The organism is Paenibacillus pseudetheri, from assembly GCF_924513355.1.
Lineage (GTDB): Bacteria > Bacillota > Bacilli > Paenibacillales > Paenibacillaceae > Paenibacillus_AQ > Paenibacillus_AQ pseudetheri.
In genome coordinates this window covers 84,929-200,271 of record NZ_CAKMAB010000006.1, presented here as the reverse complement: position 1 = coordinate 200,271, position 115,343 = coordinate 84,929, and the positions used below count along the sequence as shown (strand labels likewise).

Below are 115,343 nucleotides of genomic sequence, written 5' to 3'. Positions count from 1 at the left end.
AATGTTAATCCCTAAAATATAAGATAACGCCACACCTGGTAATACAGCATGAGACAAAGCATCTCCCATTAATGACATCTTTCGGAGTACAATAAAACTTCCTAAAACCCCTGAAACAATGCCAAGAATGATAGCAGACAATCCAGCGTTTAGCGCATAGATCGGAATATTTAATAATGATGAGAAATAATCAATCATTTTCGGCGCCTCCCATTCCTTTGATCACCAGATTACCTAAGGACGCCCCGTAAGCATTGAGGATATTGTCGGCTGTAAAGGTGTCTTTCACATCACCAAAAGCAATAAGCTTTTTATTGAGAATGATTACTTTGTCAAAATATTCTCCCACCTCATGTAAATCATGATGAACGATAAGTATGGTTTTTCCTTCTTCGCGAAGCTGTTTAAGCAGTTTTACAATAATTTTCTCACTGACTAGATCTATGCCGACAAAAGGTTCGTCTAAAAAAAATACATCCGCTTTTTGGGCAAGCGCTCTGGCAATAAAAACCCTTTGTAGTTGTCCTCCAGACAAATTACTAATTTGTTTATTCGCAAGATCACTTATATCTACCATGGCCATACATTCCTCGACGCGTTGCCGCTCTTTTTTTCCGGGGCGCTGGAAGATTCTTAAGTTTGGATAGGTTCCAGTTAGCACTGTATCTTTCACTGTGATTGGAAAAGTAAGATCAATGTCATTTTTTTGCGGTACATATGCGATCTTTCGTTTATACTCAGAAATGTCTTTTCCCTCTACCATCACTGTTCCACTTCTTTTCTTGATTACTTCTAACAATGACTTAATGAATGTCGATTTTCCTGCACCATTTGGCCCGATAATTCCGATGGTGTACCCAAAGGGAATATCTATATTTACATTTTCTAGCGCTGAATTACCGAAATAATCCACGTTTAGGTTTCTAATTTCAATCATTAAAAAGCTCCTCGTCTTGAAATTTATTGATTTGTTTCCTCTTGGAAACATTTATTTTAATTATCTAATTTGTTTCCCTAGATAAACATTTATTCTTAGGTACAATATATTTAACAATGGGCAAAATGTCAATGAAAAAGCTTGAATCTTATTTGATCAACCATATTTCCAACTGGAGCAACCGTATATAATCCGAGCAAAGCATGGAGTGGCTATACCGTATTTCAAGCGGGTGAAGAAGGCGTAGTGCTGATTGATATGAACGGTAAAGAAGTGCATCTGTGGAAGCGGCTGCTCGGGTTTCCGGCTAAAATCTTCCCTGGTGGTTATGTGCTAGGCAGCACAGGAAGAAGAGACCCCAAATTTGGCATTCAGGATAATGTAGATCTGGTGCAGGTCGATTGGGACGGTAACATCGTGTGGAAATATAACAGCTACGAACACATAGAAGATCCGGGTTATGAACCGCTCTGGTATGCCCGTCAGCATCATGACTATCAGCGTGAGGGTAATCCAGTGGGGTATTTTGCCCCAGGGCTGGAGCCAAAGGTAGATGGTGGCAATACCTTAATCCTCGCTCACAAAAATATCTACAACCACGAAATCTCCGACAAGCAGTTGCTGGATGACACGATCATTGAGGTGAATTGGGAAGGGAATATTGTTTGGGAGTGGGCCCCGAATGAACATTTTGCAGAGCTAGGCTTTGATGAAGCGGCAAAAAATGTCCTATTCCGTGATCCTAACTCACGCTCCTTCGGGAATCTGGGTGGCGGTGTTGGAGATTGGCTGCATATCAATTCGGCCTCCTATGTAGGACCTAATAAGTTTTACGATGCAGGCGATGAACGTTTCCATCCAGATAACGTGATCTGGGATGCACGGGAAGCGAATATTATCGCAATTACAGATAAGCGTACCGGGGCCATCGTGTGGAGAATCGGTCCAGACTACTCACTGCCAGAGTTGAAGCATATCGACTGGATTATTGGCCAGCATCATGCGCACATCATTCCGAAGGGCTTGCCGGGAGAAGGAAACCTGCTCGTATTTGATAACGGAGGTTGGGGTGGTTACGGTCTTCCCAATTCCTCTTCACCCTTTGGGCAAAAGAATGCACTCCGTGACTACTCTAGAATTCTAGAAATTAATCCAGTGACACTCGAAATTGGATGGCAGTATACCGCGGCATAAGCAGGCTTCTCCGTTCCGGCAACGACTCCATATATTTTTACAGGCATCCGGTTAGCAGTGGGAACCTCGTATATGGCGATTATCGGTGCGGAAATGATTGCTTCGAACGAAGGTGTAGGTTATCTGATCTGGAATTCTCGGTTATTTTCCCGTACAGATTGGATCTTTGTCGGTTTATTCTGCCTTGGCTTTATGGGCTTCTTTACGGATCGGCTATTTGGCTGGTTTGGCAAGAAAGTGCTCTATAGATACGGCGTGGTTAGTGTGGCGGCACGTAGAAGGTAGTATAGCTTTAAACATAAACACCAGAACCGCCTGAGTGAATCAGGTGGTTTTTGGTATGTCTTATTTTTTGTTTACAAAAATTCCTATCCTCCTTAATGCCGCGAAAATAGTACACGCCTATACTGCAATTGGGTGCCTAACAGTTGGAGCATAGAGAAGCCCGCAAATAAGAAATAGGAGTGAAGGGGAAATCATGAAAAAAGGGATCAAAAATCAATTGTCGATGGGTCTAATGTTATCCTTGCTCGTCCTGTTGCTTGCTGCTTGTGGAAATTCGGCTAAGGCTGACGAATCAACGAATGGAAAGGCTGGCACCAAAGAATTAAGTCTGACCGAGATCGAGAGTAAAGCAAAAGAAGAGGGCAGTGTTATCAGTGTGGGAATGCCGGATTCCTGGGCGAATTGGAAAGATACATGGAGTGATATGAGTAGTAAGTATGGACTTACGCATTCAGATACGGATATGTCGAGCGCGGAGGAAATTGCCAAGTTTGATGCGGAAAAAGACAAGCCAACAGCTGACATTGGAGATGTAGGGATCGCGTTTGGATCAGTTGCCGTGGATAAAGGAGTAACACAACCGTATAAAACGACCTACTGGGATGAGATCCCTGATTGGGCTAAGGATAAGGACGGGAATTGGATTGTCGGCTATCAAGGAACGATTTCTTTTCTGACGAACACCAAGCTCGTGGCTAATCCACCGAAGAGCTGGGAAGATCTGAAGAATGGCAATTACAAAATCATCGTTGGCGATGTATCTAAAGCTGCTCAAGCTCAGATGGCTGTATTGGCCGCAGCGATTGCTTTCGGTGGCGATGAGTCGAACATTGAGCCGGGGATTGCTTTTTTCGAAGATTTGGCTAAAAAAGGACGTCTCTCCAATGCAGAAGCTTCCCTTGCCAACATTGAAAAAGGGGAAGTAGAAGTTACCCTGCTCTGGGATTTCAACGCTTTGAACTATAGAGATCAGATCAACAAAGATGGCTTCGCGGTATCCATTCCGAAGGAAGGCAGTGTGGTAAGCGGTTATGCAACGATCATTAACAAATATGCGCCGCATCCTAACGCTGCCAAGCTGACACGTCAATACATCCTTAGTGATGATGGACAGATTAATCTTGCCAAAGGGTACGCGCGTCCGATCCGTGACAGTGTAAAGCTACCAGATGATGTTGCGGCTAAGCTGCTGCCCAAAGAGGAATATGTTAACGCTAAGCCTGTTGGTGATTACAAGGTGTGGGAAGAGACAGCTAAGACTATTCCGCAATTATGGCAGGAACGTGTACTTTTGCATTTGAACTAGAATTGTTCTCCCCCCAAAAAAGAAGCAGGGCGCCTTCGTCACGATGCCGTAAGGTGCCCTTGTTCTATTCCCGCGACAAGGAGTGAGGAAATTGAAACAGAAAAGCCGCGGTGTGATCCTGGCACTCATTCCGTTTGCACTGATGGTGTTGGCATTTCAGCTGGTACCGGTATTGTCCATGGTGACAGGAAGTTTCCAAAAGTCCAATGGGACTGGGTTTACGCTAGGCAATTATCTGCATGCACTGCAAAGTGCCTATTATATGCAGGCAATCAAGAACAGCTTGCTGATCTCTTTAACCTCAAGTCTGATAGGAATCATTGTCGGACTTTTTTGTGCATATTGTATTACTCGGTTCACTCCGAGGGTAAGGGACAGACTCTTAATGCTTTCAAATATGACCTCTAACTTTGCAGGGGTTCCGCTAGCTTTTGCATATATTATTTTGCTCGGAAATAACGGGGTATTTACGCTCTTATTTAAACAATGGGGCTGGAGTGTTTTTACCGATTTTGATTTATATAGCTGGTCTGGTCTGATTCTGGTGTATGTCTATTTTCAGGTTCCGTTAGCCTTACTGCTCTTGTATCCGTCCTTTTACGGCATTCGTGAGCAGTGGAGAGAAGCGGCGTCCTTGTTAGGGGCAGGACCATGGCAGTTCTGGAAGACGATTGGGCTACCAATTCTAACTCCGGCGATCTTCGGCACGCTCGGGATACTGTTTGCCAATGCGATGGGTGCTTATGCCACGGCGTACGCCTTGGTTGGCGGGAATTATAATCTGCTGGCGGTACGTATCGGTTCACTGGTTGCTGGAGATGTGGTTACTCAGCCAGAAATGGGGAGTACGCTTGCTGTTCTGCTGGGTCTGACTACGATTTTGGCCGTCTATTTGAATCATCTGATGGTTCGGCGAACGGAGAGGTTTGGAGCTAAAGCGCTCAGTAAACCGGATGTGAAAACCAAATCTTCCCGGCGCTTGTGGACAGCAGCTAGTGAGGAGGTGGGGCAATGAATATACGTAAAGCAGGCTTCGCTCCGCGCACTTTCATGCTAATGCTCATGGTGTATTTATTACTTCCACTGTTAGCAACTGGTATTTATGCCTTCGCGCAGGACTGGCAAAATACCTTATTGCCTCAAGCTTGGACACTGAATTGGTTTGGAGAAATGTTTAAGGATATTCGTTTTTTGGAGGCGCTTTGGACCTCGCTGTATTTATGCCTGATTAGCGTGGTGCTGAGTCTGGCCGTGATGCTGCCAGCTGTTTTTGTCATCACCATTTATTTTCCGCGCTGGGAGAGCTTTATGAAAGTGATTGTTGTTCTGCCTTATGCGGTGCCTGGTGTAGTGGCTGCGGTGGGACTTATTCGTACCTATTCCTCTGGCCTCTTTGATATCGCTGGAACAGCTTATTTATTGGTGGGGGCGTATTTTGTGGTCATTCTTCCCTATATGTATCAGGGCATTCGCAATAGTCTGTTGACCGTTAACGCTGTAGAACTGCTGCATGCCGCAGAATTGCTTGGAGCCCGCCGCAGAACGGCTTTTATGAATGTGATTTTGCCAAATATCTGGCCTGGCGTTATCGTCTCTACCTTATTATCATTCTCCGTTCTGTTCGGCGAATTTGTCCTTACAAACATGCTAGTTGGCGGGCATATTCAGACGATTCAGGTGTATCTATATCAAAGAATGGGCGAAAGCGGACATTTAGCCAGTGCGATTGCCATCTCGTATTTTCTGTTTATTCTAGTCCTTTCGATGGTACTAATGAAGCTTGGCAAAAAGATGGGAGGAGGCGTTAAGGGATGAACGATTATCTGAAGCTGCAGGGAATACGCAAAATGTTTGGTGAGACCTGTGTGCTAGACAATATAGATTTGGAGATTCGTGAAGGGGAGCTTGTGACGCTGCTAGGACCTTCCGGTTGCGGGAAAAGTACGTTACTTCGCTGCATAGCTGGCCTTTCGGAGCTGGATGGCGGCAGAATCCTTCTAGAGAATAAAGATCTGGCAAATCTGCCGCCCCGTAAACGCGAGGTGGGGATGGTGTTCCAGTCTTATGCTCTATTCCCTAATCTGACGGTGAGCCAAAATATTGAGTATGGAATGAAGATGCGTGGTTTGTCCAAAGCCGCCCGACGTAGCCGCTGCGAGGAACTGCTGGCTTTAGTCGATCTAGAGGAGAAGCGGGATGTCTATCCGCAGTCACTCTCCGGTGGACAGCAGCAGCGGGTAGCGCTGGCCCGTTCTCTAGCCGTGCAGCCCAAAGTATTACTGCTGGATGAGCCCCTGAGTGCACTTGATGCCAAGATTCGTAAGAATCTACGTGCCGAAATTCGTGATATTCAGAAGCGCTTTAACATGACGACCTTATTCGTTACGCATGATCAGGAAGAAGCGCTGATTCTATCCGACCGCATCTGCATTATGAATGGTGGACGCATCGTCCAAGATGGAACACCGGAAGGACTGTACACCGCGCCGCGCACAGAGTTCGTTGCTCGGTTCATGGGCAGTTATAACGTATTGACTCGGTCAGAGGTGATGGCGCTGTTCCGTGGCATAGATAGTGGTATGGACAGCTTTGCCATTCGCCCTGAAGCCGTAACGTTACTGCATGACGGGGCGGGTCAAGAGGAGGCTGCTGCAGGAGCACAACTGGTGAATGGAATGATTAAATCGGTGTCTGTGCTAGGCAATATTATTCGATGTACGGTTGAGGTTGAAGGAATCCGCTTAACGGTTGATCTTTTAAATGATGGACGCTGGCTACGGGTTGGAGAAGGGGACAAAGTCACATTGGCGTTGAACCCTTCCGAGCTTTTACATTTAGAGCGAGAAGGAGCGTGAGTAGAATGACGGAAATGAGCAATAAACTCATTGTGGTTGTCTTGGACGGACTTAGATATGATGCTGCTCGCAAATACATGGGCTATCTGGAGCATCTTGTGGAACAAGAATCCTTATCTTGTTATCGAGTACAGTCGGAATTACCTAGTCTATCACGCCCGCTTTATGAAGTGCTCTTAACGGGTACACCCGTGTCCAAAAATGGAATTACAGCCAACCATATTGTGAGACCAAGCCATGAAGAGAGTGTATTTCATTTGGCAGTAGACGCTAATTTGCGTACCGCTGCTGTCGCCTACCATTGGGTCAGTGAGCTTTATAATTCAGCCCCCTTTGATCCGCTGGCTGATCGCCATCAGCATAATGTGATGAAGCCAATTCAGCATGGGAGCTTTTATTTCGAGGATCACTATCCCGACAGCCATGTATTTGCCGATGCCGTGTATTTACGAAGTGCCTATGATCCGCATTTTCTATACATTCACTCCATGAATATAGATGATGCCGGGCATCGTTATGGCGGGGAGAGCAAGGAATATGAGCTTTCAGTGCGTAACGCTGATGGACTGCTAGCGACTGTTTTGCCCATTTGGATGGAGCAGGGGTATAAGATTCTGATTACGGCAGATCATGGAATGAACGCAAATGGGTACCATGGAGGGATAACCTCTTCCGAGCGGGATGTGCCGTTATATACGTTTGGTGTAGATGTATTACCACTAGAAAAAGAGGATCAAGCAATTCCCCAATTGCGGATAGCTCCGCTAATGTGCCACTGCTTAGGCCTTACTCCCTCGGCTGCAATGAGCAAGGAAGGCTTGCCTCCTTTTGTGCAAAAGCAACCACTTCATGAGGTGAATGAACCTGTGATTTTAGAAATAAAATAGTAAAGCAAGATAAAAATCATATACGGGGACGCTGGATTTTTGTATACTAAATAGTATATTTTACCTAATTAGGAGGTTGTCTTTTGAGCGCTTCTAGAGCTTTGAAATGGATTACAGGCTCATTTGAAATTATTTTGGCAATTCCAATTCTGGGTGCTGCTATTGTAATTGGCACTGGCTACTCCGCACTGGGGTTGATGTTTATTCTTCACCTGGTTACTTTGATTTTATCTTCAAAGAACCAAGAATCTATTTATGGTTCAGTACTCGGAATCATAACTTCTTTATTCGCTTGGATTCCATTTGTGGGATGGGTATTGCACTTGATTACAGGGATTCTGTTGATGGTAAGTGGTGGACAGAAGACTCGTTATCCTTCGAATCGTACCTATCCACAATAAATAGAGACAGCCTAATACAGCCCGACTCGGACGTTTGTCCGGTCGGGCTGTATTCATGTTATAATGAGGGCACATTTTAGCATGAAGTACATGAAAGGAGGCACATCCATATGGAAGTAACAGCACAAGATGTAGCGGAATGGATGGTTAAGGAAATTCGGTTTACGGGTACCTTGTATCAGACCGCGGCGATTGAATATGTGAAAGAGAATTTTGGGGAACAATTTGTATTTGTGAATGAGAATGGCAATGCCTCACTGTCCAAGGAAGTAAAGAAAGCTTTCCGGAAGCTGCACGGCGGCAAAATCGCGTGGGATCGCGATGGATTTTTGTGGGCGTGGACTTAAGTTGGAGGTGAATGTATGCCGGTTATCCGTAGTAAATTAAGTGTGGTCATGGAGAATCATGATCCCAAACTCTCTATACGAAAGCTTGCTAAGGATATTAATTATCACTTTGATTCGGTTCGCCGTATGTATAAGGATGAGATGGTACAGTATCCCAGAGACTTGCTCTTAAAGCTTTGTTTATATTTTAATGTTCAGCCTGGGGAACTCATCGGAATCGAAGAGTTGAATGACAGTGATTGTACAATAGAAGAAGTGATAGGTGAAGATGAGTTAAGTAAGCGTTAAATAAATTGAGAAAGTGCAGTTGGGAAGAGTTGAGGAATGGGAAGTCGAATTCACTCAAGTCTTCTTTTTTGTATGGAAAAGAGGGGTTTTGGCTAAAATTGACTAGATTCTATGGTCATGTTATAATTGGGTTGACAAGAATTTATGGTCAAAGAGAGCAGGAAATAAAAAATGAGTAAATTTATTCAATTAAACAAGCGTACTGGCGAAACAAAGTCCCAAAAGAAATTAGCGAGAGAACAGGGACGTATCCCGGCTGTGTTGTATGGAGTGGGTAAAGATACTTTGAACGTAGAAGTGAATGAAAAAGAGCTGTTGGATACTTTGAAAAAAAATCCACGGGCTATTCTGCAAGCAAAAACTACGGACGGTGAAACAATGCCGATCATTGTTCAGCATATTCAAAAGAATTCTCTGTCAGGTAAAATCTTGCATATCGATTTCCAGCATGTGAACATGTCTGTAAATATGGATAGTAAAGTTACGATTCATTTTGCGGGTGAAGCAATCGGTGTGAAATCCGGTGGCGTACTGCAAGTGGAATTGTATGAAGTAGAAGTACGTTGTATGCCGGGTGTTTTGCCTACTTCTATGGAAGTAGATATTAGTAAACTTGATATTGGCGATCAGCTGCTAGTTTCTGACCTGATTTTCCAAGATGGAATCGAAGTGCTGACCGATCCGAATGCAGTAATGATTCAGATTAAGACTGTACATGAAGAAGTTGAAGAAGCAGTAGTAACTACAGCCTAAATATATATTTATATTAAAAAAGCAAGCTTCCAGGGAAGAGGAAACTTGCTTTTTTTGCGTGTAAATCATACTGGAACTTCTCTAGTATCCTTCGTCATAGGAGTGCTACATAGAGGGCATGGTTTTGAGGTTAAATGATCCTCAGCTCCGCCAGCTTTCATGCGTGTCCAACCAGGACAACTATTGCCCGTGCAGTTCCATACCGGAACGACATGGGTTTTTGTTTTTGTTGTAGTTGCACGGCTGGTCGGCAAGGATCTTGTGGTCACCGTTCTACTCACCGTTGTCGCTGCTGTGGAAGAAACCGCTGAACGAAAGGCGGATAACATGAAGCGGGAGACCTCCGCTTTTTTACCCCGATGCTGTGCAGGTGAGCTGATAAATAGCTCCTCTCGGGCTCTCGTAACGGCCACATACGCCAGTCTCCGTTCCTCCTCCAGTGCTGCTAAGCTTGAAGCTCCACTGCTTCCGGCCGCAAGCTTGCGGTCTTTTAGCCGATCACCCTCCAGTGCAGAGCTATGCGGAAGGATTCCCTCAGACGCTCCAATTAAAAAGACTACAGGAAACTCTAGTCCCTTTGATTTATGAATGGTCATTAATGCGATCCGGTTGCCTTGCTCTTTAGTGCCAGGTTGACGATTATGCTCGTTACGCTCCGTAACATTATCTATGAAATCAAGAAAGGCAGGGATGCTGTCAAAACGCGCCGCCGAGGATTCTAGTTCATCCAGCATTTCTTTTAACGTCTCGCGATGTAAGGTTGCTTGATGCCGTTCATTCGCTTCGATGAAATAATCGTAGAATTGGGTACGAATCTGCCGGATTGCTTGAATTGGGGTCAGTTCGCGTGTATTCCGGATTAGATCGAGCCGATCTCTTAGCTTGGTTCCTTTGAAATCTTCCATGCCGGGCATGGACAACAGGTGGATTAACGGTCCTTGCTTGGGCTGTCTAGCTTCCATCTGGCGGATGTGATTCATGCCTTTTTCACGGTTCATATATAGCGTCGGGAGGATATTCTCCATCGCTGCAAAATTTCGCCGATTCACGGAGAGTCGCAAATGATCCACTACCGGAGAGATCAGCCAGTGCTCGTACAATAATTGCCCTTCTCCGTAATCAATATAGGGAATATCGCGTAAAAGGAGCAGTTCAAGAACGGCCCGATTGCTGCTCGACGCCCGGTACAACATAGCGAAATCGCTATATTCTCTTTTGCCGCTAGAGACCTCGTTTAAAATATGCTCGATCATCTGTTCGGCTTCTTCGTCTGCGGTTTGCGGACGCATATATCGTGGCTGACTTCCACTACCTTTTGCGGCTTGCAGGGTTTTGGAACGCCGACGTGTATTGTGCTTGATAATGCCGTTGCCAAGTCCAACGATAGCTGGGCCTGAGCGGTAATTAATATCGAGCGTAATAACCCTTGCTCCCGGATAGAGCTTCTCGAACTCTAGAATGAACTCACTGCGCGCTCCATTGAAGGAATAAATCGTTTGGTCATCATCACCAACCACCATTAGATTATGCTGTGGGTGAGCGATCATTTTGACAAGTTCGTACTGCAAGGCGTTTGTATCCTGGAACTCGTCCACCATCACGTACAGATATCTCATCTGCAACTCTTGCAAAAGCTCCGGACGCTCCTTTAGCATCCGATAAGCGATTAAGAGGACATCATCGAAATCGATTTTGAAATTGTCTAGTTTCCATTGTTCGTATATTTCCAGAATGGATTTCATTTCTTTTTCGGCGGTGGTTCCTTCTGGCAGATCTTCCACGGTGCCCATGTTCATTTTGCAGGAAGAGAGCAACGAGAGTAGGGTTTCTGGTGGATAAGCATCCTTCGGCAGTCCGAGCTCACGCATGATCTGCTTCAATAGGATGTGCTGGCGCCGTGTCTCACTGAAAATCTCCTGCTGCAATCCCTGTCTGCGCAAGAAAAACAAGAAAAAGGAATGGAACGTACGGGCCTGCAGCCTTGCAACGTCCGCTGTGCTGACTCCCGGAAGCAGGGCGATCCGTTCGCGCATTTCTGCCGCGGCTTTACTCGAAAAAGTCAGCAATAGCAGCTGACTCGGCGGGACGCCGCGCACGGACAACAAATAACCGGTTCTGCAGATCAGAACCGAGGTTTTGCCGGAGCCTGCGCCGGCCAGTGTCAGCAGCGGCCCTTTATGATGCCGTACCGCGGCAATCTGCGGGCGGTTGAGCAGGATGCCACCTTCCTCCAGCCTGCGAAAATAAGTGGAGTCCCCTTCCTCCCGCTTTACCAGCTCCTTACTAGTCTGCGCTGAAGCTACTGCCGCTTGCGGGATGCGTTCGCCGGTTGCTCCCAGCGGGATATTATGAAATAAGAGCTTATTCAATAGATTCACCTTCATATATTTCTGTATAGAGTGAGCTTAACAAAACTAGTTGGAGAATGGTTGAGTTCATCTTAAAATGTGTCGATTAAAATACGCCGGAAATTTAGTCAATCTACAATATACCATCCCAGCCTTTTTACTGCACAGAAAAAAATGTTGGATATAGTATGGGGGAGTGTGGAGCTTGGTTGTGTGAGTGAAGCTCAGGTGGCGGGATGTACGGGATAATCCTGTAGAAAGGATGGAAATGGGCGCTCAAAACAAAGCGAATTGGGCTCAGTGAGCGAAAAGAGGGGTATAAATGCCCCAGAAAGGAGTGAATGGTGCATCGCAGATTTGTCCGACACACGTCCCCATGAGGCTCCATTCACCTGAACAATTCTGTGATGCTTATTCTCTTCTTGTCCTCTCTTAAGTTTACAGTGAAGCCCATTCCCTTTCCTTATTATCCTCATATCCTAAAGCAAAATCATGATATGGAGATGACCGTATGCCCTCGCCTAAAAAGGTCCGCATAAGACATGCCGTTACCATTGATGTACTGATTCCGGCTATCGAGAAAGATTTGGCTACACTCCCCTATGTTATTGATGCTGTTCGAACACATGTTAAGCATCCGATAGGTCGAATACTGATTGTTGCTCCCAAAAAGACACGTATACTGGATTTCTGCCGAAAAAAGGGCTGTACCTTTGTCGATGAGAATACAGTCCTCCCGATTACAAAAAAAGATATCCATTACCGTTCGCGGAAATGGGAAAGATCCGGTTGGTTGTTCCAGCAATTGTTGAAGCTGAATGGTGACAAGCTGTGTACGGCTGACTATTTTTTAGTCATCGATGCAGATACGGTCTTAATCGCTCCTCATCGGTTCCATGAGAAGGGAAAGACGATTTTTTACAGCCGCAATTGGAGTCAGCCTCAGTACTTTGTAACCTATAAGAAGCTGATGGGTAGGAAGGCGGCGTCCGCTTCTTCTTTTGTGACGCATTATATGCTGTTTGAACGCAGCCAATTGACTCAGATGAAAAGAGAGATTGAAGCAAAGCATCAGAAGCCTTGGTATTCGGCGATTATACACAGTATGAACCGCACTAAACAATTTGCTTTCTCTGAATTCGAAACTTATGGGAATTACCTGTATTCGAAGGATCGTGGAGGCATGAAGATCCAAAAGGCGCGTAATAAAGGCCTCCATATGAATGCAGGTCAGCTGTCCAAGCAGAAGCTGAATGAGCTGGCGGAAAAGTATAGATCGTTGTCTTTTCATAAACGGAAGGGGTATGTGAGAACACCGAATAGTAAGTCCAGCGCAGGGGGGCGATAGCGTTGCAGATCGTACTCCTTTCAGGGGGATCGGGTAAGAGGCTGTGGCCGCTGTCGAATGAGATCAGGTCAAAGGCATTTTTAAGACTTCTCCCAACAGAAGATGGCGGCATGGAGTCGATGATCGAGCGAGTATGCAGAGGGCTAGATGAGGCAGGATTGTTAGATTCAAGCTGCATTGTAACCCATTGCAGTCAGGTGGAAATCACCCGCAAATCTGTTGGCAATCAGATAACCTTACTGGCGGAACCACAGAAGCGGGGAACTTTTACTGCAGTTGCACTGGCGGCGAGCTATTTGCATTCCGTGAAGAAAATAGACTTAGAAGAGATTGTTGTGGTCATTCCGGTGGATTCTTATGTGGAGGCTTCTTTTTTCAGTCAGCTTCGGCAGTTTCCCAGTGTGCTGTCCAAATCACAAGCAGATATTGCCCTGATCGGTGTTACGCCTGAATTCCCATCCACACAGTTCGGGTATATATTGCCGAGTGGAGGTTCAGAGGGGACGTCTTTTCTAAATGTGAAGCAATTTGCAGAGAAACCAGACGAACTGGCGGCGGCCGAGTTCATTTCCCGTGGAGGACTATGGAACTGTGGGGTGTTCTCCTGCTCATTAGGATACTTGCTCTCAAGTATGGTGGCACGGAAGCTTTCAGTAGATTACATGGAGCTAGTGGAGCGTTATGACGATTTGCCAGAACGAAGTTTCGACTATGAAGTGCTTGAGCATACGCAGCGAGCGGTAGTTATTCCTTACACCGGAGTTTGGGCGGATATTGGTAGTTGGGATGCGCTTACCCCTCATTTGCAGGAAAAGGTAATTGGCAGGGGGAGCATTTCTGAGGATTCAAAAGAAACCTATTTAGTGAACGAACTCTCTTGTCCCGTACATGTCATCGGTGCCCCAGGTTTGATTGTGGCGGCGGGTGCGGATGGTATTTTGGTTGCTGGGATCGAGCAGGCGAAACGGATTAAGCATAAGCTGGAGGGTCATGCCGCGAAGCCGATGATTGAAGAAAAGCGGTGGGGGAGCTCCCGCATTCTGGATTTCTCACGAACAGCAGCAGGAGTTGAGGTTACGACTTCCAAAATCACGATGTTGGCAGGGAAGCACACCAGCTATCATTTTCACAGGCATACCAAAGAAATATGGTCTTTTCTTTCGGGGAATGGAGAGTACCGTATGAACGGTGTTCTTCATGAAGTTGCAGCCGGAGACACAGTCACAGTACCTGCCGGTGCGAGACATGGTTTGCGGGCGATTACACCGCTCGAATTGATCATTATTGAACTGGTGACGTCTCCTGATGTGGGGGATTATGTGCGTGTTTCTGCCGAATGGGTGGGGGAGGAAAGCGCTCCAGATCATTTGTAATTCAATGATTTGAAGAAATTCAACCGGGTTTAATCCATCGTACATGTCCCGGTTGAATTTAATAAAGTGTAGCTAATTAACATCACTGCATTTAAAAGAGTTATAGATCTGAGCCACCTTCGTATCTTTTGGATGGAAATCGAAATGTGACCTCCGTTCCCAGTCCTAGAATACTGGTAATGGACAATCCGTATTCAGGTCCGTACATTAGCATAGCCCGGTCATTTACATTTTTGAGCCCATAGCCTATAGACTGGGATTTAAGCAGAAGATTTAGTCGTTCTTGTGGGATGCCAACGCCATTATCCTTTACTTTGAAGATGATACACTCCTCCACCATTTCTCCGGATAGAATAATTTTGCTTCCTTCTTCTTCTCCTCTATTCTCAATACCATGAATAATAGCATTCTCAATTAGAGGCTGAAGCATCAGGTTAGGCATGTAATAAGAGAGAATAGCCTCGTCGATCTGATATTCTACCTCAAAGTTGTTGCTATGCATGTTAAGCTGAATCTGTATATAAGATTGTACATTCAATAGTTCATCCGAAACCGAAATTATATTATTCCCTTTATTCAGCGTAGTCCGATAGAACGTGGATAGAAGCTGCGCCATTTCACTTATATCTGTTGCATGGATTCGAATGGCTCTCCAATTGATGAGCGAAAGAGCATTATATAGAAAATGAGGATTAATCTGAGCCTGTAGGGCTTTCATTTCATATTCTTTTCGTGAAATTTCCTCAATGTAGACCTTATCGATTAACACTTTAGTTTTGTCAACCATATTGCCAAAGCCTCTGATTAAATCCCCAATTTCATCTTTGGATGTGCTGGTGACGGTAACTTCCAGGGACCCCTCTTCTACGGTGCGCATATTATTGCGCAAACGTTTAATTTGCGAATTGAACTTTCGAGAGAATAGATTGGCAGTTATAGCAACGGCAGCAATACAGGCAACAATAACAAGCCCAACTGTCGAAAGGATTTTCCAAGCAGAATTCGTAATCATCTTCGTAGGTTTGCATAACATCACTATCCATCCTGATATAGGAACTTCAGATTGCAATACAGTGTACTTTGTATTTTTCCATTGCAGCGTATCCAAGTTGTCTGTGCTATTGGAGGGAATATATCCTTCTATACCAGGCGAGGCATAGATTAACTTTCCATGAGCATCTTTGACGAGAATCTCTGAACCTTGAGAGAGTAAAGAATCAAAAGGTGTGAATAACGAATCGTAATTCACACGTGCATACAGCACATTTTCTTTTGGATGCTTCTGTTTCGTATTAATAATGCGTCGAACAGCAAAAATCTCCTTGTTATCCGTAAACCACAGGACATCGACTGACTTCATCAAAGCCGGGTACCAATGTTTCTGTTTAATATCATTTAGGGCTCTGACGGTATTGCCATGTGCCAAAAGATTGGTTCCTGTATACAGCGTTATTTGTTCTACACCTGTATTTAGATACCGTGCCGTATTGAAATTTTGGTCAATCACATGGGTTAACTGATCATACATTTCATACATACTTGTATAGGTATGATTAGCTGAATTAATAATTTCCTGATTAAAGCTCAAGAAATTCATGAGTTTATTGTAGACATCCAGATGACTATTTAAAGCTAAAGCCCCTTGATTTAAGGCTGCTTTCAAATCAGATTTGGATTGCTTGATGAGAGATAATTTGGCTTCTTGATAGCAGAAGCTTCCCAATACAATCACAGGAATCATACTGATTAACATAAATGAAAGCATGATCTTGGTTTGAAACTTCATGTCGCGAATATTTTGCTTAAGTGTCCGCCAAAGTTGCATAATGCTCCTCCCGATATACAGAGGACTTCTGATTATACTGTCTATATTTTTCTGGTGTGTACCCATAGAAATCCCTGAAATTTTGGCAGAAGTATGAGATATTGCGATAGCCCACTGCGGTGCAAATATTTGATATTTTTTGATGCGTATTTGTTAACAACTCTTTTGCGTTTTGCATGCGGACATTCTTAATATATTTATTTAACCCACAGCCTGTCTGCTTCTTGAATATGGAGCTAAGATAATGTGGAGACAAATACACTTTAGCAGCAAGCATTTCCAAACTTAGATCATCGGCATAATATTGTTCAATATATTGTTTGACGGCATCGACATCACGGTTCTGAGTAGGCTCATGGTTGGTAGAGTTCTGATCAATCCGAGCGATACCTTCAAATATGATATCTTTGATATCCCGCAAATCTTCAGATCCATAGATGGTCTCGACGGCAGTCTGCAGCTCCATTTCTGATATAGGTGCAGCTTGTGTCATGATTTCTTGATAGATGGTGGAGAACATATACTTTACATACAAATGTGAGTACTGTACTTGATGTACGTATTTTTGATATAAAATTTCAGTATTTGCCCGTAAGCTGAAAATATCTTGATCCTTCAGATTATTTCGAATCTGATCTAGTAGATGGCTATCTGTAAGGTCCGGATACAAGGCCTCAGAGAAATGTAAGTCATTTTGTGTATTAAATACAAAAGTATCTGGGAGAAAAAAACGATATTCCATCAATTCTTCTAATGAAGTCAAAAGTGAACCTAAATCTAGTATTGAGGTTACTTCCTCTTTCATAGCGAGATAACAATTCACTTTATATTTATCAAGGATACAATTATGCAGGTGCATCGCTGAATGATTATCAAACTGGGAAGAAGGGAACTCTTGCTCGGGAAACAGTAGTAGACTTTGACATCCGTTTAGATTTAAGTAATCAGCAGATGTGTCTACTAAACCAAGTACAAACTCTTCGAACTCCGAATCCACAGATTCAAAAAATGGCTTATCGAATTCTAACAAAAGCATTTTATTGTAATGGCTGGGTAATTCAATAGACAGCTCTTGAAGAGGAGGAGTGCTTCCGATGCCGTTTACTAGAGAGAAGAGTAGATGTTTTCTCACATAGCTTAGCTTTCTTTGTGACGCTTCTTCTTTTTGCTGCTGGTTCTTTAATTCCTGAATAACTTTTTCTAAAGTAGTTTGGAATGCTTCAATGTTAACCGGTTTCAAAAGATACTCGGATACGCCCAGGGAGAGGGCTGTTTTGGCATACTCAAATTCAGCGAATCCACTGAATAAGATCACCTTTAATTTGGGGTGCAACTTTAATGCTTCCTTTGTTAGCTGTAATCCATCCATTATAGGCATCCGCACATCGGTAAATAGAATATCGACAGAGTGTGCGCTTACATATTCAAGTGCTTTACGACCGTTTTCTGCAACATGCAATTGGAGGGGGAAGCCAAGCTCCTTAATGAGGAAAGCAATCCCCTCTCGCTCCTCCTTATGATCATCTACCACCAATATGGAAAACATTATTTACCACCTTTCGACATGTAGTGACATTGATATTGTAGTATAACATCTTCGACCGTAGCAATTATTCCTCCATATTATCGTTAATGAGGAGTATTTATTTGTGTAAAACATAATTTTTTTGCGTTTACGATGGATAGCAAGAATCTATAAACTTAAGGAAGTAACAATATAAATTTTTTTGAAGCTGGCCGGCGCTTTGAAATCGTTTTCTAATACGAGTTTTTTATAGAAAAAGGGAGGCTCTTATAATGAAACATAAATTGAGAAAATCAAGCTCCATAATATTAGCATCACTATTAGCTGTTGCTATGGTAGGTTGTTCGAGTTCTAATAATTCTGAAACATCTACCCCAAAGACAGATGCGAGTGATCCTGCATGGAAAGAAGCACAGACGACTCCATTTGGCGCCTATCCTGAAACAGTTACTTATTCTGTTGGACAAGTGGCAACGAGCTATTCAGCACTTGCAGGAACGCCTTATGAGAAAGATAATGCCACAAACAATGTGTGGACAAGATATTTCAAGGATAAGCTGAACATTCAAAATACGACCTCGTTTGAATCCAATGATGGTACAGACTACAGTCAGAAAGTTTCGATGGCGATTGTAAGCGGTGAAATCCCTGATCTAATGGTGGTTCCTGACTACGCGACATTGCAACAGCTTTATGAGAACGATCTGATTGCAGATCTGACAGAGGTTTATGAAAATACTGCCAGCGATCGAATTAAGGAAATTTACGATTCCTACGGTGGTCGTGTTCTGGATAGCGCAAAGTTCGATGGCAAGCTGATGGCCATACCAACTACTGAAATCTCACATGGTCCTGGTATCCTCTGGCTTCGCAAAGACTGGATGGACAAATTGGGACTTGCTGAGCCGAAATCAATGGCTGATGTCGAGAACATTATTAAGCAATTTGTAGAAAAAGATCCAGGTGGTAATGGAGCGGGTAAAACGCTAGGTCTTGTTGTCGATAATGAAAACGTCGCCGGTGTCTCTGGTGGACAATTCTCATTTAATAATATCTTTTCACTATATGGTGCGTATCCAAAACAGTGGATTGATGATGGAAGTGGAAAGGCTGTATACGGATCTGTTCAACCAGAGATGAAGCCAGCACTGGCCAAGCTGTCTGAGATGTACAAGAATAACTTGATTGATCGTCAGTTTGCAGTACGTACTGGTGATGATCGCAAGGCGCTACTTACAAGCGGAAAAAGTGGGTCGTTCATGGATAACTGGTGGGGAAGCTGGACTGTGGCTGACACGCTTAAGCTGAATCCAGAAGCGGAATGGGTATCTTATGTTGCCCCACAATCAGAGGATGGCTCGGTTACAATGTTCACTGGAAATCCTTCCAGCAGTTATTTGGTTGTCCGCAAAGGCTTTGAACATCCTGAACTTGCAGCCAAGCTTGTGAGTGTTCAATATGACTATCAGCGTTACCAAGAAAAAGATGCAAAAGCTTTGAAAGAATTTGAAGATTATAAGAGCATGAATGTTGGCGGATCTCCGCTCGCCATTAATATCGATTATTATGACGCTTTCTATCGTAACGTTGACATCATGAAAGAAGCATTAGAAACAGGCGATACAAGTAAATTAACTAGCAATGAGGATTTAACGGCTTATAACTCCTATAAGAAGTTTCTTGATAGTAAGAAGAATGGAGAAACACCAGACTCCAATGCATGGGCTGGATATACTTCGAGTATTACGACAGCTAGTTTGGTGAAAGCCTCTAATATTAAAGAAGTGAATCCATTATTCTTTGGAAGTACATCATCCATGACGTTGAAATGGCCGACACTTACTAAAATGGAACTTGAAATGTACTTGAAGATCATTACAGGTGAACAAGCACCTGACGCATTTGATAAGTTTGTAGAGAGCTGGAATAAAACTGGCGGCGAAGTCATTACTAAGGAAGTTAACGAAGCGATAGCAACCAAATGATGTTGAAAGAGATGATCCGTAAATGAAAAATAAAAAAGATCAGACAGCATTCCATCTCATGATGGCGCCAGGCATGATTTTCCTAATTATCTTTTCGTTTATTCCAATGTTCGGTATTATAATGGCTTTTCAAAATTATGTTCCGGCTAAGGGAATGAGTGGTTCATCCTGGGTAGGTCTTGATAATTTCAAATTTATGCTCCAAATTCCTGACAGCAAACAGATTTTCAGTAATACGATCGTTATCGCGTTATGGAAAATTATTGTGGGTACTTTTACATCCATCGTGTTTGCCCTGTTATTAAATGAAATTCGGGTAAAGTTTGCTAAGCGATTCATACAGACGGTTGTTTATCTGCCGAACTTCTTGTCATGGGCGATTTTGGCTACTGTAGTCATGAACATCTTCTCTTATGAAGGTCCCGTTAATGCCATGTTAAGTTGGTTTGGGATTGACCCAGTCTTGTTTATGGCCAGCAATACCTGGTTTAGACCGATGCTTGTATTAACGGATGTATGGAAGGGTTTTGGGTACGGTTCAATCATCTACCTAGCTTCCCTGACATCCATTGATCCCGGACTTTATGAGGCGGGCTCCATTGATGGAGCCAACCGATTTAAGAAACTGTGGCACATCACGTTGCCAGGCTTAATGCCAACTATTTTGCTGGTTACAACCTTGAACTTGCCGAATGTATTGAATGCTGGTTTTGATCAGATCTTCAATCTGTATAATCCTTTGGTGTATGAATCTTCGGATATTATTGATACCTACGTTTATCGGGTGGGTCTGGTAGAAAGACAATACAGCTTAGGTACAGCAGTTGGCCTATTACGGTCGGTCGTTGGTATCGTACTGATTCTATCTGCGAATAAATTGGCCCAAAAACTTACGGATTATCGTATTTTCTAAAGAAAGGGGGGTTCTCCCATTCACGCATCTAACATCAAGGGTCGTATTGCAGATGTTATTATCTGGGTATTTGTTCTAGCGTTCGCCTTGTCCTGTCTCATACCGTTAGTCAATTTAGTAGCCATCTCTTTCAGTGATAATGCGGCGGCTTCCGCAAATCTAGTAAGTATATTCCCGGTTAATCCGACGTTTAGCTCCTATGAAAAATTATTGTCTGACAGCCAGTTTTGGCGTTCATTCATGATCTCTGTAGAACGAGTAGTGTTAGGTCTGCTTGTGAATATGGTACTGATGATTCTTACAGCCTATCCATTGTCTAAAAGTTCACGAGTATTCACGGGTCAGAAGATTTATATGAATCTCGTTATCTTCGCGATGTTATTCTCAGGCGGATTGATTCCAACCTTTATGGTAGTCAAAGAGCTTAATCTTTTAGACTCCATCTGGTCATTGATCTTGCCGGGTGCAGTACCGATAGGGAATGTGATCTTGCTGATGAATGCTTTCCGCGCTGTACCGAAATCTCTAGAGGAAGCAGCGAATATAGATGGAGCTTCACAGTGGAGAATATTAGGGACAATTTATCTTCCGATAGTATTACCTACGCTTGCCACCGTTACGCTCTTTACTATTGTGGGCCATTGGAATGATTACTTTGGTGCCCTGGTGTATATTAATAAAACGGCGAATTATCCATTGCAAACCTATATCCAACAGCTTAGCGTTGAGGTTCAGAACATTACAGATCCTGAAAAATTATTGGAATTAGCAAAAGTTTCGAATAAGACTTTGAACGCTGCTAAAATCGTAGTTTCTACGCTACCATTGTTGTTGATTTATCCGTTTATGCAAAAGTATTTCGTATCAGGGATTGTCGTTGGTTCAGTTAAAGAGTAAATATTAGTAGACAGCCGCTATGAGGTTTCATAGCGGTCTACTATTTTAAAGGAGGAGGCTTACAATGAATAGTGATCAAGTTCATACATCAATTCTGGATGAAATGAAGACATTTGTCTCTCAAGAAGCCAATCGGAGTATTTCATTTACGAATAAAGAGGCAGCATTTTATTTTACGCAATCCCATCATACGGATCATGTGGAACATGCATTTTTTGAGGGACTTAATATTGCTAAGAATAGAATTTTCGGTGGATACACCTTATTCGTAGGTGAACAGCAGCTAGACAATCGACAATCGAAAGTGTGGGCCTATCCTTATAAAATGGTGCGTAAGCACGCCGATCTGACAGAAGAGCTGTGGTTGGTGGATTATCATAATCTATTAGAAATTAGTCTCGCTGATGCGAAGGAAGCCATAGGCATCGTTTTAAGGGGAGATAATGTTAGCTATATAAACCAACAGGATCATATCGCGTTCTTTAGTGCTATCGAGGGAGATTGGGTGATTGCAGTTAGTGCTATCAACCTTTCACCTTTGCACATGGATAATGAAGTTCTAATTGCCGATGCAAACGCTGGGGGTTATTATATCGCTGCAGGTATGACATCCGAAGAAGCAGCAAGCTTAATCCGTAAAGCTAGACAAGGTATAAGCACTTTGAAAGATGAACGCGTTAAGCGGATGGAAGATTTCTTACACCATAATGCTCATCTAACCAGCAGTGATGATACGTTTACTTTAGCTATGAATTGGTTGAACATCACAATGGATCAGTTAGTTACTAGACAGCAGGGTGATGGTATCTATGCAGGGCTGCCATGGTTTAACGAATATTGGGGACGGGATCAATTCATAGCTCTTCCAGGAGCCGTACTCGTTACAGGGCAATTCGAAACGGCTAGAAATATCTTACTATCATTCGCAGAGTTTCAGAATACGGACGAAGATTCTAAATACTTTGGTAGAATTCCAAATATTTTGTCTCCTGGAAAGGTTGATTATCATACAACGGATGGTACGCCGCGATTCATTATCCAGTTGCAGGATTACGTTAAGTATTCAGGAGATACAGCGATCATTAAAGAGCTTTATCACAATGTACAATATAGTATTGAAGGTTCCATAAAATATTGGGTAGATGATAAAGGGTATTTGAGGCACGCAGATAATGAAACTTGGATGGATGCCCGGGATGGCAATTTGGAGTCGTATTCTCCTCGGGATACCCGTGCCAATGATATTCAAGCACTCTGGTATAACCAATTGCTTGCTGGTGTTTACTTTGCTGAATATATGAATGACAAGGTGAATGCTGATAAATGGAAGCGCATTGCTGAAACCTTAAAGCACCATTTTGAGGTCGATTTCATTGATCAAGCGCATCCTTATTTAGCAGACAGACTGGACGCAGAAGACAAGCCGGAATTCTCCCTGCGCCCAAACCAGTTATTTGCTTTTGAAATGTTTGACGATAACGATTTTAAGGCTAGAGCGATTCGTACCGCGTGGGAAGAGTTGGTCTATCCATGGGGCGTTGCTTCGCTAGATAGACATCATCCTTTGTTCCGTCCGTTTCATTTAACTTCTCATTATCCGAAAGACGAGGCTTATCATAACGGTGCGGTTTGGATTTGGCTTAATGGTATTGCGATGCAGCGTATGATTGAAGCGGGGCAGGAGGAAACCGCCTATCAGCTATTCAAGAATATGAACTGGCAGGCCTTGAATTTAGGTGTTATCGGTGGACTTAGTGAGAATATGGATGCTTATCCTGCGGAAGGTGAGAGCTGGGCGAAGTTGACGGGTGCATACCTGCAGGCTTGGTCCAATGCTGAGCAGCTGCGTGTGTGGTACCAATATTTCTTAGGTATCCGTCCAGATCTGATTAACAATACACTGACCATTGCTCCAAGAATTCCACAAGAGCTTGAATCCTTGGCCTATGATGTGAATATAGGGAATGGACGTATTGAAGCCACTTATAACTGTGGACCTGAAATCACATACTCCTATACATTCAAGAATGTAGGACTGGAAGTTATGATCGATGTGTCTCCTTTTGAAACGGTATCGCTTGAAGTTAAGCCCAATATGGAGCTGGTTGTAAGACAAGATGATCATATACTGGCAGTTACCTTATATGATGAGAATCGTCAAATGCTCAAGGAGATTCAGTCAGGTCTATCCGAATCACGTGTTATGCATAATAAGCGGAATAACGAGTTATTAAAAGACGTTGAGTTTGCCAAGCCATTGAGCTTGGACAATCATCCTTGTATAAAGCGGTAGTAAAAAAACCTCTGACCCATCCTCAGGATGCTGTCAGAGGTTATTTAGCTGTTTATGATTTAAGCCAGGGATGCTGGCTCAGAATTTAGCCATAAGATGCTCAAGTCCTGCCGCCACTCCATCTTCCGCATTACTGACGGTAACAAATTCAGCCATTTCCTTTAGAACCGGTGCTGCGTTAGCCATGGCAATCCGGTAGCCGGCCCTCTCGAACATCGGTTGATCATTATAGCTGTCACCCATTACGGCTACATCTGTTAGCGGGATGCCATAGTGGGCGGCGAGCATAGCTACACCGGAGCCTTTGTTGGCGTCCTCATGGTTAATTTCGATATTATTGACATGGGAGGCTGTAATAATGAGGCCAGGGATCGCGGCGAAGCGGGTGGAGGCTTCTTTGAGCAGTTCCCGGTCTAGAGAAAAGGCTAATGTTTTATAAATGACGTTTTCTTCTTTACTCCAGATCTCTTCCATACTTTCGACGTAAGTTACAGCCGCTTGTTGAAACTGCTGATCGATCATTGCTTTTAGCAGCCAGCTGACTTCCTCAGGTACTTCTTCTTCACTTAGTGTAGATAGTTTCTCTAATCTTACCCGTTTATTGAGTTCCACATATACGTTGTCCTCTGTGTATACCTCGTAATACAAATCCGGAATTTCGTTCATCCAGCGTAATGCAGGAATGATGTCTTCCTTCTTCAGCGGTTTACTTGCTGCCAGCGTGTGGTCAGACAATGTAACCACTGCGCCATTTAGACTGACTATCGGGCATTCCAGATCTGCCAGACGCAGCTGTCGTTCCGCATCCATAAAAGAGCGTCCCGTAGCAATAATTACGATATGACCTAAATTCTGAGCCTTTATAATCGCCTCGCGGTTCTTTGGGCTAATTTGTCCTTCTTCGTTCAGCAATGTTCCATCCATATCTAAAGCAATCAGCATAGTGTATGATCTCCTTATCCAGTCATAGTTGTCCCCTTCGCGGGCCAGTGAGAACGTTACTTGTATCTTATCATTAATATTCTGAAAACCAAAAACACCTTTTCATTTCTATTCTAATCGTATATTTTTAGAAAATAGTTCAGTCGTGGTACAATAGTTGTTAAACTAATCGACTAGCCGAGTCTATCGTCAGTTCATGTTCGTGGGACGTGATCCGTCGGTATTTTTCCTGCGTAAGGACATCGGCAGCTGTGTATGTAAGGGGGACTAATCGTGAGATCCAAAAACTTGGCCACCATGTCACTAGCTTTTATGGCATGTGGGTTTCTGATTACACTATTTCTACCTGAAAATCTCGCCGTGATTCTACTAAGAGGTGGTTTTGAGGCTGGGCTGGTTGGGGGGATTGCCGACTGGTTCGCGGTAACCGCGTTATTCCGCCATCCGCTGGGGCTGCGTATTCCACATACCTCACTGCTGCTCAAGAATCGGGATAAGATTATCCAGTCGCTAATTACTGCTATGGAGACTGAGCTGCTGAACAAAGAGAGTATTGAGAACAAGCTGCGCAAGTTTGGCATTATGTCTATGGGTTCTAAGCTGCTGACAAAGTTCTTTAGCAAGAAGAAGGTGAGAGCCCAGATCCTGGAGCAGCTTAGCGAATTCGTGTCACGTCTTCCGGTAGAGAAAGCTGTACCTTTTCTTCAAAAGGCAGCCTCTGATTATATTCGTGAAGCGGAGCTTGGGGTTGCAGCTGATAAGATTGTCACTAAATTAATGAACGATGGAAAAGATGTAGCGGCTCTGGATTATGCGCTGGAAGGGGTATCTAACTGGAGCGGTCGTCCTGAAACGAAAGCTATGCTAGGTAAGATCGCCAGTGAGAAACTAGCCGAAGTAAAGCTCGGTGGACTGAAGGGAATGGCTTTTCAGGCTTTCGTTGGGTTCATGGATGCGGATATGCTTGGTGAAATGCTGCAAGGCATGTTACAGTCCGGTATTCGCGATTTTCGTGAAGAGGATAGCCCTTATCGTGAAGAGATTATCCGGGAAATTCGAGTGGCGCTGTTCCAGATTGTTAATGATGAGGCTAGAATGGCTTCTGTAAAAGAATGGGCACTCCATGAGCTTGAGGGAGAAGCAGCAACCGTTTTTCTGCATACTCAATTGGAGAACGTACGCAGCAAGGCACTCTCCTTATTGGAAGAGGACCGGGCAGCGGGCGGACGCAAGCTGTTTGCACTATACGCCCTGCTTGTACGCCGTATTAGCAAGGAACAAGAGTGGATCGGCAGTTGGGAGGAGCGGATTCGCGCTTCATTAATTACATTTGTAGAGGCCAACCACTTCCGAATCGGTCTTTTGGTGAAAGAGAATCTGGATAGTATGGACGATGCTAGTCTAGTGAATATGCTGGAGGATAAAGTAGGTAAAGATCTTCAGTGGATTCGGGTGAACGGTGCCTTATGCGGTTTTGTTGTAGGGCTTGTACTTACAGTTGTTCAATTTATTTAATTCAAAGTAGTCCGTCTCCAGTGTTTGGAGGCGGACTACTTTTTTATGTGGATCTATTGTTGTACTAAGGCGGATTGGTAAAGCCGCTCCAAATCAGTTGCTGTACGTTGCCAATTGAAGACCTCAAGCGCATCCGCTCTTCCTTGTTTCCCAATGGCTGCTGCTAACTCTGGATTCCGGCCTAGTCGCAACAAATTTCTAGCAAAGGGCAAGGCCTCGCGATATCGTTCCACCAGATATCCGTTATGGCCGGAGTCGATAATCTCACGGATACCACCATTGTTAGAAGCGATGACGGGCAGTCCCGAGGCCATGGCCTCTACATTGACAAGTCCAAAGGATTCATGATTCTGAGAAGGACATACAAAGCAGTCGGCTGCTTGATAAAGGGTATGAATATCTTCATGAGCTACATTCCCAAGGAAGGTGACGGATACGCCTAGTTGCCGTGCAAGCAGCTTCAGCTGTCGCAAATACGAGGGGCTTCCTTTGCCTGCAATTACAAGATGAGCAGGAAGGTGTTTATTTAAATGGTGCATAGCACGTATTAATACGGGCACCCCTTTACGGGGAATGACTCGACCGACGAACAAGACGGTAAAAGCCTTCGGGAGTCGGTAATGTCCGCGAAGATAGTATTTTTCCTCTGTCGATACAGGAGTGAACCGATCAAGATCTGCTCCGAGCAGGACAATACGGATTGCTTTGTTCAATTGTGGGAAGCGCCGGGTTAGCCTTCGCTCTAAAGAGTGGCTGTTCGCAATGATCAGGTCTGCTTTAGTCAAGGCGTGAGCAACTTTATCTGTGCCCGGTGTGAATGTAAGAGAATGCAGAAATAGAAAGACCGGAAGATGAGGGAGCCGTTTCTTTACAGCAGACATAAGATGGGGGCGATTATCGATCTGAACGATATCAAATGACTCATTCCGAATGTAGTCTAACACCGAAGTACGATAATGAACGGGAGTACTTGCGGGTAAACGAATGATTCTGACCTGCTCCAATATTGAGGCATCGGGCAGTCCCGGTGCTCTTCGGCTCACAATGGTAACCCTATGTTTCTCAGCCAGCCTTCTGGCAATGGCCCAAATGCAGATTTCTACTGAACCGTCTCCCGGAACCGGGAGCCGTTCCGGCGCAATAATACAAATATGCATGGTTCATGCCTCCTCTGATCCGCTAATGGTTATCCTCTTCCCACCATATGCAGCTTAAGGATCTGGAGATACATCTGAGAGCGGAGAGGGCGTTCAACCCATGCCATTCAAATAGTCGAAGCATAAAATACTAAGGCTAGGCAAGGCTGTGATTATTATTTGAGTGACAGGGGAGAGGGCAATTGGGAACGAAGTTAAAGTCGGCATTGACCAGTAAATGGATTAAAACCAAGGTGCTCATGCAAAGTTCCGAGATTTCACCGCTCATTCCAGAAACGGTGAAGTTTAGTAAAGCAAACTTAAAGACGATGCTCTTGAAATATGGGATGATTTACGTTAAACCGGAACATGGCACCTATGGTAATGGTGTAATGAAGGTTGAACAGAGTAAGGATTCTCATGGAACAGAATACAAATACCAAAGTGGAACAAAGATTAAGACTTTTGGAGCCTATGACACCTTTTATTCATCCCTTAAGAAAGCGACACGCGGACGTAGTTACTTGATTCAGAGAGGGATCGTTTTGCTAAAGCATGGAAAGCATCGCTTTGATATCCGTGTGATGGTCCAGCTCAGTCCGCGTGGCAAATGGGAAACGACCGGATTGATCGGCCGAGTAGCTGAGAAAGGCAAGATTGTTACCAATTATCATAACGGTGGTACGCTAATGTCTATGGAGAAGCTGCTGTCACCTTATTTGAACGATGCTCAGCAAGCCCAGATGCTTAAGATATTGAGAAAGCTAGGTGAGGATACCGGACGTTTCTATCATAAGAAATATCCTGGCTTTAAACAGATCGGTGTAGACGTAGGTTTAGATAACCACATGACACCTTGGATTATTGAAGTGAATACTAGTCCGGATCCGTATATTTTCAAACATCTTCCTAATAAAAGCATGTACCGCAAAGTGATGGCTTACCGCAGAGCAAGTAAGAAGAAGTCCGCTAGCTGATTTGTTTCTTCGTATTTGCTATAACAAGGGACACCTTTTGTTCGAGCTCAATTATTTTTTGTTTGTGGGTTGCGATCTGACGATAACCAGAGACCAGTGAAGATAGGGACTGGGTGGTTAGTGTAAGATTTTGTTTGCGAATGGCTGCTTTAAAGTCAGTCCAATCTGCTGAGGTACGTTTGTTTAACGAGGTGATTACGCTCTTGTTAGATTTGATCGTGATTTGAGGACTTTCAATGCCAGATAAGGTTTTACGAGCTTCGGCTATCTTTTGGGTACGTGTCTTTTTCGCGGCGCTCAGCTGATTTTGTTTGTCGCTTATCTCTTGCCGTGCCAACTGAACCAAGATTTTCATAGCATCACCTTGGGTGCGCAGTACGGTATTTAAGGTCTTATTCTTAAGAGACTTAGCGATACTAATTCGTTTGTTAAGTGCACTATACTGGTCGAATAAAGGCTGATAGCGCTGCTTGCAGCTCTTAACGGAGGCTTCCAATCGGGTCACTGCTTCAAGATCAATCCCTTTAATTTGTTGACGGACCACAACTAGCGATTGCTCATTATTGTAGTGAAGGATTCGGATATGCTCCTCGCGCTGATCATACTGCAGCTTTAAGGTGGATAAATCATTATACAAAGAAGTCAGCTTAACCCTGGCAGGACCTTCTGCCGTCGCGGACGTCAGATCAAAAGCCGCTTTAATAGAAGGGGTTAATTCTGTTATAGATGCAGCAAAAGCTTCTGATGATGTGCTTAGCAGTAACAGGACCGTCAACAGTAGTAAGGGTATGGACTTAAATACTTTCATTTGTTCTCCTCCTATTGTCGTAACCTAATGGCAACAAAAAAAGCACCCGTAGCAAAGGCAAAAGCCTTTATTACGGGTGCTTCCAGCGTAATAGGTCACGAACGATATTATTAAAATATAAGAAAGTATAAGTTTCACGGTATACATTATTCTTATATTTCTCGCTTAAACGCTTATCGTCCTAACGAGGACGCCGAAGGCGTTTATGCTTGTGTTAATAATAGTTTGTCTCTGAGCATCCAGTCAATATTTAAAATTAAACTATTCCCTATTCAAAATGATACGCAGGACATTTCATTACTCACTTCTCTTATCGTATACTGAACTAAGAAGGGTATTGAGTGGTGCAACGTTCGCAACAGAGGAGGTCTGGATTAGATGGATAACTCGGTAGAATATAGCATGATGTTAGAACATGCATTTATGAGGTCCCCAGAGGGAATGGCCGTACTATCTTTAAACGATGGCAATGGCAACTGGCTAAAGGTTAATCCGGCTTTTTACAATTTACTTGGCTTTACGGAAGCCGAGTTTCTTGCTGGGGCTATTTTTTCAGAAATGAAAGATAGACAGTCGTCTTCGAAAGAGCTCACCTATAGATTGGTGATGGACGAGCTTCAGAATTCCCCAACAGGAAGCTGGAAGAAGGAAGAGTGCTTTTTTAACAAAGGGGCTCACCCGGTATGGCTTTCTCTGACGTTCTCAGGATTTGGAGCAGCAGGACAAGCCCCTTTGTATATTATTCTGTACGCCGAAGATATTACGGACCGAAAGATTGCAGATCAACAAATGGCAGATCACCGAGAGCTAGAGGAACAGATTTTTCAAAGTGAACGTAATTATAGATTGATATCCGAGAACTCGCTGGATTTAATCTCGCGTCATGCTGTTGAAGAGTGTAAACAGTTCGAATCCAAACTTCAGGAGAATGAACAGCGCTATAAATCCTTATTTGAATATAATCCGTCTGCTGTGTACTCAATGAATTTGCACGGGGATTATTTAACAGCCAATGCGAATCTGGAGAAGCTGACCGGATATTCGCTGGAAGAACTGATAGGAATGTACTTTGGTCCCATTGTGCATGAGAAGGATATGGAGAAGACGCTGTATCATTTTAACTTAGCCGCTAAGGGATATCCTCAAAGCTATGATCTGACACTTATTCATAAAGACGGGCATTTTGTAGAGATTAATACCACTAATATTCCGATCATTGTAGACGATCAAGTGGTTGGTGTATATGGTATTTCTCGTGACATTACGGAACGTATAAGATATACAGAACAAATTGAGAAGCTGAGCAATGAGTACACCCTTATATTAAATGCGGTTTCGGAGGGTATTTTTGGACTCGATATGGAGGAGAAGGTGACCTTCATCAACCCTGCAGGTCTGTATATGCTCGGTTATGAACATGATGAGATCATGGGCCATTCCTATCTGGATCATATTCAGCACACAGCGCTTGATGGGATACATTACCGGCCAGAGGAGTCGCCACTTATCAAGGCCATTAGGTCAGGGGGATCTTACCAGAGCAAGGATGCAGTCTTATGGCGTAAAGATGGTACAAGCTTTCTTGCGGAGTACCAAGTAACCCCTCTTTTTGATAAAGGCGAACCTAAAGGTGTTGTAGTCGTGTTCAGGGATATTACAGATGAGAAGGAGATCATTCGGGCGAAGGAATCTGCGGAGAAAGCGGACCAGGCTAAATCAGAGTTTCTAGCCATTATGAGTCATGAAATACGCACGCCTATGAACGGCATAGTGGGGATGACGGATCTGCTTGCAGAGACGGAACTAGATGAAGAGCAACGTGAGTACACAAATATTATTAAGGAGAGCAGTAGCTCTCTTCTATATATTCTGAATGAAATTCTCGATTACAGTAAAATTGAGGCCGGTAAAATGATGATCGTACATGAGCCTGTGCATCTTCGGGAGGTACTGGACAGTGTAACGGATCTATTTATGGCTAAGGCCTTGGAAAAAAATCTTGAGCTGTCTTACAGCATGGCGCCAGGAGTTCCTACGTTCATTATGGGAGATGCAGGGCGTCTGCGTCAGGTGTTGGTTAATCTGGTCAGCAATGCGATTAAATTCACTGACCGAGGTAATGTCTGCATTTACGTGGAGCGGAAATTGTCCGTGGTTTCAAAGAAATCGACTTTGAAATTTAATGTAAGAGACACTGGGATAGGTATTCCTTTAGAGAAGCAGCATCAGTTGTTTCAATCGTTCTACCAGCTGCACTCCTCGTTTAATCGTAAGTATGCCGGGACGGGGTTAGGACTGGCCATTTGCAAGAAGCTTGTTAAGTTGATGGGTGGAGCCATTGCGGTGGAAAGTAGCGAAGGAGAGGGCTCCAATTTCTATTTCACGCTACAGATTAATCCTGAAAGTAGATATGAGGGTGATGAGGAAGAAGTTGCTCAGACAGAACAAAGACCCGCACAGGAAACCGAAACAGGGGCAGATTCAGAGGTGCCTATGGATGTTGGCGGGAATGTGATTTTACTCCCGGAGGGCCCGGTCCTTTCAGACCCTAAGGCGAACTCTTCAAAAGGAGAAACATCCTGATGAAGCATAGAGGCTCCAGTCTCAGTAACAAACTACCGGCGGATCCATACACACAGTGGGAGGCTGGGGTTTCAGCCCCGTCTTCTGCATGTGGACCTGCGACAATGGCAGCTTTAACCGAGTATTGGAATACCCAGCTAGGAATGGACTTTATTCGTGGCAGAGGTCATTTTCACTCTAAAGCAGATCATATTAATTATATATACAGTCATCACGGTGGGACACCTTTGGGCATGAGTACACGTCGTTTTGTAAAGGGGATCACAGCTTATATCCACTCTTCAATCTCGCCAAATGGGGGACATAAGCTATCTATCGCTACTTTTAGCGATTTCGATATGTATAAAGTGGAGATTGATGCAGGTCGGCCAGTAGCTGTTAAATTTGATAAATGGTTTAATTTTCGGTGGAGAGGGAATTTTGCTTACGACTACCATTGGGTATTAGGAATAGGATATGAAGTACCTGATAACGGGGATCGTCCAATCCTCATTGTTCAGGATAACGGTGTGAGGTATAAGGATGGAAGGATTGCTCTTTGTAAAGAACGCCGCATCCCATATTATGCAAATAAAGACATCATTACAATGGTGGGAATGAATATCTTAGAAACGCCTAGTTAATTACGATTTGACTAGGAGATTACCCTGAAAAAAATGATCTAACTATTTCGAGTCAAACGTTTGCACAAATTCGAGGATCATACTATAATCCAGTTAATAACTGGAAAAGGGGATAGGTGCTTTGTCCGTACAAAAGGAAATGAAGGAACCCATTTATTATGGTGATCCTGAGACTACTAGAGGGATTTCCGTATTCGCTCAGGAGTTTGATCAGTTGTTCAGCTATGACGGGGATGATCTGGGACTTACATATTCATCGGCCTGTTCATCGTTTTGCTTGTGGGCCCCTACGGCTCAAGAGGCAGAGCTAGTAATCTATGACTCATGGCAAGGAGCTGCAGAGTGCAAATATGCTATGATTCGCGATATCCGGGGAACATGGAGAGTTACTGTTGACGGTGATCTGGATGGCAAATTCTATACTTATCGAGTTCGTCTAGGTGAACAGTGGAATGAAGCAGCTGATCCTTATGCACGGGCTGTTGGCGTGAACGGTGACAGAGGTGCTATTCTAGATTTGCGCAAGACAGACCCTGAGCGGTGGACGGAAGATAAGCCGTCTTTTGAGGATCCTGTGGACGCCATTATTTATGAGCTTCATTTGCGTGACTTATCCATTCATCCGGCAAGCGGCATGGCTCATAAGGGACAATATCTCGCTTTGGCGGAAGAAGGCACTCGTGGACCTGATGGCATTCTCACGGGACTCGATCATATCGCAGATCTCGGTGTAACCCACGTACAGCTATTGCCTATCTATGATTATTCTACAGAGAGTGTAGATGAGACGAAGCTGGATGAACCCCATTTTAACTGGGGTTATGATCCGAAGAATTATAATGCTCCTGAAGGCTCCTATGCTACGGATCCCTATGTGCCGGGACTACGTATTCAAGAGCTAAAAACAATGATTCAAGCGCTTCATGATCGTGGACTCCGCGTCATTATGGATGTTGTTTACAACCATGTGTACGACGGATATCGCGTGAATTTCACCAAACTGGTACCTGGCTATTATTTACGTTATAAACAAGACGGAAGCCTGTCGAATGGTTCAGGCTGTGGGAATGACGTGGCTACAGAACGCTTGATGATGTCCCGCTTCATTGTGGAGTCCGTGGTCTATTGGGCCCAAGAATACCATATCGACGGCTTCCGCTTTGATTTGATGGGCTTGATGGATGTCGATACGATGCGGGAAACTCGGCGGCGTCTGGATGAAATAGATCCGTCCATCATGACAATTGGTGAAGGCTGGATGATGGGGACTGAGCTGCCGATGGAACGGCTCGCTCATCAGAAGAACGCCTCCCTTATGCCGGGAATCGGACATTTTAATGATGATTTCAGGGATGCTATTAAGGGAAATATCTTTTTGTACGATCAGCCGGGCTTCATCAGTGGAATGATGGGTCTGGAGCCTGCGATCAAAGCGGGGATTGCGGGAGGAATTGACTTCAGCCCAGGAATTAAGCAATTTGCCGTGGAGCCTCAGCAAAACGTTAATTATGTGGAGTGTCATGATAATCATACCTTATGGGATAAAATCGTATTGTCCACCGAGGGTGAGACAGTTACTCAGCGCCGTTCCATGCACAGACTAGCTTCTGCGATAGTGTTCATGAGCCAGGGGATTCCTTTTATCCATGCAGGGCAGGAGTTTGTGCGTACGAAGGACGGGGTGGAGAACAGCTATAAATCTTCGGTCGAGATCAATCGTATGGACTGGGAATTGTGCGCCGCGCATCAGGAAGATGTGGCGTATATGAAACAGTTAATCGCACTGCGTAAAGCTCACCCGGCCTTCCGTATGCGAACGGCAGATGACATTCGGAACCATTTGGTTTTTGAAAAAGCACCGGCAAGTGCAGTAGCTTACACGCTGCGTGGCCATGCTGGAGGAGATGCAGCGAAGCATATTTATGTTCTTTTTAATGCGAATGCTGAACAGACCACTGTGGTTCTGCCGCAGCTTGGAGCATGGAAGACCATCTTCGGGGCTGATCTTACGCAGGAACTGACTGGAAATAAGCTAACTTTAAAAGGGATTGGGACAGTAGTCCTGACGGCGAAATAATTAGTTTTTTACAAGATCATTATTAAAAAGCATGCGGAGTAACGTACTTTAATCAGGTACAGTACACTGTGTGCTTTTTTTGTTTTTTTATTTCCTTAATTTGATTGTTTCATTTTACATAAAAAGGTGATATTACTCATTTTCGATGTGAATATTGGATGTTAATATGAAGGCATTTACTTTGGCGCTTTAGAGTGGCATAAGCATAACGACAGACAATCATAGAGCGTGTTTTTCCTGAGTGCATCGAAACAAAGCTCCATTTTGTGGGGATATTTAGAGAGGATGAAAGAGATGGGGAAAGCAACCGGATTTTTGGAATTTGAACGGCAGACGCCTTCGGAGTGTGAGGCGCTGGAGCGGATTAAGAATTGGGATGAATTCTCGATTCCTATGGATGAAGAGAATCTGCGCGAGCAAGGCGCACGTTGTATGGACTGTGGTACGCCATTTTGTCATGTAGGACGTCTGTTGTCTGGTATGGCTTCCGGCTGCCCTCTGCACAACTTGATTCCGGAATGGAATGATATGGTTTATCGTGGGAACTGGGAGGTTGCACTGAAACGTCTGCATAAAACCAATAACTTCCCTGAATTTACTGGACGTGTGTGTCCGGCACCTTGTGAAGGTTCTTGTACAGTAGGGATGAACGGCAAGCCCGTAACGATAAAGTCGATTGAAAAGTCGATTGTAGATAGAGGTTTTGAAGAAGGTTGGATTGTTCCAGAACCACCGCTTACTCGCACAGGTAAAAAGGTAGCTGTAGTGGGCTCGGGTCCAGCAGGTCTTGCCTGTGCAGCTCAGCTTAATAAGGCAGGGCATTCTGTGACCGTGTATGAACGGGCAGATCGGATTGGCGGTTTGTTGACGTATGGTATTCCGAACATGAAGCTGGATAAGAAGACGGTTCAGCGTCGAGTAGACCTGCTAGCGGCTGAAGGCATTACATTCGTAACTCGTACAGAGATTGGGCGAGATATCTCGGCGTCACAGCTCAAGGCGGAGCACGATGCTGTTGTCTTGTGTGGCGGGTCTACACAGGCACGGGAGCTTCCTATAGAGGGTCGTGAGCTGCGGGGCATTCATCAGGCTATGGAGTTTCTGACACTGAATACTAAGAGCTTACTGGATTCAGAGCTTGTTGATGGTGAATACTTGTCTGGGGCAGATAAGGATGTAGTTGTAATCGGGGGCGGGGATACTGGCACAGACTGTGTAGCTACGTCGATCCGCCACGGCTGCCGTAGTGTGATCCAGCTTGAGATTATGCCACAGGCTCCGCTGACCCGTCAGCCAAGCAATCCGTGGCCAGAATGGCCAAAGGTTCTTAAGGTAGACTATGGCCAAAAAGAAGCCGCTTCACTGTATAAGGAAGATCCACGTCGTTATCTTGTTTCGACGAAACGTTTTGTCGGTGACGATGGCGGGCATGTGCAGGAGCTGCATACCGTGCGCATTGAGTGGACTTGTAATGAACAAGGAAGGATAGTTCCGGTTGAAGTACCAGGCAGTGAAGAAGTTCTAAAGGCGCAGCTGGTACTGCTCGCATTAGGATTCACAGGGCCCGAAGCGACTGTACTAGGCGAGCTTGGGGTGGAACGCGATGAGCGTGGAAATGCCAAGGCGGAGTTTGGAGCACAAGCGACTAATGTAGAAGGTGTATTCACCGCAGGTGATATGCGCAGAGGACAAAGCCTTGTAGTCTGGGCTATTGATGAGGGTCGTCAGACTGCCCGCGAAGTGGACCGATTCTTGATGGGGTCATCGAATTTACCGTAAGGATAGAGGCATATAGAGCAGGACGTTCCTTTTGGGGGAGCGTCCGCTTTTGCGTTGTTAGCATATTCAAGGTTAAAATTGTGATCTAAGAGTAAGATTTACTTAAGTTAAGTCGAAAAGGAGAATACATGATGAAGCTAATGTTTATTTCCGATATTCACGGATCTTTATTCTGGTTAGAACGGGCTTTGGAAAAGGTAGAGGAAGAACAGGCAGACAGTCTTGTTATCGTAGGAGACTTTTTATATCACGGTCCCAGAAATCCACTGCCGAAGGGTTATGACCCACAGGGAGTTGCTAATAAACTGAATGAATATAATAAAAAGAAGCCCATAACGGCAGTGCGCGGTAACTGCGATGCTGAAGTGGACCAGATGCTGCTGCAATTTCCGATGATGGGCGATTACGTCATGCTCCTGCATGAAGGCAGACGAATCTATGTTACACACGGTCATGGCTTTAGTATTGAGAATTTACCGGCACTATCCGAGAAGGATATCTTTATTCAGGGGCATACCCATATTCCGGTTGCGGATGTAAAAGAGGGAATATACGTGCTGAATCCCGGTTCGATATCGCTGCCTAAAGAGAATAATCCGAATTCCTATGGTGTCCTTGAAGGTGGAGAGTTCATCGTTAAGGATTTTGAAGGCAATGTGGTAAAAAGAATTACATTATAAGCTCTGTCAGATCACGTGTGGCCCGAATTTCTTCCAACATTATTAGTGGTCTAGGGAATTGAGCACTAGAACATATTATTGTATGATGAGGGAGGAGTTTTAAGGGTAGGGCTGGCTCCAAATATAATAGTAGAGGTAGTTAACACATGAATCCTAAAGAATTGAACTATACAATGCCACCGGAATGGGGCAAGCATGAACGTACTTTTATCTCCTGGCCGGTGCAGGAATCCATGTGTTTCCCGGATAACCATGAGTCTGTATGCCAAGGTTATGCGGAGATCATCACAGCCATTGCTGAGTTTGAACCGATCACGGTCATCGTTAACCCGGAGGACGTGGAAAGAGTAGAACGTCTGGTTAGTGGACCGAATGTAACGCTGCTGCCTATAGCGCATAGCGATGCTTGGCTGCGTGATAACGGACCTACCTTTGTTGTTAATAAAGATGGGGTTCTAGCAGGCGTGAACTGGAGGTTCAATGCTTGGGGTGGCAAATATTCACCTTGGGATCTGGATGACGAAGTGGCGCCACAGATTCTCGAACACTCACAAGTTACACGCTTTGATGCACCGCTGGTGATGGAAGGCGGCTCGATTCATACGGATGGAGAAGGCACCCTGATTACTACAGAAGAATGTCTGCTCAATACGAACCGCAACCCGGAATTGCAGCGCGAGAATATTGAAGAGTACGTGTGCAATTACACAGGTACAGAAACTATTATCTGGCTTAAGCGTGGTCTAAGTGGTGACGAAACCGATGGTCATGTGGATAATATCGCTTGCTTTGCTGCTCCAGGTAAAGTCATTATTCAGGTCTGTGAGGATCCGCAGGACGAGAATTTTGAGATTACACAGGAGAATCTTCGTATTTTGGAGAATGCCATAGATGCCAAAGGGCGTAAGCTGGAGATCATCAAGATTCAGCAACCACCACGTGTGGATCATGACGGCAGCCGTCTGACACTCAGTTATTTGAACTTCTATTTCGTAAATGGTGGAATTATATTGCCTGTGTTTGGCGGTACAGCGGTGGAAACAGATAAACTTGCCGAGGAAGTGTTGGCTGGTTTGTTCCCGGAACGTAAGATTCGTACAGTTAACGGTATGGCGGTCATCACCGAGGGCGGTAATGTTCACTGCACTACACAGCAAATGCCTGCTCAGCAATAATTGAAGGAAACTAAACGTCCAAAGGGACATTTATATATAAGGAGGACAGATTCTTGAGAAATGTAAAAGTAGCTGCGACGCAAATGAGCTGTTCCAGCAATATTGATGAGAATATCAGCAAAGCCGAAACATTGGTCAGAGAAGCGGCGGCACAGGGAGCACAAATTATTTTGCTGCAGGAGCTGTTCGAGACTCCGTATTTCTGCCAGAAAGAGAAAGCTGATTATTACGCATATGCAACAGAGCTTGAACATAACAAAGCGATTAATCATTTCACAGCAATAGCCAAGGAACTGCAAGTGGTGCTGCCAATCAGTTTTTATGAGAAAAAGAACTACGCACGTTACAACTCACTAGCTGTAATCGATGCCGATGGAACGATACTGGGCAAGTACCGCAAGAGCCATATTCCAGATGGCCCAGGATATGAAGAGAAATTCTACTTCAATCCGGGAGATACTGGCTTTAAAGTATGGAACACTCGCTATGCCAAGATTGGCGTAGGGATCTGCTGGGATCAGTGGTACCCAGAAGCGGCTAGAGTGATGAGCCTGATGGGAGCAGAAATTCTGTTCTATCCAACCGCTATCGGATCAGAACCGCAGGATGGATCGATCGACTCTAAGGATCATTGGCAGACTTGTATGCTTGGGCATGCAGCGGCTAACCTTATTCCAGTCGTTGCCTCCAACCGTATCGGTGAAGAAATTGATGAAGATTCTAGCATTAATTTCTACGGCTCTTCGTTCATTGCGGGACCGCAAGGCAATAAAATTGTAGAAGCAGGCCGAGACGAGCAAACTGTAATAGTGAGCGAATTTGATCTGGATGCTTTGGAAGTCGGACGGATCGAGTGGGGCGTCTTCCGTGACCGCCGGCCGGATCTTTACAAAATGATTGGTTCTTATGATGGGGACATCATTCTTTAATAGAATTCACAGTTAAATGTGCTAAAGGCATTGCTAGAGAGGATAGAATCTCTGGCAGTGCCTTTTTTGGTGTTTCATCGAGAAATACGAGGTTCTTCAAACAGAACTGCGCATAAATATCAGGATACACGGATTGGGGATTGGATTCGGCAAAATGGCGCCAAAATGGTATTTTCGCGTGAGGTTGGGGATCGTGTGCTGTTCATGGAACAGGGCGAAATCGTGGAAGAAGGCAGTCCGTAGCATTGTTTGGAAATCCTGTGCAAGATCGGACACAATCTTTTCTATCAAAAGTATTGTAAAAGTCTGGAAAAGTAGAATATTGCTATTTTATCAGGTATATTAGAAGAGTAAACCGTGATTCAGGGATCTACTATGAAAATTCTGTCGGATACGTGGAGAGGAGGCTCTGGGATATCTTTTGTTATCATAATCTTGCGGTGATAGAAGGAGAAAACGATGAGCACATTTAAAAGCTGGTTGAACACAACCAAAAACGGACTAACAGATCAAGTGAAGAAATTCAAAAATAAAGATTTCATGAATGCGGTAGTTGCGGGCTGCGCCTTAGTTGCTGCTGCCGACGGTAAGATAGAAGAAGCTGAAAAGAATAAAATGGCTGGCTATATGAATATGAGCAATGAGCTAAAGGTGTTTGACATGAGAGACGTCATTACCCAGTTCAATTTTTATGTAAGTAACTTTGAATTCTCGCCAGAAATCGGTAAACAGGAAGCACTGAAAGCCATCGGTAAGTTTACTGGCAAACCGGATGTGGGACGCGTAATTGTGGGTGTATGCTCAGCTATTGGATCAGCTGATGGTGATTTTGATGACAATGAAAAAGCGGTTGTGCGGCATATTTGCGGTGTCTTGGGATTAAACCCTGGTGAATTCAGTTTATAAACGATGTAATACCATATACATGAGTTCGGATGAAACGTATTTAGTTCTTTAGCGTATCACTCATATAACATCCAAAAGCTAGACTAATAGATGGTGATTCTTTTTAGAGAATGGAGGTACGTAAAGTTGGCTGGAATTAATCTGGTAAAAGGTCAGAAGATTGATCTCACAAAAGGTAATGCAGGCTTATCTAACGTAATTGTAGGTTTAGGTTGGGATCCGGCTGAGCCGGCTCGAGGATTCTTCGGTGTGAAGAAACAGGCCAACGTGGACTGTGACGCTTCAGCACTGATGCTGAACGAGAATGGTAAGCTAGTTAAGAAGGGTAACCTGGTGTGCTTCCATAACAAGCAAAGTCCTTGTAACTCTGTCATTCACTCCGGAGACAATCTCACGGGTGATGGTGACGGAGACGATGAGCAAATCATGGTTAACCTGAATGCCATTCCTTCCGATGTACACAAGGTTCTGGTAGTTGTGAATATTTATGATGCCACGAATCGTAAACAGGATTTTGGATTGATTAAATCAGCTTATATCCGTGTGATGAACGCTGTAGGCAACAATGAGCTAATCCGTTTCAACCTATCTGATAATTACAATGGCTATACGGCGCTTATTTGTGGGGAACTTTACCGTCAAGGTGGAGAGTGGAAGTTCGCCGCAATTGGTGAGGGTAGTCACGCGGCACATATCAATCAACTGGCAGAACGCTACGTATAATCCAAATAAAAGAAAAGAGGAATGTTATCATGGCAATTAATCTATCTAAAGGTCAAAAGATCGATTTAACAAAAACAAATCCAGGCCTGTCCAAAATCACAGTGGGTCTTGGTTGGGACACTAATAAATATGACGGCGGTAAAGATTTCGACTTGGACGTTTCCGTATTCTTGACTAATGCGAACAGCAAAGTTGAAAAAGAAACCAACTTCATTTACTTCAATAATAAACAGAACGAGAACGCTTCTGTTGTTCATACAGGTGATAACCGTACGGGTGACGGCGATGGTGATGACGAGCAGATTCAAGTGGATCTTCTGAGTATCCCAGCGGATGTAGAAAAGGTTGCTTTTACTATTACAATTTATGAAGCTGAAGCAAGAAGCCAAAACTTCGGACAAGTTTCCCGTTCTTATGTGCGTATCGTTAATGATTTGAACAATGAAGAACTAATCCGCTTCGATTTGGGTGAAGACTTCTCTATTGAAACTGGCGTTGTTGTCGGTGAATTGTATCGTCATGGTGCAGAGTGGAAGTTCAATGCAATCGGTAGCGGCTACAAAGACGGCTTGAGCGGTTTGACTCGCGATTACGGCTTGCAATAAAATCTTGCAGTATAAATCTTGTATTACACAGTGAACTGAATCTACTCATGAAAGAAGGTTATGTCAGTGACGATCAGTCTTTCCAAAGGACAGCGGATTGATCTTACCAAGACTAATCCAGGTCTGACAAAGGTAGTAGTTGGATTGGGCTGGGACACTAACAAGTATAGTGGAGGTCAAGATTTTGACCTCGATGCTTCAGCGTTTCTGCTTCATGAAGACGGCAAAGCTAAAGGTGCAGATGATTTTGTATTCTATAACAACCCAAATGGTGGTGCGGGTTCTGTAGTATACACGGGAGATAACCGTACAGGAGAAGGTGACGGAGATGACGAGCAAGTTATCGTTGATTTCAGCAAAGTCCCTACCCATATTCAGCGTATAGGTATAACCGTAACGATTTATGATTACGAAACTCGTGCACAGAACTTTGGACAAGTCTCCAATGCTTTCGTACGTGTTGTTGATGCTTCCACAGATCGTGAAGTACTCCGTTTCGACCTGGGTGAAGATTTCTCAACAGAGACGGCAGTTGTATTCTGCGAATTCTACCGCAATGGTGCGGATTGGAAATTCCAGGCAATCGGTAGTGGTTTTGGCGGCGGTCTTAGCGCATTGTGTAAAAATTATGGGCTGGACGCGCAATAGCATTTTCCGGGCGGGGTCATCACCGATCCTGCCCTTTTTTTAAAAATATAAGAAGGTATAAGCTTAATACAGTACTATATGTCTTATATTTATTGCTCAAACGCTAACCGTCTTTACAGGACGCCGAAGGCGTTTATATTTGATTGATTAAGGATCCCCTCACATATATTTCTCGTTTAAACGCTTGCCGTACTTATAAGGACACCGAAGGCGTTATGATTGCTCCATTTATAAAGGTGGTGTAAGAATGGGTATTACAGTTGTCAAAGGACAAAAGGTTGATTTAACTAAAGGGAATCCTGGGCTTGGTTCTCTTATCGTAGAGATTGGCTGGCAATCGCCATCTTCACTTGAGATTGATACTTCTGCTTTTCTGCTTGGAGCGCAAGGTAAAGTAAGCAAAGATGAGGATTTGATATTTTATAATAATCCGTCTACACCTTATATCAGATATAAGGAAATGCCTGCATCAAACAGCCTCAAGCAATTTGACGTGGAACTAAACAAAGTTCCTTCTGATGTGATGAAACTCGCGTTTACACTTACCATTTATGATGGGGAGAAGCGGGGTCAAAGCTTTAGGCAGGTAAATCAGGCCTATTTTCGGATTCTGAATCAAGTAACAGGTGCGGAGCTTCTCCGATGTGATCTTGAAAATCATTTCTCCGTGGAAACGGCTATTGTGGTAGGAGAATTATATAGATATAACGGTGAATGGAAATTCAGCGCCATTGCTGCTGGCTTTGCTGGTGGTCTACAGGAACTGTGTAGGAACTTTGGGATAGAAGCGAACGATGAACCGGCACCGACACCAGTGCCTAAGCCTGCTGCTCCGCCGCAGCCAGAGCTTAAACGTCAATCAGCGCCGGTAACGGAGCCTAAGATTCAGATTCCACCTCCTCCTGCAGCTGCGCCTTCACCTGTAACACCCCCTCCGGTCAATCTCAACCTGAAGAAGATCGAACTGAAGAAAAAAGGTGATTCGATCAACCTGAAGAAATCAGCTGGTGGTTTGGGCGAATTGCTAATTAACCTCAATTGGAATCAGAAGCAGGGTGGAGGGCTTTTTAATCGTAAAAATGGTGTGGATTTAGATCTTGCTTGTCTATATGAGTTGAAGAATGGCAGTAAGGGAGTAGTTCAAGCGCTGGGCAATGCTTTTGGCTCGTTGAACCAACCTCCTTATGTCATGCTTGATGGAGATGACCGGACAGGCTCTGTAACAACCGGTGAGAATCTGCGGATTAATGGCAGCAAAATTGCTGATATTGAACGGATTCTAATTTTTTCTTTTATTTATAAAGGTGTTACCAATTGGTCAGAAGCTGACGGTGTTGTCACGATTACCCAGAGTGGTGGCCCCGATATTATTGTCAATTTGGACGAGCATAACAACCGCAAAGGCATGTGTGCCATCGCGTTATTTCGAAATGTGAATAACGAGACATTCAGTGTTGAACGGCTGGTCCAATATTACAGTGGTCATCGGGAGATTGATGAGGCTTATGGGTGGGGACTGCGCTGGGTTGCTGGCAGTAAATAGACGATTTTTTCGGAGGCGCAAGTGTAATGGATTGGTTCGCTGAATTTTTTAGGAATATTAGTGAGAACTACGGTCATTTTTTCTCATGGAGCGATGTGGTAGGTACGCTCTCAGATCCGGTTAGCTGGGGGATTATTGGCAGCTTAGTTCTGCTAGAGGGGCTGCTCTCAGCAGATAATGCGCTTGTTCTCGCCGTCATGGTTAAGCATTTACCTAAAGAACAACAGAAGAAGGCGCTCTTTTACGGAATTATAGGAGCTTATGTATTCAGATTTTTAGCTATCGGTCTAGGGACATTTCTTATTAAATTTATGTTGGTTAAGGTTCTTGGTGCAGCCTATCTCTTTTATATCGCTTATAGCGGGTTATTTAAGGGCGGTGGCGATGAGAAGATCGAGAATAAGGGGTCTTCTTTTTGGAAGACGGTTCTCCTTGTTGAATTAATGGATATTGCTTTCAGTATTGATAGTGTTATTGCTGCATTTGGTGTTAGTAACCAGGTTTGGGTGCTCTTTATGGGCGGAATCATAGGCGTTCTGATGATGCGGGGAGTAGCGCAATTATTCTTGAAGCTTATTGATAAAATTCCGGAACTCGAGCGTGCCGCTTTTGCTCTTATTGCCATTATTGCTGGTAAAATGCTCGCGGGCGCTTTTGGGTACGAAATGCCACATGTATTATTCTTTTCAATCATTATTCTTGTATTCGGTGGTACGATCCTTTACAGCGTACTGCGTAAGAAAAAAGAAGCCCATAGAAATGCTTGATTTCAAAGCTGGTTGAACACTGCTGCTTTCAGGTAATCGTATATGTTTATAGCGTAGGCCTTCACTTATATATGAGAGAACCGGATGGGTATAGCTGGTTCTGCCACTCTCTATAGGAGAGGCCTACGCTTGTTTTGCTTGGCTTCGCAAAACTATAAGGGGGAACCATCTTGAGATACTTCGATTACCTGACAAAAGAACAAGAAATAGCCTTATTTTATAATCCGCCGATTTCATTTAACCATAATACTACGAGTAAAGATTTGCTGGCTCATGCTGTTGGAGCTGCCCTTTATATGCCAGCAACTCGTGCTAGTGTTCCCGAAGACATTTTGAAACTTAAAAGTGCAGGACTTGTAACCGTTATTATTGATCTGGAGGATGCGATCGGAGATAACGAGGTTGACTATGCAGAGGAGTCTCTCATTCAGCATCTTATTTTTCTCGCCGCATATGAGGAGAATGAGCCAAGCGGGAGTGATAGTCTTCCGCTTCTCTTCATCCGAGTTCGTAACCCGGAGCAGCTACGGCAGCTGATTTTTCGATTAGGATCTTTGGTTACGATGTTAACAGGGTTTGTTTTCCCTAAGTTTTCGGTCGACAACGGAATCCAATATTTTGAGGCGATAGCCGATTACAATAGAACGCGCAATTACTCAGACCCAGTGCTTTATGGCATGCCAATCCTGGAAAGTGCGCCTATTATTTACCGGGAGAGCCGGGTAGATAGTCTTTTATCTATTCGTAATTTGCTAGGCAACTACCGCGAATATGTGTTGAACGTTAGAATTGGAGCAACAGACTTCTCAAGTTTATTCGGACTGCGCCGTAGTCCAGATATTAGTATTTATGATCTTACCCCTATTCGAGACTGCATATCGGATATTATTAATATTTTTGGTAGAGTGGAAGAAGGGTATGTAATCTCCGGACCCGTATGGGAATATTTTGCGAATAAAGGGCATCGGGTACTCAGACCACAGCTACGGCAGACTCCATTTGAGGACACCTATGGTAAAAACGGCCGCGACATGCGAAATAGTTACATTTCTAGCAGTATGGATGGGCTTATTCGTGAAGTGATTTTAGATAAAGAAAATGGGATCTTGGGCAAGACGATTATACATCCCTCACACCTCAGACCTGTTCAGGCCATGTACACGGTAATGCACGAGGAATATGTTGACGCCTGCAGTATCGTAGAGAGTAACGATGGTAGCCTTGGAGTCTTCAAGAGTCAATATTCTAATAAGATGAATGAGATTAAGCCGCATTTGAACTGGGCAAAACGGATTTTACTACGATCACAAATATACGGGGTGTTACATGAACAACAGCATTTTGTCGGATTATTACCCGAAAACGAATTTACACACGTATAACATAGTCGAGAACCTGCAGGTCACGGTTACCGAAACATCTAATCCCTTTCATTTGCCTGTGGATACTTTATTCTCCATGGCGGCCCGGATTAATAAGAAACGCTCCTTTTTGTTCGTCAGCAAGGTACTTGGCAAACATATCCCTGTTAATCCGTACACCTCTCTGTTAAGTGGTGCTGCATTAGCGCTGCTGTTATATCAGGAGATGAACGGTAATTCTGCGGATAATGATAGGATGGAAGATTTATTAGATAAAGCTGTACATGGACTGATGCACCCTGAGTCTGCCAAAGAAGCCTATCAGCATTTATTAGCCGCACGATTAGTTCTTCCTAGGCCTGTTGTCTTTATTGGTTTTGCTGAGACTGCAACTGCACTGGGTCACAGTGTGTACAACATGTTTGCTGATGCAGCATCATATATTCATACTACCCGTGAACATATCATCGATTTGGAGTCCATTGTTAGCTTTGAAGAAGAGCATTCACATGCGGTTGATCATCTGTGTTACGCCTTGAACGCTGAACTGTTATCAGGGACTGAGCCAATTATACTGGTGGATGATGAGATTACAACGGGGAATACAGCAATTAATACGATCCGTGATATTCAGTCCAAATTCCCTCGGGAGGAATACGTAGTCGTCTCTATTTTGGATTGGAGGAGCGGTAACAATCTTCATACCTATAGCGAATTAGAACAGGAACTGGGGATTCGGATTAGGTCCTTGTGTTTGCTTCAAGGAAGTATTGAAGTAAAAGGCACGCCTTTGTTAAATGCTAGGAATGACAAAGATTTGTTACCGTCTTCAGTGGAATCCGAAGTGGTGACCACTTATGTGGTGGACGGTTTAGAACGTCTGCAGGCAACATCCGTAGATTCATATGGTGACATCAACTCGTCTCCTTATGTGAAATACAGCGGACGTTTCGGACTGGAGTCGCTGAATAATGATGGCCTTGATGTAGGTGTAACCCGGATAGCCGCTCAGCTAAGAGAACTACGAGGGGGAGATTCTAAGACTCTAGTGATGGGTGTAGGGGAATTTATGTACCTTCCTATGCGGATAGCGGCTGAGATGGGGGAAGGTATTTCATATCAGTCCTCTACTCGTAGTCCAATCCACCCTGAACGTCGACCAGATTACGGAGTGCATAGTGCTGCCGCATATCCTTCAGCTAGCGATCCGGAAATTACAAACTTTATTTATAATGTGGATCCTGATCAGTATGATGAAATATTCGTGCTGATCGAGCGTGATGTACCGCATGAACGAATGAAACCCATGCTTGATATACTGAAGACACTGGCCCGCCATAAAGTGCATCTAATTGTACTGACTCCTGAAGGAAGAAGTGGAGGCCCCCAGTATGAAGGGAACAAGTAATCATAAAGTCATGGACAAAAAAATAGCAGGACCGGTTCCGCTAGGTAGCTATCCACCGTCAGATGTTACGTTTCTGCTGAAGGATCTTAGTGATGTTTCGCTAGAACTGGCGACGGAAGAAAGGGAGGAAGCTATTCAATCGGGTGTCCATTATTCTGAGATGCTGCCTATTGAATATCAGCCTACCGAGCAGTATATTGACTTGTTTCATGAGACGCTACAGCAATCGGCTAAAAAGGTAGCTTTGGCTGTTGCGATTGTCTCTGAGATGATTGTCGCAAGAAGAGGGCTAGGTTGTGTGCTTGTCTCTTTGGCTAGAGCAGGAACTCCCGTTGGGATATTGATTAAGCGTTATATAGCAGAGAGATATGAAGTGGATTTACCGCATTATAGTATTTCTATTATTCGAGGAAAAGGTATAGATGAGAATGCGATACTCTACATTCTGCAGAAGCATGGACTTGCTGCTGATTTGCAGTTTGTGGATGGGTGGACAGGAAAAGGGGCTATCCGTGGGGTGCTGATTGATTCATGCAACAGCCTCTACCAGAAGTATGGTATTCGCTTAAATGATGATCTTGCCGTTTTGGCTGACCCTGGAAACTGCGCAGGCACATTTGGGACTAGAGAAGATTATCTCATTCCTAGCGCCTGCTTAAACTCTACCGTTTCAGGGCTGATGAGCCGAACGGTGTTACACGCTGATCTTATTGGTCCTGAGGAATTTCATGGTTCAAAGTTTTATAAGGAGTGGCTGGATGCGGACGAATCCAATGTATTTATTGATACGATTTGCCCGTATTTTCCTTCCGTAGTAGCAGAAGCAAAGAATATTGCTGAACAGATGCTGGAGCATCCGCCAGAAATTACTTGGCAGGGGCTTCGTGATATTCAGAGTATTCAGGAGACTTTCGGTATAGATAACATTAATCTGATAAAGCCGGGAGTCGGCGAAACAACCCGCGTATTACTGCGCAGAGTACCTTGGAAAATTCTTGTCGATACTATGGATAATCCGAATCTAAAGCATATTCTTCTCTTAGCGAAGGACCGGGGCGTTCCTGTTGAGATCTTTCCTGGAATGACGTACTCCTGTTGCGGAATAATTAAACCGCTGAAAGGGGAGACAGAATGATATATGCTAGTGATCTGGACCGTACTTTGATCTATTCATTAGGTGCAATTGGTGTTCCTGAGAATACTCCGGGTCTAATTCCGGCGGAAATCATAGAGGAAAAGACAAGATCCTATATTTCGCAGCAAGCATTGAATCAGCTGATAGATTTGAATACACGGATTATTTTCATTCCGGTTACTACGCGTACGATACAACAATACAAGCGTATCAATCTGTTTCAAGAAACGGTCATACCTGACTATGCGGTTACAAGCAATGGGGGAAATATCCTAATCGGTGGTGTTGTCGATAAGGAATGGAGAGAATCAATCAGTAGATTGGTAGCTCGTTACTCTGCTGGGGCCGAAGAGGTTAGATCATATATCAAGGCTGTTGTACGAGAGGATTGGATCATTAGTGAGAATTATTGTGATGATCTATTCTATTCCTTCATGGTTTATCGGGATCAGTTACCTTTAGATGAAATCACTAATCTGTCAGATCGGCTCTATAATCTCGGCTGGAGAGTTTCTTTACAAGGCCGGAAGTTGTACGCTGTGCCGGCTGCCGTGAACAAAAGCGACGCTATACTTCATTTGCGGCGCACCGTCCGCTCTGAACCTATGGTGGCATCTGGGGATTCATTGCTAGATAAGAGTCTGCTTGAGAGTGCCGACTATGCTATTGCCCCTTGCCATGGTGAAATATTTGCAGAGCAACAGAGTGGTCTTGTAAAATCAAGATATCCATTTACGAAAGAATCAGGTGTATTTGCTGGAGATGAGATTTTGCAGTATGTAAATATGATCTATAATAATCTAACTGCATTGGGAGTGGGGCCACTATGAAAAAGGTAAATATTTATTTCAACCGTTGGTTTTCCGTGGCTTACCATTATATGAATCTCCTCCGCAATAACGAGGATGGTATACCGGTTCAAATCTTTGCAACACATCCTGATATCCGCCATATGTCGCTACAAGGTGCTGACTTTGCTGAAACCGAGCCGGCGCTGAAGGGAATAGAATATGTTCAGTTTTGCGTTGATTTCTGTCGGCGTAATGAGATCGATGTTTTTATTCCACGGTTGCATATGCTTGATATTGCTCTCCATGTGGCAATGTTTGATGCGATTGGTACAAAGGTTCTGGTATGTAGAGATCTTGATCTGCTGGAGTCCATTATGGACAAAGGTAAATTTTACGAGAATGTTAGTGAGCAGGGCATCATGAGTATCCCGGATTATCATGTAATTAGTACAGCGGAGCAGTTTAAAGACGCATACGAGGACCTTGTTGCTAAGGGACATCGTGTTTGCTTTAAGCCTACTGAAACAGAAGGCGGGTTAGGCTTCCGTATTATCGACAATACCCGCGATCCTCTTCAAGAGCTTTTTGGGTATGTAACTCCATTGATTACGTTTGATGATGCCTATCGTATTCTTGCAAGCAAAGAGACCTTCCCTGATTTGATGGTGATGGAATTACTGGAGGGTTACGAGTATAGTATAGATTGTCTGGCAGATGAGAACGGTAAGCTGTTAGTAGCTGTGCCACGTCGAAAAGTGGGCGGTCGTCTGCGATTGATGGAGCATATTCCTGAACTGGAGGAGATTGCAGCTAGAGTTGCAGAAGTTTACAAGATCCCCTTCAATTTCAATATTCAAATGAAATACAATGGAGATATTCCAAAGTTGTTGGAAATTAACCCACGAATGTCCGGTGGACTGCATATGTCATGTCTGTCAGGGATTAACTTTCCTTATTTAGCCGTCAAAAGCGCACTCGGTGGTGAGGTTCAGCCTATGAATTTTGAAGGAGATGTACTGGCCAGCCATCTGGAGCAACCGATGATTATGAAAATAAACGGCCAATCTGTCATTCCGGATGCCGTGAATTGAGCGTTCATAAAGTCGCTCACAAGAGGTGAGAACAATTCAGTTTAAATCGAAAGTATTGCTTTACGCCGGTATCGGCTACGTTGTCGCTGTATTAACGAGCTCTTTTCTGCCCGAATTCATCTCTCTGCTGCTGCCTTTAGCGGGTGCGGGGATAGGTGCTCTGGTTACGAGAAGTCCAAGAACCAATCTCCCGGCGGAGGTGTTGCCAGCGGGCCCTGTGACGGCACCTATTGCTGAGCCGTCCGCTGTGAGTGCTCCACAATTAAGTAACACGACAAATGATACTACATCAAGTAATCACGGCTTCGACGGTAGAACTGAAGGCGCTGTGAAGATTGGACCGGAGTTCGCTCCGGTTGTAGAGTATCTTAGCATTCTGGAAGATATGATTATCTCAGAAGGGCAGAAGGATACGCTGGACAATGAAATCGTCGAGAAATCACTGGCACTCTTCGCAAGGCTTCAACGTGTAATTCCACTGCTGCAGGAGCTGAATAATGGCGAGATTAATCATACCGTCCGCAGATTGATTCTGAAGGATTTAAATGGTGTAATTAACCCGTTCTTACGCCTAGGCGGTGAAGCAAAGACGAAGAATCGGAGAATGCTGCTGAACGGTCTAAGAGATGTCGATTCCAAAATATCAGATATCGCGTCCACGATCGAACATAAAGACCTGATGGAACTTCAGACGAAGGCGGAACTGATTCATCAGCGGTATAGCAGTTCCGAACTATAGGAGGGAATCCCATGTCCACGCAGTTGATCCAATTAAAAAAAGAAGATGAACAAAAGGTAGTCGAGGAAGCGGCGCAATTAATTGAGAAGGTATCCCAAACGGATACTGTTACACTGGATTCCCTGATGGATGATATCGGTAAGCTCGGGGTTAAGACGCAGGAAAAAGCAGGACAAACCTTGAAGCTACTGGATCGCCCAGTGAATGACTTGATGTCAGGCAAACGCGTTGAAGTGCCTAACATGATTATGAAGCTGCGGAATGAGTGTGAGAATCTACAGCAGAGTAAGAATGTGAGCTTCTTTGGCAAGATGCTGCGCAAGAGTCCGATGAAGAACTATGTGTACAAATATCAGTCGGTCCGCACGAACATTGATGCCATTGTTACAGGGCTTCGCGATGGTAGAGATACCCTCGAAGAGAGCATTGTGAATATGCGTCAGCTGAAACGTACTTCCATGGAAGAGATCTATAACCTACAGACCAAAATTGCTTTCGGTACTAAGTTGAAAGAGTTGTTCGAGGTAGAGATCGCGAAGCCTGAGAATGAGTACCGTAAAGCTTATCTGGAGCGCGGCTTGCGTAAAGTGATGGTTCGAATTCAGTCGATGACAGAAATGATTCTGCTGTACAATCAAGCGATTGCTGCTACAGACATCATTAATGACAATAATGACAAGCTGATTGATTCCGTGAATAACGCTATTGATAAGACCTCTAATCTAATTACAGTGTCGGCAATGATTGCGATGTCGTTAGCGGATCAGGAGAATGTTATCAACGCTGTAGAAGCGACGAATAAGACGATTGAAGATCAATTCAAAGAAAATGCACGTCTGCTGCGTACCACTACGGAGAAAACAACCGAGTTGCTATCTAAGCCTTCTATGTCTATGGAAGCTGTGAATCAAGCGATAGGCGATCTGCTTAGTGCATTAGACACTTCAGAACAGTCCAACCGTCGTATTATTGAGAGCTGCCAGGATTATACGTCTAAAATGACAGCAATCAATACTCAGCTAGGCAATCGTTTAGGGCTAAATGAGGCGGACAAGCCTGCACTGAAGCAAGGAGAGGCTGAGAGTCAACTGAGCAGTTTCTTGAACTAAATTATTTCTGATAATAATAGAAATACAGAGAATAGATCGCGGAGCCTGTTGAATTCATTCAACAGGCTTTTTTTAAACGCCAATACTCAATCATAAAGCCCTATCTTCACACATAAGTTGTCACAAGAATACATGTGGAGGAAGTGAGGATAGGCATATGATCTTAGGGTGCTTGATACTCGTGCTTATCATCGTAGCCAGCAGTGAAAGAGCAGAAGCGATTGCAAAAATGAATGAGGATACTTAGGATTTTTACCATGATTTGGTTCAAGTAATTTCTAGCTGGTTATTGGGTATAATAACGCAAGATTGCACGATTAGCCCATTACTAGCTGGAAAACCCAAATTCCTAAGGAGGTCACATGGAGAACGAGGCGCTGCTACAGGTTGAACAATTAGCACTTAAGAAACAGAAGATCTATCGGCAAAGTATATTGCGCTATATTGCCAGAGCCATGCTGGCCAGCATGTTTATAGGGTTCGGTGTAATTGTAGCGTTCAAGACAGGCAACTACTTCTATATGGTGCATTCACCATTTGCGTATCCAATGGCTGCGATTACTTTTGGAGCAGCAATCATCCTAATCTCATACGGTGGGGGGGACTTATTTACCGGAGATACTTTCTATTACACGTACACGGCTTTGAGACGAAAAATGAAATGGTCCGAGGTTGTACGCATGTGGGTCATGAGTTATATCGGTAACATTCTTGGTGCTGCTGCATTTGCGCTGTTGATTTTTTTAACAGGATTGTTTTACAGCTCTGATGTAAATGGTTTTTTACTATATGTGGTTGAGCATAAGATGGAGGCTCCGGCAGGCCAGCTTTTTTTCCGTGCTATCCTCTGTAACTGGCTCGTCTGTATGGCTTTTTTCATACCGATGAATATCAAAGGCGATGGGGCTAAGATGTTCGCAATGGTCTTATTCGTATTCTGTTTTTTCATCTCCGGTTATGAGCATAGTATTGCCAATATGTGTACCTTTGCGATTGCACTGGTTCTTGACCATCCAGGGACGGTTTCGTGGGGCGGTGTGGTACATAACCTTGTGCCCGTTACAATCGGTAATCTAATTGGCGGTGGGGTTCTGATGGGGGTTATGTATTATTATGTGAACAAACCTTTTCTGGATGATCCGAAACATTAAGAAGAAATAATGTGAATCCGCAACTTCGCTCTTTAAAAGAGCGGAGTTTTTTGTGCTGCTAGAAATTTATTCGCATTGGGATATTTTGATTTTTTAGGGTTCAAAAGGATTAGAGGGAAAGAAGTAGAATACATATTAGTATTACAAAATTGAAGATTCATACAGAATGGGGTAAGGCTTTGGAAAAGACAACAGGGGTACTGACGGATGAGACTATCATTAAGGCTTCCAATCAGCATTGCATGGATCAAGGAATAGACCCTGAGCAGCCTCCTATTTTTCCAAAATGTTATGCTGCAGATGAACTGGGGTCACAACTCCATGTATATAGTGAAGTGATTGAGGTTATTGATTTTTTTGTGACTAAGTTTCTTTCTTCAGTGAAAGGTAATCCGATCCTTGTTACGATATCGGATGATGCAGGTTATCTATTGGCGTTCAAAGGGGATCCGACAATTATTGATCTCGTTGGGCAGGTTGGCATCAAAGAAGGTGTGCAACTAAATAAAGAAGTGGGTACAAATTCAATTGCGTTGTGTCTCGAATACCAGCGGCCTTTTCAGTTGAAGGGACAAGACCATTATCATCAAATTCTTCATCGTTTAGTGTGCTGCACGGCTCCTTTTTATAAAGAGGATGGGCTTGAAATATTGGGGACGATATCATTTATGGCGGATATAGATGTAGCGCATCCCCACTTATTGCCTTTGCTCTGTACCATGGCTGACTCCATCGAACGCGAGATTTTGCTGCGTAGAGGGAATGCTGAGCTTCAGCTTTTAAATCGAATCCTATTGGATACCAATTACTTAGGTGTTATTATAACGGATGAACTCGGAATGATCGTCAATATAAATGAGAACTGCTTAACTATGCTTCATTTGGATGGTGAACATCAAGAATCTGTTATCGGTGCCAGTGTCTTCGGAATTCGGAATGTGGGCTCTTATTTTCAGCATGCCATTCTTCAGCAAGAGGCTTGTGCTGGGCTGGAAGTGATTCAGGAGAGTAATGGTTTATTTGAGCATTATATGCTGGATGTACTTCCGGTTTACGATTCGAATGCATGCTTGGCTCGAGTGATTGGGAGTCTTCGTAATATCACAGAGATGAAAAAAACGGAAGAAGTGCTGCGCAATACAGAGAAGCTAGTGGTCGCTGGACAACTGGCCATGAGTATCGCACATGAGATTCGAAATCCGCTGACTACAGTCAAGGGAATGCTTCAACTGGCCAATAAAGATTCGCAGCTGCTACATTACGATCTTATTATGTCAGAAGTAGAAAGAATGAACCTCATTGTGAGCGAGTTCCTCATACTAGGCAAACCGCAGGCCGCGCATTACAGGGTAGAACAATGTAGCGGGATTCTGCAGGAAGTGCTCAGCATCTTTGCGATTCAAGTGGAGATGAATAATATATTATTGAACACGCAAATCCATTTTGATGCGAATATCGTGTGTGATCGCAATCAGATTAAGCAGGTTTTCCTAAACATCCTAAGAAACTCGATGGAAGCCTTGCCCTTTGGCGGAAGCATTACAGTTGCCCTAGATGTGGAGAATGGCTTCCAGACGATTACCTTCACAGATAACGGAGAGGGTATGAACCAGGAAGTACTGGATAAATTAGGTGAGCCTTTTCACACGACCAGAGGTGACGGTAATGGACTGGGAATCATGATTGTTAAAAAAATAGTGTCTGCACATAGAGGACGCGTGACCATAGCAAGTGAAGAGGGCGTAGGTACAGCCGTTACGATTTATCTGCCAATAAAATAAAGGGCTTGTCTCGGCTATTTTTTCGTCATGCAAGCAGTAATTCATAATAAAAGACTCTTCCGCTCAAGCAGGCTGGAAGAGTCTTTTGTTTGAAAATAGTCTACCACTTGGATCCGCCTGATGAATTTCGGCCGGACTTCCCTCCGCCGCCCCAAGAAGAGCCACCGGAGGATCTGCCACCGCTGCCGCCTCCACCCCAGGAAGAGCCACCGGAGGAGCGTCCTCCACCGAATCCGCCTGATGAAGGTGGGCCAGAGGACATTCGTTTGCGAGCCTGCGCTCGACGTTGCTGTTCTCTCATCATAGCTAATTGAGCTAGTCGTTCTTCTTCTTCCTTCTGACGAACGAGTCGGTTTGCTTCATTCACAAAGGAAGTGATTTGTGAATCATAAGAACGGCCAAGGGATTCCAGTTCCTCAAGATTATAAGGCCGGGATGCCAGGCGATGATCCAGTGCACTGTATTCCGGCAGTAAGGATAGCTCGAAGCGAATTCTAGAAGATAACCCTCTGCTATGCAGCATTCGCTGGGTCGTTTCCACCCGGCTTTGCCCTTCGGAAAAGAGGCGAGTGACCTTATCTAGTCTTTCATGAAGTGCATTTAGACTTTCTGAGATACCATCGAACTGCCTTGCAGCTTCATCTTGGAGGGACAGCAACTGTTCTAGCGCATTGTGGGCCTTATCATATTCGCCGCGCTCATCACTGGTCCAATTCTCAATCTGCGCCACTTCACTAGCACCTTCCCGAAGGCGTGTGCTCCACTCTGTAAGGATATTCTCCACAGTTAACACATGTTGTTCTTCAAAATACATACGTGCTTCGGTAATCCGGCTTTGCAGTCCGTCACGCCGCTGTTTTAATTGGCTCCATTCGGTGCGGAATGTCTCTAAATCTCTGCGGTTGTTCTGCCGAAGGAGTGCTTGTTGTTCTGTCATAGCAACAGCCTCATCTAGGAGAAGGTCAAGAGTGGCCCCAATCTTGCGCACCTCATCCATATCTCCAACACGCAGCGGCGCTTCAAGCGTTAGCGATTCTGCACGGGCTTGTTCCAGACGGTCAAATGGTTTTACCTTCATGTTGTGGAGTGAATTCTGCTCGATGATGTTTGTGATTTTCGCACGTGCTGCAGCTAATACTGTAGGGAACTGGTTTAGTTTATCATCGTAGAGATCGACATCCTTCAGGTCTTGTTCAATCTTTTCTTGGCGATCTTGTGCATCCTCGGTAATTTCTTGTGCAGCAATAGGGTCAAAAAGCTCCAATTGATCTGCCTTAGAGGTCTCCTCGGCAAGCTCCTTAAGCTCTTCTACAATTTCTTGGAGTGCATAGCCAGTTTCTTTAACTGCACCTTGTAGCTGTTCTTCAAGCTCTGGCGTATCCTCTTTCAGTTCTGTAATACGCTGTTTAACATTGCGATCTGCTTCCCTGATGACAGCGATGTTCTTTTCTTCCTCCTCAAGCGCTGCGCGGAAGGAGGCCTCTGTCTGCTGTAATTGTTCCACGGCCGCCTTAAGGGCAGTCAAACGATAGAAGGGTGGCTGTACACCGTTCCCATCACTTTGAAAAGAAGAGATTTCAACGAGCTTTGCAGACAGTCGTTTTGAAATGCCTTCTACCAGCACCTCGGTTTTCCCCTGAACGATCCCCTGAAATGGCTTTAATGACTCCAGTGCCCGATTCGCTTGGACTAGCAAATTAGATAACTGCTCCTGTTGCTCGCTTAGTTGTTTGCGTCGGCGCAGGCCTGTGATCACTATGAATAGTACAAGTAGTATTAGTACGATTCCGATGAGAATGGCGGCAATCGTAAACATGGAGCTACTGGAGCGGCTTCCGGTACTGACTGAGGTAACTGGATTGCCGGATGTTCCTTTCCCTGTACTACTGTCCGTACTGCCAACTGCGCTGCCACTACCTGCACTTCCTCCAGCATTTCCGGTACTCTCCCCGATGGAATGGACCGCTTTAATTAAAGCCTTTGTCCCTCCAGCGAAGTCTCCTTCTTTGGCATAAGGGATGAAATAAGTATCAAGCAGCGCTGTAATGGCAGCACTTCCTGATTTCCCTCCCTGATTTTGAGACCAGGCATTTAACGAGGTTTGAAAGCCAGGATTGTTAAAATTAAGTTCAATGGACTGATCGCCAGCGGAGATCAGCAAGAGAATATCGCGTGTGGACAGTCCCCATGAGGCGTAAGTATCCTCGGCGTATTTATCGGCCGGAGTGCCGTTTAAGGAATCTACGGTGAGTACATGCATAGTAACGAGATCTCCAGTGGCAGCAGCAGAAATGGACGTCGCTTCTGCGGAACTAAACATTCCAGCTTTATCGGTTACTAATCCCTGTTGAGCAGGGATTTCGGCGGCATATGCACCGGGTATCCATAACACGCTGATCAATAAGAATAAAGCTATATACTTTTTCAAGCTGACACGCTCCAATCTGAAGGACTTTGTATTCAATATATTATGCTGATAATTATACTATATCATTAAACCTCACGTGACCCGGAGTTCTCCTATTCTTACATTGCCCCGAATCATACCAGCAAAAAAAGCCGCATTCCTGAAAAGGAATGCGGCGAATATGCAGAAGGTTATCTTGTCGGCAGACAGAGAATGTATTGCAATCTGGATTTAATTTCTTTTTGCCATTTTAAATCTCCGACTTTAACGGCAAGATTGAGCAGATCCAGATAATCGTCAACCTGTAGTGTTGTTCGGGTAGAGGTAACGTTCATGGGTGATCAGTCTCCTTTTAACTTAAATATAGTAAAGTGAAATCAATAACTTATTTAATAATGATAATCATTATCAACTTGTATCATTATTGCTATTATCCACATTTTCCATCTAAAAAGCAATATAAAAATGTAGCCTCCCTAATTTTATATAATTTGCAAAGGGAAGGGGTATCGATGGGATTTGCGTATATTGTGTGACGAGGACGGAAATAGCAGGGGTATTGACATATTTTGTCGAATATAATTAAGGATATTACTGTAAATTCAGTAAAAAGGGGGAATGAACGATGAAGCAGTGCAAACTGTTGCTTCTGATTAGCATTCTGTATATGCTCTTACCTCCTACTGCCATTCACGCCGAAAGAAAGGAGATCGAATACCAAGTAGAGCTGGAATATCCACCTTATAAATATGTTAAAGATGGGTACATAACAGGTTTTGATATGGAATTGAGTAGTATGATCTTTGAGAAGCAGGATTACGACGTCCATTACAGTACAGGGAAGTGGCCTGATGTGTATAGTCGGCTCATTCAGGGAGATATCGAAACTGCGGGTCTAATGGCAATAACCGAAAGACGAAAACAAGAGTTGTTATTTTCAGAACCTGTTTTCAAAAGCTATATTTCCATCTACGCAAGGCGAGGGCTTAAGGGTGAGATCGATTTAAACACGTTGCAAAAGTATAAGATAGGTCTAGGAAACGGGCAGTATTCTGAAACAGTACTGAACGGGAAGCTGGGAATTAATGATTACGTAGAATATGCAACGATTCCTGAAGCCTTGAAGGCTTTAGATAAAGGGGAGATCGACCTTCTATTTGAGAATCAGGAGGTGGTCGATTATCTGCTCGTTGAACAAGAGAAGACGGATAGTATTATAAAGGAAATCGGCGATCTTTACCCCAGGGATGTAGCTTTTGCAATCAATAAGTTCACCCCGGAGTTAGTTTCTTATATCAACGAAAGATTGGAAGAATTGCAGGATTCGGGTGCTTTTGAAGAATTGTATCAGAACTATTTCTTTGCTCATTCTGATTATTATAAAGGCATGATCCACAAGAGATTGGTATACGGAGCAATCGTTCTATTCTGTCTTCTTATTCTTAGTTTAATTCTGCTGAAATTGTATAATAACCGTTTACGGCGTGCTGCTTATTCGGAGCATCAATTTTTTGAGGATGTTATAGAGCATAGTGGTATGGTGGTTTGGGCGGTGCAGGCAGATAAAAAGGTAGTGCGGTTTAACAAGTTCGCTGAGCGGATGACGGGTTTAAGTGAAAAAGAGGTACTGGGAGTTAATATTGAGGATATTGATGGACTGAAAGGTAGTACGGCTGCTATCCGGGATCTTCTGATGCGAGCGTTACGACTCGAGTATGTTAGCAATGTAGAACTTAAGCTCCCAGACCATTCACCTGAAGCGCGATATTTCTCATTTCGGACAGCATTATTAAAAGGACTCGATAAGCAGGCAACCGATATCTTTGTACTTGTAGGTGTGGATATCGATGATCGTAAACAGAATGAGCTGAGGCTACAGCTAAGTTATAGGGAATTGGAAGCTACTTACGAAGAGTTGTCAGCGACTGAAGTTGATCTGCAGGAACAATTTAATAAGCTCCAAATCAGTGAACGGCGTTTCCGGCTCACCACAGAAGGCTCTGGTGCATATATGTGGGAGTTTGATTTGGAGGCGAGACGTTTTAATTTATCCGATCGATGGTATGAACTCATGGGCTACAGGAAGGATGAAATCAACTCATTTGAAGATGGAGCGTTTAGTATTGTTCATCCTGATGACATTGCTTCAACCCGTAAGCTTAAACATGATCACCTGGAGGGTGTTACACCTATTTTCGAAACGGAGTTCCGCATGATTACCAAAGATAATCAAATCGTGTGGTTTCAAGTTAGGGGTAAGGCTACCGTTAATCCAAAGGATGAAGTTCTGTTGTTCATGGGCTCCTTGATTGATATCAGCGAGCGGAAGCAAGCGGAGCTTAAACTGAGCAACAGCTACCAAGAACTTGGGGCGACCTATGAGCAGCTCGCGACTACTCAACAGGAGTTTCTAGTACAATATAATATGCTTCTAGACAACCAGAAACATATGCATCGTCTGGCTTATGTGGATGCGCTTAGTAACTTACCTAACCGTTTATGTCTGCTGGAGACCATGGAGAAGTATCTAAAGCATCCGGGAGGGAAATTTGCACTACTGTTTCTAGATTCAGATAATTTCAAATACATCAACGATACCTTGGGTCATAAATCCGGGGATGTACTCATTCGGAAGGCTAGTGAGAGATTGCAGTCGCTGATGCATGAAGGGGATATGCTCTCACGGCTAGGTGGAGATGAATTTGTTATTTTTATTAAGGATACTGAGGACCGTGAGGCTGTATTGAATCTGGCAGAGCGTATAATGAGAGCGTTCAGGCAGTCCTTTTTGATCGACGAGAGCAATCTGTACGTCTCGTTAAGCATAGGGATTTCCTTTTATCCAGAGGATGGAGAGACGGCCGAACAAATTTTGAGTAATGCGGACGTGGCGATGTACCGTGCTAAAGAGGACGGCAAGGGAACTTATGTAGTCTATGACAAATCGATGCATACAGCGTTTAATGAACGGATGAATATAGAGAAGCATTTGCGCAGTGCTATGAACAACAATGAATTTGAACTGTACTATCAGCCGCAGATGGATATCGAGTCCGGATTCATCTCAGGTTTTGAGGCATTAATTCGTTGGAACAGCCCCTCGCTTGGTTCTGTATCTCCACTTTCTTTTATAAAAATTGCTGAGGATTCCAGACTGATCATCGATATTGGTGAATGGGTGCTTCGCGAATCTTGCATCTTTATGAAAGGTATTCAAGATCTTACAGGTGTTCCTTATAAAATATCGGTCAACATTTCGATTATTCAGCTATTTCAGAACGACTTTATCGAGATGGTACAGGATAGTCTGGCAGTAAGTGGCCTAAATCCAAGCTGTCTTGAGCTGGAAATCACGGAGTCTATTTTTATGAAATCATTTGAGAGTATTCTGGGTAAGCTGCAGTTTCTTAAATCTAAGGGCATTAGTATCGCCTTGGATGATTTCGGAACGGGTTACTCATCACTTAGCTATTTGCAGCAATTGCCGATTTCAACGCTCAAGATGGATAAAACTTTTATTGATTCACTCTCAGAAAAAGCTAACAGCCAGTCTTTTGTGCAGTCCATTATACAGTTGGGGCATAATATGGGACTAAAAGTTGTAGCAGAGGGTGTAGAAGAGGTTATTCAGATGGATTTGCTCAAGCAATTAGGCTGCGACAAGGTTCAAGGCTACCTAATTAGCAGACCTGTGCCAAAGCAGGCAGTCGTAGAGCTTTTGGAAACACAGAGGCGCTATGGGATATAGCAGTCAGATTCAAACAGATGAACACAAACAAGCCCGTGAAAAGATCCGTGGGCTTATTTGTTATGTCTTTAGCTGATTACGATTTTGTTCTTCCCGGTGTTCTTAGCCTCGTAAAGTGCATCGTCTGCTTTCTGAAATGTAGAGTTTTTGGAATCTGTATCTATAAAATCGTGCATACCGATACTGACGGTTACGCTTTTACCGTTCATTTCCGCAAAAGGGGTATCGGAAATGGACGTTAGAATATGCTTCATAATCTCATGAGAATGATCAAGGTTTTTAGAAGTCAGAATGACGACAAATTCTTCTCCCCCAAAGCGAGCCGCGAAATCATCAGGTCCGACATGCTCGAGGAGGATCGCTGCAACCTTTTGCAATACGATATCTCCAACGGAGTGCCCATAGGAATCATTTACTTTTTTGAAGTTGTCGATGTCCATAACAGCTAGCTGCATCGGAAATGGATTACTCTGCTGATGATCGATCAGCCATCCTAAGTATTCATAAAACGTCTTATGATTATAAAGATCCGTCAGCGGATCGATCTTGGATAGCCGATCCATGATTATATTCTGAATGCGTAATTCCTGTTCTGACTTTACGGAGTTCTCCAGCGATCGCATCAAATCACGCCCACGACCGATGACTGCAAAACCTGCTAAAGCAGTAGCAGCAAAAATAAGAACAATAATGATAGTTTGGGTGATGGGTACGTACCCGTGATTAGATGCGTTGATGAATAAAATGATCGTGTACAGTAGACAAACAGCAGAAGAGGCTATCATATAACTAGACTTCATATAGATCATGGATACAAGCAGCGGGAGCAGCATAATTAATGACGTGACATACAGCTCTTCATTGAGATTGATGATAATCAGAAGCGCAAATAAATGACTCGCAACTGTAATCGCTAGCTCGGACCATAGGGGTTTCCATCTATAGATAAATTCCAGAATAATGATCAAAATCAATATGATGGAGTCAGGAATCAGCGACTGGGCAATAAACTCTCCCATGGTTAGGGTATCCGAATGTTGGCCCCATAAGCACTGAGAAACAAACATATGAATACTTAAATCCACAATCAGAATGATCCAGAATGCATTAAGCAGCACGCGATTCCAATGGGTCTGACGAGGAGTTTGAAATGTAGTATGCATAATGTGTTCCTCTTTTCCAGTGGCAATATGCTTATATATTCGACAATAATTACGAATTCCCTCTCGACCAATTATCTCCAGATACATTCGTATATTTCGGTAACATTTGGGTGAACGAGGTCGGCACTGTGAAGCTTCGACTCGATGATATCGCGTCGAGAGTCGATGAGGTAGGCAGCGCCGTGACGGAAACCATCGATGCTGCCGCGAAGCAGGGCAAGCTGATTGTTGAAGTGACGACGGAGCTGAGTGGGCATTGGCTATCGTGAATGAGACGATTGCCAATGTGGATCTTACGCTGGAACGGGTGACACGCCAGCGGAGCCAGATCGGGCAGCTGAACGAAGTCAGCGCTAGTCTGTTAGCGGAGTCGCAATCCTTGCAGCAATCGGTTACCAGCATTGCGGGTCGGGAAGAAATCGAGATGAGCCAATACGCAGCCCGGCTTCAAGAAATGCAGAGTCTCTTGGAGAATATTTCAGTGAAGGAAGAGCTGTTCTCCCCGGATACTGAAGTTCATCAAGGCGTTTTGACCTCATACATTAAAAAAATTCCGGATGTACAAGCCATTTGGTCCAATCGGACGGATGGAACCTTTATCTATTCGGAACCAGCGGCTGGCCTCTTGAATGCTAAGCGACGTGATTGGTGGAATGGGGCCATAAATGAAGGTGAATATGTCTCGAGGCCTTATGTATCAGCGATTACGTTCTTGTGTTACATTATCCAGAGCGATTAAGAATCGTCAGGGAGATGTCGTTGGTGTAGTTGGTATTGATTTGGCGGTATAATAAAACCAGAAAAGCAAGCCCTGCTATATTAGGGGCTTGCTTTTTGTTATTTTAAGTAGTGCTGATCTGCAACTTTTTCCACGTCGCCTGCCAGTTCTTTTTAATAATGCGTTGTTCATAAATAGGGAGTAAGCTCGGGTTTTCAGTGAAATGTGGGGTAGGTCGTAATAATACATGAATAACATCGGATATTCCGTGTGGAGCGACTAGGATGATTTTACCTGATGGATCTAGGGAGAGTCCAAGCGCTGTGGCGGTTTCCGGAAACTTGGATATCGCATCAACAGCTGATGTATAAGGTGGAAGTTGATTGACGGTATGCATTCTTGCTTCATTTTTAACAGACCAGGGAACATTGGGGTTTAAATCTCTTAGTTTCGCCTCCCAATCCTTCTCCACCTCCTCTTGAAGATTGCTGTCGTCATAATAAATAACATCAACATCTGGCAAAGGTGTCCGTTCTTCGAAGCCATGAAGGGTGTCCCAAATTTTTGCACGCACAAAGCCAGCGCAAACCCACCAGTCAGGTAACTGCAGCGATCTAGCATTTTCTAATATATCCATCATCCAGGGATCATTTTGTACAAGCTGAATAATATCTACCTCATGTTCTATCTTCTGCAACCCGCTCACCTCCGCATATTTGTGTTTCCAATCTGTTCATATCATACAACAAGAGTTTCAATAGAGGTATTAAAGGACAGGCTGAATGGACAGAGGCATGAACTATCTTTATAATAAATCGACATCTAGTCCTTTGGAGGCGGAGACCGTGCAATATACGTTTACGATATTACTGCAATTATTCGAAAGAGCTGCACTACTGCTGATGTGTCTGTTCGTGCTGACTCGTCTGCCGCGGTTTAAAGAGATTTTTCAAAAAGGAACCTATGCCCCGCAGGAGCTTGCGATAGCGACGATGATCTTCAGTTTATTCGCCATCTTTGGTACCTATAGCGGGATTAATGTGGAAGGTTCGCTTGTGAATGTGCGAATTATCGCCATCGTGTCCGGTGGGATTTTGTTCGGGCCATGGGTTGGACTCATAACTGGCATCATCTCAGGGGTTCATCGTTTTCTAATTGATATCGGAGGGGTAACCTCTCTTCCTTGTCTGATTACGAGTATTACCGCAGGGATTGTGTCAGGGGTAATATACCGCCGCACTTCTGGTGAACGTCGCTGGAAGGCCGGTATTTTGGCCGGGATGGCCTGTGAAGCCCTGACGATGCTGCTCATTCTGGTGATGGCGCAGCCGTCGTCGCTGGGTGTGGATATCGTGTCCAAAATTGCTTTTCCGATGATTATGAGCCAGATTAGCGTCGGTCTGATTGTCATGCTAGTGCAGAGTGTGGAAGGTGAAAAGGAACGGATTGCGGCGAAGCAGTCCAAGCTGGCACTGGATATTGCCAATAAGACCTTGCCATATTTTCGCAATATTAATCCCGAGTCGCTTCGTACCATCTGCCAAATTATCAAAGAAGATATCGGTGCAGACGCTGTAGCTATTTCGGATACCAGACTCATTCTCGCTTACGTTGGTGTTGGGGAAGAGGACTATACTACGACCAATGAAATTATAAGTGAAGAAACTAAAGTGACGTTGTCCAGTGGTGAAATTACGATCCGTAATGACGATAGTGATTATGTGAATCCAGAGATTAAATCGCTGATTATTATTCCATTGAAGGAAAAAGGCGAAGTGACGGGAGCGCTCAAAATCTATTACACCAGAGCCCACAAGATCACTTATTCTCTACAAGCTATGGCTGTAGGTTTGTCGCAAATGATCTCTACACTAATGGAAGTATCGCGGGTTGAGGGCATTAAAGAAATGGCGAACAAAGCGGAGCTAAAGGCGCTGCAGACAAGCATAAACCCACACTTTCTGTTCAATGCGCTGAACGCGATTGCATCCTCGATTCGGATTAACCCCGATAAGGCGCGCGAGCTGATCGTGAATCTGTCCGGTTATATGAGGTACAATCTGGAGCTGACGGATGAATTCATTGATATTAAGCGCGAGCTGCAACAGGTTCAACAATACGTAGAGATTGAAAAAGCGCGCTTCGGAAGCCGGCTTAATGTCCTCTATGATATTGATGAGGTTCAGGTTCGGATTCCGAGTCTGATCATTCAGCCGCTTGTAGAGAATGCGATCATACATGGCATACTGAAGGTGCGAGGGACGGGAACCGTAACGATTTCTGTAAAAGATCAAGGCGATAATGTGCGAGTTGGCATTCGGGATACCGGAGCTGGCATCAGCGAAGAAACCATAGAGAAGGTCTATGCTGGTAATATGCCGGAGAATAAGATCGGACTGTTTAATGTACATCAACGGGTCAAGCTCATCTATGGAACTGGTCTTACGATTCAGAGGCTCGATAAAGGGACGAACATTTATTTTGATGTCAAAAAGGAGGGCCTATGAGAGCAATTATCGTGGAGGATGAAGAGCTGGCAAGACAGGAACTGGCTTATTTAATAGAGACTCACAGTGGGATCGACATTGCCGCACAATTTGAAGATGGGCTGGATGCACTCAAATTTTTACAGGTTGAGACGGTAGATGTGATTTTTCTGGACATTAACATTCCCTCGATCGACGGAGTACTGCTGGCTCAGAATATTAGCAGATTCTCGGTAAAACCTTATATAGTGTTTATTACTGCGTATAAGGAGCATGCCGCCGAGGCCTTTGAGATTGAAGCGTTTGACTATATTCTTAAACCCTACAGTGAGGTTCGCATTAAGGCTATGCTGCACAAGCTAGAGGGGGCATTCGCTGCTCGCGGAAGACATGGGGAAGAGGAACGTAATCCAGTTAGTGATAAGGTGAATCTGTGGAAAAATGAAAAGATTATCGTAGTGAATGCTGATGATATTTATTACGCCTCCGCACAAGAGAAAAGTACGAGCGTAATAACTAAAGGTGAGGAGTATAGTATGGCGCTCAGCATCAGCGATTTTTATAATCGACTGCCGGAGGATCGTTTTTTTCGCTGCCATCGTTCCTATATCGTTAACCTGTCCAAAATCAAGGAAATCATCCCTTGGTTCAACAATACATACTTGCTGCGCCTGCATGATTTGGAGTTTGAGGTGCCGGTAAGTCGTAGCAAGGTAAAGGAATTCAGGCAGATCATGCGCCTATAAATGCAGTTCATTCTTCATTTTCGTCATCTCATGCCAGATTTCTCTCAACATCCGCTGGTTTAGCTACAATAAAGAGGCAATAGAAGCTCTTGTAGCAGATCACGAGAGGGAAAGAAGGAATAGACCATGACTTCGACGATGGACAACAAAAACGCTAAACGGTGGCTTATCGTATTAGGAACAGTAATTATGCAGATGGGTCTAGGTACCATTTATACATGGAGCTTGTTCAATGCACATCTGGTAACAAAATTCGGATGGGAGCTTAATTCTGTTTCGATTACGTTTTCGATCACGAGCTTTGCACTCGCTTTTGCGACTTTGTTCGCAGGGAAATTGCAGGATCGTTTTGGTCTTCGCCGGTTAACTGCCGCCGCAGGGATTGTGCTTGGTTTAGGATTGATTCTTAGCTCTCAGGCGAATTCGCTTCTAATGTTCTATGTATTGGCTGGTGTAATCGTTGGTTTTGCAGACGGAACAGCTTATATCACTTCATTATCTAACTTAATTAAATGGTTTCCGAATAATAAAGGTTTAATCTCCGGTGTGTCCGTGGGTGCTTACGGAACGGGGAGCTTGATTTTTAAATATATCAATGGTAGTTTGATCGACTCGGTGGGTGTGTCTAATACGTTTATGTATTGGGGCATGATTGTTATGGTGATGATTGTAATCGGTTCCTTACTCGTCAGAGAAGCTCCAGTACAAGCGGCATCACTGGGTGCAACAGCAACTTCGACTATCGTTAAACCAAAAGACTACACGGTAAAAGAAATGCTACGTACGAAAGAAGCTTATCTGTTGTTCATTATTTTCTTTACCGCTTGTATGTGTGGTCTGTATTTGATAGGTATTGTAAAAGACATCGGTGTGCAGCTGGCTGGACTTGATGTACAGACGGCAGCTAATGCGGTAGCGATGATCGCAATTTTTAATACAGCAGGGCGTTTGATCTTAGGTGCCTTGTCTGACAAAATGAGCCGTTTGAAGCTGGTAGGCGCTTCGCTTGCAGTAACGGCAGCCGCTATGTTGACTCTTAGTTATGCGACGCTGAATTTCGGATTGTTCTTCACTTGTGTAGCGGCTATTGCATTCTGCTTCGGGGGTAACATTACAGTGTTCCCGGCGATTGTCAGTGACTTCTTTGGTCTTAAGAATCACAGTAAGAACTATGGAATCGTATATCAAGGTTTCGGTATTGGAGCTCTTTCCGGTTCGTTCATCGCCGTCTTCCTGGGCGGGTTTAAACCTACTTTCGTGATCTTTGGTCTCTTGTGTCTGCTGGCCTGCATCATCGCGATTTCGCTAAAACCGCCGGTGGAGAAAGCGAAAGAGAAGAAAGCGCTTCGGCTCAAAGCTACAGAACGGACGGCTTAAAGGTGAAAAGGCAACTAAATTAAATAAAGACGTACAAACTGACAACGGTTGTACGTCTTTTTTCTATTGGCGGCAGTAGTCCGTGGAGCGTGTGAAACAAAAAAATTAAGGTGATCTGAATTCAGGATGAATTACTCATTGGAGAATATTACAGAAACACGGACCGTATTGCAGCTATTATTGATTTTTGGCTTATTTTTCTAGGGTTACGGACTGTATAGCTCTTATTAGTCTCTGCATGTGTATAATTGGAGTGAATTTGGGAGAATCGTTCGGTTTACATAGGCACTTTTTTCACTGCCCAAGTGTTATAGAAGATATAAAGGTTAAGGAGGTGCTTACATCGCCACAGGATTCGCTAGACCCAAAGGAGCTGGAAGGGTTAATCATTAGTATTCAAAAGGGGAATATCGAACGGTATGCTTTTATCGTTAGAGCTTTCCAAACGCCAATCTACCGCTATTGCTATCGTTTATTAGAAAATAAGCAGGATGCGGAGGACGCAGTTCAGGATATTTTGGTAAAAGGCTATCAATCTGTCCATCAATACAAGTCACAAATGCATTTCTCGGCATGGCTTTATCGAATCGCGTATCATCATTGCTTAAACCTGCTGCGCAGACGGTGTTTGCAAAAGCGAGTCATGAGTATCTTCAAGCCTGAATTTATGTCTGCAAGTCCTGAACAAGAGCTGGATGATCGGTTGTTTAATCCCTCATTGTCAGCCGCTTTAGCGCAGTTGTCGCTGGAAGAGAGGAATATGCTTATTCTGCGGGTGTTCGAGGAAAAAACTTATGCGGAGATAAGCGAATTTCTTGGGGTCAGTCCCAATGCACTGACGAAGAGAATGAACCGGATCAAGCGGAAGGTGCAGGAAGCTATGAAATTGGAGGAGGAGATCAGATGGAACGAACCACAATCAGCGATGAATACCAGGATATAATTTATGCCTCAGCCGGTAATGAACTTCTGGGTGAGATCGATGTAGAAGAGAAGGTTATGGGACATATCCGTGGCATATCAGATCGAAAGCAATCGTTCTCGCTCTCGCTGAAGACGATGAATAAAACAACGGCAATTGCCAGTATGTTAGCCTTGTTCCTGATGATCTCAGTGACAGCTTATGCTGCATCGGAATATATACAGATCCGCAATAGTGAAGGCGTAGTAAAGGTTCATCATGTTGCGCCGAATGAATCTGCAGGAGTAGCCTCCTATGATAAGTATGCACAGAAAGTAGATGCTTTCGCTAAACCGGGAGAACTGATCGCTTATCTTGTGAACAATAATGCAAGCGCAGCAGGTTTGGCAACCGAATTGCAATTTAAGTATAAAGAGCAGCGGATAGGCGCATATTCTGATTTCTTGAAGGAAATCAAGCGGACAGGGGCGCCGACACTCCCTGCATTGGCATCAGGGTATGCTTTTAAATATGGGGTTATAAACCCTAATCATCCGACTACGGATGCGGATAAGAAAAGTTCTCTATATCAGGAGACGCTACAAGTTCTTACTGCCGGGGCAAACAAAGATAAGGGAAGTAGTAATTTATTTATGAAGGCTATACCTTGGTCGGAACCAGGCTGGATCAGTGCAATTTATTCCAAGAATAATGCTTTTATAGGTATCTCTGCCACGATCATGCATGGCGGGAAAGTGTTCGTGGAGCAAGAACCTGAGAATCAAGCTGATAAGATTATGGTGGCTGGCACAGAAGTGATCTACAACAAAGTAGTGAAGGAAGAGGTCAGCTACGATTATCTGAATTGGTATAAAGAGAAGCAGGATGCGTATTATACACTCAGCAGCTACGGAGATAAGATTTTGAGTAAGGAGCAATTTTTACTGTTGGCTGGGGAGCTGTTGAAGTAGATTCTTGTCGTTTTTGTAGATGCATGTGCTAAGTTAGTTGTACTATGTACAATTAAAGTTAACTAATATCTTTATATAAGCCCTGTAGTTGTATTTAATACAGCTATTACTAGTTAGATTAGTGGAAATAAACGTTTTTACGGATTTTAGTTGTAGAGAATGCAATTAAGGAAGAGGATATGGGAGATCAGAAATAAATAAGTGTATAAAATACAGTTAGATCATATGTAAGGTAGGAAGCATTCCCGACAACGCCGGACTTTCTAACCTAGGGATTCATGATTCACCTTGTACTTATGAAATACTTCTTCTCAAAAGTTGATTCAGATATAAAAGAAGGTATCCCTAATGCGAAGCTTTAGGGATACCTTCTTTATATTCTTAAGTCGAAAGACCGATCAGGATTAGCCTTCTAACAGCAGTGCTTCTGGATCTTCCAGCAATTCCTTCACTTTGACGAGGAAGCTTACCGCTTCAGAGCCGTCAACGATCCGGTGATCGTATGAAAGGGCGATATACATCATTGGACGGTTAACGGTTCTTTCTTCGTCCAGCGCGATTGGACGCAATTGAATCTTATGCATCCCTAGAATACCTACTTGAGGGGTATTCAGAATCGGGGTGGATAATAGGGAACCGAATACACCACCGTTGGTGATAGTGAACGTACCGCCTTGAAGCTCGGAGAGACTAAGTGTATTAGCGCGTGCCTTGGAAGCGAGTTCGCCAATCTGACGTTCGATTTCCGGGAAGCTGAGGCGATCTGCGTCACGGACAACCGGAACCACCAGACCTTCCTTAGCTGCAACGGCAATACCGATATCGTAAAATTTCTTAACGACCAGATCTTCACCGTCAATCTCGGCGTTCAGCAGCGGGTAGGTCTTCAGCGCACCGATCACGGCTTTGGTGAAGAAGGACATGAAGCCTAGTCCTACTTCATGCTTCTCTTTAAAAGCATCCTTACGGCGCTTGCGGATGTCGAGGATCGCTGTCATGTCCACCTCGTTGAAGGTGGTCAGCATGGCAGCGGTCTGCTGCGCTTCTACCAAGCGGCTGGCAATCGTGAGCCGTCTGCGCGACATGCGCTTGCGCTCTACGTTCTTGCCGTCCTCCGGCGCGGCTTTGCCCGCTGCCGGCTTCGCTGGCTCCGGCTTGGCTTGCGCCGCCGGAGCTACCGGTGCAGCGGCCTGTGGCGCTGCTGCACCATGACCCGACACATCGGCCTGACCAATCCGGCCGATAGGATCACGGGCGCTAACATCGCCGAGGTCGATGCCGCGCTCCCGTGCGAGCTTGCGTGCGCCCGGCGATGCCAGTGCAGCGGGGCTTTCGCCACCCGCTACAGCGACTTCGGGCGCTGCTACAGGTGCCGCGGCTGCAACGCTGCCGCTTGCCGGTGCCGCTTCAGGCGCTTTGCTCTCAGCGGCCTGCGGTGCACTGCCGCTAGCGGCTCCAATGATACCGATGGCTTCGCCAACGGCTACGTTCTCGCCCGCTTGACGTAGGATGGAGGAGATGACACCCTCCACCTCCGCACTAATTTCCAAATTGACTTTATCCGTCTCTAACTCAGCAAGCACATCACCTTGACCTACCGTGTCGCCTTCTTTAACCAGCCATTTGTAGATGGTTCCTTCGGATATAGATTCTCCCAGATCGGGTACTAAGATTTCTGACACAGGCCGTTACCTCCCCAAACATAATGGTTTACGCTATTGTGATACCGTCCTCTTAAGAGGACGGTACAGCTGTTTGTACTTGTGAATTTGCTTTTAGGGCCTCTGAAACAATTCTACGCTGTTCAAAGCTATGAACATCTGCATAACCACTCGCAGGACTGGAACGTTCAGGCCGTCCGATATATCTTACGCCAGTGTTTTGCGGTGCGATGGCGCGTAACCGAGGTTCGGTATAGCTCCATCCGCCCATATTCTTCGGCTCTTCTTGCACCCAGACAATTTCCTGAAGGGATGTGAAGGAGCTTAAGTGGGCACTCAGTTCAAGTTCTGGGAACGGATAGAGTTGCTCTAGGCGAAGTACATGTAGCCATGACCAATCTTTGTCTGAAGCAGCTTCTAGCTCTGTTTGGATGTCGATAGCTACTTTACCGCTGCAGACTACTAGACGTTTGACCTCACCTGGTTTCTGGCCTAGCAGGGGCTCTGCCAACACAGGCTGGAATTGTCCGGAGGCGAGCTCGGTTCCGGCAGATGTGCTGCGCGGATTACGAATGAGGCTCTTCGGCGTCATAATCACCAGTGGTTTAGCGTCTTCCTGTCCACATAAAGCAGCTTGGCGTCGCAAGACATGGAAATATTGAGAAGCAGTGGTCAGGTTGGCAACGGTCCAGTTCTCTTCCGCGGATAACTGTAGGAAGCGTTCCAACCTACCACTGGAATGCTCGGGTCCCTGTCCCTCGTAGCCATGCGGTAACATGACGACGAGATTGCTGCGCTGCGTCCATTTCGCACGTCCGGCGGCAATGAACTGATCAAATATAACCTGACCTGCATTGGCGAAGTCGCCATATTGTGCTTCCCAGATGACGAAAGTTTCTGGTGCGAACACATTATAACCATACTCAAAGCCTAGCACAGAAGCTTCAGATAGCGGACTGTTATATACGCCAAAGGAAGCGCGAGAATTACTTAGCTGATGAAGTGGAGAGAATAATTCTCCTGTCTTGCTGTCGTGCAGCACCAGATGGCGGTGTGCGAAGGTGCCGCGCTGTGCATCCTGACCGCTAAGTCGAATTGGCGTTCCATCCTTCAGAATGGTTGCGAAGGCGAGAGACTCAGCGAGTGCCCAGTCGATCTTTTCACCCTCATTCAGCGCATCCTTGCGACGCTGTAGAATACGCTCCAGTTTCGGATAGACCTGGAATCCATCAGGTACGGTCAGTAGCTCACGATTAATCTCTTGCAGACTGGAGATCGGTACGGCTGTAGTGCCTGCCGCTGAGCGCTCTGTTTGAAGAGGAATGAAGGCTTTAGGTTCTTTTTTCTTGTGATTGCCTTCTTTCATACTATCGTACGCACGTTGCAATACGCCTTCTGTTTCAACGTGCATCTTTTGTACATCTTCAGCTGTAAGGATTTTTTCACGCTGTAGCCGCTCCGCATACACCTTGTAAACGGTTGGATGATTACGTACCTTACCGTATACGATAGGTTGTGTAGTTTCAGGATCATCCATTTCGTTATGTCCATGACGACGGTAGCCGATGAGATCAATAACGAAATCCTTTTTGAATTGATTGCGATATGCGCTAGCTAAACGAACAGCTGATATACAGGCCTCAGGATCATCTGCATTGACATGGATAATTGGAATTTCATATCCTTTGGCGATGTCACTCGCATAATGCGTTGAACGGGAGTCTTCACTTTCTGTCGTAAAGCCGATCCGGTTATTAACAATGATATGGATCGTTCCACCATTCTGATAACCTTGAAGTTTGCCAATATTAAGTGTTTCTGCAACAATCCCTTCACCTGGAAAAGCTGCATCGCCATGCATCAGTACCGCCATAGCTTTACTGGTATCAATCTTCGGCAATCCGGCTGTGCTCCGATCTTCTTGAGCAGCACGAGTGAAGCCTTCCACGACAGGATTGACGAATTCCAAGTGACTTGGGTTATTCGCTAGTGTTATTCTTGTGCGTACGGTTTCTCCTTCACGGACAGCGCGGTCTGCACCGAGATGGTATTTCACATCACCCGTCCAGCCATAGTTAATGCCTGTAGAGCCTTCGGAAGGGAAGAGCTCCTTGTTCGGAGAATGATGAAACTCTGAAAATATAATATCATAAGGTTTGCCCAAAATATGTGCAAGAACATTGAGGCGACCACGATGCGCCATGCCCATCAGAATATGCTCTGCGCCGTCATGCGCAGCAGCGCGTACGATTTCATCCAGCATCGGTACGAGAGCGTCATTGCCTTCCAAGCTGAAACGCTTCTGACCCACAAAGGTTTTGTGGAGGAAGGTTTCGAATTGCTCTACTTGAATCAGGCGATTTAGTAGCTCCTTACGTTCTGCATTATTTAAAGGCGCTGGTGAGCTTGTTGATTCTGCCTGTCTGTTCAACCATTTCAGTTCTTGTTCTTCATGCACATGCCCGAATTCATAGGCGATTGTCTTGGTGTAAGCCTGACGCATACGCTGAACTGCATCCCATCCGGTATGCACATCATTTGGCGCATTCTCCCAAATGAGCGTGGCAGGTAGTGCGATCAAATCCTCACGAGTCAGCTCGTAGGTTTCGAGTTCGAGATATTTAGCCATGGGATTGTGATCGCGCTCAAGCGGATCAATATCAGCGGCCATATGGCCATATATACGAATATTAGCGATTAGCTTGGAAGCTCTTACTGCCTTTCTAAGCCATTCGGTGTCTCCCGAGATGCGAGGCTGAGGAGCCGGTTCGCTATCCAGTGTTAGGGGTGGGGGACCCGAATTTGTAAAAAGCTCGCGATAATTATTCTCTACGGTGGAAGGATCTTTCACAAACTGTTCATATCTTTCTTGAATGTAGCCTAAATTGGGTCCGTAATACTTACTCCAAATGGATTCGTTATAGGGCTCTTTGGCTGCCATGAATACATCCTCCTTAACGGATGAACTCCATACGTGACATTTTGTGTCAACGCTTACTGGAGCTGTGATGATTGCGGTTTCATTTCTCATCTTATTGTGCTACTTTCCACACGTGTAATCAATTCATTCTTTCGTCCAATACGTTCGCAAAATGGTATGGGTTAGCTTGTTCTAATGAAAAGAACGCTGTTTCTTCTCATTACCCATTCCTAAGGCCTACTAAAATGATTCTAATATCCTTATTTTTAACTAATAGGGAAGGAAGCATCATTATATTGGCTTAATTAATTTTAGAATAGGACGAGTATCGTGTTAATAGGACAAGATATCGCACAAAAGAGCTTCTATTTTTTGTTTTTTAATGGAAAAACTAATCAGAAATCGACACACTTTTCCACTTTAGTATAGTATAATGTTATTGCAGTTAGCGATTTTCATATATTTCAAAGTAGATCCTTTCGTGTAAAGGGTCCAGTAAAAGGTAAACCTGCCGAAAGGCAGGGGCACAAAGTCGCGGGTCTAAGGTAGAAATACTATGACAGCCGGATTGCCTGGGGACGTAAAATCTTAGGAGGAGATTTTTTGGACAAGTCCAACCAGGGAAGCAACAGAGAACAGCAGGTCATTGATCTAGACGTTGAGTGGGTACATTTATTATTAGCAGCTAAGAAGGCTGGCATAAAGGCAGATGAAATTCGTCGATTCTTCCATGAGAAGACTGTGCAAGCCGTGCAGTAATACATTTAGTGCGTTATATTTTGAAAAAGGGCACAGCGATAAACTCGCTGTGCTCTTTTGCGGTATAAATCAAAGTGTAATTTTCACACCGTATATGATTATTGTATTCTGCAAGAATTCAAACGCCTTCGCAGTCCATGTTAGGAGGGCGAAGGCGCTTATGTTTGATAGTATGAGTAGAAGAGGATCTTATCAGGTCGGGTGCATATTAATCCTTCTGATCAAGGCGCCATTTCTGGTAGTCCAGAAACTCCTTGAATTCGCGTTTGCTTATGCCTGAGGCCATAGCTTCCTGCACCAATCGGAACCATTCCGAATCTAAAGGTGATTCCTCAGCATCATTAGGTTCTCCATAGAGCAAAGCGTGGATAGATACCTGAAGCGCGTCGGCGATCTTTTCGATAAACTGGATTGAAGGATTGGATTGGATGTTTCTCTCCACATTGCTAAGATACGACTTAGCAACATCCGCTCTGTCCGCAAGCTCAGATAGGGACAAACCCTTTTCTAGGCGGAGATGCTGGATACGTTGGCCCATATTTTGTGGCACTATGCTGACGCCCCTCCGTAATTTTTGTTATTAGTATAGCAAATATCAATAAATTCGACAAAGTTTATTGTAAAGAGAAAAGCAGCATCTGCTTATCCGCTTTCCGGAATAAGAATCTGCTGCTCTTCGAATGGAAGACTTATTAGATTAGTAGTCAGTTCCTCTGGCTTGTTTAGCAAAGAAGTCCCAAGTCAGTGTCAACACATCTTTTTGGAAAATGTTCTGATCTTTACCGTCATCTACAAATTCGAACTTAACGGTGAAGCTATCAGATGTACCTGCTTTAATACCGGATGCTTCATTGCCTATGAACGGTAATTTTTCTACGAGATCAGGTGTTGAATTTTGCAAATCAGCTAGTGTTGTTTCATAAACTACAATATCCGGAATAATGTTACCGCTCTTATCCTTATTTTGCAGGAATTTAACTTTAATGAATTTACCTAAATCAACACCATTGTTGTTACCACCTACGTCATTAACGGAGTATTTTGTTTTGAGAACAATAGAGCCGATATCGATGTTACCATCATTATTCAGTTTGAAATCTCTTTTGATAGTATCACCTGGTTTCAATTTATCCATATTAACGATAACAGAAGGGTCAGAGTTCAAATCCAGTGTACCAGCTGCGAATGTAGAGGTACTTGTTGCAGTGTCGCTAAAGTAAGCGAAAGTTCCTCCACCAATCAATGATAAACCCAGTGCTGCAGATGCTACGCCAAGACCCAATGTTTTTTTGATACCCATAATTAAAATTCCTCCTCGGTTTTTGTGGTTAAATTTTATATATTGTAACTTCCGGTTCGTAAGCGGAAGCGGACAATCAACGAATTACTGTATTTCGGTTGGGGGTGGAGAGGCAGGCAGTATGGCTGCATTTTTCTTTTCGAGAGCAGCTACAGCCTTCCATGATGAATACAGGGCATAGAGCAGGAGCATCAAGCCTGGTACGATCATGAGCACGACACTTCCGGCTTTGGAAACCGCGAAATTCATAGCGTAACCTACGTAAGGTACGGTGACCCCTGTATACTCAGCTACAACATTCGTGGAACTGGTAGGGTTCATATCAGGTGCATCATTGTTATCGCCTTTCGTACGATACATGGCTTCACCAGTAGCTTTGTTCATTGTTGCTTCTACAACACGGTGAGTAATGAGCAGGTTTTCTTCATTTCTAAAGGTGATAACATCGCCCTTTTCGAAACGATTCATATCTCCTCCCGGTTTTAAAGCGACAATCGATCCGGTCTGAATCCCTGGTTCCATCGAACCTGAGAGTACCGATTTGATCTGGTATCCGAAGAAGGCAGGTTCACCGCCGGAGGCCTTTGATAAAACTACGGCTACCACCAGCAGAATGAATATCACAAGCATGATGCTCGATAATGTATTGTTGATCATTTTTTTAATCCGCATATTATTCTCCACCTTTGTCTTGTTGAGGGGCCGTAGGAGCTGGTGTTGCTGCCGGTGTGGAAGGGGTTGTATCTTCCGCCTTTGGCGTCTCCTGAGGAACCTTTTGCTGTGGTACATCTTGTGGAATCGTCGGCTCTTCACCAATTTCCGGATCGACCGGGTTAATGGCTGGGGCTTCAGGTTGCTCTTGATTTATGTTCTCTGGAGCAGCTTCACCTGTCGGTGGAGTCACTTCTGTTTTTGCTTTCTCTTCAGCTTCAGCTTTCGCTTTGTCCTCGGCTTCTTGCTTTTCTTTTTTCGCAAGTGCCAAACGTTCCTCTTCTTTCTTCGCTTGTTCCAGCGCCTCTAGTCGGGCTTTCTCGAGCGCTTCCAATTGTTGTTCACGGGTTTGGCTGATCAATTGGAGCTGACTCTGAAGATTACTGATTCCTGAAGTAGCCGATTCTTTAAGACCATTCATTTCAGTATTGAGATTTTCATAAGTGGAGGTAAGTTCGCTAGAGATATTGCCGGCCGGCTGACTAAATGGAATCAGGAAAGGTAACGGCTGCTGAAACGCCTCATTGCGTAACTCGGGTTGTCCATATACATCACTGGTCACTACCGAAGCTAATGGAAGGCCGATGTCATGTATGGAGTTTAGGTATTGGATGACTCCATTTAAGGAAGCATTCAAGGATTCAGAGATTACGCCACTTTGATTCAGACTACTTTGCAGCTCTGTGAAGAATTGTTCATCCTTGATTTCTAGACAGTTTGAATCTAGAGAGGTCATATATCCTCCAATCTGGAATAAGACGGCTGCTGCTGCGTTCAGCTCACTATTGATTTCGTTCCAAATTTGGCTGTTGGTGGCTAGTTGCTCATTCACGCCATCGATTTGAGATTGAAGCGCAGAGATTTGCGAGGAAATCTCTTGTGCTGCGACATCAAGCTCATCCAGCCTCATGCCTTCTATTCCCGAAACGTCTGAGAGACTGCCTGAAGGGGTATAGCTTTGCAGCGATCCTTTTAAAGTAGTAGCTCTTTCGATATGATCTTTGAGTTCTGTTAAAAGATCCTTGATCGAGTTTGGAAATACTTCGCAAAAGCTAATTGTGCTAGTGGTTTGCGTAGTAGCTCCAAAACCACCATAGGTACTACCCACTTGCTGCGAGGTAGTTAGAAACAAAACGGAGACAGCCATTCCTGATTGCAGAACACGTAATCCGATTTGCCTCTTTCGTTTAGGTCTTCTTTTTGCTGATCTGGGTCTCAGAGGAATACCTCCCCTCAATGTCTTGAATTTCTTTGGTTCGTTATTATTGTTCTTTATTAAGAACAACTTCTGTAATGAATAATACATGGAATAAATTGAAAAGAAAACTGTCAATAAGTCCCGTTTGTGCTCTATAAAGAACAATAATGTTAATGTATCTCTATTTATCTCCATTTTTCGCTTGATATCTATTTTTATTCTCAATAGAGAACGATATATAAGAGGCGACTGTATTAAAAATAGCCTAATCATGCGAGAGGCATGATTAGGCTATTAAGAATTCTTGCGAGTTTAATTGTGGGCTCTGTTAGGGAAGACGAGTACCACGTGAACTAACATATAGGTCATACCATTCTTTTCGAGTAAGCTCCAGCTTGTCCGCATCGGCGCAGGCAGCGATACGCTGGGGATTCACAGTCCCAATCACAGGCTGAATAGCTGCCGGATGTGTCATTAGCCAGGATAGCACTATGGCTTCGGGTGTTGTTCCTTTTTCATCTGCAAGTTGTTTGACCATGGCAGCTGTCTGGACGATATTCTCTGGTTGATCCTCTAATGAACGTCCGCTAAATAAGCCTTGTGCGAGTGGGCCCCAAGCTTGAAGCTGAATGTTCTCCATTCGACAATGTTCAAGGGTTCCTTCGGGAAAGGTAATATCCTTCCAAGGTTCACGGTTTACACTGATTCCAGCATCGACCCAGCTGAGCTTGGCTAGGCTCATGTGTAGCTGGTTTACGATAAAGGGTTCATCGCAATAGGCTTGCAGCATTTTGATCTGCGCTGCGCTCATATTGGAGACGCCGAAATGACGAACTTTACCTGTTGCCTTTAATTGATGCAAAGCAGAAGCTACTTCCTCCGGATCCATTAGGGGGTCAGGCCGATGGAGCAGCAGAATATCAATATATTCCGTTCCTAGTCGCGACAATATTCCATCTACACTGCTTAGAATATGCTGGCTTGAGAAATCAAAGACATTAGAGCTGTCTCCAGGCTCCATTAGCTTAATACCGCACTTCGATTGAATAATGATTTCTTCTCTGAGCCCTGGGCGTTCTTTAAAGATCTGACCGAATACCTTCTCGGCTTTACCACGGGTATAAATATCTGCGTGATCAAACATATTGATACCAATAGATAGTGCAGCGTCGACGGCCGCATGTCCTTGCTTAACATTCTCGGCGGTAATCGGTTCATGATCCCAGCCCCCACCAAATCCCATACAACCTAGAGCAATACGGCTGGCTGGTATACCGCGCTTGTTTAAAGGCAGCGTTCTCAACAATGTGATTCCTCCTAGGAAAATATGATTGCGTACACGTACATATTGTACACGCTTAGATTCTAGTATGATATTTATTGTCTCTGAAAAAGCGGAAAAAAGAGTAGAGGTCCTAAGGACTCTACTCTGTATTAAGTGGTGTTCCAATGTCATTCAACTTGCGTGCTACAACATCATCATAGAGACGTTGCAGGCATTTTAATTCAATAAGGGTGTGTTCATAGGTGCCGTACATGAGATGAAGGGCGGAACGAGGAACAATAGGAATATGTTCTTCATATACCTGATAAGCCAGATTCACCTGATGTTCGGTTTCCCGAATACGTTCTTCGAGCAGCTTCTCCACCTTGTTTTGATCAACATGACGGGACATGGCTAGAGCCATATACATCGGATGATAGAAGGGCTCGTTCTTTTTAATTTGCTGTAGAATTAACTGCTCGAATAAATTTTTACCTTGCTCAGTAATACCGTAAATGGTTTTGTCTGGGCGATCACTGCTGCTAATCACCTCTAAAGCTTCTATATAGCCATCTTGTGCAAGTTTATCGACAGCGTAGTAGAGAGACCCAAGCTGGAGCTTTGTAATCCGGTCCATGGAGCGTTCTTTCATGACTATTGTAATTTCATAGGGATGCATATTCCGTTCAAGCAATAGTCCGAGAATAGCCAATTTCATCGACATAATCGTTACCTTTTACCCTCGGACGCCTGAGCAGTTTTACCCGGAATGGTGAGGCGGTCTTTTGGCATAAGCAGCACAAAGACTAAACCAAGGACGGCAGGAATCAAAGCCCACATAAAGGTATGTGCGATAGAAGAGGACAGTGCACTAGATATTTTCTCTAAAATTTCAGGTGGGATTTTGGCTCTTGCTTCAGGTGTCAGGGCTGCCCGTGGATCGCCGAAGGCTGCTGACTGCTCACTTCCGCCAAAAGCTTCGCTAATGCCGCTAGTGAAGTTGTTACGCTGAATAATACCGAAGATCGTAATCCCCAGCGTCATCCCAAGCGAGCGCATAAAGGTACTTGTTGAAGTTGCCGAACCGCGTTGGCGCATATCGAAGTTATGGATAGCTGCCATGCTTAGCACGGAGAAGGAAAAGCCCACGCCGAACCCAGTCAAGGCCATGAATACATTAAGCATGAGACGGGAGGTATCTGGTGATAAAGTGCTTAGACTGTAGACACCTGCTACAAAACAGACTGCGGATAGGATCATAATGTTGCGGAAGCTGGTTTTGGTTGTAAGTAGCCCACCGGTCTGACTGCCCACGACCGTACCGATCATCATCGGCATGAGGATCAGTCCAGAGTTCGTAGCGGAGCCGCCAAATACGCCCTGTACAAAGATAGGAATGTAGATGGTGGCTACGATAAAGGCAGAGCCATAGAACAAGGCTGTCACACTACTTGTTGCAAACAACCGTTTACTGAACATCGCGAACGAGATAACAGGTTCAGCCGCCACTCTCTCAATGAGGATGAATGCCAGCAAGAGTACAGCGAAGCCGGCGAATAAGCCGAGAATGACACTAGAATCCCAAGCATATTGATTGCCTCCCAGTTCTAGCGCAAACATTAGGCAGATAATAGCGCCGACGAGAGTGAAGGCTCCGCCCCAGTCGATGCGCTGTTTAGCGTGAGAGATCGATTCTTTGTAAGAAGTTGCGATCAGAAAAAGCGCAATAATTCCGAGCGGGAGGTTAATGTAAAATACCCACTGCCAGCCTACATAGTCGGTAATATATGCACCCAATAATGGTCCGAGTACACTGGAGATTCCGAAAACGGCACCGAACAGGCCGGTCAGCTTTCCTCTTTTTTCAGGAGGGTAAATGTCGAAAACGATGGTGAAGGCGATAGGCATTAGTGCACCGCCGCCGATTCCTTGAATAGCCCGGTAAATACTGAGTTGTGTAATACTGGTTGCAGTACCGCACAGTGCTGAGCCAATCAGGAATACAATCAGTCCGAACATGAAGAAACGTTTACGTCCATACATATCCGAGAGCTTGCCGAAGATAGGGGTCCCAGCCATTACCATGACCATATAGGCCGAAGTGACCCATACGATTTTGTCCAGACCGCCAAGGTCGGAAACAATGGTTCCCATAGCTGAAGCTACAATGGTATTGTCCATCGCGGACATCAGAATACCGAGCAGCAGGCCGATAACTACGAGTTTAAGATTACTTTCTTTAGTATGCATGCTTCGCAGGCTCCTTTTTCTAATAGTGATAAATCCGTTCAAAAAATGTTCATAGGTTAGAAGCAAAATTCATTATATTCAAATTTGAATAGGGTAGCAATAGTTTTTTTCAAATATAAGAAGTATAAGTTTCACACCATACTATATGTCTTATATTTCTCGCTTAAACGCTTACCGTCCTTATAAGGACACCGAAGGCGGTTATGCTTAAAAAAATGGGATTTGGGGGATAGGAAATAAAGAACGCCTCTTGACATACCCTACGGGGGTATATTATATTATTGGCAAGGAGGCTGATTCTTATGTCTACTAGTAAGCAAGAACAAACTGAGAAATCCTGTGAAGCTGACTGTCATTCTTCAGCATCTGGAGAACGAATGAGTCATCATTCGACAGATTTCAAAAATGGTTTGAATACTCGCCTCAACCGGATTGAAGGCCAGATCCGCGGGATAAAGGGTATGATAGAGCGCGATACTTATTGTGACGATGTGCTCAATCAGCTCGCAGCGGTTCAAGCGGCACTAAACGGTGTTGGTAAGATGCTGCTGGAAGGGCACATGAAGAGTTGTATTATTGAACGAATCGAAGCCGGTGAACATGAGGTTATCGATGAGCTGCTAATTACGGTTAACAAATTAATGAAATAATAAGCTAATGCTCCTTGAGCATGGCTTCATAACATTTACTGGAGGTAATAATAATGTCGAACGCTACATTAAACGTTGAAGGAATGTCTTGTGGTCACTGTGTCAACTCTGTAGAGAAAGCTGTAGGTAATCTTGGAGCTACTGCTAAAGTGGATCTTGCTGCTAAAAAAGTTTCCGTTGAGTATGATGAGAACAAGGTGAGCCTTGGAGCTATTAAAGAAGCTATTGAAGAGCAAGGGTATGATGTAGTTTAATTTGAAGCACGGTAATAAGGCTTGGAGCTGTTATGGGGATGCCATAAGCTCCAATGCCTTTTCTTTTTATAGAAATTATCATACTCTATAGGGGTATGAGGAGGCTTTGGAATCATGGATAAGTTAAAAAAGACAGCTTCACCGAATGAACAGCAAGCGACCGTACAGATTACAGGCATGACCTGTTCTGCTTGTGCAGCTCGAATTGAGAAAGGTTTGTCCCGGATGGAGGGTGTTTCTCGCGCAAATGTAAATTTAGCCTTGGAACAAGCCACTGTCGGATTCGATCCTTCTGTATCAGGGTTACCACAAATTGAAGATAAAATCCGCGCTCTTGGTTATGATACCGTCAAAGAGACCGCGGATTTTGATATATCAGGCATGACCTGCGCTGCATGCTCGGCGCGGATCGAAAAAGTGTTGAGTCGTACGCCAGGGATCGCAGCAGTGAATGTGAATTTAGCGCTGGAAACGGCACATGTAGAATATACTCCCGGTAATATTAGTCCGAGAGAGATCATGGAGAAGGTAAGCAATATCGGATATAAAGCTACCCTTAAAGAAGACCGCAAGGATCATGTGGATCGTCGTGTACAGGAAATTCAGCATAAGAAGTGGAAGTGGATCATTTCTGCTATTCTTTCTTTCCCATTGTTATGGGCGATGGCAGGTCATTTCTCATTCACAAGCTGGATTCCAACACCGGAGATATTTATGAATCCTTGGTTACAGCTTGTTCTGGCGACTCCCGTACAGTTTATCATCGGCTGGCAGTTCTACGTAGGCGCGTATAAAGCACTTCGTAACGGGAGTGCCAATATGGATGTGTTAGTCGTACTGGGGACATCAGCAGCGTATTTCTACAGTCTTTATCTGACGATTGATTCATTAAGTATGAAGGGAATGAATCATACCGTAGAAATGTATTATGAGACGAGTGCTGTACTCATCACGCTCATTCTCGTCGGTAAATGGTTCGAGGCGCTAGCGAAAGGACGTTCCTCTGACGCCATTAAGAGCTTAATGGGGCTTCAGGCAAAGACGGCCCTCGTGATCCGCGATGGCAAAGAAATGAATATCTCGACCGATGAAGTGATTCCCGGCGATATTGTATTGGTGAAGCCCGGAACAAAGGTGCCTGTGGATGGCGAGGTAGTAGAGGGTTCCTCTTCTGTGGACGAGTCTATGTTGACCGGAGAAAGTATTCCTGTAGAGAAAAAACCCGGAGATACCGTTATCGGTGCTACATTAAATAAGAATGGGATCTTAAGAATCAAAGCCAACAAAGTAGGAAGAGACACTGCACTCGCTCAAATTATTAGAGTAGTGGAGGAGGCCCAAGGTTCCAAAGCGCCGATCCAGCGGATCGCGGATGTCATCTCAGGGATTTTTGTACCGATTGTTGTAGGAATTGCGGTGATCACTTTCTTAGTCTGGTACTTCTGGGCAGCACCTGGTCAGTTCGCCGATGCCCTTGAAAAAGCCATTGCGGTGCTCGTAATCGCATGTCCTTGTGCGTTAGGTCTTGCAACGCCGACCTCCATTATGGCGGGATCGGGCCGCGCTGCGGAGCTTGGTATCCTGTTCAAGGGTGGTGAACATTTAGAAGGCGCACAAGGGATTAAGATCGTGGTTTTGGATAAGACAGGTACGGTTACAAATGGTAAACCCGTGCTGACTGATATCGTGACTACCACTGGAATTGCCGCATATGGTAAAGAAAGTGCGGAGAATCGTCTATTAGCTTTAACTGCGGCAGCCGAGAAATTATCAGAGCATCCGCTTGCGGAAGCCATCGTAGCAGGAGCTGCTGACAGAGGATTGATCTTACCCACCGCTGAACAGTTTGATAATTTACCTGGACGGGGGATTATGGCTGTTATCTCCGATCAACAAGTTAGGGTGGGTACACGACGTATGATGGAAGATCATCAATTGGACATTACAGAGTGGACCCCAGTCATGAAGAGACTGGAAGAGGCAGGAAAGACAGCTATGCTTGTAGCGGTGGACGATGAAATTGCCGGGATTGTCGCTGTGGCGGATACGATTAAGCCAACCTCAAAAGCAGCTGTAGCGGCACTTCATGAGATGGGCATAGAGGTCGTTATGATTACAGGTGATAATAAAATCACCGCAGAAGCTATTGCGAAGCAAGCAGGTATTCGAAAAGTGTTAGCAGAGGTTCTACCGGAAGGCAAAGCGGAGGAAGTTCGTAAGCTGCAGCGGAATGGGACAAAGGTAGCTATGGTTGGAGATGGCATCAATGATGCTCCTGCACTGGCTACTGCAGATACGGGCATGGCAATCGGTACAGGTACGGATGTAGCTATGGAGGCTGCAGATATTACGCTGATGCGGGGAGATCTGAAGAGCATACCCGATGCCATTATGATGAGCCGTAAAACGATGAGTAATATTAAGCAGAATTTGTTCTGGGCACTTGCATACAATACAATAGGTATACCGATTGCTGCACTCGGATTTCTAGCTCCATGGTTAGCTGGAGCTGCGATGGCATTCAGTTCTGTGTCCGTCGTCTTGAATGCACTTCGTTTGCAGCGGGTAAAGCTGTAAGAGAAACCTAACTATGTAAGGAGTGGCCGCTGTGCAAGAAAACAACGAGACAATATCTCTATTAATGAACCATGCATCTGTCCGCAAGTATCAGGATAAGCCAGTAAGTGAAGAGCAGCTTGCAGCTATTATTGAAGCAGGCCAAATGGCTTCGACTTCCAGCAGTGTACAAGCCTATAGTGTTATTGCAGTGACTGACCCGGCTCTAAAAGCAGAGCTTGCCGGATTAGCGGGTAATCAGGCTTATATAGAACAATGCCCAGTCTTCTTGGTCTGGTGCGCGGATCTATATCGGCTGCGTGAGGTGACAAAACCTCATTTGCAGGGAGAGACATCGTATGAAGATTCTGCGGAAAACCTTATTGTAGCTACCGTTGATGTTGCACTTGCCGCTCAGAATGCTGCTGTGGCTGCGGAATCGCTTGGGCTCGGAATTGTTTATATCGGCGGAATTCGTAACCAGATCACGGAGGTTTCTGAGCTGCTTGGACTGCCCGAATTGGTCTACCCGATATTTGGAATGTGTGTAGGCTATCCTGATGGAGCCTTAAGCCTGCGTCCGCGTCTGCCATTAGAGGCTGTTCTACATCGCAATCGCTACAATGCCGAAACCACAGTGGAGCAGGTCAAGACTTACGATAAAGTCTCTTCAGACTATATGCGTGAGCGGACTCATGGTGCCAAGGATACACCTTGGTCTGTGATTATGGCAGAACGGTTGGCACAGCCAGCGCGATTGCATATGAAGGAATTCCTTCTCGGAAAAGGATTCTTCAAGAGGTAATCTAGTATTTTCGCTTAAAGAGGTTGCCCTATTCGTAGTTAAAACTACGGATAGGGCAGCTTCTTTTTTTGTGAAGGTGACAGTTGTCATCTTAAAGAAATGACAGTCCATACTAATGTCAGGTCTCCTTTTTCCATATGATTGAAATAGATCAAACGCATTCGGAATCGGAGGGGTTACGAAATGGACAGTGTTATTGAGATGAATGAAGTTAGCAAATTATATAAGGATAAGAAAGCAGTAGATAACATCAGCTTCAACATTGCCAAGGGTTCGATTACAGCTATTCTTGGACCGAACGGAGCAGGCAAAACAACGGCATTGGGAATGTTATTGGGGCTATTAGAGCCCACTGAAGGTTCAGTGAAAATCTTCGGACAACATCCAAAAGAAAAAATGGTACGTGAAAAGACAGGTGCGATGCTGCAAGAAGTAAGTGTGATGGATCGGCTGAAGGTTCGGGAGATCATTGCTCTGATCCGTAGCTATTATCCACAGCCGATGGATATGGAGTTTCTAATTAAAGCTACGGGGCTTGCGCCAGCGGATTTGAATAGATACGCCGAGAAGCTCTCGGGCGGTCAAAAGCGTAGTCTAGGCTTCGCGCTGGCCCTGGCGGGTGATCCAGAGCTGATCTTTTTTGATGAACCTACGGTTGGACTTGATATTACTTCCCGGCGGCGGTTCTGGGATACGGTTCGTGGACTTGCGGAGCAGGGCAAGACGATTGTGTTCACGACACATTACTTACAGGAAGCAGAAGATATCGCGGATCGTATTCTATTATTCAGCAAGGGCCATTTAGTTGCAGACGGAAGTCCAGATGAGATTAAATCGCGGATTGTGAAGCGTTCGCTGTCCTTCCTGCCAGTAGGTGATCGATCTGTATTGCGCAAAAGTCTGCTGGAACTAACTGCTATTGAAGATTGTTATGAAAAAGAAGGTCGGATTCATGTGACGACAGACGATACGGATGAGGCGCTGCGAGCGATTTTTATTACTGGACTTCCCGTGAAGGATGTTCGGATTGATCAGGGACGTCTGGATGACGCTTTTGAGCAATTGACCATGAACCAAGAGGAGGCTGTCTAACGATGAGACTAATTACTATACAGTGTAAAGCCGAGATGCTGCGGATCATCCGTAATCCTTATTACGTGTTCTGGTCCTTGCTCATGCCTATTATGTTCTACTTCATCTTCACCCGAGTGGTTAATACAGGTAACGATGACCCGACGTGGCGCGCTCATTACTTAATGTCGATGGCAACCTTTAGTGTAATGGGCTCTGCGATCATGACGCTTGGCATCCGTTTAGTGCAAGAACGAACACAAGGCTGGACCACCTTTATTCGGATTACCCCGCTACCGGGTTCTGTTTATTTCTTTGGAAAAATGTTCGGGCAAACGATGATGCACCTATTCTCGGTCATTTGTATTTTTGCCGCAGGATATTTTATCAATGGCGTTTCCTTAACAGCGGGTCAATGGGTGCTTAGCGGGCTATGGATTCTGATCGGTTCCCTTCCATTTTTGGCGATTGGTACGCTTGTGGGTGCTATGAAACGGGTGGATACGGCTAGTGGAGTCAGTAACGTGATTTATATGGCGCTTGCTGTAGCGGGGGGCATGTGGATGCCGATTGAGATTTTGCCGCGTTTAATGCAGAAGATTGGTCATTGGTTACCTTCTTATAATTATGGAAATGGGGCGTGGGAGATTGTACGCGGCTCAGCCCCTCATTGGAGTAATGTCTTGATTTTGCTCGGATATTTGGTAGTTTTTATGTTACTATCGGTTTATATTCGAAAAAAACAGGAAGCGGTGTAAAGTAATGACCGAGCGTGGACAGTTCCAGTTATTTCCGAAAAGTCAGGGATTTTTCCCTTATGTATGGGCTGTCTATCTGGTTTTGCCCATCCTGAATTTGCGCGGGGAGACTGGAGTGAAGCTCATTCTAGGTGGGATTATGATAGCGGTGTTTGCCATCAGCTATCGCCAGCTGTATTGGGTTCGGGGTGGCGTGTTTTATGTTTGGTTAACGACTCAAATGGTGATCATCGTGGTGCTTAGCTTGTTCTATACGCCCTTTAATCTGTATATGGGCTTTTTCACCGTGAATTTTATAGCTTATTATACGGAGAATAAAGGGTTTAAAATTGCATTTACTTCTTTTGTTGTCATGGTACTTTCGGTGCTGGTCTTAGTAGGCCGTGAGTTGGAATGGGTTAGTATTATGTTCTTAATCCCGTTTATCGTTATTATGCTGATTATGCCATTCGGCGTAAGATCCATGCATCAACATCAGAAGCTGGAGAAAGAGCTAGATCAAGCTAATGAGGTGATTAAAGAGTTGGTGAAGCGTGAGGAACGCATGAGAATCGCTCGTGATTTGCATGATACCCTCGGGCATACGCTGTCCTTGATTACATTAAAAAGCCAACTCGTAGAGAAGCTGGTGACCAAAAATACGGAGCGAGCCCAAGAGGAGGCGCGGGAAATTCAGCGTACTTCGCGGGCTGCGCTCCGTCAGGTGCGCGAGCTAGTGTCGGAAATGCGTGCGATCTCAGTAGCAGAAGAACTGGCAGAAACCGGGGAAATGCTGCGCACGGCGGAGATTGCCTTGGAAGTGGAAGGGGATATCTCGCTAGAGGGCGTGTCCGATCTGACGCAAAATATTCTCAGCCTCTGTATCAAAGAAGCGGTGACTAACATTGTGAAGCATAGTAGAGCGGATAAATGCTTCATCGGGGTGGCAAAGACCGCCGGAGAAGTTCGCGTTACCGTTAAAGATAACGGAATTGGCCTCCAGAACGGTGAGAGATGTAATGGTGAGCTTAGTGATGGAAATGGTATGAAAGGGATGGCAGAACGTCTATCCCTGATTGATGGCTCTCTGTCGCTAAGCTCAGAAGAAGGTCAGGGAACTACGCTGATCGTTATGATCCCTCTAATCGTTAAGGAAGCAACAGGAGGTGAGAGTGCATGATAACCATCGTTATAGCGGAGGATCAACGTCTGCTTCGGGGAGCGATGGCATCCCTGCTGGATCTTGAGGATGATATCGAAGTCGTTGGAGAGGCCTGTGATGGAGCTGAGGCGTTAGCTTTAATCGACAGGCTTCAGCCGGATGTATGTCTCATGGACATTGAAATGCCGTTCAAGAGCGGGCTGGAGGTTGCAGAAATATTGCGGAGTAAAGGTTGTCCGACTCGAATTATCATCTTGACTACCTTTGCCCGTCCGGGCTATTTCGAGCGTGGAGTGAAGGCTGGTATACAAGGGTATTTGTTGAAGGACGAGCCTGTAGATAAGCTGGCTGAATCTATTCGCCGTGTAATGGCTGGACATCGGGAGGTATCCCCCGAGTTAGTTTTTGGTAGCTTGCGGGAAGAAAATCCACTAACAGCACGGGAGCGAGAGATCTTAAAGCTGGCTGGTGAAGGGCAAACGGCGGCGGAGATCGCTTTTTCGCTACACCTTTCTTATGGAACTGTTCGCAATTATATTTCTGAAATACTCAATAAGCTGGAAGTGAAAAGTCGAATTGAGGCGGTACGACTGGCAGAGGAAAAAGGCTGGATTTGAGGGGAGCAGGGCATTATTATGCAAATATTTCTGATTCGTCACGGTGATCCGGACTATTCGATAGATGGTCTAACAGAATTCGGGCATCAGGAAGCTGCAGCATTGGGTAAACGCATGGCATCTATCGGTCTGGATGAACTATATGCTTCACCACTGGGTAGAGCACAGACCACAGCCAGTTATGTGGCCAAAGAGGCGGGACTTGTAATTCAGACAGAACCTTGGACTTGTGAACTGGATTGGACAGAGATTATGTTGGATGGACAATTGTCGTCTATTTGGGATAGCCCCGGAGAACATATTAGCGAACTATCGAGTGGGAAGAGAGTATGGTCTGATGAAACAGATCATTGGTTGAAGCAAGAAGAATACAGATTGCGGTTTAGCGAATTACAAGCGGCTTCAGATCAATTCTTGCTTCGACACCATTATAAAAGAGAAGATGGCCTTTATCGTATCCTTGAGCCTTCCACCAAGAAGATTGGAGTAGTATGCCATGGCGGCTTTGGTCTCGCATGGCTAGCTCATTTATTACAGATTCCTTTAGCCTTGGCTTGGTCTGTATTTTGGTTAGCGCCAAGCTCGGTAACGACGATCTTGTTTGAAGAGCGCAGCGAGCACTTTGCGGTTCCTAGGTGTATTGGACTAGGAGATGTCTCCCACCTTTATGCTGGCGGCATGAACTATCGCCCGAGGGGATTAATGGGCAATCATGTTTAAGTTGAAAGATTAAGAACATTGCCTATGAAGTGAAAGGCCATCCCACAGAGGATGGCCTTTTTACTAGCTCTATATGATCGGAACGAATAGGCCACTCTTCAACGTGGATTTAATTTCACCTGTGCCCCTTTACCACCTGTCTGGATGCCAGTGTCCTTCGTTCCAACTTCCTTCAAGTCAGTCACTAGTCGCTCCAATACGGCCTTGGAAGCAGCAGCTTCTTTGGCGCCGGATGCCTTCACGACTAATTGCACTGGCTTGCCAGAACGGAGATGCTTCTCTGCCTGGCGAAGCTTCGTATCGTAATCATGCTCTTCAATATGAGCCGTGAAGCGGAGTTCTTTGACCTTCTCCTTGCTGCCACCTTTTGCAGTTGAGCCACCAGTAGCCTTGCGTGCTGAGGCTGCCTCCTTCTGCGCGGCCGCTTTTGCTTTGCCTTTTGCAGTTAGGCTGCAGGGCGGTGGGCTGCTCATTAGCGAGGTGCATACCAGATCAGCACCTGCCGATCTGGCCATGGCCAGCGCTTCTTCTCGGGAGACGATGCCCAGCTTCTCGCCTCTAAGTCCTGTAAGGACTACTTCGGATGCTCTGATTTGTTCGTTGATTAATACTGCCACTTCTATGAATCCTCCCTGAGAACAATGATATAGCTATCATATATGGAAGTTGCTTGTGGTTCAAATGTGGAGAGTAGGATTAGCGTTACTAGTCCTCTCAATTTCCTCTTTTATGATTTGTATGAATAGTTTTTTAGATGATGTTGCTAGATATTCTTGGTTGCGCCTCTGCAATATACCCACTTGAATGAACGGCTCGCTTAGTTCAACATCGATTTTTACGATATCTGTCATTAAAGATGTCGAATCAAGCACTACCCCCACCCCAGGGTTCTTTCTTATAAAATGAGGAATAGCAGAAATTTGACTTATGGTGGATAGAGTGGGCTTTGATTCGAATCTCGAAAATTGCTTAGCTAACCGAAGATAATATAAGCAAGTGTGTCCTCCAGCTATAATTGGATATTCAAGAATTTCTCGAAATGGAATATCGTGTCGTCCGCTTAAAGGATGATTGTGATCTACTATAAAAGCGATTTTCTCGTGATAGAGCGGTTCGAAATAAAAGAAAGACAGGTCGGACGGCTCACCGCAGATGGCGAAATCGAGTTCACTTTGTAGGACGAGTTGCGAGAGGGAATCAGTGTTACCCTGAATGAAGTTACATGCCATTTTGGGTTTTTGCTCATGAAACTTTCCCAAGGCGTTCGGTAGGACGGATTCCATCATGGATTCAATGCCTCCGATATGAAGTGTGCCAATTTCGTCATGCTGTAAAGCCTTGGTGAGTTCTGTTACATAGTTCCAATGTTGAATAAGGTTGTCGATTTCCGCTGCAAAGACTTGCCCTGCACTTGTCAGTTCTACTTCCCAGCCTCTGTGAAAGAGTTGTATGCCAAGTTCTTTTTCAAGACGTTGAATTTGGTTTGTAATGGTAGACTGCGCATAATTCAACTTCTCTGCAGCGCGTGAGAAAGTCCCTTCTTGAAGGATGGTCTTAAAAGCCATCAGTTCTTTTAGATCCATCAACTGTCACCTCTATCGGTATAATTGATTAAGATTATTATCTTATTCAATTATATAAATTATAAGAGTGAGGGTACAATAAAAGAATTCCAAAGAAGGAGTGAATTGATTTGCCATTCATTAGAGTCAGTTATTTGGAGCAACAATACGATATTCATCAGCTAGAAGGAATATGCAGAGCGATTATGAGTGCACTAATTCAGCATTTCCATGTACCGGAGGATGATATGTTTCAGGTTTTTCATGCGCATAAAGCGGGGGAGTTTTTTTATAGTAAAGATTATTTAAATATTGAACGAAGCGACGGACTGATATATATCCAAGTTACGCTAAAATCCGGAAGATCAACGGAGCAGAAAACAAGCTTTTACGCGATGCTAGCCGAGGGATTATCGATGACGCTAAACATCAGAAAAGAAGATATATTCATTGTGCTCGTCGACACGGAATTCGAAGATTGGTCGTTTGGTAACGGTGTTGCTCAAATGCTACAACCTCCGGTTAGGGAGGTGTAATATGGCGAATCGGAAAATCGTCACAAATGTACGGGAATCGTTAGGGGAGTTCGCTCCGGCATTCGTCGACTACTCGGAAAATGTGTTATTTGGGGACTTATGGAGACGTGAACAATTATCACTTCGGGATCGTAGCATGATTACGATTTCTGCTTTGGTGATGGGAGGCATGACGGAACAACTCCCCTATCATTTGCGCTTGGCTTTAGAGAACGGATTACAACTTGAAGAAATCGTGGAGGCCATTACCCACCTTGCTTATTATGTAGGTTGGCCGCGAGCCTCTTCAGCTTTAGAGGTTGCAAAGGATGTAATAGGAAAAAATAAATAACGTCTGACTTTTTTAATCTCATCCGTAACCTTTAGGAACTTCATTGGCACTTGTATATAATACGGAAGAAGGGAGCGAGCGAAGGTATGCTTCAGTATATTGAAGAGGCAGGGCGAGGAGATCGTCAAGCTTTTGAACAGATCGTTAGGCATTTTACACCAATGGCGAATGCAGTTGCGTATGAAAAGCTCCACGATTACCAATTAGCGGAGGATGCTGTGCAGGAAGCCTTCACAGAAGCCTTCCTGCATTTGAATAAATTAAGAGAAGTAGAGGCATTTCCAGGCTGGTTTAAAGCGATTGTGGCAAGGCAGTGTTATCGTATCTTGCGAAGAAAGCAGCATCCTGCACTACCTTACGATGAAGCTGTGGAATCGAGAGAATCTTCATTTAATGTGACAGACATTATTGAGAAAAAAGAAGCACGACGACTGCTTCACGAGTCTATAGATGCATTGACATCCAATATGCGGATCGCCGTTCAACTATATTATTTTCAGGGATATTCCCTTCAAGAGATTGCTGACTTTCTGGGGACCTCAGTCCCGGTATTGAAGAAACGACTCTTTGATGCTCGCCGCAAGCTTAAGGGTGCGCTACCTGTTGCGGATGTTCTCTCCGTGTTCAATCATTTGTACGAAGGAGGAAAAGGTGTGCTTCATATTGTAAACGGAGATGTAGTGGGAGAGAAGCTGCGTCAGGGAATTGTGCAAGGCGATGTATTAGTATGGAGAGAGGTATACTCTCATGGTCCGGTCTTTTTAGAGCCTTGGGAACAGAATAACCGCTTAGTAAGAGCGCATTATTTAGAACAAACGTTGGGGATTCCGCAGAAGGAATTTATACAGATCAGTAAGGAACAGGAAAAGATCTTAGCTGATTTTCATAAATATGATGAAGTTGTATTATGGTTCGAACATGATCTATTCGATCAGACGATGCTGTGCTATTTGCTCCATTGGTTCTCGAAGCAGAAGAAGGGATCCACGAAGCTGAGTTTATTGTGCATTGGGGAATATCCCGGCATTGAGCTGTTTCGAGGACTTGGACAACTATCTGTAGAGCAAATGGAGACTTTATCAGGAACGTGGAAGTTAATCGGCGACAAGGAGCTAAAGGTAGGCCAAGAACTCTGGGAAGCCTATGTATCACCGAATCCAGAATCATTACAACAGCTACTAACTAAGGATACGTCCGCATTGCCATTTGCACATGACGCCTTCATAGCGCATTTATCTCGTTTCCCATCGATCTATAATGGACTTGGTATTGTTGAACAGATCACGCTGCGGATGGTCCAAGAGGGAATAAAATCACCCTATGAGCTGTTCAAAAATGTGGGAGATAAGCTTCATATACTAGGCATGGGAGATTTGCAATATTGGCATATTCTAAGACAGATGGCACAAGACCCATACCCGTTACTGCAAACGCGTGGCTTGAAGGAATTTCCCGGTTATAACGAACCGGCGATGCCCTTTCAAGATTGTGAAGTTGTATTAACAGCGTTCGGAGAGAACGTAATGTCTGGTAAAGAGGACTGGGCCGAGAAGAAAGGGATTGATGAGTGGTATGGCGGGGTGCATCTGCAAGGCGTAGCTCCACGCTGGCGATGGAATTCGTCTTCACAAACGATTCAATAATATACGATTCTTTCGGCTCCATGTCGAAGAAAGGGCTGTCCCAAGAGTGGTGAATGCTACTTATGGGCAGCCCTTTAATTCAATCATTATTCATAAACGTCTTATGATAGGCGTTACGATATTGGGTCGGTGTCATGTTTTCGTATTTTCGGAAGAGGCGCATGAAATATTTATCGTCGGTGAACACCTAGCTTTGAATAAAGTATGGCAGGATGGAGACGTTGTCGAATATGATATTCCGATGTCGGTAAGAATCGAGTCCATGCCGGATAATCCAAACCGAATTGCATTCCTCTATGGACCGCTTGTGCTTGCAGGTGATTTTGGACCTATAAATGCTGAGCTAGGCAGTGATCGCGCCCTTGCTTCTATATTAATCGGAGATCGCGAGACGCTAACGGACAGCCTGATTCAGTCTAACGTTAGCAAAAATGTGTTCCGGATGAAAGTTTTAGGATATGCAGGAGACCATGAACTTCGTCCTTTCTACCCTATGCATGATCATCGTTATTCCGTGTATTGGGATTTGTTCACGTCAGAGGAGTGGAAGCTGGTAGAGGCTGAATATCGCGAGGCTGTCGAGAGCAATCTGCTGCTTGAACAGCTAACCGTAGACTCGGTGCAACCTGCTGAAATGCAGCCTGAACGAGACCATAATTTCGAAGGGGAGCATGTAGGCTTAGGCAAAATCTACAACCGCAAGTATCGCGACAGCTGGATCAATGGCTGGTTCTCTTTCACAATGGAAGTCTTGGCAGAGGAGCAAGTGGATCTGGTAGTAACGTACTTGAAGTCCAACGATACTTCGGTGGCCTTCGATATTACGGCAGATGGTGAACAGCTTGGACTAGGTGTCCTTGAGTCTGAAGAGATGAACAAGCTGGAGACGATTCGTTACGAGCTTCCACAGATGATTACGAGCAGCAACTCAGCGGTTACGATCAAGTTCGCTTCGCATGAAGGACATAAGGTGGGCCAAGTGGCAGGACTACGTATCGTCAAACGTAATTCTTGAAATATATGGATTAGAGAATTATAATAGGAACAATTCTTTTAATTGGGGTGAAATGGATGTCTTTCCGTATCGTTCGAAGTAACTAGTTATCGGGCTGGGTCAAACGCGTACCAGCTATCAAGGGGGGAGTCTACCCTTTTGATTCATTAACTAGAGCTTTGAACGGTGCCAGAGGCAGCTATTTGTATAGAGCCAGGCACTTAACCTATTTAACTTAGAGAACCGTGTATTTGTGGATGGTTTTTTACAGTTGGATGGAGAGGGTTGCCTGGCTTTTTACATTCAATTGAAAGAGGAGGAAGAATGTTATGTTAAAAAAGAGTCTAGCTCACCTGAAATGGTGGATATGCGGTTATATTTTATTGGGTTTTACTATTCAACTGCTGAGTAGTTTAGGCATTGTGGTGTTTCAAAAAATATTAGACAAGGCCACTGTGATGGGCAGCTTCGGTGAGATATTTAATTTAATCTTGGTGTACGGCGTTTTGCTGGCTGGGGTGGTGATCCTAAATTATGTGGATGAATACCCTAGTGTGTATTTATCGAACAGTATAACGGAGAGGTTAAAGATACTTGCACTATCTAAAATATCCAAAATCGACTATCAAGCCTATCAGGATATGGGCACAGGCCAGATGATTAAAGTGATCGAGAATGGAGCAGCAGCTGGAAACAGCATGATTTTCTCCTTTTTCCTCAAAACATTACATGAGTTATTGCCCACTCTTCTGTTCAGTCTTATCTTTATCAGCTTCTATGATTTAAGGATCATGGTAGTGATTGCTGCTGGCTACGTGGTCGTCTTTTTGATAACGAATCTGCTGTTGAAATTTCTGTATGCGATGAAGGCGGCCATTCTACAGGAACAAGAAAAGATGTCCAGATTCTCTATCCGTGGCTTTATGGAATTGGTCGTCTTCCGAACTAATAAACGATATGAGAAAGAGATCGATAAGTTAAGCCAAACCGCACGCACTATCATTCATAAAAATGCCCAGCTGCAAATGATCCACGAAGCTTTTTTCGCGATATTCGAGTTGTTTGTCACGGTAATTAAAGTCGTCGTCTTGATTTATGGTGTAAAAAGCATCGTCGCTGGCGAGAGCTCTCTTGGTGTTGTGGTCGCATTGTTTATGTTTATTGATAAGATATACTCGCCGATTGCCATCTTTAATGTTCTATTTGTAGATTACAGACTGAATAAAGTGACCTACAAGAGATTTGAGGAATTTATTGAGGCACCAGAAGATAGGAATTTGGAGTCCGGAGAAGTCGTCACTGAGATCCACGGTAATATTGAACTTAGGGATGTATCTTTTGATTATGGACAAGTGAAGATCTTGAATAATCTATCCTTTTCGATTGCGCGGGGAACGTCCGTTGCTATTGTCGGATTAAGTGGGGGTGGGAAATCTACCTTGATTAAACTGATCGTAGGCTTATTAAAAAAGGACAAAGGTGAACTCTTATTGGACGGTAGGGATATCGATGAGATCCATCTGGATAGCTACTATGATCATATCTCTTACTTATCACAAGACACGCCGATTTTTGACGCTACGATTAGGGATAATATTGTATTTGATGAACATTCCTTGTCCGATGAAGAGTTGTATGAGATTTTGGAAAAGGTTCATCTGCAGGAAAAGGTAAGCCAATTACCGGATCGTTTAGACACTTTGGTAGGTGAAAAAGGGGTTAAATTATCAGGCGGTGAGAGACAGCGATTAGCTTTTGCCAGAATCATTGCTCAGAAAAGAAACATTTTAATTCTAGATGAACCTGTTTCTGCACTTGATAATATCACGGAGCAAAGTCTAATGGAGACGATTTTGCAGGAATTTAAGGACAAAACCATCATTATTGTTGCCCACCGACTAAATTTTATAAAAGACGTTGATAAAATACTGGTAGTGGACCAAGGCTCGGTCGTGGGTGAAGGAAAGTTTGATGATTTAATAGAGCATTGCGAAGCTTTTGAAGCGTTATGGAATAGAAAAATATCGTTTACAAATGCTGATTAAATTGTTAACCTCTTCTAAAAAGAGGTGCAGTCTATGGCTTGGCCAACACATATTGTAGCGGCAGGTGGATTCGCAGAAAATGAACAAGGAGATATCCTTTTAGTAAAGACGCATGATGGTGGATGGGTATTTCCTGGTGGACAAGTAGAGGTCGGAGAGAACCTGGTGGATGCATTAATTCGAGAGATTAAAGAGGAAAGTGGAATAGATGTCACGGTATCTCAATTGATTGGTGTGTATTCCAATACAGGCATTCATAAATGGTATGACGGTGTAACCGATGTTCCTACCAAGGTTATGTTTGATTTTATCTGCAAGCCCGTAGGTGGGGAATTATGTACCTCTGAGGAAACCTCTGAAGTGATGTGGGTGGCAAAAGAGAAAGTGCTTGATTGGATTACACAACCGGCTATTCGTACGCGCTATCAAGCTTATTTGGATTACGATGGGAATACGAGGTATATGGATTATGTAACTGGAGACACGTTTGAAGTTAATTTGGATCGAACGGTGTAAAATAAAAGTGATAGGCCATCCTGCAAAGGATGGCTTTTTAAAATATAAGAAAGTATAAGTTTCACGCGCCAAAGGTTACGCTTGTTATGCTTTGATGCCCTCAAAAGCAGAGGTGATCAAATATTTCACAAAAGCTTTGTTTAGCTCATCCCCTGTGATTAGAAGCCGATAAAATATCGGTCCATAGAGCAGATCAATCGTGATCCCAATATCCAGATCCGCTTTTAATTGGCCTCGGGTTACCCCACGCTCCAACAACTGTCGCGCCTCTTGGCGGCGGGGAGCGAAAAACCTCGTACGATAGGCCTCAGCAAGGCCAGCATCGAATTGCCCTTCACCGATCAATTCGGTAATGACCTTTCCTTCTCGGCTGCGAAGAAAGCTGGCCAGATTTGTGGCATGGATCATAATATCGTCCATGACCGAACCGGTGTCTGGCACTGGCAATCTTGCGGAAGCTGCAGAAAGGTAGCCATCCATGATCACGGCTGCTTTGTTGGGCCACCACTTATAAATGGTTGCTTTGCTTACCTTAGCCCGCTCGGCAATTTTCTCTACAGTCACCGCCCCAAATCCGGTCTCCAGTAGCAGGTCATACGATGCTGCCAGAATAGAAGCCTCGGCTTCGCTATTGCGCGGCCGTCCTCTTTTTTTATCCATCAGAGATCCCTCCCGATTCATATATCCTTTGTCTACCTTTCGGTTTAAAAAAAGAAACTATACGTTCATTATACAAAAGGTTATACGAAGTAGCCAATCGCCTATTTACAAAACTGAACGTTCAGTATATATTTAAATCAATTAATGAACGGTTCGTTCAGTATTTAAAGTCGAAGGGTGGAGATCTTATGAATCAAGGAAGACGAGTGAATCCTGTAAGTTCAGTAAGTTCAGTGAATCCAGCGAAGGAACATTCGGAAGGAAAGACGATCCCTGGATGGATTACATTTCTATTAGCGGCCTCCTGCGGACTAATTGTGGCTAATCTGTATTACGCCCAAACCCTGATCGGACAGATCGCCCAAGCTACGCAGCTTTCTTCTGGGGCAGCGGGTCTGATTGTAACTTTGACCCAGGTAGGATACGTTCTTGGACTTTTGTTCGTTGTACCGCTTAGCGATATTATTGAAAATCGCCGCCTGACAGTGGTATCACTGGCTGTGGTGGTGGTGTCACTGGTAGCAGCCACACTGGCTCCGAATGCGGCGATCTTTCTGGGAGCGTCTCTGTTCATTGGCCTTGGTTCCGTAGCTGCCCAGATTCTTGTGCCGTATGCGTCTTTTCTGGCTGCTGAAGAGCAGCGCGGCCGGGTGGTCGGTAATGTAATGAGTGGGCTGCTGCTCGGTATTATGTTCGCCCGGCCACTGGCTAGTTTTGTCTCTGGATTGTGGGGCTGGCATGCGATTTATGCTATATCCGCCGTAGTGATTGCCTTATTAACATTTCTATTATCCCGTGTGCTGCCGCAGCGCCAACCTGTGCCTACAATGAATTATGGCGGATTGATCCGTTCTCTAGGTACTTTACTGAAGAGTACGCCAGTGTTACGCCGCCGGGCAATTTATCAGGCTAGCCTGTTTGGAGCTTTCAGCCTGTTCTGGACGACGGTCTCTTTGCACCTGGCCGATACGTATCATTTAAGTCAGCAAGGCATTGCCTTGTTTGCGCTGGCCGGAGTGGCTGGGGCTATCGCATCTCCAATCGCTGGGAGATTGGCTGACCGGGGCTGGACCCGGCCGTTGACCGGACTTGCGTTTGTGCTGGCAGCTGTGGCTTTTCTGCTAGCTTACTTGTTTCAGGACGATTCGAGAGTAACACTTGGATTGCTGGTTGCAGCAGCTATTATGCTGGATATGGGGGTATCGGGTAATCTGGTGCTTGGACAAAGGGCGATTTATTCCCTTGGCAACGAGGCGAGAGGACGTTTAAACGGATTATTTATGGCGATATTTTTTGTAGGCGGAGCCGTTGGCTCTTCACTAGGCGGCTGGGCATATGCGTACGGAGGCTGGAGTCTGACCAGCTTGATCGGTCTGGCGCTGCCGATCTTGGCTTTCCTGTACTATTTAACGGAGAAGAAGCAAGCGTAAGGCGTTCAAATAAAGCAGGTACTTACAAGGACTGCTCTCCGGGCTGGATATAGTCAGCCTAGAGAGCAGTCTTTTTTAAAAAAATGCTACATCGTATAAGGATTCTGGCGAATCATTTGAATAAGGTTTGCTGCCGAGGCGGATAACGGTTCATTTTTTCGCGTACAGATCGCAATGCTATTCTTCAGAAGTATTCCTTCAACATAAACTCGGCATAATTCTCCACGTTCAACATATTCGCGAACAACGAGTGAAGAGACGAAGTTAGCGCCATACCCGGCGATAACGGCTTGGATCGCTTCATGAAGTCCGTTAAATTGCAAAGAGATCGTAGGACCTGGCGTATTATATGTACGGCATAACGATAATAATCTCTCTCTCGTCGAACTCCCTTCCTCACGCATGACAAAAGGCTCCTTCATCATTTCGGATAAAGAAATTTGCTGATTCGCATAGGGGTGATGGGGTGCGACCACAAACCATAACTCATCCTGAAATAACTCTTCTGTCCGGATCGTATCTGGATAGGCCTCGGTAATCCCTCCGTAAATCGCCATATCCACGTCTACATTTAGCAGCTGCTTCAGGGCATCGCTTGAATTGGTGGTGGTAATCACCATTTCCACTTGCTCATATTGTTGCTTGAACTTTGCGATCCAGGTAGGGATAAGGAAATGAGCAGGCAAATACGTCGCGGCTAGACGGATACTTCCATTCGTGCCGTTAACATAATCCTGAGTGAATTGTTCGATCTGCTGTTCGACAGCGAACAGTCTTTTCGCGAGTAGGGCAAGCTCTTCACCCGCATCCGTTAAAGCAATTCCTCTACCTTGAGGCTTGAATAGGGCGAAGGATAGTTCCTTTTCGAATTTCTTGATCTGAGCCGTAATCGCAGGCTGACTGATATTTAAAGTTTCTGAGGCGCGTGTCACGCTACCCGTTGATGCGATCACATGGAATAAGCGTAAGGCGTGTAGATTCATGGTTAAGCTCCTATCTGCTCTCGTTTAATTCATATATAAAATATATAATTTTGGTTTAAAGATATATTATATTTATGATTATAACTGATTTACAATACAGGTATAAAGTTGAAGTTGAAGTTGAATCTTTAATTAGGGAAAAGGAGTACCGAAGAGGAGGTTTGGAACTGTAGGAGCGTCAGCGACCGCCTTTGTCTACGGATTTCACCACGAATAGTGGTTTTAATCGAAGAAATCTGGAGACAACAGCGGCCGGAAGTCCAAACACTCCTCGTAGTTACGACCGATCCCTAATTGTGGAAATGAAAATTTTATTTCAAAGGAGAAGTGATAAATATGAATCAACCGACTACATGGGATAAAGTCGATCAGTACATTACAGAGCGCTTAATTCCGCAGGACTCCGTGCTGGAGGAAGTGTTGTTCGCCAATCAACAGGCAGGGCTGCCGCCCTTTGATGTCTCACCTAGTCAGGGTAAATTCCTTAACCTATTGGTTCAAATGAAAGGTGCACGCCGGATTCTGGAGATTGGCACTTTGGGTGGGTACAGTACAATTTGGATGGCAAGGGCGCTCCCGTCTGACGGACATATCGTTACCTTGGAGCTGGATCCATCACATGCTCAGGTGGCTGGGGCCAATTTCGCGCTTGCTCAAGTAGATGATCTGATAGAACTTCGTATAGGCGATGCTTTGGGGCAATTGTCTCAGATGAAACAAGAGGGTGTGGAAACCTTTGACTTTATATTTATTGATGCCGATAAACCCAACAACCCTAACTATTTACAGTGGGCGCTTCAATTTTCCCGGCCCGGTACGGTGATTATAGGCGATAATGTGATTCGTGAAGGCGAGATTATTAACAAGAATAGCAAAGATCCTCGTGTAGTAGGCGTACGGGAATTTTATGATCTGTTGGCTGAAGAGCCTAAGATTTCGGCTACTGCCATTCAGACAGTGGGAAGTAAAGGATATGATGGTTTCGTATTGGGGATTGTGAATAGCTGATATATGTATTGCAATATCCAACAATTGTAATATAATCTATTGAAAATCCAATAGTGAGGGGTACTTTCTATGCAACCTACATTTGAAACACAAAGGTTAATACTAAGACCGTTTCAATCCACAGATGCAAGTAAAGTTCAAGAGCTTGCTGGGGATATAGAAGTAGCTAGAACAACGCTGTCTATTCCTCATCCATACCCTGATGGAGCGGCTGAATCTTGGATTGGTGCCTGTAGGAAAAGCGCAGACGAAGGGGAAGGATTTCCTTTTGCTTTAATTAGTAAAGAGAGTAATACCTTAATAGGCTGTATGAGTCTAAATATAGACAAATCGCATAAAAGAGGTGAGCTTGCTTATTGGGTAGGAAGATCTTTTTGGGGAGATGGCTATGCGACCGAAGCAGCTAAGCGATTAATTGATTTTGGATTTGAAGACCTCGCATTAAATAAAATATGGGCAGCGGCAATGACTAGAAATCCTGCCTCCTCTAACGTTATGAAAAAAGCTGGAATGAGATTTGAAGGGGAATTTAAACGGCATATTTTAAAATGGGATAAATTCGAGGATATAGTCTTCTACGGGTTAACTAGAATTGAATATGAAGATAGGGGAGAAGAGGTATGATCTTTTCTGATATTGGTTTAATTACAGAGGATGTAACCACTTTGACAACATTTTATGAAGTTATATTGCAAACCAAAGCTGAAGGTGATCACATTCATGCTACCATTGAAACGAAGGGTACTGGATTGGCAATATACCTAAAGCAAGCCGCGGAATCAGATATGAAATTTGATTTTTCTAAATATTGGGGATCTGGTAATTTCACATTAGGCTTTAATGTTGATGATGTTGATATGGAGTATGAACGACTAAAGGCACTTCATGTAGAATTTGTAACTGTACCTACCACCTATGGTTGGGGGGCAAGATCACTACATTTTCGGGACCCGGATGGCAATATCATATGTTTTAGAAGTAAAGTAAAAGGGTACTCCTAAACCATGATGGCTTTTGGAATACCCTCTTTGTTTTAAAGCGACTCTTTAATCACTTTTTTATAATAGAACACGGACAGCACTGCAAAGATCGAATACAAGGCGGTGTATAGCAGCATCACCAGAATCATCGGTGTCATGAGCTCTGTACCGAAGAAGAACCATCCTGATTTTACGGCGAAGTAACTGTGAAGCAATCCAATGACTAATGGAATCCCAAAATTGAACAATTGTTTCATCTGAATCCCTCTAAGCAGATCACCTTGCGTGAAACCAAGCTTTCTTAGGATCGTGTAGTTGGGCTTTTCGTTCTCACTCTCATCCATTTGTTTAAAGTAGAGAATGCATCCAGAGGTAATCAGGAATGTTAACCCCAGAAAGGCCACGATAAACATGATGAGTCCCATATTTTGCTTTTGATTATTTTTCGTCTCCAGTTGAGAGTCGGTTATGCTGTCCTTTTTAAAATTCATATTCTGAAAAAGCTCATTAGCTTGTTTAACACTTGCCCGTTCCTTCATATCGATTCCGATATTAAGAGAGGATTTTTTTTGAAGGGCTGGATCTAGATTGTTCTGTAAGCGTTCGAAGACCGTTTCGTCTACAATAGCTACGGGTAAGCCGCCACCAGTGAAATACCCTAAAATAGGTGCGTCCTTATTTATAGTTGTATATGTCTGCGGAATAACCTCATGCGCTCCCTTAAACTCAATGGGGCCTTCGTCTTTCATCGAAATCAGATTATCGAGTGCACTGCTTGTCTTTGTAAAATAGGTCTCATCCGGTGATACATCGATGCCTTCAAGTTCATTTTCGCTAATGACTGGAAGGGTCATAATCTTAGAGACTATACCGGAGCTCTTTGGAGTCTCACCGAGGACCTTTTCCATATTCACATCTACCTGAATGACTTCTGTCTTTTTTTCTGTAAACACTAAATTCTTCGCAGTTAATACCTCTTTAAATCGTTCGGCATCATGGATATCTGTAAGAATAAAATCTGACGGGACATAGAGCTTCGCATTTTTCTCAGCAGAGTAGAATGAGATGTAGCTCAAGGATAATAGACCTATTGCGAGTGCCGATACCGTTGTAATGACTGTCAGTAAAACGGCGTTTGATTTCATTCGGAACATAATGGAGGAGAGAGACAATACCTCTTTAATGTTTAAATACCCATTTTTCTTTTTACGAATGAGATGAAAGATAAAGCTTACTGAGCCTTTATAGAAAAGATAAGTCCCAATGATAACTGAAGCCAGAATAGTGATCATGGCTATAGATAGCTCAGTCATTGATGTTAAGTCTCCACTAAATAATCGGGATGAAATCGAATAGCCAAGCAGGATCAATCCAATCCCAGCGATCCCTATAATCATTTCAAAGACGGACAGCTTTTTTACGTTGCCTTCTGTGGTTGAGGTCACCCGGAATAAGGATAGAATGCTTTGTCTTTTAATAAATCCATAATTCATCAGCATGATCAAAAGATAGATTACAAAGAATACGATCAGCGTTTGAACCAGGGCTGGGGTAGAAAAACGAAGGGATGCTATCGCATCGATCCCCATTATTTTAAAAAGAATCATTAGAATTAATTTGGAAATAGAAAAGCCTACGGCTATTCCTAGAATTAAAGAACCAAAATATAGGATGAAGTTCTCGGCCGAAAGAATCCGGAAAATTTTATTTTTGGTCATCCCAATTAACTGGAACAAGCCAATTTCTTTCCCCCGACGTTTGATGAAGATGGTGTTAGCATATAACAGGAAAATGGATACAATCGCGACCAGTAAGACCGAGGCTGCCTTGATTGCTGCGCCACCTTTGATCGAGCCTTCTACCGCATCCATCGAAGGATCGTATTGCAACGTAACAAAGGCGAAATATAAGGCCACGCTAAAGACGAGAGCAAATACATACAGATAGTAATTTCTGATGTTTTTTCGCAGATTTCGAAGCATCAGTACATTAATGCTCATTCTGCACACCACCTAGTACACCTTGTGTTTTTATGATGTCGTTGAAGAAGACTTGTCTTGATTGTTCTCCTTTATTTAATTGCGTATAGATCGTACCATCCTTTATAAAAATAACTCTACTGCAATAGCTAGCTGCCACTGGATCATGTGTAACCATAACGATCGTTGCTTTACGTTTTTGATTTAGTTCACTCAGCTTATTTAATAAATCAGAAGCAGATTTAGAATCCAAGGCCCCAGTAGGCTCATCAGCAAAAATAATGCTTGGATCATGAATGAAGGCTCTAGCTGCAGAGGTGCGTTGTTTTTGACCCCCAGAGATTTCATTCGGGTACTTATTTTTTAACTCTAAAATCCCCAGCTCCCTCGCGACGTTTTCGAATTTCTCATTGGCGATTTTCTTGGGGGTGTTGGTTATGGATAGCGGTAATAAGATGTTCTCCTTCACCGTCAGCGTGTCCAAGAGATTGTATTCTTGAAAAATAAATCCTAAATGATTTTTCCGAAATTCAGCTAATTGCTTTTCTTTCATATTAGAAATTTCAGTACCCTCAATGGTAATCGATCCGTTGCTGATCTGATCAATTGACGAGAGAACGTTAAGCAGGGTGGTCTTTCCTGAACCGGAAGAGCCCATGATCCCAACAAATTCGCCTTCTTCTATAGAAATATCCAGACCACTCAACACGGATTGTTTGTTTAATTTATTTCCGTAGCTTTTATGAATTTTAGTGGCTTCAAGAATTGCCATAATGATTCACTCCCTTTTTATACTCGTTCTTTTTGTATAGCTTTATTATAAAAGGCTTTGCCGTTCTTATCCTTCGATTGCCCGAACAAAATAAAAAAGCATGTGACATTGTTGTCACACGCTTGAGAGCTTCACGAATTCATTTTTAAGCGGAAAGGTTAAAGTGAACGTCGTCCCTGATCCGAGCCTCGACTCAACTCCGATGACGATCAACAAGGATTGCGCTGCTTTTTTGGCTAAATATAAACCCATACCTGTGGCGGCATTGTCGCGATGCACGGTGGTGGAAGTAAATCCTCTATCAAAAATACGAGGCAAATCCTTGGGATCTATTCCGCGTCCACTGTCCTTCACCTCAAGAACGATATGCTCAGCTTGCTGATAGCTATTCACTGTAACATCTGAAGCTTCACTATATTTTACGGCGTTGGTTAGGAGTTGTCGGATAATAAAAGCCAGCCATTTGGCATCACTAAGCGCTTCAGCTACTTCCAAGTTCAGCTCAAAGCCGATTCCCTTCTGAATACACCAGGATTGCAACGTCTTAATCTCCCCGAAAATAAGCGTTTCTAAATCGATATGTTCTATATACAAATCATTCTCAATAAAGGGAATCCGCCTTTGATGGAGCTGTTGGTCCAGTAAGAGATGTATTCGCAGCCATTCATAGGTCAGATTTTTCTTCATTACGTCATCTTCCATACGCTCAATCATTAGGTGCATCGCTGTCAAAGGGGTCTTCACTTCATGAATCCATGATAATAGTTCATCTTTTTCCTGTTCTAACGTCATTTGATTATGCGAAGCAGTCTGTTTCAACCATCTAGCTTGGTTGGTGATGCTCTCTTCAATAATTTGCTCAAACGGGCTTTCGGGTGTGGCGATACTCGTTATGTCCAGATCATCATCTCGCTCAGCTAAGCTTTTATAGAACCTGGTTTCTCTGGGATAGCGAAGGATCAAGAACATCACGAAAAAAAGCATCGACAAGGAGACCAGATAGAGAACTGAAGAGAATGGGATGGATGCATCCATATAGGTGACAAAAAGTATAAAAAGATTGGTAAAGAGGACTAGTAGGATCCAGCTACTTCTTTCCAAGAGATACTTTTTAATCATAGTGCTTCCTCTTCGATGGCCATATACCCTTGTCCCACTTTCGTTTCAATGAAAACACCTAAGCCTATCTCATCCAGCTTCTTTCGCAGCCGATTTATGTTGACGGTAAGGGTGTTGTCACTTATAAAACGTTTATCATCCCACAAGCTATTGATTAATTCCTCGCGGGTGACGATTTTATTTTTTTTCTCAATAAGCAATTTCAATATAAAAATCTCATTTTTCGTAAGCTCAATCGATCCCATATCATGCGTCAATACATTTCTCTCATAATCCACGGTTGCTCCGCACCATGTCTTGAGCTCAGGGTTATCTGTGTTGTAATTGTAGACGCGCCGAAGAATCGCTTGTACTTTGGCAATGAGTACATCGAAATGGAAGGGCTTTTGAATATAGTCATCGGCTCCAAGCTGCATCGACATTACCATATCCGTAGGATGATCCCGGGACGATAAGAAGATAATCGGAAGGTTGGAGTGGGAACGAATCATTCGGCACCAATGAAACCCATCAAATTTAGGTAATTGGATGTCGATGATGACTAAATCAGGTTTGATCTCTATAAATTCCTGCGTGACATTGCTGAAATCTTGAATACCATACACATCATAAGACCACTGAGTAAGTCGCTCTTTGATCTCATTAAACAGCGTTGAATCGTCTTCGATTAATAATAGCTTGAACAAATGCTCCACCACACTTTTAGTTAGCTTTACAGCATTTTAGATAATACATCCTGATAATGCTTAAACTCTTTGGCTTCATTTAGATTAGGGCATGTCCTTAAGGATAGTAGAGCACTTTCGATTAAGAACTGTCTCGGTTCCTTGTTGTTCATGATTTCTTCCTGGATAAAGTATAACAGCTTTAGATAATTGGTGAGGTTCGCATCACCAGGCGCAAAGGATCTCTCTATAACTTTCTTCAAGCTTATGGTCGCAAAGGATAGATCATTATTGAAAAAGTCAGTGTATTCCGATGCGGGCAATAACTTATCCACGTGATCTGGTGAGATGAGTTGAATGCCCATTTCACTTACTTCTTCAACAATGGTTTGGATAAGCGTAGTGCAATAATCAATGATTTGCTTAGAGGTGATGACTTCATTCATAGCATTGTTGATTTGCAGCATATTTTGCAGAATCCCGTTAAAAATGATGGCTCCATCCAGTAAATAGGGTTTTTTATCCGCAGGGAAAATATGAAGGAAACGTTCATATACCCAGGTTAGCAGGCTGAACTTTGTTTTTTTGATAAATGTAATTAAGTCTGGATCATTGGAGACCAAAGCATCTTCAACGAGCTGTAATAATTTATTTTTTTTATTGATTTTCATGACTAGCTGAACCTGCTCGGCAAAAATCTTAATGTCAGAGGGATCTTGACCAATGAGCATTGAATTTCGCCCTTCTTCAAGCTGAATGTGAATAGACGTGAATACAGCCTTAAAGAGATCTCCTTTGGAAGGGAAATAGTTATAAAAAGATCCTTTGGAGATCCGGCTATGATTCAAAATATCCTGAATGGATGTGGCGTGATAGCCTTTTTCAATAAATAATTCATGTGCTTTATGAACCACTTGCTCTTTTCGTTTATTTATCATCTGAGGTGCCCCTTTAAGCGGAACTCTTTGTTCCAATATAGACTAGCGTATATTTCCACTTAATACAATTTCAATTTTAAATGATTTTTGTCTTGCCAAGCGAGAAATAAGGGAGTAATATATTCTACACTGGATTATAACACGAGTTCAAATTTGAACCGTTAGTATGATTATAGAATGGAGGATTCCAAAATGAAAGCAAAGGAAAGTAAAGCGTCCTACGGGATATTGGCAATCCTCATGATTGGTGCATTTGTTGCTTTACTGAGTAATACCCTACTCAATATAGCTTTACCATCGATTATGAAGGATTTTGATGTCAGTGCCTCAACGGTACAGTGGCTATCAACGGGTTATATGTTGGTGAACGGGATTATGATTCCTTCAACAGCCTTTTTGATTCAAAAGTATACCGCGAGAAGGTTGTTCTTAATCGCCATTGGATTATTTGCGATAGGAACCTTTATCGGCGGATTAGCACCAAGCTTCCCTGTGTTGTTGATCGCCAGAATGGTTCAGGCTTCAGGGGCTGCGATCATGATGCCATTATTAATGAATGTATTGTTCACTACCTTTCCGCCTGAGAAACGTGGTTCAGCTATGGGGATGTTCGGGCTGGTTATGATTTTTGCACCAGCTATCGGACCTACATTATCTGGATGGATTATTCAGCACTATGAATGGCCTGTTCTATTCTTTATGATTGCCCCAATCGCCGTATTGGTGTTCATTCTGGCCTTCTTTAAATTGCATGATCCTAAAAAAGATGTAGTAATTAAGATCGATTTCTTATCTGTAGTTCTATCAGCGATTGGTTTCGGAGGTCTACTATACGGCTTCAGTTCCGCTGGGAACAAAGGATGGGACGATCCAATGGTCTACTCCGCGCTTATTATCGGAGCGATTGGATTAGTGATCTTCATTATGCGCCAAATGAAGATGAAGGAGCCTATGCTTAACTTCAGAGTGTACAAATATCCGATGTTCGCTTTATCCTCAGCGATTTCGATTACACTGAATATGGCGATGTTCTCAGCGATGATGTTAATGCCGATTTACCTGCAAAATATTAGAGGTATTTCACCTCTGGATTCGGGACTTCTAATGTTGCCCGGTGCGTTGATTATGGGAGTTATGTCACCAATCACAGGTAAATTGTTCGATAAATTCGGCGGTAAGGTCTTAGCGATAATCGGTCTAGCGATTGTAGTGATTAGTACGTATTTCTTTAGTGATTTGACTGAAACAACTAAATATTCGACACTCATGATTCTATATTCTGTGAGAATGTTCGGGATCTCTATGGTGATGATGCCAGTTATGACCAATGGTTTGAATTCTATCCCAGCCAAATATACGCCGCATGGTACAGCCATGAACAGTACGATTCAGCAAGTATCAGGGGCGATTGGTGGGGCACTGCTCGTAACCATTATGTCTAACAGTACTACTTCACATGTGAAAGATATGGTCGCTGATGCTGTAAGTAAATTAACGACTAAGCCTTCGGCAGACCAATTGCTTGGTATACAAAATCAAGTCATTGCGAAAGCTACTATTGAAGGAATTAACGATGCATTCTTGGTATCTGTAGGCGTAGCGATTATTGCATTTATTCTAGCCTTCTTTATTAAAAGAGGTGTACAGCCTAAGGAAACGGCAGAAGAGAAAGTGACTGCAAAGAAAGTAGCTGCTAAGCAAGTTACAACGCATTAGTCTATATTCAAAAAGGCGCTCACCTTATAGGTGAAGCGCCTTTTTTTGCAAATATAAGAAAGTAAAGATTACTTATAATGATGTGTTAATCTTGGACCATCCTGAATGACTGTGATGGAATTGTCGTTTGCGACATATAACCTGTTCGTTAGTGGATTAAGTGCGATGTTTACGCCTGTTACGGAGGGGAATACCGCGATTCTTTTAAACGTACTGGCGTTATACACGGACATTCTGTTCTTATTGAAATTACTGACAAATAAATGATTTGTAATCGGGTTGATGAATGTGCTGGAGGAGGAAGATAACACTCTAGTTGCAATCACTTTATTGGTATTTCCATTAAGCACAAAAAGCTTCCCTTGTTTAACCTGTTGAGCACTGGACACGTAAACACGGTTTGTAAGCGGATTAAGGATGACCTCGCTTTGTAACCGTCCAAGCTGTACATTCTTGAGGAGCTTGTTGGTGCGGCCATTGATCACGGAAAGAAAGCGGCTTAAGTTGTTCGCTACATAAATACGGTTCGTAATCGGATTTAGCGCAGGTGTGATTACTGGGTTGTTTCCAACCTTGATGGTTGCTATTACAGTTTGTGTACTACCGTTGATGACCGATACGGAATTGTTTATCGTGTTCGTTACATAAATGCGATTGGTACGTTTATTAATGACGATAGCGGAAGGGCGGCCACCGATCTGGATAGTAGTCCGAATGCAGTTCGATCTGCCGTCGATGACGGTTACGATGCCAGAGGCGCTCGACACATAAATCAGGTTCGTTCGAACATTAACGTTAACACTAACAGGGTTGCTGCCCACTTGGAGGGTCTTGATTACACGGTTTGTCCGTCCGCTAATTACAGATACCGTCCCATCGCGGAAGTTGGTGACGTACACACGGTTTGTTCTTGGGTTGATGGCAAGCTTGAGCGGAAATCTACCTACATGTATTGTTGCAATGATCCGATTGGTCAGGGTGCTTAATACACCAACAGTTCCGGCTGTAGTGTTAGGGTTTACGAAGTATACCCGATTGGTAATGGGATTTACCTCAATATCTCCGACAGGTACGGATGTAGGAACTGTGGTTATGATGGTGGGTAACGCCATGATATAACCCCCTCTTCAAATGACTAGATGCTTCATTATATTTAGGCTTAGGCAAAAGGGTACTACATATATCGTTGCAAGATGTACCTCTGAGGTATAGAATGATATTCCCAAATCTACATTTAAGGTTAAATGTAAACGCTATATTTCAGGGGAAATGAGATCGATTGGAGGATGGAGGATAAGATGATGAAATCAGTGTTGTCGGATATTTTACTAACACCTGATAAGTTGCTGCTTCATAGCGAATTACTAGAGGAGATTGGAAAATACATTACGCAAGAGATCCTAAATCATCCGTTATTGCAAGAGGATCGTCAGAGGGTAAGCATTATCCTAGATGGATCGACCGCACTCGGGGTGGTAGATGGGCAGTCGGATGTAGATGTAATCATTATTTGTGAGGATGAATCTTACAACAGTATTAATCATCGGTTCGAGGAAGCGGGGCTGATTCCGGAACACAGTAGTTTTTTTATGGATTTAAGGCTTCCGAGTGGGAAGACAGGGCATTATACACTCCATAAAATATCTGATATCAAAGAAGCTTTAATGAGCGGGGATATGGAATGGCTGTGGAATGCATCAGTGTCCTATATTTACTACGATCTGCTGGATCTGAAGTCACTTTTTCATTCTTATGTTCCACTCCAACCTGAAGTTCTAATGAGATTTCGTAAGAATTCATACATACAGCTAAGAAGCTATGCCAGAAGTCTAGATAATCCTGTAGTTCGTGGCGACGCCTTTCCTATCTTATTCTTAGCGGTTTCCCTTTATAAAGAAGCTTTACGCTGTGCAATCACCATTGAAGGTTATCCGTATCCCTATGACAAATGGCTTGTTCCCGTAGCGCAGCAAACGGTCGTAGGTCGAAAAATTTTGGAGTGTGCAGGCGATTTTTGGAATTATCTTAGAGAGGATGCGTCCTTTGCTCCCATGTACCAGGAGGACAATAATTTTGTCAAAATGGAAAAACAATTTCGAAAGATACTCTTGGAGGAATTTCGCCTGAGAGGGATCGATGAACCTTGGTTAATAGAGTGGTGGAAGTTTTTGGAGGAATAAACGGAGTAATAACGCTGACTATCCTTATTGATTACGGTAAGGTATACTGGAATGAACTTTTCAGTAAGAGGTGATTAAATGGCTGGGACAGTCTCTATATTAGGCGTACCTTTTTCAAAACTAACACTAAACGAGACAACACTTCATCTAACAAAACATATTCAATCCGGAGAACCGAAGCTATTTCATTTGATTACGGCGAACCCGGAAATTACGATAACAAGTCAATCGGACGAGCTGCTTCGAACCATACTCCATGAGGCAGATTTGATTACTCCTGACGGGATTGGCATTGTGCTGGCATCGAGAAGAAAAGGTGACCCTATAGCTGAACGAGTTACGGGGTATGAACTACTTCTTGAGCTGCTCGCGCAAGGGAATAAGCTGGGCTGGAGCTTTTATTTCTTGGGTACGGATGAGCATACCAGTTGTAAAGCGGTCGAAAAGATCACAGAGCGATATCCGAATGTGAAAATTGCCGGAAGACATAATGGTTTTCTTACTAAAGATGAGGAACCGGCCATTGTGGCAGAGATTCAGCACGCACAGCCAGATTTCCTGATCGTTGCGATGGGGGCTCCGTACTCTGACAAGTGGGTTTATAAGCATAAGCAGGCGCTTTCTCAGGTTAAGGTTGTTTTTGGCGTGGGGGGAAGCTTGGATGTTATAGCGGGAAAAGTGACTCCAGCCCCTGCGATATGGAAGAAACTCAATTTGGAGTGGCTGCATCGACTCATCTTCGCACCTGTGGCCAAAGGACAAAAGTCGCGTTGGCGCAGGCAAGCAGTTCTTCCTAAATTCGTGTATCGAGCTATGATTAGGAAATAAGGTATAGCAGTAAATATATAGTCTTTCGCTATTTCTGCAATTTGTAGAAGTAGTGAAAGACTTTTTTTGTGATCGCTTTACAGGAAGTATGCCGTAAGTATTTATGGGAGAATATTGGCTGGAACAATTCCAATATATTACTGATTGCTTTTTTAAGAATGTTGTAGGGTGAGATGCTCACACGATAGAAGATCACAGCTGCCTAGAGTCCTATTTTCCAATTGCTTCTTTTATTGCTTCAATTATAGGTTCATTGATGTCACACATATGGAGGTTGCAGCTGAGTGGATACAAAACATTTTACAAGGAGGATCAACACTTCCACCAGTACCGTTAATACCACAACAAGAGGTTGTAGAGAAGCAGACGGAAGAGTATTTACAAGGAAACGTAGATGACCTGCTCCAGCACATGATTGATTCGGTGCTCGGTAAAATTAATGTCCCGGCAGAGCGATTGTCCTCGAAAGAGAAGATTGAACTTGTGAAAGTACTTAACGAGCAGGGTGTGTTTCTACTTAAAGGTGGAGTTTCTCAAGTCGCTAAGTCCTTGGTGATATCTGAGCCAACAGTTTATCGTTATTTGCAAAAAATTAAGTGAGAATAAACAGAACTCTAAAGAGAGGAAGTGGGCTAGATGACAATAGACTTTGATAAGGTTGTTAGCCGATATGGGACCAATTACGCTAAATGGGATGGTATGGCGCAAGTTTCGGGCAGAGAAATGATAGCGCTTTCTGTCGCGGATATGGATCTTCAAGCCCCTCCACAGGTGATAGAGCGAGTAACGGAGATGGCGAAGCATGGCATATATGGATATACCGATCCTTTTCCACCTTATTATGAGGCAGTTCAGGGATGGATTAAAAAAGCCTACGATTGGGAGGTTCCGCAAGAATGGATCGTGTTTTGCCCTCGTATTGTGCAAGCGGTTTCTCTGATCATTCAGAACTTCACTCAACCAGGTGACCAAGTGTTAATCCATACTCCAGCCTATCAGCCGGTTGCCAAATCGGTAGAGCTAAATAACCGCGTATTAGTGGAAAGTCCACTTCGTGAAGTAAATGGGCGTTATGAGATCGATTTTGCTGATATGGAGTTTCGAATGCAAGCAGGGGTTAAAATTATACTGCTCATCTCACCGCATAATCCGGTTGGATGGGTATGGACACGAGCTGAACTAGAACGAATCGTTAGCTTGTGTACAAAGTATGATGCTTATATTGTCTCGGATGATATTCATGCCGATTTTATCCATGAAGGCCATGAGCATACGATAATCGGGAAGATATCAACCGAGGCTGAGCAGCGTTCCTTTAGCTGTACTTCGGGCTTGCATCCGAAGAACTTGGGACGTACCATCGAGGATTCAGCGGCGATTACCGAGCCTATTCTGCCTTGGACAGCTGCAGGTGCTTATATGGCGGGAACGCTGGGTGTTGCAACATTAGACTATTTACCTTGGGCTGTTCTCTGTTGGACAGGAATAATCTTTGCGACGATATGGGGCTTCACGGGATTCGGTATTGCGAAGTTAACGCCAGAGCAACAGGCAGAAATGCTAAAGGAATATGACGGTAACACTAATGGACAAGTTGGATAAGGAGTCTTTTAAAATGACAAGTATGCATAAAGAAATTGTAATAACAACGGATGCACCTAGTGCAATTGGACCTTATTCTCAAGCTGTAAAGCTTGGGAACGTCCTATATACTTCAGGACAACTCGGACTAGACCCGGTTAGTGGGACTTTTCCTGCTACGGTTGGGGAACAGACGGAACGGTCGTTGCTGAATGTCAAAGCCATAATGGAAGTGGCGGGTACAAGCATGGACCAGGTAATAAAGACGACCGTTTTCCTAAAGGATATGAATGATTTTCTTAAGGTGAATGAGATTTATGGAAGGTTTTTTGCTCAGCGTATCCTGCTCGCAGCGCAGTTGAAGTAGCACGTCTGCCTAAGGATGGGCTCGTAGAAATTGAAGTTATAGCTTATATACCATAAGTAAGGCGAAGACAGTCCGTACTACCCAAATTTGTGTTTCAAACGTTGATCAGAAAATAAGGTAGGAGGCCGCCCTGGATAGGGCGGTTTTCTTTGTGTAGTAAGCTGAGGAGGATTTTTTTGGAAATTTAAATGAAAATATTCATGAAAATGTAACGGTAATCATAACTAATTACAAAAATACCTTCACAAAACATCGACTTTGCGTTATTATAAATGTGAAAACATTCACAAAGGGGCGTTATAAAGATGAAGAAAACAACAAGTACTGCTCTCATTCTCATTCTCTCTGTCATGCTCGTAATCGCAGGCTGCGGTAACAGTAATAGCAACAGCGCAGGTAATAGTAATGGCAATGAGAACAAAAGTAAGGTAAATGAGACGGCAAAAAATGATAAAGCTGAAGCCGTATCAGGCGCATCAGAGGCTAGCTACACACCACTGGATCAATTAAAAGATAATTATGATATCGTTATTGTTGGTGCTGGTGGTGCGGGAATGTCTGCTGCACTGGAAGCTAAGGCTAAAGGCTTGAATCCGGTTATTTTAGAAAAAATGCC

The 115,343-nt window shown here is 44.1% G+C and carries 104 protein-coding genes, 4 pseudogenes and 1 riboswitch (2 of these 109 running past the window's edge); of the genes and pseudogenes, 76 read left to right on the top strand and 32 right to left on the bottom strand.

Annotated features, from left to right (window positions below):
- Together L1028_RS07955 and L1028_RS07950 are read right to left on the bottom strand one after the other, a co-directional pair.
- Positions 1-198 carry the 5' end (the start) of a metal ABC transporter permease gene (locus L1028_RS07955; RefSeq protein WP_234532827.1) on the bottom strand. The gene continues 642 nt to the left of window position 1, outside the view, so the window shows 198 of its 840 coding nt (coding positions 1-198); it begins with the start codon at positions 196-198; its stop codon lies off the left edge, out of view.
- Positions 191-934, bottom strand: a complete 744-nt coding sequence (locus L1028_RS07950; RefSeq protein ID WP_341482502.1) for a metal ABC transporter ATP-binding protein — start codon at positions 932-934, stop codon at positions 191-193. Before L1028_RS07950 ends, L1028_RS07955 begins: the two co-directional genes overlap by 8 nt.
- Positions 935-1,099: 165 nt before the next feature.
- On the opposite strand from L1028_RS07950, the pseudogene L1028_RS07945 reads away from it, so the two are divergent.
- From L1028_RS07945 to L1028_RS07895, 10 genes and pseudogenes are all read left to right on the top strand, one after another.
- Positions 1,100-2,416, top strand: a pseudogene (locus tag L1028_RS07945) (aryl-sulfate sulfotransferase).
- A gap of 193 nt (positions 2,417-2,609) precedes the next feature.
- Positions 2,610-3,722: an ABC transporter substrate-binding protein gene (locus tag L1028_RS07935; protein ID WP_234532823.1), complete on the top strand. Its 1,113-nt coding sequence runs from the start codon at positions 2,610-2,612 to the stop codon at positions 3,720-3,722.
- A gap of 91 nt (positions 3,723-3,813) precedes the next feature.
- Positions 3,814-4,737, top strand: coding sequence for an ABC transporter permease (locus L1028_RS07930; protein WP_234532821.1), 924 nt, complete (start codon positions 3,814-3,816; stop codon positions 4,735-4,737).
- Positions 4,734-5,537 carry an ABC transporter permease gene (locus L1028_RS07925; protein WP_042184213.1) on the top strand — a complete coding sequence of 268 codons (804 nt, stop codon included), beginning with the start codon at positions 4,734-4,736 and terminating at the stop codon, positions 5,535-5,537. Before L1028_RS07930 ends, L1028_RS07925 begins: the two co-directional genes overlap by 4 nt.
- On the top strand, positions 5,534-6,577 hold the full coding sequence (locus L1028_RS07920) for an ABC transporter ATP-binding protein (RefSeq protein WP_234532819.1): 1,044 nt from the start codon (positions 5,534-5,536) through the stop codon (positions 6,575-6,577). The genes L1028_RS07925 and L1028_RS07920 overlap by 4 nt, the downstream gene beginning before the upstream one ends.
- A gap of 5 nt (positions 6,578-6,582) precedes the next feature.
- Positions 6,583-7,464: an alkaline phosphatase family protein gene (locus tag L1028_RS07915; protein WP_234532817.1), complete on the top strand. Its 882-nt coding sequence runs from the start codon at positions 6,583-6,585 to the stop codon at positions 7,462-7,464.
- An 83-nt stretch (positions 7,465-7,547) separates the two neighbouring features.
- A complete protein-coding gene (locus tag L1028_RS07910) occupies positions 7,548-7,865 on the top strand; it encodes a hypothetical protein (RefSeq protein ID WP_234532815.1) in 318 nt (105 codons plus the stop codon).
- Between the two features lie 110 nt (positions 7,866-7,975).
- Positions 7,976-8,212 carry a DUF6953 family protein gene (locus L1028_RS07905; protein ID WP_042123499.1) on the top strand — a complete coding sequence of 79 codons (237 nt, stop codon included), beginning with the start codon at positions 7,976-7,978 and terminating at the stop codon, positions 8,210-8,212.
- A gap of 15 nt (positions 8,213-8,227) precedes the next feature.
- On the top strand, positions 8,228-8,500 hold the full coding sequence (locus L1028_RS07900; protein ID WP_234532812.1) for a helix-turn-helix domain-containing protein: 273 nt from the start codon (positions 8,228-8,230) through the stop codon (positions 8,498-8,500).
- 171 nt (positions 8,501-8,671) lie between these two features.
- Positions 8,672-9,253 (top strand): 50S ribosomal protein L25, encoded by a 582-nt coding sequence (locus tag L1028_RS07895; protein ID WP_234532810.1) that lies wholly within the window; start codon positions 8,672-8,674, stop codon positions 9,251-9,253.
- Positions 9,254-9,318: 65 nt separating this feature from the next.
- Here L1028_RS07895 and L1028_RS07890 read toward each other — a convergent pair whose 3' ends face one another.
- The gene (locus L1028_RS07890; protein WP_234532809.1) at positions 9,319-11,622 is read right to left on the bottom strand and encodes a UvrD-helicase domain-containing protein; all 2,304 of its coding nucleotides are present in this window, start codon (positions 11,620-11,622) and stop codon (positions 9,319-9,321) included.
- Positions 11,623-12,112: 490 nt separating this feature from the next.
- Here L1028_RS07890 and L1028_RS07885 point away from each other — a divergent pair, with 490 nt between their 5' ends.
- Both L1028_RS07885 and L1028_RS07880 read left to right on the top strand, forming a co-directional pair.
- The gene (locus L1028_RS07885) at positions 12,113-12,949 is read left to right on the top strand and encodes a DUF6492 family protein (RefSeq protein WP_234532808.1); all 837 of its coding nucleotides are present in this window, start codon (positions 12,113-12,115) and stop codon (positions 12,947-12,949) included.
- 2 nt (positions 12,950-12,951) lie between these two features.
- On the top strand, positions 12,952-14,322 hold the full coding sequence (locus L1028_RS07880; RefSeq protein WP_234532807.1) for a sugar phosphate nucleotidyltransferase: 1,371 nt from the start codon (positions 12,952-12,954) through the stop codon (positions 14,320-14,322).
- 100 nt (positions 14,323-14,422) lie between these two features.
- On the opposite strand, the gene L1028_RS07875 is transcribed toward L1028_RS07880, so the two are convergent.
- Together L1028_RS07875 and L1028_RS07870 are read right to left on the bottom strand one after the other, a co-directional pair.
- Positions 14,423-16,147 carry a sensor histidine kinase gene (locus L1028_RS07875; protein WP_234532806.1) on the bottom strand — a complete coding sequence of 575 codons (1,725 nt, stop codon included), beginning with the start codon at positions 16,145-16,147 and terminating at the stop codon, positions 14,423-14,425.
- Positions 16,125-17,693 carry a response regulator gene (locus L1028_RS07870; RefSeq protein WP_234532805.1) on the bottom strand — a complete coding sequence of 523 codons (1,569 nt, stop codon included), beginning with the start codon at positions 17,691-17,693 and terminating at the stop codon, positions 16,125-16,127. The genes L1028_RS07875 and L1028_RS07870 overlap by 23 nt, the downstream gene beginning before the upstream one ends.
- 251 nt (positions 17,694-17,944) lie before the next feature.
- On the opposite strand from L1028_RS07870, the gene L1028_RS07865 reads away from it, so the two are divergent.
- The 4 genes from L1028_RS07865 to L1028_RS07850 all read left to right on the top strand — a co-directional run bounded on the left by L1028_RS07865 (position 17,945) and on the right by L1028_RS07850 (position 23,760).
- Complete coding sequence (locus L1028_RS07865) at positions 17,945-19,657, top strand: type 2 periplasmic-binding domain-containing protein (protein WP_234532804.1); 1,713 nt, start codon at positions 17,945-17,947, stop codon at positions 19,655-19,657.
- A gap of 22 nt (positions 19,658-19,679) precedes the next feature.
- A complete protein-coding gene (locus L1028_RS07860) occupies positions 19,680-20,570 on the top strand; it encodes an ABC transporter permease (protein WP_042184236.1) in 891 nt (296 codons plus the stop codon).
- Positions 20,571-20,588: 18 nt separating this feature from the next.
- Entirely contained in the window at positions 20,589-21,467 is an 879-nt protein-coding gene (locus L1028_RS07855) for a carbohydrate ABC transporter permease (RefSeq protein ID WP_234532906.1), read from the top strand.
- 64 nt (positions 21,468-21,531) lie between these two features.
- Positions 21,532-23,760 (top strand): amylo-alpha-1,6-glucosidase, encoded by a 2,229-nt coding sequence (locus tag L1028_RS07850; protein WP_234532803.1) that lies wholly within the window; start codon positions 21,532-21,534, stop codon positions 23,758-23,760.
- Between the two features lie 78 nt (positions 23,761-23,838).
- Here L1028_RS07850 and L1028_RS07845 read toward each other — a convergent pair whose 3' ends face one another.
- Positions 23,839-24,702, bottom strand: coding sequence for a Cof-type HAD-IIB family hydrolase (locus L1028_RS07845; protein ID WP_234532802.1), 864 nt, complete (start codon positions 24,700-24,702; stop codon positions 23,839-23,841).
- 273 nt (positions 24,703-24,975) lie between these two features.
- Between L1028_RS07845 and L1028_RS07840 the strand changes: the two genes are divergently transcribed.
- On the top strand, positions 24,976-26,217 hold the full coding sequence (locus L1028_RS07840; RefSeq protein ID WP_234532801.1) for a DUF445 domain-containing protein: 1,242 nt from the start codon (positions 24,976-24,978) through the stop codon (positions 26,215-26,217).
- 53 nt (positions 26,218-26,270) lie between these two features.
- Here the strand turns inward: L1028_RS07840 and L1028_RS07835 are convergent, their stop codons facing one another.
- Positions 26,271-27,374, bottom strand: a complete 1,104-nt coding sequence (locus L1028_RS07835) for a glycosyltransferase family 4 protein (RefSeq protein ID WP_234532800.1) — start codon at positions 27,372-27,374, stop codon at positions 26,271-26,273.
- 182 nt (positions 27,375-27,556) lie between these two features.
- Between L1028_RS07835 and L1028_RS07830 the strand changes: the two genes are divergently transcribed.
- Positions 27,557-28,330, top strand: a complete 774-nt coding sequence (locus tag L1028_RS07830; RefSeq protein ID WP_234532798.1) for a YheC/YheD family protein — start codon at positions 27,557-27,559, stop codon at positions 28,328-28,330.
- On the opposite strand, the gene L1028_RS07825 is transcribed toward L1028_RS07830, so the two are convergent.
- Positions 28,323-29,138: a hypothetical protein gene (locus L1028_RS07825; RefSeq protein ID WP_234532796.1), complete on the bottom strand. Its 816-nt coding sequence runs from the start codon at positions 29,136-29,138 to the stop codon at positions 28,323-28,325. The genes L1028_RS07830 and L1028_RS07825 overlap by 8 nt on opposite strands.
- Before the next feature lie 378 nt (positions 29,139-29,516).
- Between L1028_RS07825 and L1028_RS07820 the strand changes: the two genes are divergently transcribed.
- The 23 genes and pseudogenes from L1028_RS07820 (at position 29,517) to L1028_RS07710 (ending at position 54,742) form a co-directional block, all read left to right on the top strand.
- Entirely contained in the window at positions 29,517-31,721 is a 2,205-nt protein-coding gene (locus L1028_RS07820; RefSeq protein WP_234532794.1) for a PAS domain S-box protein, read from the top strand.
- A complete protein-coding gene (locus L1028_RS07815) occupies positions 31,721-32,344 on the top strand; it encodes a C39 family peptidase (protein ID WP_234532792.1) in 624 nt (207 codons plus the stop codon). The genes L1028_RS07820 and L1028_RS07815 overlap by 1 nt, the downstream gene beginning before the upstream one ends.
- Before the next feature lie 121 nt (positions 32,345-32,465).
- Positions 32,466-34,421 carry a type I pullulanase gene (pulA, locus tag L1028_RS07810; RefSeq protein WP_234532790.1) on the top strand — a complete coding sequence of 652 codons (1,956 nt, stop codon included), beginning with the start codon at positions 32,466-32,468 and terminating at the stop codon, positions 34,419-34,421.
- A 294-nt stretch (positions 34,422-34,715) separates the two neighbouring features.
- Positions 34,716-36,200, top strand: coding sequence for a glutamate synthase subunit beta (locus tag L1028_RS07805; RefSeq protein ID WP_234532787.1), 1,485 nt, complete (start codon positions 34,716-34,718; stop codon positions 36,198-36,200).
- Between the two features lie 131 nt (positions 36,201-36,331).
- A complete protein-coding gene (gene yfcE, locus L1028_RS07800; RefSeq protein ID WP_234532904.1) occupies positions 36,332-36,880 on the top strand; it encodes a phosphodiesterase in 549 nt (182 codons plus the stop codon).
- Between the two features lie 146 nt (positions 36,881-37,026).
- Positions 37,027-38,055, top strand: coding sequence for an agmatine deiminase family protein (locus L1028_RS07795; protein WP_234532784.1), 1,029 nt, complete (start codon positions 37,027-37,029; stop codon positions 38,053-38,055).
- Between the two features lie 53 nt (positions 38,056-38,108).
- On the top strand, positions 38,109-38,984 hold the full coding sequence (aguB, locus tag L1028_RS07790) for an N-carbamoylputrescine amidase (RefSeq protein WP_234532782.1): 876 nt from the start codon (positions 38,109-38,111) through the stop codon (positions 38,982-38,984).
- Positions 38,985-39,146: 162 nt separating this feature from the next.
- A pseudogene (locus L1028_RS07785) lies at positions 39,147-39,286 on the top strand (peptide ABC transporter ATP-binding protein); the annotation flags it as partial.
- A 157-nt stretch (positions 39,287-39,443) separates the two neighbouring features.
- On the top strand, positions 39,444-39,890 hold the full coding sequence (locus L1028_RS07780) for a tellurite resistance TerB family protein (RefSeq protein WP_234532780.1): 447 nt from the start codon (positions 39,444-39,446) through the stop codon (positions 39,888-39,890).
- Positions 39,891-40,016: 126 nt separating this feature from the next.
- Positions 40,017-40,613, top strand: coding sequence for a TerD family protein (locus L1028_RS07775; RefSeq protein ID WP_076285126.1), 597 nt, complete (start codon positions 40,017-40,019; stop codon positions 40,611-40,613).
- A gap of 29 nt (positions 40,614-40,642) precedes the next feature.
- Positions 40,643-41,218 carry a TerD family protein gene (locus L1028_RS07770; RefSeq protein ID WP_234532778.1) on the top strand — a complete coding sequence of 192 codons (576 nt, stop codon included), beginning with the start codon at positions 40,643-40,645 and terminating at the stop codon, positions 41,216-41,218.
- A 66-nt stretch (positions 41,219-41,284) separates the two neighbouring features.
- The gene (locus L1028_RS07765; RefSeq protein WP_234532776.1) at positions 41,285-41,866 is read left to right on the top strand and encodes a TerD family protein; all 582 of its coding nucleotides are present in this window, start codon (positions 41,285-41,287) and stop codon (positions 41,864-41,866) included.
- A gap of 247 nt (positions 41,867-42,113) precedes the next feature.
- The gene (locus L1028_RS07760; protein WP_234532774.1) at positions 42,114-43,409 is read left to right on the top strand and encodes a TerD family protein; all 1,296 of its coding nucleotides are present in this window, start codon (positions 42,114-42,116) and stop codon (positions 43,407-43,409) included.
- A gap of 26 nt (positions 43,410-43,435) precedes the next feature.
- The gene (locus L1028_RS07755) at positions 43,436-44,176 is read left to right on the top strand and encodes a TerC family protein (RefSeq protein ID WP_234532771.1); all 741 of its coding nucleotides are present in this window, start codon (positions 43,436-43,438) and stop codon (positions 44,174-44,176) included.
- Between the two features lie 170 nt (positions 44,177-44,346).
- Positions 44,347-45,558: an HpcH/HpaI aldolase/citrate lyase family protein gene (locus L1028_RS07750; protein ID WP_234532769.1), complete on the top strand. Its 1,212-nt coding sequence runs from the start codon at positions 44,347-44,349 to the stop codon at positions 45,556-45,558.
- Positions 45,559-45,634: 76 nt separating this feature from the next.
- Positions 45,635-46,945, top strand: coding sequence for a phosphoribosyltransferase family protein (locus L1028_RS07745; protein WP_234532902.1), 1,311 nt, complete (start codon positions 45,635-45,637; stop codon positions 46,943-46,945).
- Positions 46,929-48,080, top strand: a complete 1,152-nt coding sequence (locus L1028_RS07740; RefSeq protein WP_234532766.1) for a cysteine protease StiP family protein — start codon at positions 46,929-46,931, stop codon at positions 48,078-48,080. Before L1028_RS07745 ends, L1028_RS07740 begins: the two co-directional genes overlap by 17 nt.
- Complete coding sequence (locus tag L1028_RS07735; protein WP_234532764.1) at positions 48,077-48,910, top strand: HAD family hydrolase; 834 nt, start codon at positions 48,077-48,079, stop codon at positions 48,908-48,910. The genes L1028_RS07740 and L1028_RS07735 overlap by 4 nt, the downstream gene beginning before the upstream one ends.
- Positions 48,907-49,962 carry an ATP-grasp domain-containing protein gene (locus L1028_RS07730; protein ID WP_234532762.1) on the top strand — a complete coding sequence of 352 codons (1,056 nt, stop codon included), beginning with the start codon at positions 48,907-48,909 and terminating at the stop codon, positions 49,960-49,962. The genes L1028_RS07735 and L1028_RS07730 overlap by 4 nt, the downstream gene beginning before the upstream one ends.
- Before the next feature lie 34 nt (positions 49,963-49,996).
- Complete coding sequence (locus L1028_RS07725; RefSeq protein ID WP_234532900.1) at positions 49,997-50,701, top strand: hypothetical protein; 705 nt, start codon at positions 49,997-49,999, stop codon at positions 50,699-50,701.
- Positions 50,702-50,712: 11 nt separating this feature from the next.
- Entirely contained in the window at positions 50,713-51,810 is a 1,098-nt protein-coding gene (locus tag L1028_RS07720; protein WP_234532760.1) for a toxic anion resistance protein, read from the top strand.
- A 362-nt stretch (positions 51,811-52,172) separates the two neighbouring features.
- Complete coding sequence (locus tag L1028_RS07715) at positions 52,173-52,961, top strand: formate/nitrite transporter family protein (RefSeq protein WP_234532758.1); 789 nt, start codon at positions 52,173-52,175, stop codon at positions 52,959-52,961.
- A 149-nt stretch (positions 52,962-53,110) separates the two neighbouring features.
- Positions 53,111-54,742 carry an ATP-binding protein gene (locus L1028_RS07710; protein WP_234532756.1) on the top strand — a complete coding sequence of 544 codons (1,632 nt, stop codon included), beginning with the start codon at positions 53,111-53,113 and terminating at the stop codon, positions 54,740-54,742.
- Between the two features lie 100 nt (positions 54,743-54,842).
- On the opposite strand, the gene L1028_RS07705 is transcribed toward L1028_RS07710, so the two are convergent.
- Both L1028_RS07705 and L1028_RS07700 read right to left on the bottom strand, forming a co-directional pair.
- Positions 54,843-57,170 (bottom strand): TPM domain-containing protein, encoded by a 2,328-nt coding sequence (locus L1028_RS07705; protein WP_234532755.1) that lies wholly within the window; start codon positions 57,168-57,170, stop codon positions 54,843-54,845.
- A gap of 170 nt (positions 57,171-57,340) precedes the next feature.
- Positions 57,341-57,484 carry a hypothetical protein gene (locus tag L1028_RS07700; protein ID WP_167348483.1) on the bottom strand — a complete coding sequence of 48 codons (144 nt, stop codon included), beginning with the start codon at positions 57,482-57,484 and terminating at the stop codon, positions 57,341-57,343.
- Between the two features lie 290 nt (positions 57,485-57,774).
- Here L1028_RS07700 and L1028_RS07695 point away from each other — a divergent pair, with 290 nt between their 5' ends.
- Positions 57,775-60,897, top strand: coding sequence for an EAL domain-containing protein (locus L1028_RS07695; protein WP_234532753.1), 3,123 nt, complete (start codon positions 57,775-57,777; stop codon positions 60,895-60,897).
- Between the two features lie 68 nt (positions 60,898-60,965).
- On the opposite strand, the gene L1028_RS07690 is transcribed toward L1028_RS07695, so the two are convergent.
- A complete protein-coding gene (locus L1028_RS07690) occupies positions 60,966-62,060 on the bottom strand; it encodes a GGDEF domain-containing protein (RefSeq protein WP_234532751.1) in 1,095 nt (364 codons plus the stop codon).
- A 128-nt stretch (positions 62,061-62,188) separates the two neighbouring features.
- On the opposite strand from L1028_RS07690, the gene L1028_RS07685 reads away from it, so the two are divergent.
- Both L1028_RS07685 and L1028_RS07680 read left to right on the top strand, forming a co-directional pair.
- Complete coding sequence (locus L1028_RS07685; RefSeq protein WP_234532748.1) at positions 62,189-62,329, top strand: hypothetical protein; 141 nt, start codon at positions 62,189-62,191, stop codon at positions 62,327-62,329.
- The gene (locus tag L1028_RS07680; RefSeq protein ID WP_234532746.1) at positions 62,317-62,799 is read left to right on the top strand and encodes a PDC sensor domain-containing protein; all 483 of its coding nucleotides are present in this window, start codon (positions 62,317-62,319) and stop codon (positions 62,797-62,799) included. Before L1028_RS07685 ends, L1028_RS07680 begins: the two co-directional genes overlap by 13 nt.
- A 103-nt stretch (positions 62,800-62,902) precedes the next feature.
- On the opposite strand, the gene L1028_RS07675 is transcribed toward L1028_RS07680, so the two are convergent.
- Positions 62,903-63,418, bottom strand: a complete 516-nt coding sequence (locus L1028_RS07675) for a nucleotidyltransferase family protein (RefSeq protein WP_234532897.1) — start codon at positions 63,416-63,418, stop codon at positions 62,903-62,905.
- 262 nt (positions 63,419-63,680) lie between these two features.
- Here L1028_RS07675 and L1028_RS07670 point away from each other — a divergent pair, with 262 nt between their 5' ends.
- The 5 genes from L1028_RS07670 to L1028_RS07650 all read left to right on the top strand — a co-directional run bounded on the left by L1028_RS07670 (position 63,681) and on the right by L1028_RS07650 (position 69,259).
- Complete coding sequence (locus L1028_RS07670; protein WP_279306841.1) at positions 63,681-65,285, top strand: LytS/YhcK type 5TM receptor domain-containing protein; 1,605 nt, start codon at positions 63,681-63,683, stop codon at positions 65,283-65,285.
- The gene (locus L1028_RS07665; protein ID WP_234532744.1) at positions 65,282-66,010 is read left to right on the top strand and encodes a LytR/AlgR family response regulator transcription factor; all 729 of its coding nucleotides are present in this window, start codon (positions 65,282-65,284) and stop codon (positions 66,008-66,010) included. Before L1028_RS07670 ends, L1028_RS07665 begins: the two co-directional genes overlap by 4 nt.
- A 138-nt stretch (positions 66,011-66,148) precedes the next feature.
- The gene (locus L1028_RS07660; protein ID WP_234532742.1) at positions 66,149-67,387 is read left to right on the top strand and encodes an L-lactate MFS transporter; all 1,239 of its coding nucleotides are present in this window, start codon (positions 66,149-66,151) and stop codon (positions 67,385-67,387) included.
- Positions 67,388-67,721: 334 nt separating this feature from the next.
- Positions 67,722-68,330, top strand: a complete 609-nt coding sequence (locus L1028_RS07655) for an RNA polymerase sigma factor (RefSeq protein ID WP_234532741.1) — start codon at positions 67,722-67,724, stop codon at positions 68,328-68,330.
- Positions 68,291-69,259 (top strand): hypothetical protein, encoded by a 969-nt coding sequence (locus L1028_RS07650; RefSeq protein ID WP_234532739.1) that lies wholly within the window; start codon positions 68,291-68,293, stop codon positions 69,257-69,259. The genes L1028_RS07655 and L1028_RS07650 overlap by 40 nt, the downstream gene beginning before the upstream one ends.
- Positions 69,260-69,663: 404 nt before the next feature.
- Here the strand turns inward: L1028_RS07650 and odhB are convergent, their stop codons facing one another.
- On the bottom strand, positions 69,664-70,941 hold the full coding sequence (gene odhB, locus L1028_RS07645; protein WP_234532737.1) for a 2-oxoglutarate dehydrogenase complex dihydrolipoyllysine-residue succinyltransferase: 1,278 nt from the start codon (positions 70,939-70,941) through the stop codon (positions 69,664-69,666).
- Positions 70,942-70,993: 52 nt separating this feature from the next.
- Positions 70,994-73,861: a 2-oxoglutarate dehydrogenase E1 component gene (locus L1028_RS07640; RefSeq protein ID WP_234532735.1), complete on the bottom strand. Its 2,868-nt coding sequence runs from the start codon at positions 73,859-73,861 to the stop codon at positions 70,994-70,996.
- 470 nt (positions 73,862-74,331) lie between these two features.
- A riboswitch (cyclic di-GMP riboswitch) is annotated at positions 74,332-74,416 on the top strand.
- Between the two features lie 27 nt (positions 74,417-74,443).
- Between L1028_RS07640 and L1028_RS07635 the strand changes: the two genes are divergently transcribed.
- Positions 74,444-74,599, top strand: a complete 156-nt coding sequence (locus L1028_RS07635; protein ID WP_231573373.1) for an anti-repressor SinI family protein — start codon at positions 74,444-74,446, stop codon at positions 74,597-74,599.
- Positions 74,600-74,807: 208 nt separating this feature from the next.
- Here L1028_RS07635 and L1028_RS07630 read toward each other — a convergent pair whose 3' ends face one another.
- The 7 genes from L1028_RS07630 to L1028_RS07600 all read right to left on the bottom strand — a co-directional run bounded on the left by L1028_RS07630 (position 74,808) and on the right by L1028_RS07600 (position 81,322).
- Positions 74,808-75,137 (bottom strand): helix-turn-helix domain-containing protein, encoded by a 330-nt coding sequence (locus L1028_RS07630; protein ID WP_042131791.1) that lies wholly within the window; start codon positions 75,135-75,137, stop codon positions 74,808-74,810.
- Between the two features lie 159 nt (positions 75,138-75,296).
- Positions 75,297-75,899 (bottom strand): TasA family protein, encoded by a 603-nt coding sequence (locus L1028_RS07625; protein WP_234532733.1) that lies wholly within the window; start codon positions 75,897-75,899, stop codon positions 75,297-75,299.
- 84 nt (positions 75,900-75,983) lie between these two features.
- Positions 75,984-76,571: a signal peptidase I SipW gene (gene sipW, locus L1028_RS07620; protein WP_234532731.1), complete on the bottom strand. Its 588-nt coding sequence runs from the start codon at positions 76,569-76,571 to the stop codon at positions 75,984-75,986.
- Position 76,572: 1 nt separating this feature from the next.
- Positions 76,573-77,757, bottom strand: coding sequence for a hypothetical protein (locus L1028_RS07615; RefSeq protein ID WP_234532730.1), 1,185 nt, complete (start codon positions 77,755-77,757; stop codon positions 76,573-76,575).
- A 379-nt stretch (positions 77,758-78,136) separates the two neighbouring features.
- Positions 78,137-79,114: an aldo/keto reductase gene (locus L1028_RS07610; protein ID WP_234532729.1), complete on the bottom strand. Its 978-nt coding sequence runs from the start codon at positions 79,112-79,114 to the stop codon at positions 78,137-78,139.
- Positions 79,115-79,232: 118 nt separating this feature from the next.
- Positions 79,233-79,796, bottom strand: coding sequence for a PadR family transcriptional regulator (locus L1028_RS07605; RefSeq protein WP_234532728.1), 564 nt, complete (start codon positions 79,794-79,796; stop codon positions 79,233-79,235).
- Positions 79,797-79,801: 5 nt separating this feature from the next.
- Positions 79,802-81,322: an MDR family MFS transporter gene (locus tag L1028_RS07600; protein WP_234532727.1), complete on the bottom strand. Its 1,521-nt coding sequence runs from the start codon at positions 81,320-81,322 to the stop codon at positions 79,802-79,804.
- 377 nt (positions 81,323-81,699) lie between these two features.
- Here L1028_RS07600 and L1028_RS07595 point away from each other — a divergent pair, with 377 nt between their 5' ends.
- The 9 genes from L1028_RS07595 (at position 81,700) to L1028_RS07555 (ending at position 89,894) form a co-directional block, all read left to right on the top strand.
- The gene (locus L1028_RS07595) at positions 81,700-81,972 is read left to right on the top strand and encodes a metal-sensitive transcriptional regulator (protein ID WP_231573462.1); all 273 of its coding nucleotides are present in this window, start codon (positions 81,700-81,702) and stop codon (positions 81,970-81,972) included.
- A 53-nt stretch (positions 81,973-82,025) separates the two neighbouring features.
- Positions 82,026-82,226, top strand: a complete 201-nt coding sequence (copZ, locus tag L1028_RS07590; protein WP_042184300.1) for a copper chaperone CopZ — start codon at positions 82,026-82,028, stop codon at positions 82,224-82,226.
- Positions 82,227-82,340: 114 nt separating this feature from the next.
- Complete coding sequence (locus L1028_RS07585; protein WP_234532726.1) at positions 82,341-84,803, top strand: heavy metal translocating P-type ATPase; 2,463 nt, start codon at positions 82,341-82,343, stop codon at positions 84,801-84,803.
- 31 nt (positions 84,804-84,834) lie between these two features.
- Positions 84,835-85,587: an oxygen-insensitive NADPH nitroreductase gene (nfsA, locus tag L1028_RS07580; protein WP_279306840.1), complete on the top strand. Its 753-nt coding sequence runs from the start codon at positions 84,835-84,837 to the stop codon at positions 85,585-85,587.
- A 183-nt stretch (positions 85,588-85,770) separates the two neighbouring features.
- Positions 85,771-86,679 (top strand): ABC transporter ATP-binding protein, encoded by a 909-nt coding sequence (locus L1028_RS07575; protein ID WP_234532725.1) that lies wholly within the window; start codon positions 85,771-85,773, stop codon positions 86,677-86,679.
- Positions 86,680-86,681: 2 nt separating this feature from the next.
- Complete coding sequence (locus L1028_RS07570) at positions 86,682-87,416, top strand: ABC transporter permease (protein ID WP_234532724.1); 735 nt, start codon at positions 86,682-86,684, stop codon at positions 87,414-87,416.
- A gap of 4 nt (positions 87,417-87,420) precedes the next feature.
- A complete protein-coding gene (locus L1028_RS07565; protein ID WP_234532723.1) occupies positions 87,421-88,575 on the top strand; it encodes a sensor histidine kinase in 1,155 nt (384 codons plus the stop codon).
- Complete coding sequence (locus L1028_RS07560) at positions 88,572-89,174, top strand: response regulator transcription factor (protein ID WP_042184310.1); 603 nt, start codon at positions 88,572-88,574, stop codon at positions 89,172-89,174. The genes L1028_RS07565 and L1028_RS07560 overlap by 4 nt, the downstream gene beginning before the upstream one ends.
- Positions 89,175-89,192: 18 nt before the next feature.
- Complete coding sequence (locus L1028_RS07555) at positions 89,193-89,894, top strand: histidine phosphatase family protein (RefSeq protein WP_234532722.1); 702 nt, start codon at positions 89,193-89,195, stop codon at positions 89,892-89,894.
- 98 nt (positions 89,895-89,992) lie between these two features.
- Here the strand turns inward: L1028_RS07555 and infC are convergent, their stop codons facing one another.
- Entirely contained in the window at positions 89,993-90,511 is a 519-nt protein-coding gene (infC, locus tag L1028_RS07550; RefSeq protein ID WP_234532721.1) for a translation initiation factor IF-3, read from the bottom strand.
- Between the two features lie 60 nt (positions 90,512-90,571).
- Complete coding sequence (locus L1028_RS07545; RefSeq protein WP_234532720.1) at positions 90,572-91,477, bottom strand: LysR family transcriptional regulator; 906 nt, start codon at positions 91,475-91,477, stop codon at positions 90,572-90,574.
- A gap of 110 nt (positions 91,478-91,587) precedes the next feature.
- On the opposite strand from L1028_RS07545, the gene L1028_RS07540 reads away from it, so the two are divergent.
- The 3 genes from L1028_RS07540 to L1028_RS07530 all read left to right on the top strand — a co-directional run bounded on the left by L1028_RS07540 (position 91,588) and on the right by L1028_RS07530 (position 93,966).
- Positions 91,588-91,992, top strand: a complete 405-nt coding sequence (locus L1028_RS07540) for a tautomerase family protein (protein WP_234532718.1) — start codon at positions 91,588-91,590, stop codon at positions 91,990-91,992.
- Between the two features lies 1 nt (position 91,993).
- A complete protein-coding gene (locus tag L1028_RS07535) occupies positions 91,994-92,323 on the top strand; it encodes a carboxymuconolactone decarboxylase family protein (RefSeq protein ID WP_234532716.1) in 330 nt (109 codons plus the stop codon).
- 86 nt (positions 92,324-92,409) lie between these two features.
- Positions 92,410-93,966: a sigma-70 family RNA polymerase sigma factor gene (locus L1028_RS07530; protein ID WP_234532714.1), complete on the top strand. Its 1,557-nt coding sequence runs from the start codon at positions 92,410-92,412 to the stop codon at positions 93,964-93,966.
- Between the two features lie 79 nt (positions 93,967-94,045).
- On the opposite strand, the pseudogene L1028_RS07525 reads toward L1028_RS07530, so the two are convergent.
- Positions 94,046-94,150: pseudogene (locus tag L1028_RS07525) on the bottom strand (AraC family transcriptional regulator); the annotation flags it as partial.
- 57 nt (positions 94,151-94,207) lie between these two features.
- Between L1028_RS07525 and L1028_RS07520 the strand changes: the two are divergent.
- From L1028_RS07520 to L1028_RS07510, 3 genes are all read left to right on the top strand, one after another.
- The gene (locus tag L1028_RS07520; protein ID WP_341482501.1) at positions 94,208-94,981 is read left to right on the top strand and encodes a DUF6805 domain-containing protein; all 774 of its coding nucleotides are present in this window, start codon (positions 94,208-94,210) and stop codon (positions 94,979-94,981) included.
- A 308-nt stretch (positions 94,982-95,289) separates the two neighbouring features.
- Positions 95,290-97,005, top strand: a complete 1,716-nt coding sequence (locus L1028_RS07515) for an ABC transporter ATP-binding protein (RefSeq protein ID WP_234532710.1) — start codon at positions 95,290-95,292, stop codon at positions 97,003-97,005.
- A gap of 33 nt (positions 97,006-97,038) precedes the next feature.
- Positions 97,039-97,521: an NUDIX hydrolase gene (locus L1028_RS07510; RefSeq protein WP_094869671.1), complete on the top strand. Its 483-nt coding sequence runs from the start codon at positions 97,039-97,041 to the stop codon at positions 97,519-97,521.
- Positions 97,522-97,605: 84 nt separating this feature from the next.
- On the opposite strand, the gene L1028_RS07505 is transcribed toward L1028_RS07510, so the two are convergent.
- Positions 97,606-98,181 carry a TetR/AcrR family transcriptional regulator gene (locus L1028_RS07505; RefSeq protein WP_234532709.1) on the bottom strand — a complete coding sequence of 192 codons (576 nt, stop codon included), beginning with the start codon at positions 98,179-98,181 and terminating at the stop codon, positions 97,606-97,608.
- A 188-nt stretch (positions 98,182-98,369) separates the two neighbouring features.
- Here L1028_RS07505 and L1028_RS07500 point away from each other — a divergent pair, with 188 nt between their 5' ends.
- Positions 98,370-99,611 (top strand): MFS transporter, encoded by a 1,242-nt coding sequence (locus L1028_RS07500; protein WP_234532706.1) that lies wholly within the window; start codon positions 98,370-98,372, stop codon positions 99,609-99,611.
- An 86-nt stretch (positions 99,612-99,697) separates the two neighbouring features.
- Here L1028_RS07500 and L1028_RS07495 read toward each other — a convergent pair whose 3' ends face one another.
- On the bottom strand, positions 99,698-100,594 hold the full coding sequence (locus tag L1028_RS07495; protein ID WP_234532704.1) for a LysR family transcriptional regulator: 897 nt from the start codon (positions 100,592-100,594) through the stop codon (positions 99,698-99,700).
- 336 nt (positions 100,595-100,930) lie between these two features.
- On the opposite strand from L1028_RS07495, the gene L1028_RS07490 reads away from it, so the two are divergent.
- The 3 genes from L1028_RS07490 to L1028_RS07480 all read left to right on the top strand — a co-directional run bounded on the left by L1028_RS07490 (position 100,931) and on the right by L1028_RS07480 (position 102,603).
- Entirely contained in the window at positions 100,931-101,602 is a 672-nt protein-coding gene (locus tag L1028_RS07490) for an O-methyltransferase (protein WP_234532702.1), read from the top strand.
- Between the two features lie 69 nt (positions 101,603-101,671).
- Positions 101,672-102,226 (top strand): GNAT family N-acetyltransferase, encoded by a 555-nt coding sequence (locus tag L1028_RS07485; RefSeq protein WP_234532700.1) that lies wholly within the window; start codon positions 101,672-101,674, stop codon positions 102,224-102,226.
- Positions 102,223-102,603 (top strand): VOC family protein, encoded by a 381-nt coding sequence (locus tag L1028_RS07480; protein ID WP_234532699.1) that lies wholly within the window; start codon positions 102,223-102,225, stop codon positions 102,601-102,603. Before L1028_RS07485 ends, L1028_RS07480 begins: the two co-directional genes overlap by 4 nt.
- Positions 102,604-102,635: 32 nt before the next feature.
- Here the strand turns inward: L1028_RS07480 and L1028_RS07475 are convergent, their stop codons facing one another.
- From L1028_RS07475 to L1028_RS07455, 5 genes are all read right to left on the bottom strand, one after another.
- Positions 102,636-104,582 carry an FtsX-like permease family protein gene (locus L1028_RS07475; RefSeq protein ID WP_234532698.1) on the bottom strand — a complete coding sequence of 649 codons (1,947 nt, stop codon included), beginning with the start codon at positions 104,580-104,582 and terminating at the stop codon, positions 102,636-102,638.
- Entirely contained in the window at positions 104,572-105,333 is a 762-nt protein-coding gene (locus L1028_RS07470) for an ABC transporter ATP-binding protein (RefSeq protein ID WP_234532697.1), read from the bottom strand. The genes L1028_RS07475 and L1028_RS07470 overlap by 11 nt, the downstream gene beginning before the upstream one ends.
- A gap of 114 nt (positions 105,334-105,447) precedes the next feature.
- On the bottom strand, positions 105,448-106,452 hold the full coding sequence (locus L1028_RS07465; protein ID WP_234532696.1) for a sensor histidine kinase: 1,005 nt from the start codon (positions 106,450-106,452) through the stop codon (positions 105,448-105,450).
- Entirely contained in the window at positions 106,449-107,138 is a 690-nt protein-coding gene (locus tag L1028_RS07460; protein ID WP_234532695.1) for a response regulator transcription factor, read from the bottom strand. The genes L1028_RS07465 and L1028_RS07460 overlap by 4 nt, the downstream gene beginning before the upstream one ends.
- Positions 107,139-107,164: 26 nt before the next feature.
- Positions 107,165-108,055, bottom strand: a complete 891-nt coding sequence (locus L1028_RS07455; protein ID WP_234532694.1) for a TetR/AcrR family transcriptional regulator — start codon at positions 108,053-108,055, stop codon at positions 107,165-107,167.
- Between the two features lie 192 nt (positions 108,056-108,247).
- On the opposite strand from L1028_RS07455, the gene L1028_RS07450 reads away from it, so the two are divergent.
- Entirely contained in the window at positions 108,248-109,771 is a 1,524-nt protein-coding gene (locus tag L1028_RS07450; RefSeq protein WP_234532693.1) for a DHA2 family efflux MFS transporter permease subunit, read from the top strand.
- Between the two features lie 68 nt (positions 109,772-109,839).
- Here L1028_RS07450 and L1028_RS07445 read toward each other — a convergent pair whose 3' ends face one another.
- The gene (locus L1028_RS07445) at positions 109,840-110,883 is read right to left on the bottom strand and encodes a YncE family protein (RefSeq protein WP_234532692.1); all 1,044 of its coding nucleotides are present in this window, start codon (positions 110,881-110,883) and stop codon (positions 109,840-109,842) included.
- A 186-nt stretch (positions 110,884-111,069) separates the two neighbouring features.
- On the opposite strand from L1028_RS07445, the gene L1028_RS07440 reads away from it, so the two are divergent.
- The 6 genes and pseudogenes from L1028_RS07440 to L1028_RS07415 form a co-directional block, all read left to right on the top strand.
- The gene (locus tag L1028_RS07440) at positions 111,070-111,951 is read left to right on the top strand and encodes a nucleotidyltransferase domain-containing protein (protein WP_234532690.1); all 882 of its coding nucleotides are present in this window, start codon (positions 111,070-111,072) and stop codon (positions 111,949-111,951) included.
- 78 nt (positions 111,952-112,029) lie between these two features.
- Entirely contained in the window at positions 112,030-112,779 is a 750-nt protein-coding gene (locus tag L1028_RS07435; RefSeq protein ID WP_234532687.1) for a WecB/TagA/CpsF family glycosyltransferase, read from the top strand.
- A gap of 267 nt (positions 112,780-113,046) precedes the next feature.
- Positions 113,047-113,379 carry a helix-turn-helix domain-containing protein gene (locus L1028_RS07430; RefSeq protein ID WP_234532685.1) on the top strand — a complete coding sequence of 111 codons (333 nt, stop codon included), beginning with the start codon at positions 113,047-113,049 and terminating at the stop codon, positions 113,377-113,379.
- Between the two features lie 36 nt (positions 113,380-113,415).
- Entirely contained in the window at positions 113,416-114,381 is a 966-nt protein-coding gene (locus L1028_RS07425) for a MalY/PatB family protein (protein ID WP_234532683.1), read from the top strand.
- Positions 114,382-114,403: 22 nt separating this feature from the next.
- A pseudogene (locus L1028_RS07420) lies at positions 114,404-114,783 on the top strand (RidA family protein).
- A gap of 249 nt (positions 114,784-115,032) precedes the next feature.
- Positions 115,033-115,343 carry the start of a flavocytochrome c gene (locus L1028_RS07415; protein WP_234532682.1) on the top strand. The gene runs 1,240 nt beyond the window's last position, so only the first 311 of its 1,551 coding nucleotides appear in the window; its start codon is at positions 115,033-115,035; its stop codon lies beyond the right edge, outside the window.

Excerpts from the sequence above, each read along its gene's own strand:
- L1028_RS07565 (WP_234532723.1), top strand. The coding sequence starts at position 87,421 with ATGACCGAGCGTGGACAGTTCCAGTTATTTCCGAAAAGTCAGGGATTT.
- L1028_RS07730 (WP_234532762.1), top strand. The coding sequence starts at position 48,907 with ATGAAAAAGGTAAATATTTATTTCAACCGTTGGTTTTCCGTGGCTTAC.
- L1028_RS07560 (WP_042184310.1), top strand. The coding sequence starts at position 88,572 with ATGATAACCATCGTTATAGCGGAGGATCAACGTCTGCTTCGGGGAGCG.
- L1028_RS07690 (WP_234532751.1), bottom strand. The coding sequence starts at position 62,060 with ATGCATACTACATTTCAAACTCCTCGTCAGACCCATTGGAATCGCGTG.
- L1028_RS07600 (WP_234532727.1), bottom strand. The coding sequence starts at position 81,322 with ATGCATACTAAAGAAAGTAATCTTAAACTCGTAGTTATCGGCCTGCTG.
- L1028_RS07715 (WP_234532758.1), top strand. The coding sequence starts at position 52,173 with ATGGAGAACGAGGCGCTGCTACAGGTTGAACAATTAGCACTTAAGAAA.
- L1028_RS07795 (WP_234532784.1), top strand. The coding sequence starts at position 37,027 with ATGAATCCTAAAGAATTGAACTATACAATGCCACCGGAATGGGGCAAG.
- L1028_RS07920 (WP_234532819.1), top strand. The coding sequence starts at position 5,534 with ATGAACGATTATCTGAAGCTGCAGGGAATACGCAAAATGTTTGGTGAG.
- L1028_RS07885 (WP_234532808.1), top strand. The coding sequence starts at position 12,113 with ATGCCCTCGCCTAAAAAGGTCCGCATAAGACATGCCGTTACCATTGAT.
- L1028_RS07755 (WP_234532771.1), top strand. The coding sequence starts at position 43,436 with ATGGATTGGTTCGCTGAATTTTTTAGGAATATTAGTGAGAACTACGGT.
- L1028_RS07860 (WP_042184236.1), top strand. The coding sequence starts at position 19,680 with ATGAAAAATAAAAAAGATCAGACAGCATTCCATCTCATGATGGCGCCA.
- L1028_RS07595 (WP_231573462.1), top strand. The coding sequence starts at position 81,700 with ATGAGTCATCATTCGACAGATTTCAAAAATGGTTTGAATACTCGCCTC.
- L1028_RS07455 (WP_234532694.1), bottom strand. The coding sequence starts at position 108,055 with ATGATAAATAAACGAAAAGAGCAAGTGGTTCATAAAGCACATGAATTA.
- L1028_RS07555 (WP_234532722.1), top strand. The coding sequence starts at position 89,193 with ATGCAAATATTTCTGATTCGTCACGGTGATCCGGACTATTCGATAGAT.
- L1028_RS07510 (WP_094869671.1), top strand. The coding sequence starts at position 97,039 with ATGGCTTGGCCAACACATATTGTAGCGGCAGGTGGATTCGCAGAAAAT.
- L1028_RS07545 (WP_234532720.1), bottom strand. The coding sequence starts at position 91,477 with ATGGATCTAAAAGAACTGATGGCTTTTAAGACCATCCTTCAAGAAGGG.
- L1028_RS07845 (WP_234532802.1), bottom strand. The coding sequence starts at position 24,702 with ATGCTGATTGCTTTAGATATGGATGGAACATTGCTGAACGAAGAAGGA.
- L1028_RS07815 (WP_234532792.1), top strand. The coding sequence starts at position 31,721 with ATGAAGCATAGAGGCTCCAGTCTCAGTAACAAACTACCGGCGGATCCA.
- L1028_RS07735 (WP_234532764.1), top strand. The coding sequence starts at position 48,077 with ATGATATATGCTAGTGATCTGGACCGTACTTTGATCTATTCATTAGGT.
- L1028_RS07630 (WP_042131791.1), bottom strand. The coding sequence starts at position 75,137 with ATGGGCCAACGTATCCAGCATCTCCGCCTAGAAAAGGGTTTGTCCCTA.
- L1028_RS07575 (WP_234532725.1), top strand. The coding sequence starts at position 85,771 with ATGGACAGTGTTATTGAGATGAATGAAGTTAGCAAATTATATAAGGAT.
- L1028_RS07835 (WP_234532800.1), bottom strand. The coding sequence starts at position 27,374 with ATGCATATTTGTATTATTGCGCCGGAACGGCTCCCGGTTCCGGGAGAC.
- L1028_RS07485 (WP_234532700.1), top strand. The coding sequence starts at position 101,672 with ATGCAACCTACATTTGAAACACAAAGGTTAATACTAAGACCGTTTCAA.
- L1028_RS07490 (WP_234532702.1), top strand. The coding sequence starts at position 100,931 with ATGAATCAACCGACTACATGGGATAAAGTCGATCAGTACATTACAGAG.
- L1028_RS07665 (WP_234532744.1), top strand. The coding sequence starts at position 65,282 with ATGAGAGCAATTATCGTGGAGGATGAAGAGCTGGCAAGACAGGAACTG.
- L1028_RS07720 (WP_234532760.1), top strand. The coding sequence starts at position 50,713 with ATGTCCACGCAGTTGATCCAATTAAAAAAAGAAGATGAACAAAAGGTA.
- L1028_RS07535 (WP_234532716.1), top strand. The coding sequence starts at position 91,994 with ATGGCGAATCGGAAAATCGTCACAAATGTACGGGAATCGTTAGGGGAG.
- L1028_RS07605 (WP_234532728.1), bottom strand. The coding sequence starts at position 79,796 with ATGTCGATGAAATTGGCTATTCTCGGACTATTGCTTGAACGGAATATG.
- L1028_RS07905 (WP_042123499.1), top strand. The coding sequence starts at position 7,976 with ATGGAAGTAACAGCACAAGATGTAGCGGAATGGATGGTTAAGGAAATT.
- L1028_RS07805 (WP_234532787.1), top strand. The coding sequence starts at position 34,716 with ATGGGGAAAGCAACCGGATTTTTGGAATTTGAACGGCAGACGCCTTCG.
- L1028_RS07770 (WP_234532778.1), top strand. The coding sequence starts at position 40,643 with ATGGCAATTAATCTATCTAAAGGTCAAAAGATCGATTTAACAAAAACA.
- L1028_RS07745 (WP_234532902.1), top strand. The coding sequence starts at position 45,635 with ATGGCGGCCCGGATTAATAAGAAACGCTCCTTTTTGTTCGTCAGCAAG.
- L1028_RS07870 (WP_234532805.1), bottom strand. The coding sequence starts at position 17,693 with ATGTTTTCCATATTGGTGGTAGATGATCATAAGGAGGAGCGAGAGGGG.
- L1028_RS07935 (WP_234532823.1), top strand. The coding sequence starts at position 2,610 with ATGAAAAAAGGGATCAAAAATCAATTGTCGATGGGTCTAATGTTATCC.
- L1028_RS07500 (WP_234532706.1), top strand. The coding sequence starts at position 98,370 with ATGAATCAAGGAAGACGAGTGAATCCTGTAAGTTCAGTAAGTTCAGTG.
- L1028_RS07925 (WP_042184213.1), top strand. The coding sequence starts at position 4,734 with ATGAATATACGTAAAGCAGGCTTCGCTCCGCGCACTTTCATGCTAATG.
- L1028_RS07915 (WP_234532817.1), top strand. The coding sequence starts at position 6,583 with ATGACGGAAATGAGCAATAAACTCATTGTGGTTGTCTTGGACGGACTT.
- L1028_RS07660 (WP_234532742.1), top strand. The coding sequence starts at position 66,149 with ATGGACAACAAAAACGCTAAACGGTGGCTTATCGTATTAGGAACAGTA.
- L1028_RS07760 (WP_234532774.1), top strand. The coding sequence starts at position 42,114 with ATGGGTATTACAGTTGTCAAAGGACAAAAGGTTGATTTAACTAAAGGG.
- L1028_RS07430 (WP_234532685.1), top strand. The coding sequence starts at position 113,047 with ATGGAGGTTGCAGCTGAGTGGATACAAAACATTTTACAAGGAGGATCA.
- L1028_RS07895 (WP_234532810.1), top strand. The coding sequence starts at position 8,672 with ATGAGTAAATTTATTCAATTAAACAAGCGTACTGGCGAAACAAAGTCC.
- L1028_RS07615 (WP_234532730.1), bottom strand. The coding sequence starts at position 77,757 with ATGGCTGTCTCCGTTTTGTTTCTAACTACCTCGCAGCAAGTGGGTAGT.
- L1028_RS07480 (WP_234532699.1), top strand. The coding sequence starts at position 102,223 with ATGATCTTTTCTGATATTGGTTTAATTACAGAGGATGTAACCACTTTG.
- L1028_RS07700 (WP_167348483.1), bottom strand. The coding sequence starts at position 57,484 with ATGAACGTTACCTCTACCCGAACAACACTACAGGTTGACGATTATCTG.
- L1028_RS07475 (WP_234532698.1), bottom strand. The coding sequence starts at position 104,582 with ATGAGCATTAATGTACTGATGCTTCGAAATCTGCGAAAAAACATCAGA.
- L1028_RS07530 (WP_234532714.1), top strand. The coding sequence starts at position 92,410 with ATGCTTCAGTATATTGAAGAGGCAGGGCGAGGAGATCGTCAAGCTTTT.
- L1028_RS07670 (WP_279306841.1), top strand. The coding sequence starts at position 63,681 with ATGTGTCTGTTCGTGCTGACTCGTCTGCCGCGGTTTAAAGAGATTTTT.
- L1028_RS07850 (WP_234532803.1), top strand. The coding sequence starts at position 21,532 with ATGAATAGTGATCAAGTTCATACATCAATTCTGGATGAAATGAAGACA.
- L1028_RS07695 (WP_234532753.1), top strand. The coding sequence starts at position 57,775 with ATGAAGCAGTGCAAACTGTTGCTTCTGATTAGCATTCTGTATATGCTC.
- L1028_RS07465 (WP_234532696.1), bottom strand. The coding sequence starts at position 106,452 with ATGATTAAAAAGTATCTCTTGGAAAGAAGTAGCTGGATCCTACTAGTC.
- L1028_RS07495 (WP_234532704.1), bottom strand. The coding sequence starts at position 100,594 with ATGAATCTACACGCCTTACGCTTATTCCATGTGATCGCATCAACGGGT.
- copZ (WP_042184300.1), top strand. The coding sequence starts at position 82,026 with ATGTCGAACGCTACATTAAACGTTGAAGGAATGTCTTGTGGTCACTGT.
- L1028_RS07435 (WP_234532687.1), top strand. The coding sequence starts at position 112,030 with ATGGCTGGGACAGTCTCTATATTAGGCGTACCTTTTTCAAAACTAACA.
- L1028_RS07445 (WP_234532692.1), bottom strand. The coding sequence starts at position 110,883 with ATGGCGTTACCCACCATCATAACCACAGTTCCTACATCCGTACCTGTC.
- L1028_RS07425 (WP_234532683.1), top strand. The coding sequence starts at position 113,416 with ATGACAATAGACTTTGATAAGGTTGTTAGCCGATATGGGACCAATTAC.
- L1028_RS07520 (WP_341482501.1), top strand. The coding sequence starts at position 94,208 with ATGTCGGTAAGAATCGAGTCCATGCCGGATAATCCAAACCGAATTGCA.
- L1028_RS07570 (WP_234532724.1), top strand. The coding sequence starts at position 86,682 with ATGAGACTAATTACTATACAGTGTAAAGCCGAGATGCTGCGGATCATC.
- sipW (WP_234532731.1), bottom strand. The coding sequence starts at position 76,571 with ATGCGGATTAAAAAAATGATCAACAATACATTATCGAGCATCATGCTT.
- L1028_RS07440 (WP_234532690.1), top strand. The coding sequence starts at position 111,070 with ATGATGAAATCAGTGTTGTCGGATATTTTACTAACACCTGATAAGTTG.
- L1028_RS07780 (WP_234532780.1), top strand. The coding sequence starts at position 39,444 with ATGAGCACATTTAAAAGCTGGTTGAACACAACCAAAAACGGACTAACA.
- L1028_RS07865 (WP_234532804.1), top strand. The coding sequence starts at position 17,945 with ATGAAACATAAATTGAGAAAATCAAGCTCCATAATATTAGCATCACTA.
- yfcE (WP_234532904.1), top strand. The coding sequence starts at position 36,332 with ATGAAGCTAATGTTTATTTCCGATATTCACGGATCTTTATTCTGGTTA.
- L1028_RS07585 (WP_234532726.1), top strand. The coding sequence starts at position 82,341 with ATGGATAAGTTAAAAAAGACAGCTTCACCGAATGAACAGCAAGCGACC.
- L1028_RS07825 (WP_234532796.1), bottom strand. The coding sequence starts at position 29,138 with ATGAAAGTATTTAAGTCCATACCCTTACTACTGTTGACGGTCCTGTTA.
- L1028_RS07505 (WP_234532709.1), bottom strand. The coding sequence starts at position 98,181 with ATGGATAAAAAAAGAGGACGGCCGCGCAATAGCGAAGCCGAGGCTTCT.
- L1028_RS07450 (WP_234532693.1), top strand. The coding sequence starts at position 108,248 with ATGAAAGCAAAGGAAAGTAAAGCGTCCTACGGGATATTGGCAATCCTC.
- L1028_RS07875 (WP_234532806.1), bottom strand. The coding sequence starts at position 16,147 with ATGCAACTTTGGCGGACACTTAAGCAAAATATTCGCGACATGAAGTTT.
- L1028_RS07625 (WP_234532733.1), bottom strand. The coding sequence starts at position 75,899 with ATGGGTATCAAAAAAACATTGGGTCTTGGCGTAGCATCTGCAGCACTG.
- L1028_RS07820 (WP_234532794.1), top strand. The coding sequence starts at position 29,517 with ATGGATAACTCGGTAGAATATAGCATGATGTTAGAACATGCATTTATG.
- L1028_RS07900 (WP_234532812.1), top strand. The coding sequence starts at position 8,228 with ATGCCGGTTATCCGTAGTAAATTAAGTGTGGTCATGGAGAATCATGAT.
- L1028_RS07470 (WP_234532697.1), bottom strand. The coding sequence starts at position 105,333 with ATGGCAATTCTTGAAGCCACTAAAATTCATAAAAGCTACGGAAATAAA.
- L1028_RS07675 (WP_234532897.1), bottom strand. The coding sequence starts at position 63,418 with ATGATGGATATATTAGAAAATGCTAGATCGCTGCAGTTACCTGACTGG.
- L1028_RS07640 (WP_234532735.1), bottom strand. The coding sequence starts at position 73,861 with ATGGCAGCCAAAGAGCCCTATAACGAATCCATTTGGAGTAAGTATTAC.
- L1028_RS07740 (WP_234532766.1), top strand. The coding sequence starts at position 46,929 with ATGAAGGGAACAAGTAATCATAAAGTCATGGACAAAAAAATAGCAGGA.
- L1028_RS07515 (WP_234532710.1), top strand. The coding sequence starts at position 95,290 with ATGTTAAAAAAGAGTCTAGCTCACCTGAAATGGTGGATATGCGGTTAT.
- L1028_RS07650 (WP_234532739.1), top strand. The coding sequence starts at position 68,291 with ATGGAACGAACCACAATCAGCGATGAATACCAGGATATAATTTATGCC.